The following is a 115,343-nucleotide window of genomic DNA, read 5'->3' on the forward strand; positions in this document are numbered from 1 at the left end:
ACCGACCGGTCGACCATCGACCCGAACGCGGCCAGGATCAGGATCATCGGTGTGACGCAGCCACAGAGTGCCTGGTGACTTCGGTGCCAGCCGGCGGCATGGGCGCTCCATCGGGCGAAGGGGTGTGCAATCGATTGCGGTCAACTATAGGCACCACGAGTCGCGCCACGGAACAGTCGACCGGCCGCCCCAAGGGGCGACCTGGGGCGAGACCTTCAATCGGGCGGCCCGGGAGGTTCACGGGGTGTTGACACCTTAAAAGGGCTGTGAAATAGTTCACTGCAATCGATTGCATATGACCTGGATAACATGTGCGGACGGTCGTTGGGTTGCAATCGGTCTGACAGAGAGGTTGGACATGAGTTTTACCACTGTGTTCCGCGCGATCGCGGCGACCGCCGCGGTGGCGCTCGCCGCCACCGGCTGCACTGCCGACGGCGGCGGCGAGAGCGACACCGTCACCATCGGTGCGTCGCTGCCGCTGACCGGCGAGTTCAGCCAGGGCGGACTCGACACCCAGCGCGGCTATGAGGTCTGGGTCGAGATGACCAACGAGAAGGGCGGCCTCCTCGGCAAGAACGTCGAGATCATCGTCAAGGACGATGCGACGCAGCAGGAGACCGCCGTCAGCAACTACAACAACCTGATCTCCCAGGACAAGGTCAACTTGCTGCTGGGCAGTCAGTCGTCGCTACTCAACATTCCTGCTTCGGCGATCGCCGAGAAGAACCGCATGCTGTTCGTGTGTCCCTCGTGTGGGTCGCCGGACATGTTCAACCGCGGTTTCCAGTACATCTTCTTCTCGCAGCAGGCGATCGCTACCAACCAGGCGAAGGTCTTCGCCGAGTGGATCGCGAACCTGCCGCCGGAGCAGCGGCCGAAGACCGCCGCCTACCCGACGCTCGATGACCCGTTCGCCGGGCCCGTCGTCGAAGGCGCCGAGCAGATCCTGTCGGCCGCAGGTGTGCGCACGGTCTACAAGGACCAGTACCCGGCAACCACCAAGAACTTCGACTCCGTGGTCAACGCGATGCGCGACGCGGGCGCCGAATTGGTGGTCCAAGGCGCGCAGTTCGAGGACGGCGTCAACATGATCCGGTCGATGAACCGGGCGAACTACCAGCCGGCGTTCCTCTACCAGAGCAGCTCACCCACCTACGGCCAGCAGTACCTCGACGCGGTGGGCCCCGACAACGCCGAGGGCGTGCTGTTCTCGTCGAGCTACAGCCCGCTCTCGGACACCCCGGACAACGCCGAGTTCGTCAAGCGCTTCAACGAGAAGTTCGGACAGAACCCACCAGAAGACGCGGCCGACGGATTCGCCGCGGGGCAGGTGCTCTCGGCTGCCGTCAACGCTGTCGGCTCCATCGACGACCAGAGCGCACTCGCAGACTGGTTGCGCGGCAACAGTGTTGACACGCTGCTCGGCACGCTGAGCTGGAACTCCGACGGCAGCCCCAAGGGCGATTTCCTGGTCGGACAGTGGCAGGACGGCGTCTCGCAGGTCGTGCTCCCCGATGACGTCGCCACCTCGGATGTGATCGTGCGCTGGCGCGGCGGCGCCCTCTAGCCCTCGGCATGCCGACGGTCGACACCTCTAGGAGTTGCCTTCCATGACCTCCGTTGTGCAAACCCTCATCCTCGGACTGCTCGTCGGTGCGCTGTATGCACTGATGGCGTCCGGCCTGACCCTGATCTTCGGGGTCATGCGGGTGATCAACCTCGCTCACGGCGCTTTCGCCGTTCTGGCAGCGTTCCTCACCTTCACGCTGTGGCGGAGCCTCGGGCTGGACCCGCTGTTGTCCATCCCGATCGTCATGGCCGTGATGTTCGGATTCGGTTGGGTGGTCTACCTTCTGGTGATCCGCCACGTCCGTGGAGCCCACGTCACGATGACGGTGCTCGCAACTTTCGGCATCGCGCTGATGCTCGAAGGGATCATGGGTTTCATCTGGGGGAACACGTCGACCACCGTGGTCACCTCCTACACCGATGCCTCCATTTCCCTCGGTCCCCTCTATGTCCCGCAGGCGATGGCGATCTCGGCGTTGATCGCGATCGTGGTGATGGGCGGTCTCTATCTCCTCCTGAACCGCACCTGGGCGGGGCGCGCCATTCGGGCCGCGTCGTCCAACGAGGGCGGGGCGCTACTCGTGGGGGTGAGCGTGACGACCATCGCCGCGCTCACCTTCGCGATCGGCGTCGCCACCCTCGGCGCGGGCGGCGCCATGCTGTCCACGATCTATCCGTTCCTGCCCGGCACCCATTACCAGTGGATCGCGAGGCTTCTGGCGATCGTGGTTCTCGGTGGGCTGGGCAGCCTGCCGGGTGCGGTGCTCGGTGCACTGGTGATCGGTGTCGGCGAGATGGCCGCCACCGCCTATCTCGGCGCCGAATGGCCTGTGGCCGTGCCGTTCCTGGTCATCATCATCGTGCTGATCACCCGCCCTCAGGGCATCCTCGGCACCCGGCTCAGAGAGGACGCCGTCGCGTGAGTACAAGCATGAGCGACACCTCGATGCGAACTCGCCTGCTCGACCCCGGCATGCACAAGTGGGCGACCCGCGGCGTACTCGCCGTCGCCGCGGTGGTCATCCTGCTGTTCCCGCTGTCGCCGAGCATGTCGGCGCAGAACGTCGTGATCCTGTCGCTGGTGCTGGCGATCGGCGCGAGCGGGCTCAACATCATCACCGGCTTCACCGGCTACCTGTCGCTGAGCCAGGGCGCGTTCATCGGGATCGGCGCCTACGTCGGCGCAATCCTGGCCACCAGGTTCCCCGACACCCAGCCGCTGCTGTGGGTGCCGGTGGCGGGCGTGGTCGCGGCTGCGATCGCGATGCTGCTCGGGCTGGTCACCTATCGGTCCAGGGGGCCTGCGTTCGTCATCATCACCGTGGCCTTCCTGTTCCTGATCCAGTTCGTTGCGATCGAGTGGGTGTCGGTCACCAACGGCACCTCCGGACTGACGCTGCCACTTCCGGATTGGCCCGAATCCTGGGGCAACTGGCCCTTCCATCTCGCGCTCGTAGCGCTGCTCGGGCTGTCGCTGCTGATGACGTGGTGGATCCGGCGCACCAAGTTCGGCATGGGTCTGATCGCGATCCGCGAGGACGAGGGCAAGGCAGGGACGATCGGTGTCAACGCGCCGGTCTACAAGCTGCTCGCCTTCGGCGCCAGCGCGCTGTTCGTCGGCATGGCCGGCTCGGTCTATGGCTATTACCTCTCCTTCGTCGACCCGATCGGCATGTTCTCGATCATCACCAGCGCGCTGATCGTGCTCGCGGTCATCCTGGGCGGCCGGGGCACCCTGTTCGGTCCGGTATTGGGCGCCTTCATCATCCAGCCCGTCAACATCTACGCCAACCAGGCGTTCGGCGGCGGCAATGCCCGGCTCGTCCTCTTCGGCGGCCTGCTGGTGCTGCTGGTGATCGTGCTGCCCAAGGGCATCCTCCCGACCGCAGCGGCGCTGATAGAGAAGGCGAGAACCAAAGGCACCGTGGGCCTTTCCGGCGCCAGGCTCAATCCGCTGGACCGGCCTCTGGTCCGGGCCGACATCCGCAAACCGGAGCCCACCGGGAAGGCACTGCTGGAGGTCCGCGGGCTGCACAAGAGCTTCGGTGGCAATCACGCGGTCAACGACTGCAGCTTCACGGTGCCCGAGGGGTCCATCACCGCGCTCATCGGACCCAACGGCTCCGGCAAGACGACGGTCTTCAACCTGATCTCGGGCACGATGACGCCGGACAAGGGCGAGATCCTGCTGAACGGTGAACACCTGGAACGCAGTTCGCCGTGGTCGCGGGCACACCACGGTCTCGGCCGCACCTTTCAGATCACCCGACTGTTCCGCGAGATGACAGTGTTGGAGAACGTGGTCGCCCCGTTGCGGAGCTTCTCCGTCGGACAACTCGGGCTCGGTGCGGTCAGCGGATCGGAGGCCGCGCGTGCCGAGGAACTTCTCGAGTTCGTCGGCATGGCCGCGTACCGCGACGCCAGGGCGGGGGCGCTGTCCTACGGCCAGCAGAAGCTCGTGGAACTCGCGCAGGTGCTGATGCTCGACCCGAAACTCATCCTGCTCGACGAGCCTGCGGGCGGCATCAACCCGACGCTGATCGAGCGGATGGGCGACCTGATCAGGGAGCTCAACGCCGGCGGCAAGACGTTCCTGCTGGTCGAGCACAACATGCCGTTCGTGGTCGGATTGTGTGACCCCATCAGGGTTCTCGCCCGCGGTGCGGTGATCGCAGAGGGCAGCCCCGAGCAGATCCAGAAGGACCCCCTGGTGCTCGACGCCTATCTCGGCGACGACTACCTGCTCGAGGCACCGTCGAAGGGATCCAAGGTCTCCGCGGAGAGGAATCCGGCATGATCAAACTCGAAGGGGTGGTCGCCGGTTACGGCGGCGGCAACGTTCTGCAAGGCGTCGACCTCGAAGTCGGTGCGGGTGAGCTCGGCTGCATCGTCGGCCCGAACGGAGCAGGCAAATCGACCGTCCTGCGCGCCGTCAGCGGCATCCTCAAACCCAGCGCGGGCCGAATCCTGCTGGGCGGCAGGGACATCACGGGCATGGCGCCGCACGAGGTGCTCGGCTGCGGGGTCACCCAGGTGCCGCAGAGCAACGGGTTGTTCCCGACACTCACCGTCAAGGAGAACATCCTGATGGGCGCCTACGTCATCCGCAGGCAGCGATCCCTTGTGCGGCAACGCTATGACGAGGTGCTAGGCATGTTCCCGCTTGTGCGCGACAAGACCGGCATCCGGTGCGGCAACCTGTCCGGTGGCCAGCGGCGAATGGTGGAGTTCGCCCGCTCGCTGATGCTCGACCCCAAGCTGGTGTTGCTCGACGAACCCTCGCTGGGCCTGGATCCCAAGTCGCTCACCGTGATCGACGAGGCCGTCTCCATCATGCGGGCCAGCGGCAAGGCCGTCCTGATGGTCGAACAGAACGTCCGATTCGGCCTGCGGATGGCGTCCTCGGGCATCGTAATGGAAAGCGGCCGGGTATTGCTGACCGGGCCTGCCCAATCGGTGCTGGCGAACCCCGAGATCGCCGACCTGTACTTCGGCGGCGCGGTGCATGCGCCCCCGCGTTCCGACGACTCGACGTCAGACAACCCGGCCGCTCAACCCACGGCCTGAGAGAGAAGGAAAACGAGAGAATGTCTGCCTCAACCTTGAAGATCGGCTGGATCGGCGCAGGCCGGATGGGTTCCCAGCTCGTCACGCGACTGTTGGACGCCGGCCACGACGTCACGGTCTACAACCGGACCGCGGCCAAGGCCGAGCACCTGGCCGAGAAGGGTGCCAAGGTCGTCAGCCGGCCCGTCGACCTCGCCGACCGCGAGCTGGTCTTTGCGATGGTGTCGTCCTCGAAGGATCTGGAGCAGGTGATGCTCGGCGACGGTGGCCTGTTGACCGGCGAGAAGTCGCCGCGGATCATCGCGGACTCCTCGACGGTGTCGGCTGAGGCCAGCGCGCGTATCCGCGAGGCGGCAAACTCCCGTGGCTGCGACTTCCTGGCCACGCCGGTCAGCGGAAACCCGAAAGTCATTGCCGCGGGCAAGCTGACGGTCGCCGTGTCGGGGCCCCGCGAGGTCTTCGAGTCCATCGAACCGGTCCTCGAAGTGTTCGGCCGCAGTGTCACCTACGTCGGCGAGGGTGAGGTGGCGCGGCTGGTGAAGATCGCCCACAACCTGATGCTCGGCGTGGTCACGCAGTGCATGGCCGAGATCACCGTGATGGTCGAGAAGGGGGGCGTCAGCCGCGCCGATTTCCTGGCCTTCCTCAACGATTCGGTGATGGGATCGACGTTCACCCAGTACAAGTCGCCGGCGTTCGTCAACCTCGACTTCACGCCGACGTTCACGATGGAATTGCTGCAAAAGGATTTCGATCTCGGTCTCGAGGCCGCGAACGCGCTGAAGTCACCGATGCCGATCGCGTCGGCGACCCGCCAGATCGTCGCGCAGGCAGCAGGTTCCGGCCTGGGCATCGATGAGGACTTCGCGACGCTGCTGCTGCAGGTGGCCAAAGGGGCCGGCATCGAGTTGACGCCCGAGAACGTTTCGGTGGACGACGGCCTCACCCCGGTGCACTCGTGATCCGTCCTCTCGGCGCACCCGGGCACATGGGTGTCGACTATGAGGAGCGGGTGGACTTCGCCCGGCTGCGGGACTACCGCATCGGGCGGGCGAAGGCAGCGCTGGAAGCCAGCGGCTGCGGGGCCTTCCTGCTGTTCGACTTCTACAACATCCGCTACACCACGCAGACGTGGATCGGTGGTGCGCTGGGCGACAAGATGATTCGCTACTGCCTGCTGACGCGCGACGGCGACCCGATCCTCTGGGATTTCGGCTCCGCGGTCCGTCACCACAAGCTGTACTCGCCGTGGCTGCCCGAGGAGAACTGGCGGCCGGGCTTCCTCGGCTTCCGCGGTGCCGTCGCTCCCGACGCCGGGCTGATGCGTGACGCCGTCACCGAGATCAAGGGCATCCTCACCGATGCGGGGTTGGCGGACGCTCCGGTGGGCATGGACATCGTGGAACCGCCGTTCCTGTTCGAGATGCAGCGGCAGGGCCTCACGGTGGTGGACGCCCAGCAGAGCATGCTCGATGCGCGTGTGATCAAGTCGAACGACGAGATCATGCTTCTCAACCAGGCGGCGGCGATGGTCGACGGGGTCTACCAGGACATCGTCGACGCGCTCAAACCCGGTGTGCGCGAGAACGAGATCGTCGCGCTGGCCAACAAGCGGCTCTACGAGCTCGGCTCCGACCAGGTCGAGGCCGTCAACGCGATCTCGGGGGAGCGGTGCAACCCGCATCCGCACAACTTCACCGACCGGATCATCCGGCCCGGCGATCAGGCGTTCTTCGACATCATCCATTCGTTCAACGGTTACCGAACCTGTTATTACCGTACCTTCGGGGTGGGCAGTGCGACGCAGAGCCAGCGGGATGCCTACAAGACGGCCAGGGAGTGGATGGACCGCGCCATCAACGCGATCCGGCCGGGCGTCGGATCCGATCAGATAGCCCGGTTGCTGCCCAAGGCCGAAGATTTCGGTTTCGAGAACGAGATGGCGGCGTTCGGGCTGCAGTTCGCCCACGGGCTGGGTCTCGGTCTGCATGAGCGTCCGATCATCTCGCGGCTGAACTCGTTGGAGAATCCGCTGGAGATCAAGGCGGGCATGGTGTTCGCGATGGAGACCTACGCGCCGGCCTCCGACGGCTTCTCCGCGGCGCGCATCGAGGAGGAAGTGGTGGTCACCGACAACGGTCCGGTGATCCTGACGAAGTTCCCCGCCCAGGAACTGTTCGTCGCCAACGAGTACTAGGACCTCTGAAATGCGGGGCAGGCCCCGCCCGCCGCGAGTGCGGTTTGGTACGCAGCACGCCCCGAAGGCGCGTACCAAACCGCACTTTCGTGTTTCGGCGAGCGGCTCAGGCCTTCCAGACCGTCTTGAGGTTGCAGAACTCCCGGATACCCGCGGCGGCGAGTTCACGACCGTAGCCAGAATCCTTGATGCCCCCGAAGGGCAGCTCGGGATAGGAGACCGTCATGCCGTTGAGGAACACCGCGCCTGCGTCCAGGTTGCCGATGAACCAATCCTGTTCGGCCGCATCGTTGCTCCAGACCGCGGAGCTCAGCCCGAACGTCGTCTGATTCGCGACCCGCACCGCCTCCTCGCGGTCGGACACCCGGTACACCGACGCGACGGGACCGAATGCCTCCTCCAGCACGATGCGCATGTCGTCGGTGAGGCCGGCCAGCACGGTCGGGGTGTAGTAGAAGCCGGGCCGATCGGGGGCGCTGCCACCGGCGAGCACTTCAGCGCCCTTGACGACGGCGTCGTCCACCAGTTCGGCGACCTCGTCGCGCCCGGACTCGGTGGCCAGCGGGCCGACGTCGGTGGCGTCGTCCATCGGGTCGCCGACTTTCAGTGCGTTCATCTTCGTGACGAACAGCCGGGTGAACTCGTCGTAGACGTCGGTGTGGACGATGAATCGCTTTCCGGCGATGCAGGATTGGCCGTTGTTGGAGATCCTGGCCTTGACCGCGATGGTCGCTGCCTCTTCGAGGTCGGCGCTGGGCATCACGATGAACGGATCGGAGCCCCCGAGCTCCAGCACGGCCTTCTTGATGGACTGGCCCGCTGTCGATGCCACCGAGCGGCCCGCGGGCTCGGAACCGGTCAGCGTGACGGCCTTGACGCGGCTGTCCTCGATCACCGCAGCAACTTCACGGGAACCGATGAGCAGCGTCCGGAACGAGCCAACCGGGAAGCCGCCCTTCTCGAAGAGCTCGTCGAGGTAGAGGGCGGACTGCGGCACGTTCGAGGCGTGCTTGAGCAGGCCCGTGTTCCCGGCCATCAGCGCAGGGGCGGCGAAGCGGATGACCTGCCACAGCGGGTAGTTCCACGGCATCACCGCGAGCACCACGCCGAGGGGCTGCCACACCGTGCCCGCGGAGGAGGCGGCCACCGACGAAGGATCGCTGAGTTCTTCGGCGGCGAGAAAGGATTCGGCGTTGTCGGCGTAATAGCGCATGTTCTTGGCGCACTTGAGCACCTCGGCGCGGGACTGAGCGATCGGCTTGCCCATCTCGAGCGTGATCATCTCGGCCGCCCGGTCGACGTCGGCTTCGAGGATGTCGGCCGTGGCGTGCATCCACTCGGCGCGCTGGGCGTAGGTGGTGCCTCGCAGCTGTTGCGCGGCGTCGAAGGCCTGGGCGACGCGGCGCTCGACCTCGGCGCTGTCGTGCGCCTCGAAGGTCTCCAGCGTTTCGCCGGTCGCGGGGTTGATGGTTGCGATCGCCATGGAGGAGTTCCTGTTCGTTGTGGGGTGGTTACTCGAAAACTTCGGGGTGACGGGCGAGTTGGCGTCGGGTGCGCCGGATGTGGCCGAGCAGCACCCGCTCGGCCTCCTCGGAGTCCCGTTCGCGGATCGCGGCCACCAGCATGTGGTGCTCGTCGTGCAGGATGCGGTGGCTGTCGTCGTCGAGCAGTCGCGTGAAGGCGCGGCGGTAGTGCTGGGTGGTGTTCCACAGCCGCTCCACCGTCGGGCCGAGGAACGTGGTTCCTGCACCTGCGTAGCTCAGCAGATGGAATTCCCTGTCCCACTCCAGGAACTGCTCGACGTCGCTGGACCGGCGCATGTCCTCGGCGAGTTCGGCCATCCGCTCGATCTGGTCCTCTTCCAGGTGCGGCAGGCTGTAGCGCAGCAGCAGCGGTTCGATCCGTTCGCGCACCTGGTAGAGCTCGACACACTCGTCGAGACTCAACCTCGCGATCCACGCACCGGCATTGGCCACTGTGGTGACCAGCCCGTCAGATTCCAGAATTCGCAACGCTTCTCGAACCGGGACACGGCTCGCGCCGTACTGGGCAGCGAGTTCCTCCTGCCGCAGGCGTGTGCCCGGCGGATATACACCGTGCAGGATGGCCGCGCGCAGCTCATCGGCGACGCGGGCGCCGGTGACGCCGTCGCGGACCTGTGGCTGGGTCATGGTTGCATCAGCCGGCCGGATGGTTCGGATTCCACAGCAGAACATCGGCGTCGGCCTCGTAGGCCTTGCCGTCGGGAAAGCTGACGAGCTCGAACTGCATGCCCCACGGGCTCAGAAAGTACACCCAGCGCTGGCCCTCGCTGGCGTTTCGGCTCGCAGTCGGATCGCCGAGCACCCGCAGACCCTCGGCACGCAGATACTCGACGGCTGCGTCCATGTCGTGGACGTAGAACGCCAGATGGTGCCCGCCGATGTCGCTGTTGCGCGGCTGGTCCGCCTGCCCGTCGGCGGGGGCGTACTGGAACACCTCGAAGTTGGCGCCGGTTCCGCACCGGTAGAAGCGCAGTTCCTGCATCACCGTGCGGGGGTGGACGTTGAGATGCTCCTGCATCCAGTCGTCGTCGTGGGCGTAGGGCCCCAGCGTGTAGACGTGGGTGCAGCCGAGGACCCTGACGAAGAAGTCGTGGGCCTGCTCGAGGTCGGGCACTGTGAAACCGATGTGGTCGGTGCCAACCAGGCCGGGCAGAGGCATGAAACCGTCCTTCACTGGATCCAATCACCGCATACCCTACGCCTATCCCGGGTCATATCGAAGAGTTTCTGGCCAAAGTGGATCCAATCGAGTTAGGCTGGGGACGCGCCACACCCGTCTCACCGGGATGTCCGTTCGATGGAGATGAGGGCTATGCCTACCGAAACCCGCCTGGAGACTGGCGCCCCGTGGATCGAGTTGTCGACCACCGAAGAGGACTGGAAGGCGGCCGACCCGGCACTTCTGGGCACGATGCTCGCCGAGCTACACCTGATCCGGGCGTTCGAGGAAACGGTGCTCGAACTCGCGGGCGAGGGGCTGGTCCACGGGCCGGCGCACTCCAGTATCGGACAGGAGGGCGGCGCGGTGGGATCCATTGTCGGCCTGCGCACGACCGACGCCGTCAACGGCTCGCATCGCGGTCACCATCAATTCCTCGCGAAGGCGCTGACCCACGTCAGCGGCGGTACGATCGATCCGGCCGCCGCCGTCACCCCCAAGATCCAGCGCGTGCTGCAGCGCACGCTCGCCGAGATTCTCGGCCTGGCTCAGGGTTTCTGCCGCGGCCGCGGCGGCTCCATGCACCTGCAGTGGTTCGAGGCCGGCGCGTTGGGCACCAACGCGATCGTCGGCGGCGGCGTCCCCATGGGGGCAGGTAATGCATGGGCCCAAAAGCACAGCGATACTGACGATCTGACGATCAGCTACTTCGGTGACGGGTCCAGCCAGATCGGCTCGGTGCTGGAGTCCATGAACCTGGCGGCCGCCTGGAAGCTGCCGTTCTGCTTCTTCATCGAGAACAACCTCTACGCGGTGTCCACCCGAGTCGACGAGATCAGCGCCGACCCGCGCCTGTCGGTCCGCGGCCAGGGATTCGGCATCCCCGGGTGGCGCGTCGACGGAATGGATCCACTCGCGGTTCACCTGGCCGTCGAACAGGCCGCCGAGCGGATGCGCCGCGGTGACGGTCCCGCCGTCGTCGAAGCCGAGGTGTACCGGTTCTTCCACCAGAACGGGCCCTACCCCGGCAGCGCCTTCGGGTACCGGCACAAGGACGAGGAAGCTCAGTGGCGCAGGCGCGATCCGCTCGACAGAACTGCGGGCGAGATGATCAAGCTCGGCCTGATCGACGACGCAGGTGTGGCGGAGTTGCGCAGGCAGGCGCAGGACGCGATGAACGCCGCGGTGGCCGAGCTGCTCGAGCCGAACCCGGACGCTGCCGGCAAGCGGCGGATCCGGCCTGAACTGTGGCCCGACCCCGGCTTCGTCAACGTCGGTGTCCGGGGTGACGCCGGTGAGCTGAACGCGCTTGACGTTCTCGAGCCGACCTCCTACGAAGGTCCCTGGCGGGCGACGAAATTCGTCGAGGCCGTCGCCGGTGTGATGGACCGCCGGATGGGCACCGACGACCGCATCGTGATCTTCGGTGAGGACGTGCACCGCCTCAACGGCGGAACCAACGGCGCCACCAAGGGTTTGGCGAAGTACGGTGAGCACCGGTTGGTCGGCACCCCGATCAGTGAGAACGCCTTCACCGGTCTCGGAGGTGGGCTTGCCCTCGACGGACGTTTCCGGCCGGTCATCGAGTTCATGTACCCCGACTTCATGTGGGTGGCCGCCGATCAGGTGTTCAACCAGATCGGCAAGGCGCGACACATGTTCGGCGGCGACAACCCCGTGCCGCTGGTCCTGCGCACCAAGGTTGCGATGGGATCCGGCTACGGCTCGCAGCACCTGATGGACCCCGCGGGGATCTTCGCCACCAGCCCCGGCTGGCGCATCGTCGCCCCGTCGACCGCGGCCGACTATGTCGGCCTCATGAATGCCGCTCTGGCACTGCAAGATCCGGTGCTGGTCATCGAACACGTCGATCTCTACGGCACGGCTGATCAGATCCCTGACGGCGACCTCGACTACATCATCCCGCCGGGCCGCGCGGCGATCCGACGGGCCGGCAAGGACGTCACCGTCATCAGTTACCTCTCGATGGTGGCGCGGTGCGCGGAAGCCATCGAGCAGACCGGCATGGATGCCGAGCTCATCGACCTGCGGTGGTTGGACCGGGCCTCGATCGACTGGGACACCATCGAAACCAGTGTGCGCAAGACGAATGCGGTGCTGATCGTCGAGCAGGGTGCGCGGGGCAGCTCCTATGGCGGATGGCTCGCCGACGAGATCCAGCGTCGACTTTTCGACTGGCTGGATCAACCGGTGGAGCGGGTGTCCGGGGAAGAGGCGTCACCGAGCATCTCGCGGGTGCTCGAGCGTGCTGCCATCGCGGGCACCGAGGAGGTCGTGGCCGGTCTGGAAAAGGTGCGCGCCGCGATGGGGCGTCTCTGATGGCGACCGTGGTGCGTATGCCGGAGGTGCTGGCCAACGCCACCGAGGCGACGATTCAGACCTGGCTGGTGTCGGAAGGCCAGGAGATCTCGGTCGGAGACCCGATGGCCGAGATCGAGACGGACAAAGCAGTTGTCGAGTACGCAGCCGAAGTGGAGGGTGTGCTCACCCGGTTGCTTGCTGAACCCGGGACGACGATCGCGGTCGGTGACCCCATCGCCGTGGTGACCGGACCCGGTGAGACGGATGACGAGATCGACGCGGACGTGCGTGACCCAGAGTCGGGCGCGCCGGTCATCGAGAAGGTGGTGGAGTCTGCCCCGCCGCCGGAGACCAACGGCCGTCGCCTGTTCGCGACGCCGCTGGTGCGGAAGATCGCTCGCGAGAAGGGCATCGACCTGGCGTCCGTCACCGGAACGGGCCCGGGCGGACGCATCGTGCGCAGGGACCTGGACCGCCTCCCCGATGTCGGCACGCCGGCTCCCGAACCGGTGCGTGTGGCGGAGAAGCCCTCGACTGACGACGATTTCGTGGATGTTCCGCTGACAGGCATGCGCAAGGCCATTGCGCGCCGGCTCACCGAGAGCAAGACCACGGTGCCCCACTTCTATGTCACGGCGGACTGTCGGGTGGATGCGCTGCTGGATCTGCGGCGGGCGATCAACGACGTCGGTACCACCAAGGTGTCGGTGAACGACTTCGTCCTCAAAGCCGTCGCGGGTGCGCTCGTGGAAGTGCCTGAGGCCAATGCCATTTGGAACGGTGATTCGATCCGTCGGTTCACCCATGCCGACATCGCCGTCGCTGTGGCTGTCGACGGCGGGCTGCTCACCCCGGTGCTACGCGGCGTGCACCGGTCACCGATCTCGGCGATCTCGGCTCAGATCGGTGACCTTGCGTCGCGTGCCCGCGCGGGCAAGATCAAGCAGCACGAGCTCGAAGGCGGGAGCTTCTCGGTCTCGAATCTGGGCATGTACGGGGTGACGGAGTTCTCGGCGATCCTCAACCCTCCGCATTCGGGCATCCTCGCCGTCGGAGGGGCCGTGCAAAAGCCGGTCGTCGTGGACGGTGAGCTGGCCGTCGGCACGGTGATGACCGTGACGCTGTCGGCCGATCATCGTGTCATCGACGGTGCGGTTGCGGCGCAATGGATGGCGGCGTTCGTGCGCCGCATCGAGAACCCGCTGACAATCCTGATCTAGGCCGGGAGGTCGAAATCCACCTTTTGTCAGGGTCTTCTCGCACATTGACTGCAAAAGGTGGATCTCGACGCGGTCAGTCGGCATCGGCAAGGCGGTGGATCTGCGCCTTGGTGGCGGTGTCCGCGGGCGGCACACCGGCGCCGATAACGGCCAACAGCGCATCGCCGTAGCTCGCTCCGATGGTTTGCCGCGGCACGAGCTGTGTGCAGCCCGCAATGTCACTGACGGCCAGGACCCAGTTGCTGCTGTGAATGTTCTCTGCCACTTGGTTTTTGGTGCCGTTCTTGTCGGTCGGCGTAGGTAGAATTGCACGTATGTTCGAAGGGCTGGTGGATTCTGCATCGCGTGCCGAGATGGCCGATGCGGAGATCGACGCCGCCATTGCAGCGTGGACGGACGCGATCGCTTCAGCGTCAGCGCACCGCCTGTTGCTCATCGCCGAGAAGACGAGCCGAAATTACGACGACGATTGGGAATGCCAGGACGACACCGAGGCCGCGTGGAACTCCGCGGCCGCCGAGGTCTCGCTGGCCTCGAGGATCTCCCACGGACGTGCCTCGGGCGACATGGAGGTCGGGCTGGCCCTGACCCGTCTACCCCGAATTGCTGCAGCGTTTCTGGCCGGGCAGATCTCAGAGTTCCTCGTGCGCCGGATTGTGCACCGCACCGCCAACATTCAGGATACTGACGTCTTGGCCAAGGTTGAAGACGAGATCATCGAGCGCGCCGTGTACTGGGGCGGATTGTCGAAGCAGAAACTCGACGACGCTATCGACGTCTGGGTCGACCGCCACGATCCCGCGGCGCTGCGTCGGACCAGGGCCCGGGTCCGGGACAGAGGCGTCACCATCACTGAGAGCAAAGAGGGCGTCACCGAGATCATCGCCCGGCTCAAAGGTCCCGACGCTGCGCTGTACTGGCGCCGGCTCACCCTGATGGCCCAGGGTGTGTGCCCCAATGACCCTCGCACCCTCGACCAACGCCGAGCTGATGCCCACGGCGCGATCGGAGCTGGGTTCTTCCACCTGGCGTGTGAATGCGGCAGCCCCGACTGTGCCGCCGCAGTCGATGACGGCCGCGGCTCCCACGTAGTGGTCCACATCTATGCAGAGAAAGCCGCTTTGACGGCGCAACCCGATCCACTCACCAACGGCGAGAACAGCGACGGCCCGGGGAGCAGCGCCACCGAAGGCTGTGATGACACCGAGAGTTGCGAAGATCCGGAGGGCAGCGGCGTGACCGCGCAAGCTGATCGTCGCGCCGTTCACTTACGGCCCCCGCCGGGAGTGATCGTCGGCTTCGGACACGTTCCCGCCGAAGAGATCGCCGCGCGGATCGCCGGCGGCGCTTCCCGCAGACACGTGAAGGCGCCGGGAATCGAGCCGCAGCCGCGCTACCGACCCAGTGCCGCGCTGGACGAGTGGGTGCGGGCGCGCGATCTGACGTGCCGATTCCCGCAATGTGATCGCCCCGCGGCCTACGCCGATTTCGATCACACCGTGCCCTGGCCCGTTGGGCCCACTCACGCCTCCTGCGGGAAACTGCTGTGCCGCCAGCATCATCTCGCCAAGACGTTCTGGGCCGGCTGGTCTGACGTTCAGCATCAAGACGGCACCATCGTGTGGACCACACCGGCCGGACGCACCTACACCACCAGGCCTGGCAGCGCGCTGTTGTTCCCTTCAGTTAGCACCGTCAGCGCACCCATCGACACTCCCGCGCCGGTACCCACCAGCGCAGACAAGATTCGAACAATGCCTACCCGGCGAAAGCGGAACCGAGCCAGAGCAATCGGCTACCGCATCAAAGCCGAGCGCGCACTCAACGACGCCTATGTCGCCGAACGCAACAAGCCAACGCCCTTCTGACGGCGCACCGGCGGCTCAGGTCGTGAAAAGCCGGGCCGTGCGGGTTTCGTGGCGCATGCCGCTGATTTCCAGGGCAGGGGCCACGCTCCACACGTCGGCCATCGGACGGTGACAGGCTTGGCGTGCCAGTTCGACGAGAAGCGGTGCGTTGCGGGCCTGGATCCGTTGGCTGTGCAGCGGTCCCAGCCTGCCCAATCTGATGGCCGCGCTGAGCATCGACGCCATCATCGACCGCACGGAGCCGAGAACCGCGACGTGCATGGGGATACCGAGCCGCGCCTGCAAAGCCCCTTCGACGACAGCGCAGTGTCCAGGAGTGGCACCGTCAAGGACGGCCACCAAGTATGGGTGGTGATCGGCCAAACCGCTCTGTCGCGAAGCGGCGGCCAGCTGGCGGCCCGCGGACTCCGACGACACTCGCGCATTGCCGAACAGTTTGTAGCTCGCCGCCACGTCGTCGAGCGCACACAGGGCCCGCAGGTCGTCCGCTGCGCGCCAGGCGGCCGCCGCGAGCGTGCCGTCGAGCGGCGCGTAGCTGTCCCTCACGTAGGCGATCACGGTGCGCTCGATCTCGTCGTGGTCGGCGTCGGGGCGCTCGGCCAGCCACTGCTCGAGGCCCTGGCTGTGCACCATCCGCCCGGTGGGAAAGGCGCTGTCGTGCAACTGCATCCACAGCGCGAGCGCGACGCCGGGGTCAGTGGTGGTGGCCGGCATGGGAATCCGAGGACGTCCGGGACCATCCGTTGCGGGCGAGTGCCGTCACCATGACATCGCCGTCGACACCCAGTTCGGCAAGCAGCTCCTTGGCGGCGTGTGCGCTGGTGAACAGCGGAGCCGCCACGGCGTCCTCGCTGACGTCGATGGGGGCGTGCTGGTTGCCGAGCACGTAGCCGAGTAGCAGCATCCGGCGTGCATTGTCGTCTGCGACGGGCACGACGATCGCGTCCTCGGCGGGGCGCCGGACCACGACGACGTCGGTACCGTCATCGGCGATCACGGCTCCGTCGCGCAGAAAGGCGCCGCGTGGCAGCGTGATCTGCACAGCGAGTCCGGTGTCCGCGGTGACGGCCTGGCGGTGCTTGGCAGCGTCCCCCCAGCCGATGTCGACGTGGTGACGGCTGCGTCCGGCGAACTGTTGGTCGCCGATGTGCCCGACGATCGTGTCTGCTTTCACCGTGCGCTCGCTTTCGGCACCAGGGCAGCCCGCGCGGCGTCGAAAAGCTGTTGCCTCGTACGCTGCAGGTCGGGTGCGCGGTGCGCCGTCAACCGGACGAAGACCCCCGCGTCGCGCGGCAGACCGCTTGCCCCGCCGTCCACACCGTCCGCGTCGTTGAGAGCCGATCGGATCCGATCCAGCAGCGCGGGAACGGGGCGGCCGGGTGCGACGGCGAGGAAGGTGGCCACATAGTCACCGTCGATGAGTGCGGTGGCATCACTGCCGGCTTGGGGGCGGATCAGCTGGCGATCGCGGGCGACGATGCGTCCGTCGACGCTGACAACGAGCGCGCTGTCGTAGCCGGAATAGCCGTACCGTTCGCCGTGCGCGATCCGGCCTGCAGCGACGGCTTCCCAGCCGAGGTACACGCCGCCCTTCTCCACGGCGATGTCGATCCGCTGGGTGAAGTGCGAATCCGTGTGCGGGATGACCGTTCCCGGGTAGTACTGCAGGATTGCGCCGTCGTGCACCGCGAAGCTGATGTGGTGCCGGGCGCCAGGGCCGTCACCGGCGAACACCTGGGTGGCCGCCTGGGTCGTCAGGTGCAGGTGGGCTCCTGCACCGCAGCGCACCGTCGTGTACAGGTCGTCGTCGGAAAACGCTCCGCCGCTGGGACTCTGGACGCACAAGGTGGCTGCCCCCGGATGTTCGGGGTCGCAGTACAACGGCATCGTGACCCGCTGCGGGTACCGCTGACGCAGCGACGCGGTGCGGGTGCGCCCGGACGCGTCGGCGACCACGTCGATGCCGAGTGCACCGGGCCTGATCACCACGGCCGCGGTCACGGCAGGCTCGCGGTCAGCATGGCTCCTTCAAGGAGCCGCTGGGTCAGCTCCGCCAGCCCGTGCCCGGACCTGAGATCGGTGAACACCGTCGGCTTGACCGGACGGGCCTCCGCACAGTCGCGGCGCATCGATTCCAGATCCGCGCCGACGAGCGGTGCGAGGTCGATCTTGTTGACCACCAACAGATCCGCCTGCAGCAGCCCGATGCCGTTCTTGCGGGGGATGTCGTCACCGGCGGCGGTGTCGATGACGAAGATCCAGTAGTCGACCAGATCGGAGGTGAACGTCGCGGCCAGATTATCGCCGCCCGACTCGATGAGGATGATGTCGAGATCGGAGAAAGTCCGGCTCAGGCGGTTGGCGGCGGCAAGGTTCGCCGACGGGTCTTCGCGGATCGCGGTGTGCGGGCAGGCGCCGGTCTCGACTGCCAGCACGCGATCGGGGTCGATGACGCCGCTACGCCGTACGCGCTGCGCATCCTCATCGGTCACCAGATCGTTGGTGATCACCGCGACGCTGAACCCCGCTGTGGAGAGCTGCGGGACCAGGGTCTCGACGAGCCGCGTCTTCCCGGAGCCGACGGGGCCCCCGATACCGATGCGAATCGGTTCGGACATGCTGTCCTCCTTGTTATTTGAGGGTGTATCGACGCCCGAGGGGCACCCTGGTCATCGGGGTGCTGACGCACGGTTGACCGTCGACGGTGACGCGGTAGGTGTCCGGCTCGATCGTGATGTCGGGGAGGTAGTCGTTGTGGAGGAGGTCGGCTTTGGTCAGCGCGCGGGCTCCGCGACACGCGACGAGGCGGGTGTCGAGCCCCAACGTATCGCCCAGCCCCGCCTCGACAGCGGCGCCCGCGACGAAGTTGACTGACACGTCGGCCGGGGTGCGGCCGAACGCGGCCCACTGCGGGCGGTACTTCAACGGCTCGCATGTCATCAGCGACGCGTTGGCTTCACCCATCACCGACCATGCCGGGAAGCCACCCTTGAACACCACTTCGGGTCTGATGCCGAAGAACTTCGGCTCCCACAGCACGATGTCGGCCAACTTGCCCGGCTCCAGCGAGCCGACCTCGTGATCGATGCCGAACAACCGCGCCGGGTTGATGGTGAGCTTCGCGATGTAGCGCAGGATGCGGGCGTTGTCCGCACCCGTGCTCTCATCCCCGGGTAGCGCACCCCGGGTGGCTCGCATGTGGGACGCGAGCTGCCATGTGCGGGCGATGGTTTCGCCGATACGGCCCATGCCTTGGGAATCCGAGCCCATGGCCGAGATCGCGCCGAGGTCGTGCAGCACGTCCTCGGCGGCGATGGTCTCGCGGCGGATCCGCGACTCGGCGAACGCCACGTCCTCGGGGATGCGCGGGTTGAGGTGGTGGCACACCATGACCATGTCGAGGTGTTCGTCGAATGTGTTGAGCGTGTAGGGGTTGGTCGGATTGGTGGACGACGGAAGACAATAGGACTCACCGACGACGCGCATGATGTCAGGAGCATGCCCGCCACCCGCGCCTTCGGCGTGATAAGTGTGGATTGGCCTGCCGCCGATGGCGGCCATCGTGTCCTCGAAGAACCCCGACTCGTTCAGCGTGTCGGTGTGAATCTGCACCTGCAGGTCGAGCTCGTCGCCGGCGTCCAGCGAGGCCCGGATGGCCGCCGGTGTGGCGCCCCAGTCTTCGTGGATCTTGTAGCCGATGGCGCCCGCGAGCCCCTGCTCTATCAGTGGTGCTGTGCTGGAGGCACTTCCGTTGCCGATGAAGCCGAAGTTCATCGGGAAGCCTTCGGCCGCCCTCAGCATCCGGGCGAGGTTGTTGGGGCCCGACGAGGTGATGCCGACGGTGACTGGTCCCAGCCCGCCGCCGATCATCGTGGTGACGCCGCTGGAGATCGCTTCCTCGACCAGGCCGGCGCTGTCGAAGTGGACGTGCACGTCGATGGCGCCCGCTGTGGCGATCATGCCTTCGCCGGAACGGATGTCGGTGCCCGCACCGATGACGAGTTCGGGATCGACACCGTCCATGGTTCGCGGGTTGCCGGACTTGCCGATCCCGGCGATCCTGCCGTCGCGGATTCCGATGTCGGCCTTCCGGATACCCAGGACCGCGTCGACGATGAGCACGTTGGTGATCACGAAGTCGAGGGCGCCCGCAGCGTTGGTGATGTCGCCGTGGACCGCCATGCCCTCGCGCATGGTCTTTCCGCCGCCGAACACCGACTCGTCACCGTATACGCACGCGTCGTGTTCGACCTTGGCGAGCAACTCGGTGTCGGCCAAACGCACCCGATCGCCGGTGGTCGGTCCGTACAGCTCCGCATAGTGCTTGCGACTGATCCTGTGTGCCACGTCAGGAGTCCTTCGCCGAGTCGAGGAACCCGAGGCCATGCATGCGTGCCATCAGGTCGGCGCCGGGAGGTGCGGTCGTCACGGCGTTCACGACGTCGTTCTGCCCGATCACCGTCCGCTCCCCTCCATAGCTGACCAGCGACACGTCCAGCGCCTCACCGGGTTCGAAGCGGACCGCCGTGCCCGACGGGATGTCCAGCCGCATGCCGAAGCTCATCGCGCGATCGAAACGCAGGGCGCGGTTGACCTCGAAGAAGTGGAAATGCGACCCGACCTGGATAGGGCGGTCGCCGGTGTTCTCGACTGTCAGCGTGGCGACCGGACGTCCCGCATTGAGCTCCAATTCACCGTCGCACGGGAGGATCTCGCCCGGCACCACGTCCTCGGTGGATGCTGAATTCGTCCCCGGGCCGATGGCGTCGTGCACGGTGACGAGCTTCTGACCGTCCTCGAAGAACGCCTCGACCTGTACCGAGCCCATCAGTGCCGGGACACCGGGCATCACGTCGTCGTCGGTGAGGACCGACGCGCCGTGGGCCGCCGCCTCGGCGACAGTGGCGCCGGCGCGCGCGGATTCGACGACCTCGTCGGCGATCAGCGCGCGGGCCTCGGCGTAGGTCAGCGCCAGGCCCGCAGAGCGGCGCCTGCGCGCCAGCTCGGCGGCCAGGAACAGCAGCAGCCGGTCCTCGTCCTTCGGCGTCAGATGCATGTCAGCCCGTGATCCCGGCGGCCCACGGATAGCTCTTCAGGTACGGGTCGGGCTCGATCGGCGCGGGCGACGCCCACACCTGGTAGATCAAGCCGTCCTCGGCCACCCTGCCTATACGCGCCGTCTTCGTCACGTGGTGGTTCTCACCGTCGAGCGTGATGGCACCCTCGGGGACGTCGACGGTGACCCCGTCGGCGGCGTTCTGGATGTCCGGAACAGCGAACGAATTCGCCTTCTCCACAGTGGCTTTCCACAGCATGACGGCGGCGTAGGCCGATTCCATCGGGTCGGAGGTCACCCGGTCGGCGCCGAACCGCGCCTTGAAGTCCGCCACGAACTTCGTGTTCGCCGGCGAATCCAGCGTCTGGTAGTAGTTCCACGACGACAGCTGGTTGACGAGCGTCGGCGCGCCGATGCTGCGTACCTCCTCCTCGCCCACACACATCGACATCACCGGCATCTGCTCGGCGGTCAACCCCGCGCTGCGGTACTCACGGAAGAACGCGTTGAGGGAGTCGCCGACCACGACGTTGAAGATCGCGTCCGCATCGGCAGCCCGGATCTTGTTGACGATCGTGGAGAAGTCGGTGCTGCCCAGGGGCGTGTAGTCCTCGCCCTTGATTTCGATGCCATTGGCCGATGCATATGCCTTGACGATGGCGTTCGAGGTGCGCGGGAAGACATAGTCGCTGCCCACCAGGTACAGCGACTTCACACCCTGCTCTTTGAGGTAGTCCAGCGACGGGATGATCTGCTGGTTCGTGGTGGCGCCGGTATAGAAGATATTGGGCGAGCTCTCCAGCCCTTCGTACTGCTGACCGTAGTAAAGCAGTGCGTTGGAGTCTTCGAACACCGGCAGCATCGCCTTGCGGCTGGCCGAGGTGTATCCACCGAAAACCACCGCGACGCAGTCGGATTGCACGAGCTTCTGAGCCTTCTCCGCGAAGATCGTCGGCTCCGAGGCGCCGTCCTCACCGATCAGCTCCAATTGCTTGCCGAGGACACCACCGGACGCGTTCACCTGTTCGACGGCCAGGGTGATCGCATCGCGGATCACCGATTCGCTGACGGCGAGGCCGCCGGACAGCGAGTTGATGGCTCCGACCTTGATGGAGTCGCCCGAGGTGTCGACGCAACTCTGCTGGGCTGCCGCGGACGAGCCTTCGTCGCCCGCGCGGCTTCCGCATCCCGCGGTGAGCAGAGCCGCCGTCGCCAGCAAGGCCACGGTGGAACGCAATCGTTTCATGGTGTGCCGCCTTAGTGAGGTGTTGCAGCGCGCACGACACTGTGCGACGAGTCTTCGTGGCGCCCAGCGTATGAACCACCCGGTGTGGCCGCCATGGGACGAATCTCCCAATTCGGCGAAGCGTTTTCGCCCGCGCCTCCGACTCGAAACATCCCGGAAACACGGCCTGCTGATGATGTCCAGAGAAATGGGGGTTGTCTCGAGGGAAGAGTGCGATGGCCGGGATCTATGGCGACGTGCTGGGCAGTGGTGCCAGCATCGAGACCCGCGCGCACGACCTGCTCGACACACTCGCCACCCGCGCCGAGTCGTCGGCATCCGCGATCTGCCTGTGGGATCCCATCCAGCGCAGGCACATCGGTGTCGCCAACCACGACTACCCCAGCGAAGTGATGGACCATTTCAACAACTGGTTCGTCGACAACGATCCGTTGTTCGACTCGATGCGCGTGCACGGTCTCGGCGCGCTGCGCTGGCGCGACTTCCCCGACTACCGAGGCGGCTACTCGGTCAACAACGTGTTCCGCCCCGCGGGTTTTGACGAAGGTTTGTCGGCGCGGCTGATCACGAGGGACGGCACCTACGTCGGCACCATCCACGTCAACTGCGACGATTCGCGGTATCCCAGTGACGACGACGTCGCGGAGATCAACACGCTGCGTACGCAGATGGCCGAACAATTGGACTTCTCGCTGAGGCCTCGCATGGTCGCCGAGCTCGTCGCCCCGAACGCGCAGGCTTGGGCCGTCGACGGCTTCGGCCGGGCCCACCTGCTGCGGTGCGGTGACACCTTGGACACCCCGGTGGACGAGGCTCTCGTCAGCGACATCGCGGAGGCCTTCCATGCGGCACCGGTGATCGCCCCCGACGTCCTGCGCTTCCACGACGGCATATCGTGGCTGCACGTGCGGCGGATCGCGACGTCGCCGCGGTACCGCGGCGACAGCCTCGGCGCGGTACTGCTGGTGTCGCGGGGCCCGCTGCCGAGGGGCATCACGCCACGGGAACTGGATGCGCTGACGTTGGCGGTGTGCGGGCTGACCAACGCCCAGATCGCCGCTCATCTGTTCATCAGCTCACGTACCGCGGGGCACCATCTGGAAAGCGCCTCCGCCAAACTCGGTGCACCCAACCGGGCGTCGTGTGCGTCGTCGGCGATCTCGCTGGGCTTGCTGTCGGCGCGGGTGCTGCGCGACTTCGGCAGCGGCGAACGCATCGCGGTCTGAGTCAATCCTTTTGGGAAAAGTTCGGGTGCACCACCCGCATCTTGTCCGCGATCCGCGCCAGCGCGCGCATGTCGGTAGGGGAGAGCGGATCGAGGACGAGCGCGCGGACCGAACGCACATGGAGGGGGGCGGCCTCGACGACGAGTCGGTACCCGGCGTCGGTGAGTTCGGCCAAGGTGTAGCGACCGTCGGCCGGGTCAGGTGAGCGGGTGGCCCAGCCACGCTGCTCGAAACGCTTCACGACGTTGGACAGCCTGGACAGAGAGCCGTTGGCCAGGAATGCCAGCTCGCTCATGCGGATGCGGCGATCGGGAGCTTCGGAGATATGGCTGAGTGTGAGGTACTCGAAAAGGGTCAGATCGACCGGGCGCAGCGCCGCATCCAGCTTTCCGGGCAGCAGGAGCATCAGGGCCGCCATGCCGGTCCAGGCCGCCTTCTCCTCGGCGGTCAACCACCCCGGGTCGTCTTCTCGAGCCATGCCTGCACAGTAGCGGTGGGTTCCCCACTGCGGAATAACTTCACGCATGAAGTGATTGACGATAGTGTTCACTTCACGCATGAAGTCAAAGGAGAACTGTTGATGTCCGAGGTCGAATTCTTCGCCACTCCCGGTTACGGCGAAAAGCTGCGTGATTCACTGCATTACAGCCAGGCGGTACGCATCGGCAACTGGGTGGAGATATCCGGTCAAGGCGGTGTGGACGACGACCTGAACTTTCCCGAGTCCCTCGAAGACGAGATCGTGCGGGCCTTCGACAACGTCGAACGCACGCTTGCCGCAGCGGGTGCCGGTTGGCGCGACGTGGTGCATGTGAACTCTTACCACGTGGCGAGTCAGCCCGACGCCATCGGCGATGCGCACAACGACGTGATGGTGGCCCAGTTCCGCGCGCGCATGCCCGACCACGCGCCCATCTGGACGCAGACCGGGGTGACCGTGCTGGGATTGCCGAAGATGCGGGTGGAGATCCGCGTCACCGCCGTGGTGGAGAATCGTGCCTGATCAGTCTGTTCCAGAGTTCGGCCATTCGGCCAGATCCTGGGCCAGCGCCGCGGTCTTGTCGAGGAACGAGCGCAGCAGCTCGTCGGGTTCGGATGCGGTGCGCACCGTGCGGTAGGGCAGCACGAACTCGCCGAGAGCAGTGTCGAAGTAGGCCCCGTCGACACCGACGTCGGCGGTGTCGAAGCCCTCGGGCTGAGGGTAGGCGTAGGAATAGAAGACGCCTTCCTCGGCGCCGCCCGGCCAGTAGCCGGCGCTCGACACCTCGTCACTGTAGGCCTCCGTCATCACCCAGTCGGGACAGTTCGGCACCCCGCCCGGGTGGGGCGGTGCGCCGCGGCCGGAGAACCGAGTCACGGCCAGATCGAATGCGCCCCAGAAGAAGTGGACGGGACTGTTCTTTCCGTTGAAGTCGGCGCGGAAGGCGCTCATCACGCGGTGCGCGCTGACCAGAGACTTCCAGAAATCCGTCATCGCGGCGGCGTCATAACTGGCGTGGGTGGTGTCCTCGGCGAACGGGATCGCATGGGCGAGCTCCACCGGGGTAGGGCTGATCGGCACGGTGATGCCGAGATCGTCGAGATGGCGCCGGAACTCGGCGTGGAAATCTGCCACCGAGCGGGGTTCCAGCGGCATGCTGCGTGACCTACCGTCGGTCACCCGAATGTTCAGCACATGCTCGATGAAGTCGAAGCTGACATCGAAATCGGTTGTCTGCCAGCTCATCAACGAGGTAGTCAGGCCGCGCGCGTCGACATAGAGCGGCACGTTCCACCAGTGATTGACCCGCGGTGTGGCGGCCAATTTCACCTTGCCTACGATCTGCGTCCAGAGGTGGACCGTGTCGCGGGTGTCCTGCCAATCCTCGACCACCAATGTCGGCCACGTGTCGGCCCCGTGAGACTCAGCCTGTGTCATCGGTCCAGTGTCGGTGATACGGCCGCGGGAATGAATACCGTTCGCTCTGCGCTGAGTCCAGCATGACGTTCACGCTTGCCGAGGATTCCGCGCTGCTCAAGCCCATCGAGGTCGGTGGCACCGTCGCCGCCAATCGGCTTTTCATGGCGCCGTTGACCAGGTCTCGCGCCGACGCCGACGGTACCCCGTCGGATTTGGCCGCCGAATACTACTCTCAGCGGGCACAGGCGGGCCTCATCATCAGCGAGGCAACCGCCGTCTGCGAACAAGCCAACGGCGCCTACATGAACACCCCGGGTATCTACACCGACCGCCAGCAGGACAAGTGGGCCGAGATCGCGTCGGCGGTGCATCGCGCCGGCGGCAAGATGTTCGTCCAGCTGTGGCACGTGGGGCGGATGGCACATCCGGACATCAGCGGTTTCGAGACCGTCGGCCCGTCGGCGGTGGCCGCTGAGCTGCTGACCCACACGCCGACCGGCAAGAAGCCGCTGCCGGTGCCGCGCGCGCTGACAGTGGCTGAGATTGCCACGATCGTCGGGCAATTCCGCTCCGCAGCACGGCGCGCGATCGATGCCGGCATGGACGGAGTCGAAATCCACTCCGCCAACGGCTATCTCCTGCATGAGTTCCTCTCCGACGTCGTCAATCAGCGCACCGACGCCTACGGCGGCTCGCCTCAGAATCGCGCCAGGTTGGCCGCCGAGGTCGTCGAGGCCGTCGTCGACGAGATCGGCGCCGAACGCGTCGGGCTGCGGATCTCGCCCGGAAACAAGGCCGGCGACATGCGCGAACTCGACGACAGCAGCGCATACGAGGCTTTGTTGTGCCGGATCAAGTCACTGAACATCGGTTACCTCCACGTGGTGATCGAGCCGTCGAAGCCGGCGTTCGCCGCCGTACGGACGGTGTGGGAGGGTCCGTTGATCCTCAACACCCCACGCACGGTCGGAACCGATTTCGCGGTGCTCGAGAATCTCGCCAGCTGGGGCGTGATCAGCGCAGCGGCGATCGGACGCGGATTCCTCGCGAACCCGGACCTGGTGACCCGCCTGCAGCTGGGGGCTGCGCTGAACGAGCCCGACGAGGCGACGTTCTACGCCCCGGGGCCTGCCGGATACATCGACTATCCGACGCTGGACCAGTCCGGCGTGGAGGCGCTGTCCGGACTCGCCGGTTAGGCGCGGACCATCACCCGCGAGCTGGTGGCGCGCCCTCTGGTCCGCACCTGCGTGAATCTGTCACAGATGCGCAAGGTGTGAATACTTCCACCGGTGGGAATCACGCCTGGCATGGCTACTTACCGTGTTCTGAATCCCAAGGGTGACATCGTCGACACCAAGGACATCGAAAGCGCGGAGGATGCGCACGCCTGGTTCGTCGACCAGAAGGCCGACAACGACGAGCTCGGCTGGCGCATGGAGGTCGAGCACGACGGCGAATGGTCCTTCTTCGACGATTCCGAGGGCTCGCCCGACTAGGCCTCGGCTTTTCACGACCAGACACGAACTCGCACGATCCACGACCGGATCGTGCGAGTTCGTGTCTGGCCGCAGTGCTCCACCAGGGCCCAACCAAGCGGTTGGGCGAGGCTGCTAGCATCGCCGATAGAGGATCAGCCTCCCCGTGGTCGCGGCTTGTCTGCGGACCGCGGTACTTACCTGAACAGGACCTGGAGAGCACATGTCCGAAGAAGCCTTCATCTACGAGGCCATCCGCACGCCTCGCGGCAAGCAGAAGAACGGCTCGCTGAACGAGATCAAGCCGGTCAACCTGGTCGTCGGCCTGATCGACGAGATCCGTGCGCGCTACCCCGACCTCGACGAAAACCTGATCAGCGACGTCATCCTCGGCGTCGTCTCGCCCGTCGGCGATCAGGGCGGCGACATCGCCCGCACGGCCGGACTGGTGGCGGGCCTGCCCGAGACCACCGGCGGTTTCCAGCTGAACCGGTTCTGCGCGTCGGGCCTCGAGGCCGTCAACCTGGGCGCCCAGAAGGTGCGCTCGGGCTGGGACGATCTCGTCCTGGCAGGTGGCGTCGAATCCATGAGCCGGGTGCCCATGGGCTCCGATGGCGGCGCATGGGCCAGCGATCCGGAGACCAACTACCGCATCGGCTTCGTCCCGCAGGGCATCGGCGCCGACCTGATCGCCACCATCGAGGGCTTCTCCCGCGAGGATGTCGACGCTTACGCGGCGCGTTCGCAGGAGCGGGCGGCGGCCGCATGGTCGGGCGGCTACTTCGCCAAGTCCGTTGTGCCGGTGAAGGACCAGAACGGTCTGGTCGTGCTCGACAACGACGAGCACATGCGTCCCGGTTCGACGGTCGAGAGCCTCGGCAAGCTGCGGACCGCCTTCGACGGTGTCGGCGCGATGGGCGGGTTCGACGACGTGGCGCTGCAGAAGTACCACTACATCGAGAAGATCAACCACGTTCACACCGGCGGCAACAGCTCGGGCATCGTGGACGGCGCCGCGCTGCTGCTCATCGGCAGTGAAAAGGCAGGCGCGTCACAGGGTCTCACCCCGCGGGCCCGGATCATCGCGACCGCCACGAGCGGCGCCGACCCGGTCATCATGCTCACCGGCCCGACCCCGGCCACCAAGAAGGTGCTCGACCGCGCAGGGCTGACGGTCGACGACATCGACCTGTTCGAGCTGAACGAGGCCTTCGCCTCGGTGGTGCTGAAGTTCCAGAAGGATCTCAACATCCCCGACGAGAAGTTGAACGTCAACGGTGGCGCCATCGCTTTCGGCCACCCGCTGGGCGCCACGGGCGCCATGATCACCGGAACCATGGTCGACGAGCTCGAGCGCCGCAACGCACGTCGTGCGCTGGTGACGCTGTGCATCGGCGGCGGCATGGGCGTGGCCACCATCATCGAGCGGGTCTAGGGAGAACGAGAAACCATGGCAGAGAACACCATCAAGTGGGACAAGGATGCCGACGGCATCGTCACCCTGACGCTGGACGATCCGACCGGTTCGGCCAACGTGATGAACGAGCACTACAAGGAATCCATGCACAACGCCGTGGAAAAGCTTGTAGCAGAGAAGGATTCGATCACCGGTGTGGTGATCGCCAGCGCGAAGAAGACCTTCTTCGCCGGCGGTGACCTCAAGGGCATGATGAACGTGGGCCCCGACAACGCGGCCGAGTCGTTCGCCGAGGTCGAGTTCATCAAGGCCGACCTGCGCAAGCTGGAGACCCTCGGCAAGCCGGTCGTGGCCGCGATCAACGGCGCGGCGCTGGGTGGCGGCCTGGAGATCGCCCTCGCCTGTCATCACCGCATCGCCGCCGACACCAAGGGTGTCGTCATCGGTCTGCCCGAGGTGACCTTGGGCCTGCTTCCCGGCGGTGGCGGCGTCGCGCGCACCGTGCGCATGTTCGGCATCCAGAAGGCCTTCATGGAGGTGCTCTCGCAGGGCACCCGCTTCAAGCCGGGCAAGGCCAAGGAGATCGGCCTGGTCGACCAATTGGTCGGCAGTGTGGACGAACTCATCCCCGCCGCCAAGGCGTGGATCAAGGCGAATCCGGAAGCCCACACCCAGCCCTGGGATCAGAAGGGCTACAAGATGCCCGGCGGTACGCCGTCGCATCCGGCCCTGGCCGCAATCCTCCCGTCGTTCCCGGCACTGCTGAAGAAGCAGCTCAAGGGCGCCCCGATGCCGGCCCCGCGCGCCATCCTGGACGCCGCTGTTGAGGGCGCGCAGGTCGACTTCGACACCGCCACCCGCATCGAGAGCCGCTACTTCGTCACGCTGGTGACGGGTCAGACCGCGAAGAACATGATCCAGGCGTTCTTCCTGGACCTGCAGCACATCAACGGCGGCGGCTCGCGCCCCGACGGCATCGAGCCGCAGAAGATCAACAAGATCGGTGTTCTCGGCGCAGGCATGATGGGTGCCGGTATCGCCTACGTCTCGGCCAAAGCCGGATATGACGTTGTGCTGAAGGATGTTTCGCTGGAGGCGGCCGAGAAGGGCAAGGGCTACTCCGAGAAGCTGGAAGCCAAGGCGCTGGAGCGCGGTCGCACCACGCAGGAGAAGTCCGACGCGCTGCTGGCCCGGATCACACCGACCGCCGATGCCGCCGACCTCAAGGGTGTCGACTTCGTCATCGAGGCCGTCTTCGAGTCGGTCGAGCTGAAGCACAAGGTGTTCCAGGAGATCGAGGACATCGTCGAGCCCAATGCGGTGCTCGGCTCGAACACCTCGACGCTGCCCATCACCGGTCTCGCGGCCGGGGTCAAGCGCCAGGAAGACTTCATCGGAATCCACTTCTTCTCGCCGGTCGACAAGATGCCGCTGGTGGAGATCATCAAGGGCGAGAAGACTTCTGACGAGGCGCTGGCCCGGGTGTTCGACTACACGCTGGCCATCGGCAAGACCCCGATCGTGGTCAACGACAGCCGCGGCTTCTTCACCAGCCGTGTCATCGGCACCTTTGTCAACGAGGCGCTGGCGATGCTCGGCGAGGGTGTGGCCCCGGCCAGTATCGAGCAGGCGGGTTCGCAGGCCGGCTACCCGGCGCCGCCGTTGCAGCTGTCCGACGAGCTCAACCTGGAGCTCATGCAGAAGATCGCGATCGCCACCCGCAAGGCGACCGAGGACGAGGGCGGCACCTACACGCCGCATCCCGCCGAGGCTGTCGTCAACAAGATGATCGAGATCGGCCGTCCGTCGCGTCTGAAGGGCGCCGGCTTCTACGAATACGTCGACGGCAAGCGCGTGGGCCTTTGGGACGGGCTCGCCGACACATTCAAGGGCGGCAGCGGCGACATCCCGTTGCAGGACATGATCGACCGCATGCTGTTCGCCGAGGCTCTGGAGACCCAGAAGTGCCTCGACGAGGGCGTGTTGACCTCGACCGCCGATGCGAACATCGGCTCGATCATGGGCATCGGCTTCCCGCCCTATACCGGTGGTAGCGCGCAGTTCATCGTCGGCTACCAGGGTGCCGGCGGCGTCGGCAAGGCCGCCTTCGTGGCCCGTGCCAAGGAACTCGCCGCCAAGTACGGTGATCGCTTCAACCCGCCCGCGTCGCTGGAGGGCTGAGTTTCACACTGAGTCCCCCGGAGCCGCAACGGCTTCGGGGGACTCGTCATATTCGGGGAGCGGCATGGTGTCGTAGAGGCGAACACCCCTGTCGTTGAGCCGCGCGATCGCCTGCGTCACACTCAGCGGCAGCACCGTTATCGCTCGGCCGATTCCGACGAGTGCTCTGACTCCCCAGCGGCTTCCGGGAACGATCGTCGTGGCGTTCGCCCGCGCCAGTTTGCGGCTGCCGAGCACCGACGGCGTCATGATCTTTTCGTAGGTGGCGAAGGCCGTCGCATGATCACCAGCGGCTCGGGCCATCTCACCCGCGAGAACATATGCGCCGTAGACGGCCAGGCTGGTGCTGCCCCCGACAGCCGGCCCCGGGCAGTAACCCGCATCGCCGACCAGTGTCACGCGTCCGCGCGACCACGTCGCCATCTCCAGCTGGGTGATGGCGTCGAAATAGAACGTGGGTGTGCGCTCCAGTTCTGCCAGCCAGTGGTCGACTTCGGTGGAGACACCCGCAAAAGCGTTGCGCAGCTCGACTTTCTGACGGTCGACGGCGCGGTGGTCGTAGTCGATCGGTGACCGGGGACGGAAGATGAACACTGCCCGAGCATCGACGAGGTGGTCGGCGGTGTACACCATCGCGACGCGGTCGGGTTCGAAGTAGCCTGTCATTTCACCCGTGTGAGCCAGCGCTTTCGGAACCGACACGACGGAGAGGTAGCCGCCCAGGAATTGTTCGGGCACGTCGCCGAACACGAGTTGCCGAACCCCGGAGTGCAGGCCGTCGGCGCCCACCACGACGTCGAACCGTTCGCAGGGTGCCTGGGCAAACGTCACGGTGCCGTCGTCGGCGATGTCGGTGATCCGATCGCAGAACCGGAAGTCGACGTCGTCTCGGCAGGCGGTGTAATAGACCTCGCTGAGGTCGTCTCGCATGATCTCGACGTGGCGATCGGACATCGTCTTCTCAAGCTTCAGGTAATCGATCCGTGCAGGGCGCGCAGCCCACGGACGATGCGCCATCAGCACAGCGGTTCCTGTGGCGAGGTGCTCGATCTGCGGGAGTACGCCCATCCGCTCGGAGACTTCCACCGCGGGCCGGAACAGGTCGATGGCGTGGCCGCCGGTCTTGCGGAGGGCCGGGGCACGTTCGACGACGGTGACGTCGGCACCGTAGCGGGCGAGCCAGTAGGCCAACACCGGGCCGGCGATGCTCGCACCCTGGATCAGAACTTTCATGATCTGTCCTTACTTAACGGTCGGTAAACACACTGAGCGTAGCTTACCTACCGTTAAGTCGGCTAGGGTGGCAACGTGACGCGACCGGCACCGCAGACCCGGGAGTCCATTCAGGACGTGGCCCGTGATCTGTTCGCACAGAAAGGCGTCCAGCGAACCAGCCTGCAGGACATCGCCGATCGATTGGGTATCACCAAGCCGGCGCTGTACTACCACTTCAAGTCCCGCGACGACCTGGTGCGGAGCATCATTCAGCCCCTCATCGACGATGGCGAACGCTTCGTCCACGATCAGGAACTCAGGCCCGAGAGTGAGCGCGCCACACCACGCGAGCTACTTGAGGGCTATTTCGATTTCCACTACCGGCACCGTGCGGATCTCGTGCTGATCGTCGCGGAACTGACCACCGTCGCCGATCTGGGGCTGATCGACGCGATGCTGGGGTGGCGGGATCGGTTGGGCCGACTGGTCTTCGGCCGAAATCCGACGCTGGCGCAGTCGACTCGCGCTGTCATCGCCTTCGGTGGCCTCCAGGATTGCGTGCTTCAGTTCCCGGACGCCCCTCATGGCGCGTTGCGGGAGGAGACTGTCGACGGCGCGATGGCCGCCCTGGGGATCTGACCTCTGCTCAGTGGGCGGATCTCCGTGCGATCGAAGTGTTGGACGGTGAAATGCCATGAGCGACGCCATTGGCGGCATGGATTCCCGCCGCGAAGTCGCTCATGTGTGCAAACAGTCTGCGGCTGAACACGATTCGTCGCAGCTGCTCTTGTAAAGTGCGTCGTTGGTAGAACATGCTTCCATGCTGCCGATGGACGGCGGGCGTCAACAGTGGCCCTAGGGCCGCTGTTCGTTAAGATAGTGCCATGCATTCTGTCGCGATCCTTGCCTACGACGGCATGTCGGGCTTCGAGTCCGGGCTGGCGGCGGAGATCTTCGGGATGACCGAGCTGTCGGAAAGGTTCTCCGCCGGGATCGTCCGCCCCTGGTATTCGGTCAAATTGTGTTCCGAAGAAGCCGAAGTGCGCCTTCTCGGCGGTGCGACCGTGCGAACGTCGTACGGACTCGACGATCTCGCTGCCGCCGACACCGTCGTCATCCCCAGCATTCGTGACGTCAGCGAGCCGGCCTCACCGGAACTCGTGGAGGCGATCAAAGCCGCCGATGCCCGCGGCGCCAGGCTGGTCTCGATCTGTTCGGGCGCGTTCGCGTTGGCGGCAGCGGGCGTGCTCCACGGCCGGACCGCCACCACCCACTGGATCTACACCGACCAGCTTCAAAAGGCCTATCCCGACATCAACATCGACCCGGCGCCGCTGTACGTCGACAACGGCCGCGTGCTCACGAGTGCCGGTTGCGCTGCGGGGCTGGACCTCTGCCTGCACATCGTGCGTTCCGACTACGGGGTGCGGGTCGCCAACGACGTCGCCCGCCGGCTGGTCATCTCGCCGCATCGAGGTGGGGGTCAGGCCCAGTACATCGAGACGCCGGTTCCGGAGCCTGCCACAGACGGGCGTATCGCCTCGGGGATGGCCTGGGCGCTCGCGAATCTCGACCGGCCCATCGCCTTGGATGAGCTTGCAGCCCAAGCGATGATGTCGCGCCGCAGCTTTCTGCGGCAGTTCGCGAAAGCCACCGGCACCACGCCGATCAAGTGGCTCACCGAACAACGCATCCAGGCCAGTCTCGAGCTGCTCGAATCGTCGGACTTCTCGATCGAACAGATCGCGACCCGCGTCGGGTTCGAGTCACCGGCGACGTATCGCCATCACTTCGTGCGGCAGATGCACACCACTCCGAGCGACTACCGCAGCGCGTTCACCGGTTAGCCGCGAGCTTCGCGGACGCGTCGACGACGGACTGCGCGGGTGCATGGGCGCCGAACACGCCTCCTGCATTGTGATCATGTGGAGTGCGGCAACGTCGCACCGGTCGGTCCGTCACAATGGCGGAGTGACCGAAAGGCTTACCGCAAGCATCGCGGCAGCGCTGAACAGCTACGGCGACCGCCCCTGCATTGAGTTCCGCGGGCGCTGGTACACCGGCGACGAGGTTTCGGCGTACGGCGGCGCGATCGCAGCGAGGTTGCGTGAGGCGGGTGTGGCCGACGACGCACCGGTCGGACTGATCGTCCGTAACCGGCTGCAGCACGCCGCGACCATCGCTGGGTTCCTGGCCGTCGGCCGTACGGTGTCGATGATCTATTCGTTCCAATCGCCGGAGGCGATTGCCCGTGACGTCGAGCGGCTCAACCTCTCCGCGGTGGTGGCCGATGCGGAGGACTGGACATCGCCGGTCGTGGCCGCGGCCGCGGGAATCGGCAGCGCGGGGATTGCCGTCTCGCTCACCGAACCGATCGTCGACCACGTCGCGGGATTGGAGCGACGGGACTCGTCGAAGACCCACGCCCCCGCCGAACCCGGTGTGGCGCTGCAGATCCTGACGAGCGGCACCACGGGACCGCCGAAGCGACAGGCGATCAGGATCCACGTATTGGAACGCACGGTGTTCAGCGTGACCGCGGGGGAGAAGGCGGCCGCCGACGCACCACCTGAGTTCGCGTACTGGCAGTTCGGCGGTATCGGGGTGTGCCAATTGATCGCCGGCATCTACAACGGGCGACGGATCGCCATGATGGAGCGCTTCAGCGTGGAGGGCTGGGTAGACGCGGTGAAGCGTCATCGTGTTGCCCGCGCGGGAGTGCAACCCGCCGTGATTCGGATGCTTCTGGATGCCGACGTGCCCCCTGCCGACCTCGCATCGCTGGAATTTCTGATCAGCGCTTCGGGACCGCTGGATCCCGAGACGCGCGATGAATTCGAAGAGCGATACGGCATTCCGATCCGGCTGGCTTACGGTGCCACCGAGTTCGCGGGCTCTTTGTGCGCGTGGACTCCGGACATGTTGCGTGACTTCGGCGAGACGAAGCGCAACAGTGTGGGGCGTCCTCTGCCGGACACGGAGCTGAGAATCATCGACGCCGAGACCGAAGCGGTGTTGCCGCCGGGAAAACAGGGACTGCTCGAAGCCAAAGTCGCTCCGATCGGTGCGCACTGGATCCGCACCACCGATATCGCAAGCATCGACGACGACGGGTTCGTCACACTGCACGGGCGCGCCGACGGCGCTATCAACCGCGGAGGGTTCAAGGTGCAGCCTGAGGCGGTCAGGCGAGTGCTGATGTCGCACCCTGCGGTGCGCGACGCCTGCGTCGTCGGGGTACCCGACCCCAGGCTGGGCCAGGTGCCGTTCGCGGCGATCGAAATCTTTCCAGGTGCCGCAATGCCGTCCGACGACGAACTCAAAGACGTGGTGCGTCAAGCACTTCCCGTCTACAACGTGCCGGTCGCCTTCGCTGCGGTCGACGAACTGCCGCGCAACCCGGCGCTCAAAGTGAGCCTGCCGGCGGTGGCGGCACTCTACGACGGATAGCTACACGGAGCCGAGGTCGGCGGACAGCCAGTGCGCCGTCTTGACGAACACGGCCACACTTTCGCCGTGCTCGCGCCGGGCGAACTCGAGGTAGCCGTCCACGCTCTCGGGAGGCAGGTAGCGCTTCGTCATCTCGACGAGTTGCTCATCGGTGCCCGGTTCGATGCGTAGCACGGGTCCGTCGACGGCGACGTAGCGCACGGTGGGCTCCAGACGCTCGGCCATGATCGACACGAAACCGCTCGCCTCGATCAACTGGTGCTTGCGCGAACCGCGGCCGGTGTTGAACCACAGGTCGCCGCCGGGTGTGTACTGGTACCAGATCGGCACGGTCAGCGGGCCTCGATTGTCTCCGTTCGACACCGACAGCGCGCCGATGTGCGGCTCGGCCAGGAACTGCTCGCGTTCTTCCTTGGAAAGGGCCATGACTTTTACGCTACTGATCACGGGTGACAACTCGACGACACGTCCCGCGGACACCGACGTCCACCTAGAGTCGGAACCATGCGCTTTGGACTTTTCATTCCGCAGGGCTGGCGACTCGACCTCGTCGGAATCGAACCAACCGATCAATGGCGGGTGATGAGTGATCTCGCCACGTACGTCGACCGGGGGGACGCCTGGGATTCGCTGTGGGTGTACGACCACTTCCACACGGTGCCTGTCCCCACCGGCGAAGCCACCCACGAAGCATGGTCGTTGATGGCTGCCTTCGCCGCGACGACGTCGCGGATCAAGCTCGGGCAGATGTGTACGGCGATGAGCTACCGCAACCCCGCATACCTCGCGAAAGTCGCTGCGACCTCTGATGTCATCTCCGGTGGGCGGATCCAGATGGGTATCGGTGGCGGATGGTACGAGCACGAGTGGCGCGCCTACGGTTACGGCTTCCCGTCGGCGGGGGTGCGTCTGGCGCGACTTGACGAGGGCGTGCAGATCATGCGCGACGCATGGCGCGACGGCGTCGTCACCTTTGACGGAAAGCACTACCAGGTCGACGGTGCCATCGTGGCACCGCGACCGCTTCAGAAGGGTGGCATCCCGTTGTGGATCGCCGGAGGCGGCGAGAAGGTCACGCTGCGGATCGCGGCACAGTATGCGCAGTACACGAACTTCACGTCGGAACCAGAGGGGTTCGAGCACAAGTCGCAGGTGTTGGCCGACCACTGTCGGGACCTCGGCACGGATTTCGGCGCGATCGTCCGGTCGGCGAACATCAACGCAGTGGTCGCCACCACCGAGGGTGAGGTCAAGGACCGGCTGGCCGCGGTGCGCTCGCGAATCAGCGGGCTGACCGGTGAGGCCGCCGCAGATGCCATGCTCAACTCGATGAGCACCCCGCAGGCCGGAAGTGGCACCCCTGAACAACTCGTGGAAGCGCTGCAGAGGCTCAGGGGTCTGGGCTGCGAATACGCGATCTGTTACTTCCCGGAAGCAGCTTACGACCGTTCGGGAATCGAATTGTTCGAGCGGGAGGTCATCCCCGCACTGGCGTGAGAAGCGTTGAGCGTCAGGACCTGTGGCTCAGCACATTGATGACGTTCCCGGTGCCGTCGGCGAAGAAGAACCGGCGCACGCCCCAGTCCTCGTCACCGAGCGGATGGATGATCTTCAGCCCCGCCTGAACCGCGGCGTCGTACGCGGCGTCGACATCGTCGACTTCGACAGACACAGCGGGATTGACGGGCGCGGTCGCGTCGCGGGTCATAAGGCTGAGTTGGTGGCGGTGATCTTGACCGGACAGGGTGGCAATCCAGCCGTGATTCATCACGACGTCGAGACCGAGTACCGCCCGATACCCTTCGACAGCTGCGTCGAGATCATCGACGGTCACGACCGGCATCACGCGCTTCACGCTCATGCGCCGACGATACGTCGGCCCGAGCCGAACTACCCAGCGCAGTTACAGCGACCATTCGTCACGGGCACCTATGCGCCCTGTGACCCGCGCGGCCGAGGGGTTCGAAGCGATCAAACACCTTCGTTGCCGGGGCTTGCTCACCGGCAGTGGGCGGCGATCAGCAGTAATTGCTTCTAATGTTAATTTGCCACCGCCCCGTCGACAGTCGTTTGACGTGCGGAATTCAAGCAACAAACCGTTGGGAAATGTTGCTATCTAGTTGCTTTAACAAAGATATCTGGTAATTACGCTAACGGAGTCACGTTATTGCCCTTAAGCTCACACTGCTGGGCGCACGCTTGACGCAACGGCGTGCGTCCAGCAAACCAACTTTTGTCGACGATCGAAGCGCACCAGCGGTACTGGCTCGGACCGGAGTGCGATCGCCTCAATGTCCCACGGGCACAAGCCTTTCGGGTGTCGGGGCGGGGGATCGCCCGTCGCCGGGTGACCGTCCCTGGCGGGCGTGGGGCAAATAATGACGCGGACGTTCAGCTTTCGGCTGCCCGGCGAGGCAATCTGGGCGGTGACTCGGCAGCCAATGCGTGCGGATGGGCTTCGCGCGGCCGCCAATGGTATCGCACGGCCCACGGCCTGAATGGTTACAGCAACCCATCGCTGTCGTCGCCCGAGTTGTGTGACGGGCGCGAGATGCCGGTTGCGTCGCCTGCCCTCAGGGCGGCTGCGGTGGCGGCCCAAGGCTTCGCCGGGACGGTTAAACAGGTTTGCGCGCGCTCGCCCGACTATCCGCAAAACGACGAATTTACCTTTGCGCAAATTGGCTTCTGAGCTCCGACGATAGCTGCTAGCTGCGGGTTTCGTCTTGCGAGTTCCGGACCGCCTGCACCGGGTGGTTTCGACGCGCCACTTGGCAATGGCAATTTTGCCGTACGCAAGCATTCCTGTGCCCTAGGCTCTGTCGATACTGACGCTGGCGTCTACAAAATGCGCGCCACTCAGCAAATCAGGGATCTAGGTCCGGAAGGGCGGGGGCGCGCACGTTGGAGCGACATGCGCCTATGTCTGGTCGTCGCGAGACCTCGCGATGCTTCGGGGGTGGATCTCGGTTGATCTTGGCGTGCAATCCCGCTTCCCTGGACGGATTGCGCTGTGCACAGCAAATGGAGGATGACTCATGTGCGCTCTGGTCTCCCGGCATCTCGATCCCCAAGCCCGACATGACGCGGATTTCGAGCGGAATTTCTGGTCGGCTGCCGACCTCGTCGAGCGCAACGCGCGCAGTCGGTCCGCCAAACATGCGCAGCGGCTGACTCCGAACGGTGCAGCACGTATCGGGCGTGTGGGCGCCCTCGCGGTGTCGCTCGGCGTCGGATTTGCCGTCGCCCACTCTGCTGGCGTCGCCTACGCCGATGTAGATGCCGACGCCTCGGTGTCCACGGGGCCGGAATCCGAGTCTCGAACGAAAGCGTCCGCAACGAAGCCGTCCCTGCGGGCAAGCACGAACGAATCCGGGCCTTCGGAAACCGCCGGCGGGGAGACGACCGCCGAAGAATCTGAGACGGCAGAGGAACCGGTCGAAGCAGAGGCGCCGGAGGACGAGAACTCCGTCGATGACGCGGACGGCGACACCTCGACCCCGGAGATATCGCCGTCCGACGCCGACGGTGGGCTCGAAGCCGACTCCGCAGACATCCCGGAGGCGCCTGCCAACACCGACACAGCGACTGCGCCAGACGAGTTGGACGAGGTCGACCTCGTCGAGGACGACGTTGCGCCCCAAGCCGACGACGTCCTCGCAGAGGAGGTTCCTCAGACGGATGTCGTTGCCGTGGACGTCGCGGCACCGGTCGTCGGCGTGGAATCAGTCGCGTCGGCAGCACCCGAAGATGACGTCGCATCCGTCGACATCATGACCGCCGTGGTCAGTAGCGTCTTGTCGCCCTTCACGAACCCCGCCACCCCGGCGCGCGCCCCGTGGTTCGACGCCGTCCTGGCGTGGGTGCGTCGACAGATCACGCACACGTTCTTCAACGAGAGCCCCGAGTGGGGCCCGATCGAAACTCAGCAGACTGTCACCGGCCAGGTGCTCATCGACCTGAAGGCGTTTGATCCCAACGGCGATCCGTTGACGTACAAGATCGTGCAGCCCGCACACGGCGTGGTATTCAGAGACCCGCTGAGCGGCAAATTCGTATATACGCCGACCACCGTCGTCACAGGCGCTCCGCTGCGCGACACCTTTACCGTCACCATCAGCGATTCATCAGAACACCTGAAGGGGCTTCTCGGCGTCATCCAGGGAGTCTTCCACTACCTTCGTCGCGCAGCAGGGATCGCTGAGCCTGACGACGTGACGCTGATGATCCCCATCACTGCCAACCCGATCGTCGAACTTGCACCCATTGTGGTCGTCACACCCGTGGCGGCCGCCGTTGTCGGGCAGTCGGTCACCGTCAGCCCCGTCTTGGTGATCAATGATCTGGATTCCGACGAATTAACCTCGGCCACAGTAACTCTCAGTGGCACAGACGCCGATTTCTCCTTTGAGTGGGGCGAACTGCCCGATGGGGTGTCCGCTACTGCGGGAGCCAGATCGATAACGTTCACCGGTACGGCGTCCATTGGCGCGTATCGGGACCTGCTGGCCTCGGTGACTCTGGCCGCCGGGTCCGCCGGTATCAGGACGGTCACCTTCACGGTCACCGACGAACGGGGTCTGGTCAGCGCCCCAGTCGGCACCGCGGTGACAGTTCTCGGCCTCCCGGTGGACGTGCCGCCCCTGGTGGTCACGCTGCCTGTCGCGGCGGGAATTGCCGGCACCAGCGTGACGGTGACGCCGATCGTGGTGATAACAGATCTAGACTCTGACGAATTGATTTCCGCCACAGTCACTGTCGTCGGCGGTGGCGCATCTGACGTGCTGGCCTGGGATGATTTGCCCGAGGGTGTGTCTGCGACCCCGGGAGCAGGGACCGTAACCTTCACCGGGGCGGCGTCACTGCAGGAATACCGAGACCTGCTGGCATCGGTGACGCTGAAATCGTCGGTGGCGGGGGTCAAGACCGTCACGTTCGCGGTGGCTGATGGGGACGGTAACCAATCTCCCCCTGCCGCAACTGTTGTCACGATGGTCGGGTTGCCGAGTACGAATCTCAGTCCGGTGCTGGTGGTGCTACCTGTGGCCGCCGGCCTCGCCGGAAGCCCGGTGAGGGTGTCGCCCGTCGTGGTGATCACAGATCTGGATTCCGATCGGTTGCGTTCTGCGAAGGTTTCCCTCGATGGCGCAGGTGGACAACTGAGTTGGGGCGATCTTCCCGAGGGGGTCTCGGCAACTTCTGGGGCGGGGTCAGTCACCTTCACGGGCTTGGCTTCGGTTGCGGACTACCGTGACCTATTGGCCTCGGTCACAGTGACCTCTCCTTCGGGAGGCATCAACACGGTGACCTTCGCGGTAACCGATGAGGAGGGAAATCAGTCCCTCGGCGTCGGAACTGTGGTGACGATGGTCGGGTTGCCTGGGACGGACGGACTGGCTCCGATACTGGTGGCCTTACCGGCTGCAGCCGGGCTCACCGGAAATCCGGTGAGGGTTTCGCCGGTGGTGGTGCTGACCGATCTGGACTCTGACATCGAGTCAGCGACGGTGTCGATCACAAACCCCGCTGCCGGTGATGTGTTGTCGTGGGGGACTCTGCCGTCGGGGGTGTCGACGACGGCGACGTCGGGTGCGGTGTCGTCGGTGACGTTTACGGGTGCGGCTGCGGCGCAGGTGTATCAGTCTGTGTTGCAATCTCTTACGGTCACTTCGCCTGCGGCTGGGGTGAAGACGGTGACGTTCACGGTGACTGATGTCGACGGCAATGCAGCGATTCCGTCTGCGACGTTGGTGACGGTGGTGGGTCTGCCGGTGGGCGACGGACTCGCTCCGGTGTTGGTGGCGCTACCGGTGGCAGCCGGGCTCACCGGTAGCCCGGTGACGGTCTCGCCGGTGGTGGTGCTCACTGATCTGGACTCGGAGATTGGTTCGGCGACGGTGTCGATCAGCAACCCGGCCGCAGGGGATGTGTTGTCGTGGGGCACTCTGCCGTCGGGGGTGACCACGACGGCGACGTCGGGTGCAGGTTCGACCGTGACGTTCACTGGTGCTGCTGCGGCGCAGGTGTATCAGTCTGTGTTGCAGTCGATCACGGTCAACTCCACTACCGCGGGTGTGAAGACGGTGACGTTTACAGTCTCCGACATCGACGGCAATGCAGCGATTCCGTCTGCGACGTTGGTGACCGTGGTGGGGCTGCCGGCCGGTTCGGGTGTGGCGCCCGTGTTGGTGGCGTTACCTGTGGCAGCCGGGCTCACCGGAAATCCGGTGAGGGTTTCGCCGGTGGTGGTGCTCACCGATCTGGACTCTGACATCGAGTCAGCGACGGTGTCGATCGCCAACCCGGGTGCTGGGGATGTCCTCTCGTGGGGGACCCTGCCGTCGGGGGTGTCGACGACGGCGACCTCGGGTGCGGTGTCGTCGGTGACGTTTACGGGTGCTGCTGCGGCGCAGGTGTATCAGTCTGTCTTGCAATCGCTTACCGTCACGTCAGCGACCGCCGGGGTGAAAACGGTGACGTTCACAGTCACCGACGCCGACGGCAACGCCTCCATACCGTCTGCGACGTTGGTGACGGTGGTGGGGTTGCCGGTGGGCGACGGACTCGCCCCGATGTTGGTGGCGCTACCGGCGGCAGCCGGGCTCACCGGTAATCCGGTGACGGTCTCGCCGGTGGTGGTGCTCACCGATCTGGACTCCGACATCGAGTCAGCGACGGTGTCGATCGCCAACCCCGCTGCCGGTGATGTGTTGTCGTGGGGGACTCTGCCGTCGGGGGTGACCACGACGGCGACCTCGGGTGCGGTGTCATCGGTGACGTTTACGGGTGCTGCCGCGGCGCAGGTGTATCAGTCTGTCTTGCAATCTCTTACGGTCACGTCAGCGACCGCCGGGGTGAAGACGGTGACGTTCACGGTCACCGACGCCGACGGCAACGCCTCCATACCGTCTGCGACGTTGGTGACGGTGGTGGGTCTGCCGGTGGGCGACGGTGTGGCCCCGGTGTTGGTGGCGTTACCTGTGGCGGCCGGGCTCACCGGTAATCCGGTGACGGTGTCGCCGGTGGTGGTGCTCACCGATCTGGACTCCGAGATTGAGTCGGCGACGGTGTCGATCAGCAACCCGGCCGCAGGGGATGTGCTGTCGTGGGACACCCTGCCCGCAGGCGTCACGACGACCGCGACGTCGGGTGCGGTGTCGTCGGTGACGTTTACCGGTGCTGCTGCGGCGCAGGTGTATCAATCCGTGCTGCAATCCCTCACCCTCAACTCCACTACCGCGGGTGTGAAGACGGTGACGTTCACAGTCACCGACATCGACGGCAATGCAGCGATTCCGTCTGCGACCTTGGTGACGGTGGTCGGGTTGCCGGGCGGCGACGGTGTGGCCCCGGTGTTGGTGGCGCTACCGGCGGCAGCCGGGCTCACCGGAAATCCGGTCACGGTGTCGCCGGTGGTGGTGCTCACCGATCTGGACTCCGACATCGAGTCAGCGACGGTGTCGATCGCCAACCCAGTTGCCGGGGATGTCCTGTCTTGGGACACCCTGCCGTCGGGGGTGTCGACGACGGCGACGTCGGGTGCAGGTTCGACCGTGACGTTCACGGGTGCGGCGTCGGCGCAGGTGTATCAGTCTGTCTTGCAGTCGATCACGGTTAGCTCGGCCACTGCGGGTGTCAAGACGGTGACGTTTACAGTCACCGACATCGACGGCAATGCAGCGATTCCGTCTGCGACCTTGGTGACCGTGGTGGGTCTGCCGGTGGGCGACGGACTCGCTCCGGTGTTGGTGGCCTTGCCGGCGGCAGCCGGGCTCACCGGTAGCCCGGTCACTGTGTCGCCGGTGGTGGTGCTGACCGATCTGGACTCCGAGATTGAGTCGGCCACTGTCACCGTGGTAGGTGCTAATCCCGGCGATGTCCTCTCATGGGACACCCTGCCCTCAGGGGTGACCACGACGGCGACCTCGGGCGCAAGTTCGGCCGTGACATTCACGGGTGCTGCTGCGGCGCAGGTATACCAGTCCGTGCTGCAATCTCTTACGGTCACATCAGCGACCGCGGGTGTGAAGACGGTGACGTTTACGGTCACCGACATCGACGGCAATGCAGCGATTCCGTCCGCGACGTTGGTGACGGTGGTGGGTCTGCCGGTGGGCGACGGACTCGCCCCGGTGTTGGTGGCCTTGCCGGCGGCAGCCGGGCTCACCGGTAACCCGGTGACGGTGTCGCCGGTGGTGGTGCTGACCGATCTGGACTCCGAGATTGAGTCGGCGACGGTGTCGATCACCAACCCGACCGCCGGGGATGTCCTCTCGTGGGACACCCTGCCCGCAGGCGTCACGACGACCGCGACGTCGGGTGCGGTGTCGTCGGTGACGTTTACGGGTGCTGCTGCAGCGCAGGTGTATCAATCGGTGCTGCAAGCGATCACGGTCAACTCCACTACCGCCGGTGTGAAGACGGTGACCTTCTCGGTGACTGATGTCGACGGCAATGCTTCGGCGGTCAGTTCCACGTTGGTGACGGTGGTGGGGTTGCCGGCCGGTTCGGGTGTGGCCCCCGTGTTGGTGGCGTTACCGGTGGCAGCCGGGCTCACCGGTAACCCGGTGACGGTTTCGCCTGTGGTGGTGCTCACCGACCTGGACTCCGACATCGAGTCAGCGACGGTGTCGATCACCAACCCGACCGCCGGTGACGTGCTGTCGTGGGGCACCTTGCCGTCGGGGGTGACCACGACGGCGAGCTCAGGTGCAGGTTCGGCCGTGACGTTCACGGGTGCGGCGTCGGCGCAGGTGTATCAGTCCGTGCTGCAGTCGATCACGGCCACTTCGGCTGCGGCCGGTGTGAAGACGGTGACGTTCACAGTCTCCGACATCGACGGCAATGCAGCGATTCCGTCTGCGACGCTGGTGACAGTGGTCGGATTGCCGGCCGGTTCGGGTGTGGCCCCCGTGTTGGTGGCGTTACCGGTGGCAGCCGGGCTCACCGGTAGCCCGGTGACGGTGTCGCCTGTGGTGGTTCTCACTGATCTGGACTCTGACGTCGAGTCGGCGACGGTGTCGATTAGCAACCCGGCCGCGGGGGATGTGTTGTCATGGGGCACCTTGCCGTCAGGCGTCACCACGGCGGCGACGTCGGGTGCAGGTTCGACGGTGACGTTCACTGGTGCGGCTGCGGCGCAGGTGTATCAGTCTGTGTTGCAATCTCTTACGGTCACTTCGCCTGCGGCCGGGGTGAAGACGGTGACGTTCTCGGTGACTGATGTCGACGGCAATGCCGCGATTCCGTCTGCGACGTTGGTGACCGTGGTCGGATTGCCGGCCGGTTCGGGTGTGGCCCCCGTGTTGGTGGCGTTACCGGTGGCAGCCGGGCTCACCGGTAACCCGGTGACGGTGTCGCCGGTGGTGGTGCTCACCGATCTGGACTCTGACATCGAGTCGGCGACGGTGTCGATCACCAACCCCACCGCCGGTGACGTGCTGTCGTGGGGCACCTTGCCGTCGGGGGTGTCGACGACGGCGACCTCGGGTGCGGTGTCGTCGGTGACGTTTACGGGTGCTGCGGCGGCGCAGGTGTATCAGTCTGTCTTGCAGTCGGTCACGGTCACCACGGCTGCGGCCGATGTGAAGACGGTGACGTTCTCGGTCACAGATATCGACGGCAATGCTTCGGCGGTCAGCTCCACGTTGGTGACGGTGGTGGGCTTGCCGGTGGGCGACGGTGTGGCCCCGGTGTTGGTGGCACTTCCGGCGGCAGCCGGGCTCACCGGAAATCCGGTGACGGTTTCGCCGGTGGTGGTGCTCTCGGATCTGGGCTCCGACATCGAGTCAGCGACGGTGTCGATCACCAACCCCGCCGCCGGTGATGTGCTGTCTTGGGACACCCTGCCAGCAGGGGTGACCACGGCGGCGACCTCGGGTGCGGTGTCGTCGGTGACATTCACGGGTGCTGCTGCGGCACAGGTGTATCAGTCTGTCTTGCAGTCGATCACGGTCAGCTCGGCCACTGCGGGTGTGAAGACGGTGACGTTCACAGTCACCGACATCGACGGCAATGCAGCGATTCCGTCGGCGACCCTGGTGACCGTGGTCGGATTGCCGGCCGGTTCAGGTGTGGCCCCGATACTTGTGGCACTTCCCGCGGCAGCCGGGCTCACCGGTAACCCGGTGAGGGTTTCGCCGGTGGTGGTGCTCACCGATCTGGACTCTGACATCGAGTCGGCGACGGTGTCGATCACCAACCCGGCCGCCGGGGATGTCCTCTCGTGGGACACCCTGCCCGCAGGGGTGACCACGACGGCGACCTCGGGTGCAGGTTCGACGGTGACGTTTACCGGCGCTGCTGCGACGCAGGTGTATCAATCCGTGCTGCAATCCCTCACCCTCAACTCCACTACCGCGGGTGTGAAGACGGTGACGTTCACGGTCACCGACGCCGACGGCAACGCCTCCATACCGTCTGCAACGTTGGTGACCGTGGTGGGTCTGCCGGCCGGTTCAGGTGTGGCCCCGATACTTGTGGCACTTCCCGCGGCAGCCGGGCTCACCGGTAACCCGGTGAGGGTTTCGCCGGTGGTGGTGCTCACCGATCTGGACTCTGACATCGAGTCGGCGACGGTGTCGATCACCAACCCGGCCGCCGGGGATGTCCTCTCGTGGGACACCCTGCCCGCAGGCGTCACGACGACGGCGACCTCGGGTGCAGGTTCTTCTGTCACGATTACTGGTGCGGCGTCGGCGCAGGTGTATCAGTCTGTGCTGCAATCTTTTACGGTCACTTCGGCTGCGGCCGGGGTGAAGACCGTGACGTTCACAGTCACCGACGCCGACGGCAACGCCTCCATACCGTCTGCGACATTGGTGACCGTGGTCGGGTTGCCGGTGGGCGACGGTGTGGCCCCGGTGTTGGTGGCCTTGCCGGCGGCAGCCGGGCTCACCGGTAGCCCGATCACTGTTTCGCCGGTGGTGGTGCTCACCGACCTGGACTCCGACATCGAGTCAGCGACGGTGTCGATCACCAACCCAGCCGCCGGTGATGTGCTGTCTTGGGACACCCTGCCCGCAGGCGTCACAACGACGGCAACCTCGGGTGCAGGTTCGACGGTGACGTTCACCGGTGCTGCTGCAGCGCAGGTGTACCAATCCGTACTGCAATCCCTCACCCTCAAATCCACTACCGCGGGTGTGAAGACGGTGACCTTCTCGGTGGTTGACGCTGACGGCAACGCGTCGGCAGCCAGTTCCACGTTGGTGACCGTGGTCGGGTTGTCGGTGGGCGACGGTGTGGCCCCGGTGTTAGTGGCACTTCCGGCGGCAGCCGGGCTCACCGGTAGCCCGATCACTGTCTCGCCGGTGGTAGTGCTCACCGACCTGGACTCTGACATCGAGTCAGCGACGGTGTCGATCACCAACCCCGCCGCCGGTGATGTGCTGTCTTGGGACACCCTGCCCGCAGGCGTCACGACGGCGGCGATGTCGGGTGCGGTGTCGTCGGTGACGTTCACCGGTGCTGCTGCGGCACAGGTGTATCAGTCTGTCTTGCAGTCGATCACGGTCAGCTCCACTACTGCGGGTGTGAAGACGGTGACGTTCTCGGTCACCGACATCGACGGCAATTCTTCGATTCCGTCTGCGACGTTGGTGACGGTGGTGGGGTTGCCGGTGGGGGACGGAATCGCCCCGGTGTTGGTGGCCTTGCCGGCGGCAGCCGGGCTCGCCGGTAACCCGGTGACGGTCTCGCCGGTGGTGGTGCTCACCGATCTGGACTCCGACGTCGAGTCGGCGACGGTGTCGATCACCAACCCGGCCGCCGGTGATGTGTTGTCTTGGGACACCCTGCCCGCAGGTGTCACGACGGCGGCGACCTCGGGTGCGGTGTCGTCGGTGACATTCACCGGTGCTGCTGCGGCGCAGGTGTATCAGTCTGTGCTGCAATCTCTTACGGTCACTTCGGCTGCGGCCGGGGTGAAGACGGTGACCTTCTCGGTGACTGACATCGACGGCAATGCCTCGGCGGTCAGCTCCACGTTGGTGACCGTGGTGGGGTTGCCGGTGGGCGACGGACTCGCCCCGGTATTGGTGGCCCTCCCCGCGGCAGCCGGGCTCACCGGTAACCCGGTGAGGGTTTCGCCGGTGGTGGTGCTCACCGATCTGGACTCTGACATCGAGTCAGCGACGGTGTCGATCACCAACCCCGCCGCCGGGGATGTCCTGTCTTGGGACACCCTGCCCGCAGGCGTCACGACGACGGCGACCTCGGGTGCGGTGTCGTCGGTGACATTCACGGGTGCTGCTGCGGCGCAGGTGTATCAGTCTGTGTTGCAATCTCTTACGGTCACTTCGGCTGCGGCCGGGGTGAAGACAGTGACCTTCTCGGTGACTGACATCGACGGGAATGCCTCGGCGGTCAGCTCCACGTTGGTGACGGTGGTCGGGATGCCGGTGGGCGACGGACTCGCTCCGGTGTTGGTGGCCTTGCCGGCGGCAGCCGGGCTCACCGGTGACCCGATCACTGTGTCGCCGGTGGTGGTGCTGACCGATCTGGACTCCGAGATTGAGTCGGCCACTGTCACCGTGGTAGGTGCTAATCCCGGTGACGTGTTGTCGTGGGGCACCTTGCCGTCGGGGGTGTCGACGACGGCGACCTCGGGTGCAGGTTCGACGGTGACGTTCACGGGTGCGGCGTCAGCGCAGGTGTATCAGTCTGTCTTGCAGTCGGTCACGGTCACTACGGCTGCGGCCGGGGTGAAGACGGTGACGTTCTCGGTCACAGATATCGACGGCAATGCTTCGGCGGTCAGTTCCACGTTGGTGACGGTGGTCGGGATGCCGGTGGGCGACGGACTCGCTCCGGTGTTGGTGGCCTTGCCGGCGGCGGCCGGGCTCACCGGTAGCCCGGTCACGGTGTCGCCGGTGGTGGTGCTGACCGATCTGGACTCGGAGATTGAGTCGGCGACGGTGTCGATCAGTAACCCGGCCGCGGGGGATGTGTTGTCGTGGGACATCCTGCCAGCAGGGGTGACCACGGCGGCGACGTCGGGTGCAGGTTCGACGGTGACGTTCACGGGTGCTGCTGCGGCGCAGGTGTATCAGTCTGTGCTGCAATCTCTTACGGTCACGTCAGCGACCGCGGGTGTGAAGACGGTGACGTTTACGGTCACCGACATCGACGGTAACGCTTCGATTCCGTCCGCGACGTTGGTGACGGTGGTGGGGTTGCCGGTGGGCGACGGTGTGGCCCCGGTGTTGGTGGCCTTGCCCGCCGCGGCTGGTCTGGTCGGTGACGCGGTGACGGTCTCGCCGGTGGTGGTGCTCACCGACCTGGACTCCGACATCGAGTCAGCGACGGTGTCGATCAGCAACCCCGGCGCCGGTGATGTCCTCTCGTGGGACATCCTGCCCGCAGGGGTGACCACGGCGGCGACCTCGGGTGCAGGTTCGACGGTGACGTTCACGGGTGCTGCCGCGGCGCAGGTGTATCAATCCGTGCTGCAATCCCTCACCCTCAACTCGACCACTGCGGGTGTGAAGACGGTGACGTTCTCGGTCACCGATATCGACGGCAACTCTTCGATTCCGTCCGCGACGTTGGTGACGGTGGTGGGGTTGCCGGTGGGCGACGGACTCGCTCCGGTGTTGGTGGCCTTGCCGGCGGCGGCCGGGCTTACCGGTAGCCCGGTCACTGTGTCGCCGGTGGTGGTGCTGACCGATCTGGACTCTGGCGTCGAGTCGGCGACGGTGTCGATCACCAACCCGGCCGCCGGTGATGTGTTGTCGTGGGGGACCCTGCCTTCAGGCGTGTCGACGGCGGCGACGTCGGGTGCAGGTTCGACGGTGACGTTCACGGGTGCTGCTGCGGCGCAGGTGTATAGGTCTGTGCTGCAATCTCTTACGGTCACGTCAGCGACCGCGGGTGTGAAGACGGTGACGTTCACGGTCACCGACATCGACGGCAATGCAGCGATTCCGTCCGCGACGTTGGTGACGGTGGTGGGGTTGCCGGTGGGCGACGGAATTGCCCCGGTGTTGGTGGCCTTGCCCGCGGCAGCCGGGCTCACCGGAAATCCGGTCACTGTCTCGCCGGTGGTGGTGCTCACCGATCTGGACTCCGAGATTGAGTCGGCCACTGTCACCGTGGTAGGTGCTAATCCCGGGGATGTCCTGTCTTGGGACACCCTTCCCTCGGGGGTGTCGACGACGGCGACCTCGGGTGCAGGTTCGACCGTGACGTTCACGGGTGCGGCGTCGGCGCAGGTGTATCAGTCTGTCTTGCAGTCGATCACGGTTAGCTCGGCCACTGCGGGTGTCAAGACGGTGACGTTTACAGTCACCGACATCGACGGCAATGCAGCGATTCCGTCTGCGACCTTGGTGACCGTGGTGGGTCTGCCGGTGGGCGACGGACTCGCTCCGGTGTTGGTGGCCTTGCCGGCGGCAGCCGGGCTCACCGGTAGCCCGATCACTGTCTCGCCGGTGGTGGTGCTCACCGATCTGGACTCCGACATCGAGTCGGCCACTGTCACCGTGGTAGGTGCTAACCCCGGTGACGTGCTGTCGTGGGACACCCTGCCCGCAGGCGTCACGACGACGGCGACCTCGGGTGCAGGTTCGACGGTGACTTTCACCGGTGCTGCCGCGGCGCAGGTGTATCAATCCGTGCTGCAAGCGATAACGGTCAACTTCACTACCGCGGGTGTGAAGACGGTGGCGTTCTCGGTGACCGACATCGACGGCAGTGCTTCGGCGACCAGTTCCACGGTGACGGTGGTCGGGATGCCGGTGGGCGACGGACTCGCCCCGGTGTTGGTGGCCTTGCCCGCCGCGGCTGGTGTGGTCGGGGATGCAGTCACGGTTTCGCCGGTGGTGGTGCTGACCGATCTGGACTCCGACATCGAGTCGGCCACTGTCACCGTGGTAGGTGCTAACCCCGGTGATGTGCTGTCGTGGGACACCCTGCCTTCAGGCGTGTCGACGACGGCGACCTCGGGCGCAGGTTCGACGGTCACGTTCACGGGTGCGGCGTCGGCGCAGGTGTATCAGTCCGTTCTGCAATCTCTTACGGTCACTTCGGCTGCGGCCGGTGTGAAGACAGTGACCTTCTCGGTGACTGATGTCGACGGCAATGCCTCGGCGATCAGTTCCACGTTGGTGACGGTGGTGGGTCTGCCGGTGGGCGACGGACTCGCCCCGATACTTGTGGCACTTCCGGCGGCAGCCGGGCTCACCGGTAACCCGATCACTGTGTCGCCGGTGGTCGTGCTGACCGATCTGGACTCCGACATCGAGTCGGCGACGGTGTCGATCACCAACCCGGCCGCCGGGGATGTCCTGTCTTGGGACACCCTGCCGTCGGGGGTGTCGACGACGGCGACCTCGGGTGCAGGTTCGACGGTGACGTTCACGGGTGCTGCTGCGGCGCAGGTGTATCAGTCTGTCTTGCAGTCGGTCACGGTCACTACGGCTGCGGCCGGGGTGAAGACGGTGACGTTCTCGGTCACCGACATCGACGGCAACTCTTCGATTCCGTCCGCGACGTTGGTGACGGTGGTGGGGCTTCCGGTGGGCGACGGTGTGGCCCCGGTGTTGGTGGCCTTGCCCGCCGCGGCTGGTCTGGTCGGTGACGCGGTGACGGTCTCGCCGGTGCTGGTTCTCTCGGATTTGGACTCGGAGATTGAGTCGGCCACTGTCACCGTGGTAGGTGCTAATCCCGGTGACGTGTTGTCGTGGGGGACCCTGCCCTCAGGGGTGTCGACGACGGCGACCTCGGGTGCAGGTTCGACGGTCACGTTCACGGGTGCGGCGTCGGCGCAGGTGTATCAGTCTGTGCTGCAATCTCTTACGGTCACTTCGGCTGCGGCCGGGGTGAAGACAGTGACCTTCTCGGTGACTGATGTCGACGGCAATTCTTCGATTCCGTCTGCGACGTTGGTGACGGTGGTCGGGTTGCCGGTGGGCGACGGACTCGCCTCGGTATTGGTGGCCCTCCCCGCGGCAGCGGGGCTCATCGGAAATCCGGTGACGGTCTCGCCGGTGGTCGTGCTGACCGATCTGGACTCTGACATCGAGTCGGCGACGGTGTCGATCACCAACCCGGCCGCCGGTGATGTCCTGTCTTGGGACACCCTGCCGTCGGGGGTGTCGACGACGGCGACCTCGGGTGCAGGTTCGACGGTGACGTTCACGGGTGCTGCTGCGGCGCAGGTGTATCAGTCTGTCTTGCAGTCGATCATGGTCACATCGGCTGCGGCCGGGGTGAAGACGGTGACGTTCTCGGTGACTGATATCGACGGCAACGCGTCGGCGACCAGCCCCACGTTAGTGACGGTGGTCGGGTTGCCGGTGGGCGACGGACTCGCCCCGATACTTGTGGCACTTCCGGCGGCAGCCGGGCTCACCGGTAACCCGGTGAGGGTTTCGCCGGTGGTGGTGCTCACCGATCTGGACTCTGACGTCGAGTCGGCGACGGTGTCGATCACCAACCCGACCGCGGGGGATGTGCTGTCGTGGGGCAGCCTGCCCGCAGGCGTCACGACGACGGCGACGTCGGGTGCAGGTTCTTCTGTCACGTTTACTGGTGCGGCGTCGGCGCAGGTGTATCAGTCTGTGCTGCAATCTCTTACGGTCACTTCGGCTGCGGCCGGGGTGAAGACGGTGACGTTCTCGGTCACCGACATCGACGGCAATTCTTCGATTCCGTCTGCGACGTTGGTGACGGTGGTGGGGTTGCCGGTGGGGGACGGAATCGCCCCGGTGTTGGTGGCCTTGCCGGCGGCAGCCGGGCTCACCGGTAACCCGGTCACTGTTTCGCCGGTGGTGGTGCTCACCGATCTGGACTCCGACGTCGAGTCGGCGACGGTGTCGATCACCAACCCGGCCGCCGGTGATGTGTTGTCATGGGACACCCTGCCCGCAGGGGTGACCACGGCGGCGACGTCGGGTGCGGTGTCGTCGGTGACGTTTACGGGTGCTGCCGCGGCGCAGGTGTATCAGTCTTTGCTGCAATCCCTCACCCTGAACTCAACTACTGCGGGTGTGAAGACGGTGACCTTCTCGGTGACTGACATCGACGGCAATGCTTCGGCGGTCAGTTCCACGTTGGTGACGGTGGTGGGGTTGCCGGTGGGCGACGGACTCGCCCCGGTGTTGGTGGCACTTCCGGCGGCAGCCGGGCTCACCGGTAACCCGGTGAGGGTTTCGCCGGTGGTGGTGCTCACCGATCTGGACTCTGACATCGAGTCAGCGACGGTGTCGATCACCAACCCCGCCGCCGGTGATGTGCTGTCTTGGGACACCCTGCCCGCAGGCGTCACGACGGCGGCGATGTCGGGTGCAGGTTCGACCGTGACATTCACGGGTGCGGCGTCGGCGCAGGTGTATAAGTCCGTGCTGCAAGCGATCACGGTCAGCTCCACTACCGCGGGTGTGAAGACGGTGACGTTCACAGTCACCGACGGCAACGCGTCGGCAACCAGCACCACCTTGGTGACCGTGGTCGGTCTGCCGGTGGGCGACGGTGTGGCCCCGGTGTTGGTGGCCTTGCCCGCGGCGGCTGGTCTGGTCGGTGACGCGGTCACTGTGTCGCCGGTGGTGGTGCTGACCGATCTGGACTCTGAGATCGAGTCGGCCACTGTCACCGTGGTAGGTGCTAATCCCGGTGATGTCCTGTCGTGGGGCACCCTGCCCTCAGGGGTGACCACGACGGCGACCTCGGGCGCAGGTTCGACGGTGACATTCAGGGGTGCTGCTGCGGCGCAGGTGTATCAGTCCGTGTTGCAATCGCTTACCGTCACGTCAGCGACCGCGGGTGTGAAGACGGTGACGTTCACAGTCACCGACATCGACGGCAACTCTTCGATTCCGTCCGCGACGTTGGTGACGGTGGTGGGGTTGCCGGTGGGCGACGGACTCGCCCCGATGTTGGTGGCCCTACCCGCGGCTGCCGGGCTCACCGGCAGCCCCATCACTGTCTCGCCGGTGGTGGTGCTCACCGATCTGGACTCCGACATCGAGTCGGCCACTGTCACCGTGGTAGGTGCTAATCCCGGGGATGTCCTGTCTTGGGACACCCTTCCCTCGCGGGTGTCGACGACGGCGACCTCGGGTGCAGGTTCGACGGTGACATTCACTGGTGCGGCGTCGGCGCAGGTGTATCAGTCCGTGCTGCAAGCGATCACGGTCAGCTCCACTACCGCGGGTGTGAAGACGGTGACGTTCACAGTCACCGACGGCAACGCGTCGGCAACCAGCACCACCTTAGTGACGGTGGTCGGTCTGCCGGTGGGCGACGGACTCGCCCCGGTGTTGGCAACACTGCCTGCAGCGGTCGGGCTGACCGGGAGCCCCGTGACGGTCTCGCCAGTCGTGGCGCTGACTGACCTCGATTCTCAAATTCAGTCCGCCACTGTGACAATCGTCAGTGCGGGCGCAGGCGATGTGTTGGAGTGGAACTCCCTTCCCGCCGGGGTCGCCACGACGGCGACCTCCGGTGCGGTCTCTACCGTCACCTTCACCGGTACAGGCACGGCTCAGGCGTATCGCGATCTGCTGGCCTCAGTGGCTCTGACGTCCTCGACGGCGGGTGTCAAGTCAGTCACGTTCACGGTGAACGACGCCGTCGGCAACCCGTCGGCGATTGCCTCGACGCTGGTGACGGTGGTCGGCCCGCCGACCAACTCAGGCCTGACTCCGGTGTTGGTGGCTCTGCCGGCGGCCGCCGGGGTGACCGGCACTCCGGTAACGGTGTCGCCGGTGGTGGTGCTCACGGATATCGATTCCGATATCGAGTCGGCCACAGTGACGATCGCCAACCCGGCTGCCGGGGATGTCCTCTCGTGGGACACCCTCCCCGCCGGTGTGACCACGACGGCGACCTCGGGTGCAGGTTCGACGGTCACGTTCACCGGTGCGGCGTCGGCGCAGGTGTATCAGGCTGTGTTGCAGTCGATCACGATCCAGTCCACAGACGCGGGGATCAAGACCATCACTTTCCGTGTCACGGACACCGCCGCGAATCTGTCGGCGCCGAGTGCCACACAGGTGACCCTCGTCGGGCTGCCCAGCACGCAGTTCGATCCGATCGTCGTCGCATCGCTGATCGGCGTGACCTACACCGCGGGAGGCACCGGCATACCAGTCGACTCGGGCGTCCTCGTTCTGGACGCCGATTCACAAACAATGAAGTCCGCAACGGTGACCATCGACTCCCCCCAGGCCGGGGACACGCTGAGTGTCGGGCCTGTGCCCAGCGGCATGACTGCCGTATACAGCGGTGGAGTCCTGACCATCACCGGCTCAGCGTCGGTGGGTGTGTACCAAGACCTGCTGCGTTCGGTGAAGTTCTCGACGAGTTCGTCTGCGGTTGCGTCGATCAAGACCATCACCTTCGAAGTCACCGACCAGTCCGACAGGGTGAGTGCCCCGTCAACGGTCTCCGTTGCGGTGCTGTCGCTGCCCACATCTGCCCGCCCGTCGGTGGCCACGTCGTTGGTGAATGTCACCTACACCGCGGGAGGTTCGGCCGTCTTCGTCGATTCGGGCGTGCGCATTCTCGACGCGGATTCATCGGATATGTCCAAGGCCGTGATCACGATCGTGGGCGGACCGGTCTCCGGTGACATGCTCAGCTTCACACCGCAGACGGGCATCGACGGGTCGTACAACTCCGTGACGGGGGTGTTGACGTTCACCGGCAGCGCCTCCGCTGCTGCCTACGAGCAGGTGCTGCGATCCGTCACGTTCGCAACAGGTTCCGGTGCGCTCGCCACGATCAAGTCCCTTTCGATCGTCGTGACCGACGACCAGGGCAACGCGAGTGTGCCCGGATTGGTCGCTGTGACCGTGCTCAATGTCGGAACGAGCATTCCTCCGCTCGTGGTGACGTCGGGCGTCAACCTCTCCTACACGGCCGGCAACAGTGCGGTGACTGTCGACTCCGGGGTCAGCCTCCTCGACCTCGACTCGTCCTCCCTCCAGGGTGCGACCGTGAGAATCAGCGGCGGCTTCGCGTCCGGCGATGTGCTGACTTTCAGCGCGCCCTCGGGGATTGCCGGTAACTACAACGCCGGCACGGGCGTGTTGACTTTCACCGGGAATGCGTCGATCGCGGACTACGAGACGGCGCTGCGGTCGGTTCAATTGTCGACAGGTGCCTCGGCGTTGGCCGCGATCAAGTCGGTGTCCTTTACCGTGACCGATCTCGGAGGCTCCGCCAGCCTCCCGGGCACTGTCGCGGTGACGGTCTTGGCTGCACCGGTGAACCTGGCGCCTTTGGTGACCACGGTCGCCGGGCCGATCTATACCGCGGGCAACACTGCTGTACAGGTGAACTCGTTGCTCACGATCCTCGATCTGGACACGGCGAACATGAGCGGCGCATCGGTGACGATCAGCGGGAACTTCGCCGCGGGTGACGTTCTCGACTTCACCCCCGTCTCCGGAATCAACGGCAGTTACGACAGCAGCACAGGTGTGCTGACCTTCACCGGAACGGCGACAGCTCTGCAGTACCAACAGCTTCTGCGGTCGGTGACCTTCCGGTCGGGCCCATCCGCACCGACCTTGGTCAAGACGCTGACCTTCACCGTGACGGATGCACTGAATGCCACCAGCCCGGGCGCTATCGCTCTACTCACGCAGCGGGCGAACACGGCACCGGTGATCACTGCGCCGCTGGGTCTCATCGTGCTGAGCCTGCCGCTGATCAGCCCCACCGCTGCGATCGTGGACGATTCTTCATACCTCGATCGCGCAGTCGTCACCCTGACCAACGTCCAAAGTGGGGATTCTCTGACCTTCACGCCCACGGGCAACATCACAGGCGGTTACGCGGGCGGCGTGCTGACCCTGACAGGGCTGGGCACCACCGCGCAGTACCAGTCGGTGCTTCAGTCGATCCGGTTCTCGAAGAACGCTCTGAATCTGGTCGGCTTCCGCGACATCACGATGGTGGTGCGCGACGAGCAGGGCTTGAGTGGAAGTACGTCGGGCACCATCACGTTCGTGCTGTAGCAGCTCCTAGATCGCCGGCCCGAGCAGGTCGTCGGCATCCTTGATGACGTATCCGTAGCCCTGCTCGGCCAGGAATCGCTGGCGGTGCGCGGCGTATTCGGCATCGAGGCTGTCGCGGGACACGACGGAGTAGAACACCGCGCCGCCGCCGTCGGCCTTCGGGCGCAGCAGCCGGCCCAGCCGCTGTGCCTCCTCCTGGCGTGACCCGAAAGTCCCCGAGACCTGCACAGCCACACTGGCTTCCGGGAGATCGATGGAGAAGTTCGCGACCTTCGAGACCACCAGCGTTCTAATCTCACCGCTTCGGAACTTGTCGAACAGTTCTTCGCGCTCAGCGGTTTTCGTCGACCCCTGGATCACCGGGGCGTCCAGTTCGGTGCCCAGCTCGTCGAGCTGGTCGAGGTACGCGCCGATCACCAGTGTGGGCTCGTCGGGATGACGATCCAGGATCGATTTCACCACCGCGATCTTGGTGTGCGCCGTGGCGCACAACTTGTAGCGCTCCTCCGGTTCGGCCGTTGCGTACAGCATTCGCTCGTTGTCGGTCATCGTGACGCGAACTTCCACGCACTCAGCCGGCGCGATCCAGCCCTGCGCCTCGATGTCCTTCCACGGCGCGTCATAGCGCTTCGGGCCGATCAGCGAGAAGACGTCGCCCTCGCGACCGTCCTCCCGGATCAGCGTCGCCGTCAATCCGAGCCGGCGTCGTGACTGGAGATCGGCCGTCATCCGGAACACCGGCGCCGGCAGCAGGTGCACCTCGTCGTAGATGATCAGGCCCCAGTCGCGGCTGTCGAACAGCTCGAGATGCTTGTACTCGCCTTTGGTGCGTCGCGTGATGACCTGATACGTGGCGATGGTGACCGGACGTATCTCCTTGCGCTCACCCGAGTACTCGCCGATTTCGTTCTCCGTCAACGACGTCCGCGCGATCAGCTCCCGCTTCCACTGACGACCGGCAACGGTGTTGGTCACGAGGATCAGCGTCGTCGCGCCGGCCTTGGCCATCGCCGCAGCACCGACCAGCGTCTTACCGGCACCGCACGGCAGCACCACCACACCGGAACCGCCGTCCCAGAACGAATCGGCAGCCATCTGCTGGTAGTCCCGCAGATGCCATCCGTCCTGTGCAAGGTCGATCGGATGCTTCTCGCCGTCGACGTATCCCGCGAGATCCTCGGCCGGCCAGCCGATCTTGAGCAGCATCTGCTTGACGCGGCCGCGCTCGCTGTTGTGAACGATGACGGTGTCGTCGTCGATCCTGGCGCCCAGCATCGGACTGATCTTCTTGTTGCGGAGCACCTCTTCCAGCACGGCACGATCGAAACTGACCAGCGTCAGGCCGTGCGCGGGATGCTTGACCAGCTGCAGACGCCCGTAGCGCGCCATCGTGTCGACGATGTCGACCAGCAGGGGCTGGGGAACGGCGTAGCGGGAGAACGAGACAAGGGCGTCGACCACCTGCTCGGCGTCGTGCCCGGCCGCGCGGGCGTTCCACAGCGCGAGCGGGGTGATCCGATACGTGTGCACGTGCTCGGGCGCACGCTCCAACTCGGCGAACGGAGCGATCGCCGCACGTGCGGCGCCGGCCTGTTCGTGGTCGACTTCGAGCAGTACCGTCTTGTCGGACTGCACGATCAAAGGGCCGTCGGTCACGCTCTGTCCCGCCCTGTTCTCTCGCGAAAAGTCACGTTTTCCCATTATTCAGGTCCGTCCGACGTGCACGCCGTCGGCGCTGCTCGCGACGCCGCAGCGCGCATTGCGGAAGTCCGCCGCCGGAAGGTGTCGTCGTCGGGACTCCGCGCGTTTGCGGTAGCGTCACGTGTTCGCCGCACGGACAATATCGCTGTACAAGCTGACTTATTCGTTTGCTGTACCGCACTCGTCGCAGAGGGGACTTGCGTTGCTGTGACACCCATCACTATTTTGCTCTAGTGTCATTTTGCGCCTGTGGCGAATCCCGTCGCAGCGCCGGGTGTGGGGACATCAACACGGAGGTCGCAGCATGAAGGAACGTCCAGCTCGTCACCGGATCGCGGACGTAACCAGCGACGACCGAAGGTTCTGGTCAGCCAGGGACCTGTGCACGCCCGAGGGCTCGGGCCCGCCCCGGCATGCACGAAGGGGCGAATCCCGGTATGCCCTCCACGTCGGCCGGGTCGGCGCGCTCGCCGTCTCACTCGGCATCGGCATGGCGATCGCCAACTCGGCCACCGGCACGGCTGCGGCCGAAACCGACACCGGTTCATCCAGCGCATCCGCTGACGCGGACTCGTCGTCCGAATCCGAGGGAACGCAGAACGAGACGGGCGGGACGAACGCCGACGGCCAAACGGACACCGCCGGCGAGGAGGACGCATCCGAGGAGTCCGACGCAGGTGACCTCGACGACGACGAGGACGCCGAGGACGAAGCGGCCCAGCTCGTCGACGAGGACGAGGCCGCCGAGCTGACCGCCGAGGACGACGACGACTCCGCGACGGACGCCGACGCACCCGGCGCCGCGAGCGCGGTGACACGACAGACGACGAAGCGCACGGCCGCTGACGCCACCGAGCCCGTCGAGCTGAACGCCCCCGCCGCCGACGAAGTCGCCTCGGCGAACGTGCTCAATGCTGTGGTCGCCAACGTCGTTGCACCCCTAGCGGATCCGGATCTCCCAGCACCGTCCCCGGTGACTGACGGGGTGCTGGCCTGGGTTCGTCGCCTGATCACCCATACCTTCTTCAACAAAACCCCGGTGGTCCGCGAGGTGGCGACCGAGCAGATCCTGACAGGGCAGACGCTCATCACCATCGACGCCTACGATCCGAACGGCGATCCACTGACCTACGAGATCATCCAGCCTCAGGGCGGTTTGGTGTTCCGCGAACCACTCACGGGCACGTTCGTCTACACCCCCACAGTGCCGGTCATCGGCGACGAGGTCCCGGTCAAGTTCGACATCATCATCCGCGACGATTCCGAGCACCTGACGGGGGTCCTCGGCACCATTCAAGGTGTGTTGCACTCGATCGCACGCATCTTCGGCCTCGCGCAGCGCGACAACTACACGCAGACAATCGAATTCACCGCCAAACCCGTGCTGCAGACGGCACCTGCCCTCGTCGTCACCGGCGGCTTGCCGTACCTGATCGGCAGCGACCCCGTTGCGCTGCTGTCGACGGCGACGATCGTCGACGTCGACTCGCCGCTGATGAAGGAAGCCACCGTCACGATCGGTGTGGGTCGTCAAGACGGTGACCAGCTGCGATACGTGGCGCCGAACGGTGTCACCATCGACGTCGAACAGGTCAATGAGTACACGCTCAAGTTGAGCGGCGAAGCCACCCAGGCTGACTACGAAAAGGCGCTGCGCGCAATTACTTTCAGCACAACAGACCTTGGTCTGCTCGCGCGCACCGTGGACCTCTCCATCACCGACGAGCACGGGCTCGCCAACGTCGTCCCCGCCTTTGTGGCCACGGTCGTGCTGCCCGGGCTGCCGCTGGACGCACCGCCCTCCGTGGTGGCGGTCGGGGGTCTGCCGTACTTCCTCGGCGGCAACCCTGTGAAGCTCCTCTCGGTTGCCGAGATCGCGGATCTGGACTCGTCATCGCTGAAGCAGGCCGTCATCAAGATCAGCGAGGTGACGCGATCGACGGGCGACAGGTTGGGCTACGAGGTGCCTGCCGGTGTCGACATCGTCGTCACCTACGTCAACGACTGGACGGTCGTTCTGTCCGGAGTGGCCTCCACAGCCGATTACGAAACCGCGCTCAAAGCAATCACCTTCAGCGCGACGCAACTCGGTCTCCCGGCGCGGACGGTCGAGATCACCCTGACCGACGCCGACGATGTGGACAGCCTCGTGCCCGCCCTGGTCGCCGCGACGGTGCTGCCCGGAATAAGTGCAGAGTTGCCGCTCATCGTCACACCGGTCGGACTACCCGTCCACACGATCGGCAAGCCGCCGGTGAAGCTGCTGTCCTCGGTCGTGATCACGAACGCCGACGATGGCCAGCTCGACGGAGCGGTGGTCACGATCGGACTGAATCGCGCCGCAGGAGACAAGCTCGGATTCACCACGGTGGCAGGCAATCCCGTCACCATCACGCAGACCAACGACTGGACCATCACCCTCTCCGGCACGGGGACCGTCGCCCAGTATCAGCAGGCGCTGCAGGCCATCACCTTCAGCGCCTCGCAGCTGGGCCTGCCTCGCACTGTCACCATCACTGTCACCGAAGGGGATGGCGACACGAATCCGGCTCCGGGCATCGTGTTCGCGAATTCCGTTCTGCCGCTGCGGCCGACGATCGTCACACCGCCGCTTCCCGCGACACACACCATCGGTGGAGCCGGCTCCGTCGTGGCGCCGGTGGTCACCATCGCCGACCTGGACTCGACCGTGCTGACCGGGGCCGTCGTGGCGCTCGGGGTGGGCCGACAGGCGGGGGACAAGCTCAGCTTCACCGCCGCGCCCGGTAGCGCGATCAGCGCGTCGTGGAACGGAACCGACACCCTGACCCTGACCGGCACCGCCTCGGTCGAGGAGTACGAGGCTGCGCTACAGACGGTGACGTTCTCCGCGACCGGTGGCGCCGGCCTACCGAGGACGCTGACCATCAACATCATCGACGACTCGGGACTGAACGCGTTGGTGCCCGGCGTGACAACGGCATTGGTGAAGAATCCTGACCGGCCCACGGTGGTGACGTTGGGTCTCGCGGCGCTGGATTTCCCCAAGGTCGGTGACACCGTGAAGCCCATCACTCTCGCGACGATCGTGGACACCGACTCGGCGATGCTCCGCGGAGCATCGGTCAAGATCACCGATCGGTTCACGACCGGCGACACCTTGGCCTTCGCGCCGATCGGCGGAAATCCGGTGACCGCGGCCTACAACGCCGCAACGGGTGAGCTGACACTGAGCGGAACCGCCACCGTCGCGCAGTACAAGCAGGCACTGGAAGCCGTCACGTTCAAGGCCACCAGATACGGCGGCGGGCTGCTCGAAGTGCTCGGCGTCACCAGGACGCTGTCGGTTTACGTCACCGACGACACGAACGCCACCAACCTTCTGCCCGGCGTCGTCGCCGTCACGGTGTTCCGCTGACCGGAACTACTTCGAGTCGGCCGAAACCACTGACGTGACACGGTGGATGGCGAATTCGCGGACCCGGCCCGACGCCGGATCGTAGGCCGTCAGCTGTCCACCCCGCACGTTGATGGGGGACACCACCCGCTGGGTGGCCACGCCGGCAGGGTCGACGTAGCCGATGACGACCGACTCCTGGAGGTAGGCGGCCTGCTGCAGTTCTGTGATCGCGACGGCCGGATCCAGCCGAAGTCCGGACGACGGTACGGAGGCGACCTTGCGGAGAACGGCGACGATCGCGGCCAGGGTCTGATCGGTCGGCACCGGATTGTGCCGGTACCCGCGACGACGACCCGGCACCGGCACCCGGGCGCCCCGGACACGCAGGTCGACGATCGTGCCCGTGGCATCCTCGGCAGCGGGCGCGAAGCCGGCGGCCCGTAACGCGTTGAGCACCTCGGAGATGGGCGCCTGCGACACCGCGACGGTGGGTGCCAGCAACCGCAGTTCGACCGCTTCGGTCGCCGGGGCCGCCACTGCCTGAGCCAACAGAGCCGCGTCCTCGCAGCGTACGAACGACGACGCCATCCCAACGCGCAACTGCCCGTGGCGCCGCGCGACGTCGTCGATCAGGTACGTGAGTGCTTGCGGTACAGGGGTTTTCGAGTGGCGGGTGAACAGGGCGTGCAGCTCGCCCGCGGTCTTGCCGGTGTCGAGGGCGCGCCGGACCGACGCCTCGTCGATGCGGTACACCATGGCTGCGCCCGCCGATTCCACATTGGCGACGGCCGCGAGTTGCTCGGCCAGCGCTCGTTCCAGCGGACCCGGAACGATGACGGTCAGGTCCGCCTGGAGCAGGAAGTGGTCGATCGGGGCGGGCAGCGCTTTCTCCATGGCGGCGACAACGACGTCGTCCGCGTCGCCGGCAAGCAGTCGTCGGATCGGGGTCGCGATCGCGCCGCGACCGACGGCCCCCATCGCGTGGGCTTCGGTGAGCAAGTCGGCGACCGGTTCGCGCTGCAGCCGCACCGCCCATCGGGGCCGATTCCACACCATCGCCGCCGACGCGCTGTCGGCGTCGACGCCGGAGCCGGGCGGCAATGCCGCCAAGGTGTCGAGCAGGAGCCGGCGGTCCAGCGGCGCCGCCGTGGAGAACAACGAATCTGACAGCGCCGCATAGGGTTTGCCGTCCGGACCGCGTGCTCCGACCAGGCTCGGGCGCCCGGGGAGATCGAGCCAGGCGGTGAGAAGTAGTTGCCACTTGGCCGCCGACGGCGACTCGACGAAGCGGTCGGCGTTGACCGTGGGCGCCCAGGCCGACCCCACGGTGTCGGACGGGTCCGGTTCCGGGATGCCCGGCGCGATCAGGCCGGAAGCCGCCGCCACCTCCAGGATCAGGCCGAGGCGGCGCTCCTCGATCCCGGTGACCTTCGTCAATCGTTTGACCTCGCGGATCCCGAGACCTCCACTGCGGAGTTCGGGAACCGGTGCGCTGCTCAGGGTTTCGAGGACCACCTCGACTTCGCGCAGGAGGTCGATCGCGGCGCCCGCCGCGACGGCGTCGACGTCGGCGGTCTTCGTCGTGGTCACGGTCGGGTCGGGCTTGGACAGGCTCACCGGGCCCGGGGTCTCCCCGCGCAGCACCTGACCGACAAGGCGCGGCAGGATGACGGTCTCGTCGTCGATCCTGCGCAACAGCCCCGCTGCAAGCAGCCGCGGCACCGGCCGGTCGGGCGGTGTCCCCGGCATCGCGTCGCGGGTCCGGCCGACCGGTGAACCCTCCAGCAGTTTGTCCAGGAGATCCCGAGCCGCGTCGTCGAGGGACTCCAAGGACTGCGTGACATCGGTGCTCGACAGCGCCGCGCTCTCCGACGTCGCCTGGCCCGGATACCACGGCAGGCTGGAGGCGACCTCGGCGGCAACCCGCAGCGCTCCCTCGCCGGTCACATCGCCCCAGACCAGCGCCCGCGCGCACAGGTCGTCGACGGCGCCGCGCACCTCGGAGTCCTCGGCGCGCTCACCCAGGACCTCCGCCAATTCGGCGAACGTCGCGGTCGTCGTCTCAGCGTGCAGCGTCAGCAGAGCGTCGAGCACCGCCATATGCAGGAAGTCGAGGTCATCGGTGGCCGCCTTCACAGATTGGCGGGCAGCGGCGCGCGCGGCCAGGGCCGCGATGCTGCCAGGAGGCGGCTGGGTGAGGTCAGGCCGCAGACGAAGCAGCCGGATCAGCTGCTCGTCATCGGAGTCCGCCAGCCAGGCGGCCAACGGCACGCCTGGTGCCTTCGCTCTCGAGCTCATTGCTGACCAGCGTAAAGGAGCCTCCCGACCTCGCCAGCCGCCGATCGGCCTGCCACAATGTGTGGGTGGCTGATGACAAGAAGAACCGATACGTCGATCCGGGTTGGCCGACGACCGATGCCGACGATCACGCGGTCAGCGAACTGGCCGCCGACCGCACCGGGGCGCTGTCCCCTTTCGGCGACGTCACGTTCCCGCTGCCCGCCGAAGAACTGCCCTTCATCCAATCAGTCACAGTCGTCAACAAGTAGCGGTGCCCGACCGCCTCTCGCATCTCGACGAGACCGGCGCGGCCCACATGGTCGACGTCACGGCCAAGGACGCCACCAAACGGGTGGCAACCGCCGAGGGCACCGTGCACACCCGCCCCGACGTCGTCGCGATGATCAGCGCCAACGGGCTGCCGAAGGGCGACGCCCTGGCCACCGCGCGCGTCGCCGGGATCATGGCCGCCAAGCGGACCAGCGACCTCATCCCGCTGTGTCACCCGCTGGCCGTCACCGGCGTCGACATCGAGTTCGCCGTCGGCGGTGACCAGCACCCCGGCGCCGTCGCGATCACCGCCACCGTGCGCACCACCGACCGCACCGGCGTCGAGATGGAGGCACTCACCGCCGTCAGCGTTGCCGCGCTGACGGTCTACGACATGATCAAGGCTGTCGACCGGGCAGCCAGCATCGACGGCATCCGCGTCGTCCACAAGGAAGGCGGCAAGACGGGGACGTGGACGCGGTGACCCGCTCCGGGGTCGTGATCGTCGCGTCCACCCGCGCCTCCAGCGGTGTGTACGAGGACAAGTGCGGCCCCGTCCTCGTCGACTGGCTCGCCGGGCAGGATATCTCTGCCCCCGCGCCCGTTGTCGTCGCCGACGGGCCCCCTGTCGCCGCAGCCCTGACCGCTGCGCTGCGCGACCGACCCGACGTCATTCTCACCTCGGGTGGCACCGGCATCTCGCCCACCGACGCGACACCTCAGATCACGGCCGCGGTGCTCGATTACGAGATCCCCGGCCTGGCTGACGCGATCCGGCGTTCCGGTCTACCGAAGGTGCCCACGTCTGTGCTGTCGCGGGGGATCTGCGGGGTCGCGGGCCGGACCCTCGTCGTGAACCTCCCCGGCTCACTCGGCGGCGTGAGGGACGGCCTCGGCGTGCTGGCCGACGTCCTCGACCACGCACTCGATCAACTGCAAGGCAGGGACCACTCGCGATGACAGTCGTCGTGCGCGCAGCACTCACCGACCAGCCCATCGATTCGACCGAACACGAGAGCCTCGTCGCCCACGAATCGGCCGGAGCAGTCGTGGCGTTCGCCGGCGTGGTGCGCGACCACGACGGCGGCCGGACGGTCACGCGACTCGAATACTCCTCGCACCCGACCGCAGAGCAGACGCTCGCCGACGTCGTCGCAGAGGTCGCCGCGGAGTCCCACGGCATCCGGGCGATCGCCGTCAGTCACCGGGTGGGTGTCCTGCACATCGGCGATGCCGCCCTCGTCGCCGCCGTCGCGGCGGACCACCGCGGCGCGGCCTTCGAGACCTGCGCCCGGCTGGTCGACCGCGTCAAGGAGCGGCTACCGATCTGGAAGCATCAGTTCTTCGCCGACGGCACCGACGAATGGGTCAACTCGGCCTAGCCGCCCGTCAGGCGGGAGGCACCACCGGGGCGGGAGCCGGGGCGGCCACCGGGCCCGGCGCCGGAAGCGGAGCCGGGGCTGCCATCGGGGCCGGAGCACCTGCGTCCGCCGCTGGGGCGGGCCCGACCGGGGCCATGGGTGCCGGTCCACCGCCGGTAGCCGTCATCGGCCGCTGGGTCAGCGCGAGCAGCGCGTCCGAGCCCGAGATCTCCTGAGTGCGGATCGCGTGCCAGATCTCCTTGAGGTACGTGACGTTCGCACTCTGCTGCGGGCCCTGAGGAGTCAGAGCCGCACCGGGGGGAAGGTTCTCCGGGCTGGCGAGATGCGGAATCTCGGCGGGCGCCGGAAGCTCCCCGGAGATCGCCTGGTTGGCGATGTCGTAAGCCGGGGCCGGGACGGGTGCGTTGGCCATAGGTGCCAGCGGATCCGGGGCGGGCGCGGCGGCGACCGGAGCAGGTGCCGGGGCCGGCGGTGCCGGCGGAACGACCGGAGCGGGCTGCAGCGGAGCGTCGACGCCGAGCGACCAGGTCTGGGGCTCGCCGGGTGCCGGCGCAGGCGCCGCATCCCAGTTGGCGGCGGCGATGACCGCGCTCTGCGGCGCGGGCGCGATGCCGGCGACGTCGATCGCGGGTTCGGGCACCGGGACCGGGGCCGCGACGGGATCGATGGGCGCGGGCGCCGAGAGGGCGTCGAACGGGGCGGGAGCCGGAGGGGCGGGCAGCGGGGCCGGAGGCAGCGCCTCCGGAGCGGCCGGCAGCGGCGCAGGAGCGGGCGCGGCCAACGCGTCGAACGGCGCGGGAGCGGGCGGAGCCGGGGGCAGGGGTGCCGGGGGCACGACCTCCGGTGCCGGAGGCAGCGGCGCGGGGGCGGCGAGCATGTCGACCGGGGCGGGCGGCGCGGGTGCGGGCGGCGCCGGAGGAAGCGGAGCGGGCGCGGCCATCGCGTCGAACGGCGCGGGGGCCGGCGGAGGCGGCGGCGGTGCGAAAGGATTGAACGGGGCCGGCGGAGGCGGCGGCAGCAGAGCGTTGAGGCCGAGCGGATCGAACGGCGCAGGGGCAGGGGGCTCGTCCACGACGTTGCGTGGCGTTGCGGCAGAGAGCGGCCCGCCGCACGACGGCCAGGCCCCCTTGCCCTGCGACGCCAAGACGCGTTCGGCGACCGCGATCTGCTCTTCCTTGGTGGCGAGGTAGGCCGAGGGCGCGAATTCGCCGCCACCGTGGCCCGACCACGTGCTCGGTGAGAACTGCAGCCCGCCGTGGTAGCCGTTGCCGGTGTTGATGGCCCAGTTGCCGCCGGACTCGCAGCTGGCGACCTGGTCCCACTCACCGTCGGTGGCTGCACCAGCCTGGCCGGCGAGGGCGAGGCTTCCGCCTCCGATGACTGCGCCGGTGAACGCGATCTTGGCGACGTTCTTGGCAGATGAAGCGGGCTTGCGGTGCCGTCCACTCATAAGTGCGCGTGGTTCCTCTCTGAAAGCGCCCGCGAGGTCAGCTGTCGGGTTCGGGCTGGAGAGGTTGCCCGGCCGTCTTCGTCGCAACGACGACGGCTTCACCCCAAGGAACCGAATCGGTTCCAGGTCTCCCTAGTTCGGTGGACCAGTGGGTCCCCCGCCTCCATCCAGGTGGTGTCTCGTTGTCCCCGCACACCAACGGATGGAGCTCGGCGCGATTGGTGGTGCGGCGGGCCGATCGGAATGTGGGGGTCGATTGGCCTGGTTCAAAACCGTAACGGCTCGTTTGGGTGCCGTCGACTTTTGCTCCAGGCCGTGTCTCCGGCGGGGGCAAATACTAAAAAAACTCTAAAAGACCAGGAGCGTCCGTTATTCCTGCAGGTGCCCGGCGCCTCAACCTCGCCGTAGCCATCCCGTGATCATTCCGTGATGTGATGCAAATCACGGAATAGGTTGGAGCGACAAGCCCATTACCCGCCGGCGAAGGGGGGCAAAACATCGATCGTCTGCGCGTCATCGAGCGCAACGGTCAAGTCCCGCACCGCGACCCCGTCGCGCAGATACGAACACCGGGAGAGCACCGAGGCCAGAGCCGCGTCCCGCGCTTTGAGGACCGCCACGAGATCGTCCACGGTGGCCCCGGCAGGCAGGTCGACCGTCTCGGACTCCACGCCAGCCGCCGCACGTGCCGCCGCGAAGAAGCGCACGAGGACGCGCACGCGGATGTCTGCGGTCATCTGTCAGCCCCCGATGGCGCTCATGGGACGGTCCGGCTGCACGAAGTCGGGATCGTTGATGCCGTGGCCCGCGGCCTTGGCCCACATGGCGGCACGCCAGGCGGCCTCGAGAGCGGCGTCGTCGGCGCCCGACCGCAGCAGCTTCCGCAGGTCGGTCTCGTCGCGCGCGAACAGGCAATTGCGGATCTGCCCGTCGGCGGTGAGCCTGCTGCGGTCACACGTCGCGCAGAAAGCGTGCGACACGGACGCGATGATCCCGACGAGCCCGGCGACGCGGGCGCCGTCGTGCACCCGCCACAGCTCTGCGGGGGCGGAGCCGCGCGGCGTGGGGTCAGGCGAGAGCGTGAAGTGCCGCTGCAGCGCCCGCAGGATGTCGTCGGCGCTCAGCGCTCGGTCCCGTTGCCAGGAATGGCCCGCATCGAGCGGCATCTGCTCGATGATGCGAAGTTGATACCCGTGGTCGAGGCAGAACCGCAGCAGCGCGACCGCGTCCTCCAGGCCAGAGGCGGGGTCGAGGACGGCGTTGACCTTCACCGGGTGCAAACCCGCGTCCTTGGCCGCGCGCAGACCCGCGAAGACATCGTCGATTCGGTCGCGCCGGGTGATGGCCGCGAACCGGGCGGGGTCGACGGTGTCGAGGGAGACGTTGATGCGATTCAGCCCCGCGCGCTTGAGCCCGGCCGCACGCTTGGCCAGGCCGATGCCGTTGGTCGTCAACGTGATCTCGGGACGCGGCGTCAACGCCGACGTCGCCGCGATGACGTCCTCCAGATGGGGGACGACCAGTGGCTCACCCCCGGTGAACCGAACGCTCGTGATGCCCAGCCGGGTGACCGCGATGCGGAGCAGGCGGATCAGCTCGTCGGAACTGAGTTTCGCGTCGCGCGGCAGCCAGTCGAGCCCCTCGGCGGGCATGCAATAGGTGCAGCGCAGATTGCAGAGGTCGGTCAGCGAGACGCGCAAATCGGTCGCGACGCGGCCGAACGTGTCGACCAGCGGTCCGGACATCGGCGCGGGGGTCGCGGGGCGCTGGACCGTGGGCACCCCAAGGGCCACGACGGTCACGGCACGGTTCCGACCACGCGACCGTGTGCCTCGCCCACCGGGACGATCTCTTTGCCGAGAGGCATCAACGACACAGGGATCAGTTTGAGGTTCGCCAACGCCAGAGGGATCCCAACGATGGTTATTGCCATCGCGATGGCCGTCGTGATGTGTCCGATCGCCAGCCAGACGCCTGCGACGATCACCCAGATGACGTTGCCGACCAGCGCGCCGGGGCGGGGCCCGGGCTTTTCGACGATGGTGCGGCCGAACGGCCACAGCGCGTACGCCGCGATGCGCAGCGAGGCGAAACCGAACGGGATCGTGATGATCAGCACGAAGCAGATCAGCGCTGCCAGGACATAGCCGAGCGCCAGCCACAGGCCGCCGAAGATCAGCCATATGACGTTCAGGATCAGTCGCATTTTCTTCCTCCAGCGGTGACCTGCAGCCTACCGACATAAGGGGATGCTGGCCGTAGCGCCGTCCGAGTAGGATCTCCCAGGACGCGTCCCGGCGGGGGCGCTTACTTTATGTACCCGACTTTAGACAGACAGCAGGTGAGACCAGTGCCGACCGGCCGGGTGAAGTGGTACGACGCCGAGAAGGGCTTCGGGTTCCTCTCACAGGAGGAGGGCGAAGACGTCTACGTGCGGTCCTCGGCGTTGCCCGCGGGTGTCGAAGGTCTGAAGGCGGGACAGCGGGTCGAGTTCGGCGTGGCGGCCGGCCGGCGGGGTCCGCAGGCGTTGCAGGTGAAGCTGATCGACCCGCCGCCCAGCGTGAGCCGCAACCGGAGGGAAGCGGCGACCGTCGAGCACAAGCACACACCCGACGAGCTGCACGGCATGGTCGAGGACATGATCACGCTGCTCGAAGGCGCGGTGCAGCCCGAGCTCCGCAAGGGCAAGTACCCCGACCGCAAGGTCGCCCGCCGGGTGTCCGAGGTGGTCAAGGCCGTCGCACGGGAGCTCGACGCGTAGTTCTTCTGCGCCGAATCTGAGCTTGTGGTCGTGATTCCGGCGAAACAGCGCTCAAAAGTTCAGATTCGGCGCCGGTATCGGTGCGCCCGCGGCTCGTAATGCGTGCCAGACTCGTGCTGCGATGGTGGCCGGGCGGTCTCGGAGGATGCCCGCACTGACGCGCACGATGTGCCATCCGAGCGCCTCCAGTTCGGCCTGACGGTCGATGTCGCGGGCTCGTTGCCGCGGATCGCTCCAGTGCTGTGTTCCGTCGTACTCGACGCCGACTTTCCAGGTCTTCCAGCCCATGTCGACGCGCGCGACGTGGTGGCCGTCGCGGTCGGAGACGTCGATCTGTGTGTGCTCGGGCGGTAGACCGGCCCTCGTCAGAAGAAGTCGTGTGCGGGTTTCCTGCGGGGACTCTGCGCCCGCGTCGGCAAGCGCGAGCGACCTCCGCAGCTGGACGATGCCCCGGGCGCCGCCGTGCCTCTCGGCGAGAACCCGGACGTCATCCGCGGTCACACTTGTGGCCCTCATCAACGCGTCGAGCCGAACCACGGCGAGCGTCAATCCCGCTCGGCGACCGAGGTCATACGCCGTCCTCGCGGGGCTCGTCACCCGCAGGCCCCGGAGGCAGACGACCTCGTCGTCGTCGAGTTGCTCGCTGTGCAGGACGATGCCCTTCGTCTTGTGCTGGCTGGGCTGTATGAGCTCGGCAGGTAGACGGTCGTCGATCCACAACGAGCCGTGCCATGCAGCGGCCGACGTACCGGCGACGATCGCCTGGCGCCGCGACCACAGCCAGGCGGCCCCGGCCCGGTCAGCGGCCGTCAAGGTACGCCCCATTGCGACGTAGACATTGCGGTAGACGGGGACGAACCGCGTCCTCAGCTCGTGCCGCGTCACCAGACCGGCAGCGACCGCCTCAGAACCCACGAGGAAATCCACGTCGGTAGGACGCCGCCACCATTCCGACGGTTCCCCTTCGTCCAATCTGAGCTCGCGGTGGAGATCTCGGCGAAAGCGCCGCCATAAGTACAGATTCGCGCGGGTACAAATGACCCATGAGCTATGTGGCGAGCAAGAATTCCGGCGGGGAGTTCAATCGGGACACCAACTACATCACCACCCGCATCACCGCCGACGGGCGTGACGGCTACCCCGTCGAGCCGGGCCGCTACCGCCTGGTGGTGGCCAGGGCGTGCCCATGGGCCAACCGCACGATCATCGTGCGGCGCCTGCTCGGACTGGAAGACGTTCTCTCCATTGGCTTCTGCGGGCCGACGCATGACGAGCGCAGCTGGACCTTCGACCTCGATCCCGACGGCGTTGACCCGGTGCTCGGCATCCACTACCTGCGCGACGCCTACAACAAGCGCATCCCCGACTACGAGAAGGGCGTGACGGTCCCGGCGATCGTCGACATCCCGACGGGTCAGGTGGTCACCAACGACTTCCCTCAGATCACGCTCGACTTCTCCCTTGAGTGGACGGCCCACCACCGCGACGGCGCGCCGCAGCTCTACCCCGAACCGCTGCGCGACGAGATCGACGAGGTCGCCCAGCGCATCTACACCGAGGTGAACAACGGGGTGTATCGCTGCGGCTTCGCCGGATCGCAAGACGCGTACGAGAAGGCCTACGACCGGCTCTTCACCGCCCTGGACTGGCTGTCGGAGCGGCTGGAGAATCAGCGATACCTGGTCGGGGACACCATCACCGAGGCCGACGTCCGGTTGTTCACGACGCTGGCCCGGTTCGACCCCGTCTATCACGGACATTTCAAGGCCAACCGCAGCAAGCTCTCCGAGATGCCGGTGCTCTGGGCCTATGCGCGCGATCTCTTCCAGACGCCCGGCTTCGGCGACACCACCGACTTCATCCAGATCAAGCAGCACTACTACATCGTGCATTCCGACATCAATCCCACAGGTGTCGTGCCGAAGGGGCCCGACCTGTCGAACTGGCTCTCACCGCACGGTCGAGAAGCGCTGGGCGGCAGACCTTTCGGCGACGGAACGCCGCCCGGTCCGACCTTGGAAGGCGAGCGCGTACCCGACACTCACTCAGCCGGCTGAGACTCCGGATACTCCTCTGACTTGTCCCACACCGTGCGCACCGACCATTCGGCGTGGGGCACGGGGAACTCGTTGCCTGCTTCGTCGCGCACCAGTGTGGGCAGTTGAACTGCGATGCCGGTGAGGCGGCCGCGTTGCGCGTCCACGGTCGGGATCGTGACCGCGAGCGTGGTGCCCGGTCGGAACTCCTCGATGAGGTCGTCATCCTCGTAGGCCCGTAGCAGTACCCAGGGTGCTCGCGCGATGCTCTGCGGAATCGACAGCTGAACCGGGTGACGCCCGGTCACCGGTAGCTCACCTTGGGAGGCGGGGACGACGCAGTCGGTCGGGTTGAGTACCTGGCAGAAGCGGTACGGGCCCACCCTTGTCAGGTGTCCGTGGGAGAACGCCGAGACCTCGGGCAGCTGGGGTGAACGGTCGCGGGTCAGCTGCCACACGAGGACACCCGTACCGATCATCGACAGCAGCGCCACCGCCACGAGAACAGCGACAACACGTTTCACTCGCGGGTCACCGTCGCATCCGTCCGTACGCCTTCCTGTTCGGCCAGCACGGGACGGTTCCCACCGAACCCCGGCACCAGCGACTCGCCACGATAGCTCAGCACCGTCTGGGCCAGTCCGAGGATCAGGATCGCGGTGATCGTGGTGAAGCCCGCGTACAGCTCTGTGTAGATGAGCACACCGGTGGCACCACCGGCGACCCACGCCAGCTGCAGCAGCGATTCCGAGCGGCCGAACGCCGAGGCCCTCGATTCCTCGGGCAGATCGTCCTGCAGGGATGCATCCAGCGACGCCTTGGCGATCGCGGCGGCGCCGGAGGTGACGAACGTCGCCGCCGCGGCCACCATCAGGTTGCCCGTCAGGGCAGCCGCGAGCGCCATCACCGTGACCGCCAGCGCGCAGCGCACGACGAGCCGAGCCGGATGGCCGAGCTTGAGGCGCGCGGCGATCATGTTGCCGCCGAAATTGCCGACGGCCGCGGCGGCGCCGATCATGCCCAGGATGCGCAGCTGCTCCCAGCCGCTCGCATCGTGAGCCTTCGCGACGAACGCCGGATAGAGGAACAGGAATCCCACCATCACCTTGACGGTGCAGTTGCCCCACAACGACGCGATGATGTTGCGCCCCAACGGCTGGCGTGCCTTCTGCTTGGGCCCGGGCGGTTCGTGGCGCAGCTCGTCGCCCTGGCCGTGATAGCTCAGTGTCGCGGGCACCTCGCCCTCGGTGACCTCGACCCACTTGGGGATGCGCATCGCGAGCACCGCGCCCCCCACCGTCACGGCCACCACGACGTACAGCGCTCCCGGCATCTGGAACAGCTGGAAGCCGTACTCGGCCGCGGCCGCGATCCCGCCGCCGACCATGGTGCCGCCCAACAATCCGAACATGGTCAGCCGGGAGTTAACCCGCACCAGGTCGATGGTCGGTGGCAGCACGCGCGGCGTGACGGCGCTGCGGAGCACCGAGAAAGACTTGGACAGCACCATCATCCCGAGCGCGCACGGATAGAGCACCCAGGACGGGAAGCTGCCGGTGGCGCTGTCGAAGTTGGCGATCAGCACGAGGGCGAGCACTGTGCGGAATGCGAACGACGCGGCCAGGGCCACACGCCTGCCATGCTGCAGCCGGTCCAGCGCGGGCCCGATCAACGGCGCGATCACCGCGAACGGGGCGATGGTGATCAGCAGGTACAGCGCGACCTTGCCCTTGCTCTCGCCGGAGGCCGCCGCGAAGAACAGCGTGTTGGCCAGTGCCACCGCCATGGCCGCGTCGACGGCGAAGTTCGCGACCACGGGCCATGTCAGCGCCGTGAGCCCCGACTTGTCGGCACCGTCGGCGGTCGCGGCCCGGTGCACCATGCCGTAGACCTTCGACCCCATCTCACGGCTGCGCTGCGCGGCGGCGCGCGTGACCGTCACCTTCTCGCCGCCCGGATCGCGGCGCGGGGGAGGGTCGTAGGAGTTGCCCCGCTGGCGGGTGTTGTCGTCGAGCGGTGGGAGCCAGCGGTTGCCGGTGTCGCTCGGCGAGTAGGGCCGTCCGGCACGGCGGTTGCCGGGCCGCATCTCCGGATCGCTCGGATAGTTGGCCATCCCCGGGTGTTCTCCCGCAGGTGGGCGCGGCGGGTAGTAGCGTCCACCCTGCTGACCGTCAGGGTCCCGGGAATCTCGCCGCGGTCCGGTCACCGCTCGATTCTCCCCCATGGGGCCGACAGTGGCCGCGCAGGTGACCGGTGTGGCTGGACCTTCCGCGGTTCAGGCAAGATTGGAGGCGATGGACAGTATGACCGAACCCGATCAGCACGACGTGGCAGCGAGTGAAACGCCTGATGAGGCTGCGCCTGCTGCGGAGTTCGTCGCCCCCGCACCCGACCTCGAAGGGGTGCTGCTGGGAGCCGTGGACGCGGCCCGTGCAGCCATCGTCGAGTACAGCGGTGAGGACAGTGTCGGCGAGTATCTCGGCGCCGGTTTCGAAGATCCGACCGCCGCCACCCACCGGTTCCTGGCCGACATGCCCGGTTACCGGGGCTGGCAGTGGGCCGTGGTCGTCGCCGCCTGCCCGGGCGCCGCCCACGCCACCATCAGCGAGGTCGTCCTCGTCCCGGGTCCGACCGCGCTGCTCGCGCCGAAGTGGGTCCCGTGGGAGGAGCGGGTGCGTCCCGGCGACCTCAGCCCGGGCGACCTGCTCGCGCCGCCGCAGGACGATCCGCGCCTGGTGCCCGGTTACACGGCGACGGGTGATCCGCAGATCGACGAGGTCGCGGTGGAGGTGGGTCTCGGCCGCAGGCAGGTGCTCAGCCTGTGGGGACGCAACGACGCGGCGCAGCGCTGGCACGACGGTGAACACGGTCCCGGTTCCGCGATGGCGCGGTCGACGCGGCGGATGTGCCGGGACTGCGGCTTCTACCTGCCGCTGGGCGGATCGCTCGGTGTGATGTTCGGCGTGTGCGCGAACGAGTACGCATCCGACGGGCATGTCGTCGACGCCGAGTTCGGGTGCGGTGCGCATTCGGACACGCCCGCGGCGCCCGGCACTGGTTCGCCGCTGTTCGATCCGTACGACGACGGCGTCCTGGATCTGGTCGAGCGCGCCGACACCTGACTCAGTTCTCGGCGGCCGCCTTGATTCGCTGCAGCGACAGGTTCATGCCTTCGATGAGTTCGTCCTCGAAGCTGGGCACGCCGCCCATGAACTTCCCGACCAGGAAGTTCGACACCGCAGTGGTGCCGTTCTCGGCGCGACGCGTCTCGACGAGTCGCGTGCCCGCCTCCGTCGGCTCCAGTTCGTAGCTCCAGATGGTGTTGTTCTCGTTGACGCGGAACGCCAGTTTCTTCTCCGGGATGAATTCGGTGATGCGGCAGGTCGTGGGCCAGACCAGCAGACCGCGACGGTTGACGTTGACGGTGCGGGCACCCGGACGCAGGGCACCGATCGGCTTCATCAGGCGGCACTGCGGGCTCCACTGCGGCATCTTGCTCAAGTCGGACACCAGGTTCCAGACCTTCGGCACGGGGGCGTTGATGTCGACCTCGGCCTGCAGAATCGGCGCTGCCATGACTTCTCCCTACGTCAAACCACGTTGGGCACCGCGGTCTCCGCGGCGCGCGGAGTGACGTTGCCACAGAAAGATCGATGTGCCAAGAACTCCGACGCCAAGGCCCGCCACGGCGATGGGCCGCCAGTCGTGCAGGGCGGGCACGGTGAACGCGAGCACCGCCGCGATCACCCAGGCGCAGGTGATGGCGACGATGACGGGAACCGGCGCGAGCAGCGCCGGGGGCAGCGGGGGCGGCTGCGGTTCGGTGTCCTTCGCATCTGATTCCATCGCGTCCCAACCTAAACGACCGCGGCGGGCCGGTGAGTAGTGTCTACCGCTGTGCATGCCGTCGGACGCCTCGAATTCGCATGAGTGCGTGCGTCATCGACGTGGACGACCCGGCCGATCCACGGCTCGACGACTTCCGTGACCTCAACAGCGTGGACCGCAGGCCGGACCTGCCGAGCGGTAAGGGGCTGGTGATCGCGGAGGGCGTGTTGGTCGTGCAGCGCATGATCGCGTCGCGATTCGTACCACGGGCGCTGTTGGGCACCGACCGGCGGCTGGCCGAGCTGGGCGCCGACCTCGACGGGCTGGCGGCGCCGTTCTACCGGGTGAACGCCGACGTCATGGCCGAGGCCGTCGGGTTCCATCTCAACAGGGGTGTGCTGGCGTCGGCGTCGCGCGCCGCCGAACTCACCGTGTCGCAGGTGCTCGACGGCGCACGCACCGTCGCGGTGCTCGAGGGTGTCAACGACCACGAGAACCTGGGGTCGGTGTTCCGCAACGCTGCCGGGCTCGGCGTCGACGCGGTGGTGTTCGGCAGCGGTTGTGCCGACCCGCTCTACCGTCGCGCTGTGCGGGTGTCCATGGGCCACGCACTGCTTGTTCCCTTCGCGAAGGCCCGGGAGTGGCCGCAGGACCTGAAGGTGTTGCGGGACAATGGCTTCCGCCTGCTGGCGATGACACCCGATCCTGCGGCTCAGACCTTGGCCGAGGCCATGGCGCAGTTGGCGGAACAGCGGGTCGCCATCCTCGTCGGGGCCGAGGGGCCGGGCCTGAAGGAGCACACGATGCGGTCCAGCGATGTGCGCGTGCGGATTCCGATGTCGCGGGGCACCGACTCCCTCAACGTCGCCACCGCCGCGGCGCTGGCGTTCTACGAGCGGGATAGGCTCGGCGGGTGAACGACGAGACGCCGTGGGCCACCGGTCTGACGGTGGCGGCGTTCGTTGCAGTGGTGATAGCCGCGGCCGTCGTGGTTCTCAGCATCGGGCTGATCCGGGTGCATCCGTTGCTCGCCGCGGGGCTGAATCTCGTTGCAGTCGGCGGACTTGCGCCTACCGTGTGGGGCTGGCGCAAAGTTCCGGTGTGGCGCTGGTTCGTGCTCGGTGCGGGTGTCGGCGTGGCTGCGGCCTGGATCGCGCTGCTGGCCCTGGCCGGCACAGGCACCGTCTGACTCACATCGGCAGCGCGGTCAGGTCGAGGGTCAGCGCTGGCCGCTGGAACGCACGCCCAGCAGCACGTCCTCCCACGCCGGTACGGCGGGACGGCCCTTGCGCGACCGCGGCGCCGGCGCGGCCGCAGCAGGCGCGGGGGTCTCGGCGACCGGTTGGGGTTCGGGTTCGGGCTTGGGCTCGGGGACCGGCGCGGGTTCGGGCTCTTCGAGTGCCAGTTGCGCAACGGGAGCCAACGGGCGAAGCGGTGGCCGTGAGTAATTCGGGTCGATCAGCTCCGCCGCGGCCTCGTCGAACGCGGTGACGGTGCCACCGTGCGCGCCCGGCGCATACCGGAAGTGGGCGACGTTGTCCGACAGTCCGGCTTTCCAGGCCAGCTGAACCGTCCAGCGTCCGTCCTCGTTGCGCCAGGCGTCCCAGTCGGTGCCTTCGGGATCGAGACCCCGCGCGATCAGGGCCGACGTGACGGTCTCCAGCAGCGTGAGCACCGACGGGCCGTCGGCGAGCACCGGGTGCGCCGCGGTCGCCAGCTCGGCGGCGCGAGCCCGCTCCAGCAGCACGGGATGGGCGAAGCGCTCGACCCGTCCGATGTCGACGCCCGCAGCCGACGCAACCTGCTCGACAGATGCGCCTGCGCGGATCTTCGACTGGATCTCTCTCGGGCGCAGCATGATTGGGACCTCGACATCGATCGCGGTTTGATTGGATCCGGCCTTGTCGCCGCGCACGGCGGCCTTGAGCCGGTCGTCTGACCGGAGGACGAACTTCTCGCCGGAGTCGCCGGTCTCGCAGATGATGCGTTTGCCGTCGATGTCCAATCCGACGACCCTGAGCTCCCTCATTGCGACCTCCTCCGGGCTGACGCCATGCCCGATAATCAGGTCACCCTACTGCGTTATAAGTCCGTAACCGGGGTGACACGCGGTAGGCCGTCAGAGCCGCTGCACGACATAGTCGACGCACGCCGTCAACGCGCTCACGTCCTCGGGATCCACCGCGGGGAACATACCGACGCGCAGCTGGTTGCGGCCCAGCTTGCGGTAGGGCTCGGTGTCGACGATGCCGTTCGCGCGCAGGATCTTGGCCACGGCGGCGGCGTCGACGTCATCGGAGAAGTCGACAGTTCCGACGACCTGCGAGCGCAGCTGCGGGTCGCTGACGAACGGGGTGGCGAACGACGCCGCCTCCGCCCACGAGTACAGGCGCTGCGACGAGTCGGCGGTGCGCTTGACGGCCCAGTCCAGCCCGCCGTTGCCGTTGAGCCAGTCGAGCTGCTCGGCGAGCAGGATCAGCGTGGCGATCGCGGGGGTGTTGTACGTCTGGTTCTTCACGCTGTTGTCGATCGCGATGGGCAGGGACAGGAACTCCGGCACCCACCGGCCTGCGGAGGCGATCGCCTCGACGCGCGCGAGTGCGCTGGGGGACATGATCGCGATCCACAGCCCGCCGTCGCCTGCGAAGTTCTTCTGCGGCGCGAAGTAGTAGGTGTCGACCTCCGTGATGTCGACGGGCAGTCCGCCCGCGGCCGACGTGGCGTCGATCGCGATCAGCGCGTCGCCGGATCCCTCGGGCCGCACGACCGGCACGGCGACGCCCGTCGACGTCTCGTTGTGCGCCCAGGCGATCAGGTCGACCGACGGGTCGGACTGCGGCTGCGGAGCGCTGCCCGCATCGGCCTGGATGACGATGGGGTCGCCGACGAACGGGTTCTTCGCGACGGCCGAGGCGAACTTCGAGCTGAATTCGCCGTAGGTCAGGTGCAGTGAGCGCTGGTCGATCAGGCCGAATGCGGCGGCGTCCCAGAACGCGGTCGACCCGCCGTTACCGAGGATCACCTCGTAACCGTCGGGCAGGGAGAAGAGCTGCCGCAGGCCGTCGCGCACCCTGCCGACGAGGTTCTTCACCGGCGCCTGACGATGCGATGTGCCGAACAGGTCGCCCGCGGCAGCCAGTGCCTGCAGCTGTTCCGGCCGAACCTTGGACGGCCCGCAGCCGAATCGTCCGTCGGCGGGCTTGAGGTCGGCGGGGATGGTCAGGTTCTCGGCCATGGCCCAAGCGTAGTTCTGCAGATGGGGCCGTCGAGCGTGGCCCCTTCGCCGGTCTGCGGCGCGCACAGAAGTGGTTTGGATCACATGTGACGCGGATAACCCCGGTATCGCACAACTGCGGAAAGGCCCTGGTTAATTCCTGGGACCGTGGGTACTGTTCCTGTACAGAGCGCAGACGAATGTAAAGCTCAACAGGAGGCTGCAATGGCTGTCAAAGAAGCCAAGACGCGCATGATCCGCCGCTGGCGCAAGAACATGGACGTTTCTGATGACGTCGAGTACGTGGACAAGCTGATGACGCTGTCCGAAGGCTCGGTGCGGCGTAACTTCAACCCCTACACCGACATCGACTGGGATTCGCCCGAGTTCAAGGTGATCCCCAACGACGAGCGATGGATCCTGCCGGCGACGGACCCGATCGGTCAGCACGACTGGTACAAATCGCAGTCTGTCGAGCGGCAGATCGAGATCGGCATGTGGCGCCAGGCCAACGTCGCGAAGGTCGGACTCCACTTCGAGTCGATCCTGATCCGCGGCCTCATGGAGTACGCCTTCTGGACGCCCAACGGCTCCGCGGAATACCGCTACTGCCTGCACGAGGCCGTCGAAGAGTGCAACCACACCCTGATGTTCCAGGAGATGGTGAATCACATCGGCGCCGACGTGCCCGGCATGCCGAAACTGCTCAAGTGGATACAGCCCGCCATCCCGTTGGTCGCCGGCCCGCTGCCCATCCCGTTCTGGTTCGGCATCCTCGCCGGCGAAGAACCGATCGACCATACGCAGAAGAACGTGCTCCGCGAAGGCAAGTCGCTGCATCCGATCATGGAGCGGGTGATGGCCATTCACGTGGCCGAGGAAGCACGCCACATCTCGTTCGCACACGAATACTTGCGTAAGCGCGTGCCGCACCTGCCTCGTCTGAAGCGGTTCTGGTTGTCGCTTTACGTGCCGGTCGTCATGCGTGTGCTGTGCTCGGCGATCATCGTGCCGCCGCGTGCGTTCTGGAAGGAATTCGACATCCCGCGGTCGGTCCGCAAGGAGATCTTCTTCAAATCGCCCGAGTCGCGAAAGATGTTGCGCGACATGTTCGGCGACGTCCGCATGCTCTGTCAGGACACCGGCCTGATGAACCCGGTCGCCAAGCTGATGTGGCGCATCTGCCGGATCAGCGGAACGCCCAGCCGCTATCGCAGCGAGCCCGCCCGCCAGCATCTCGCGCCGGTCGCCTAACGGATACGCAGCGATGCCTCACGTCATCACCCAGTCGTGCTGCAGCGACGGGTCGTGTGTCTACGCGTGCCCGGTGAATTGCATCCACCCGTCGCCGGACGAGCCGGGCTTTGCGACCGCCGAGATGCTCTACATCGATCCCGTCGCGTGCGTCGACTGCGGCGCGTGTGTGTCGGCCTGCCCGGTCGGAGCGATCTCGCCCGACACGAAGCTCGATCCCGAGCAGTTGCCGTTCGTCGAACTCAACGCGGCGTTCTACCCGAAGCGGGAGGGCAAGCTGCCGCCGACGTCGAAGCTGGCGCCGGTGCTCGAGGCTCCGGTCGTGCACGCTCAGCGCGGCGGGCCGTTGACGGTCGCGATCGTCGGTTCGGGCCCGGCGGCGATGTATGCCGCCGACGAGCTGCTGACCCAGCAGAACGTGCGGGTGAACGTATTCGAGAAGCTGCCGACGCCGTACGGTCTGGTCCGCGCCGGTGTCGCACCGGACCATCAGAAGACGAAGGCCGTCACGCGGCTCTTCGACAAGATCGCCGCCCGGCCGGGCTTCACCTTCTACCTCAATGTCGACGTCGGTTCGGACCTGACGCACGACGAGCTCCTCGCTCATCACCACGCGGTGCTCTACGCGGTGGGCGCTCCGAATGATCGCCGCCTCGACGTCGACGGCATCGATCTGGCCGGCACGGCCACCGCGACCGAGGTGGTCGCGTGGTACAACGGCCATCCCGAATTCAGCGACCTGCCGGTCGATCTGGGCTGTGAGCGCGTCGTGGTCATCGGCAACGGCAATGTGGCACTGGACGTCGCGCGGATCCTGACGACCGACCCCGATGTCCTGGCGCGCACCGACATCGCCGACCACGCGCTGGCCGCCCTGCGCGAATCGGGGGTGCAGGAAGTGGTGATCGCCGCTCGGCGCGGCCCGGCCGCGTCGGCGTTCACACTGCCCGAACTGATCGGGCTGACGTCCGCCTGCGAGGTTGTCCTCGATCCGGTCGACCACCAGCGTGTGCTCGCCGACCTCGCAGGGGAAACCGACGCCCTCACCCGCAACAAGCTGGAGATCCTGGCCAAGCTCGGGGATGCCACGGCGCCGATCACCCGACCCCGCATCCGACTCGCTTACGGGCTGACGCCCGAGCGGATCCTGGGTGATGACAGGGCCACCGGCGTGGAGTTCACGCTCACCGGAACCGAGGACCGCGCGGAGATGCCGGCAGGCCTGGTGCTGACGTCGATCGGCTATCGCGGCAAACCTATTCGGGGTCTTCCGTTCGACGACGACGCAGCGGTCGTACCCAACGAGGGCGGCAGGGTGGCAGACACCCCCGGAAGCTACGTGGCCGGGTGGATCAAGCGCGGGCCGACCGGCTTCATCGGCACCAACAAATCGTGTGCCGCCGAAACGGTCCACAATCTGGTCGCCGATTACAACAACGGCCTGCTGACCGGCCCCGTGCAGAAACCCTCCGCCTTCGACCGTTTCGTGCGGGGCAGGCAGCCTGCCGTCATCGACGCGGCGGGGTGGAAGGCGATCGACGTCGCCGAGGTGGCGCGTGGGGGCGGGATGCGGCCTCGCGACAAGTTCACGTCGATCACCGCGATGCGCGAGGCCGCGGCAACGGCTCCCGCGCCGCCACTGCATCAGCGACTGCTGGCCGGCCTCCGCCGCTGACGCCTACTCCTGCTCCCAGGCCTTCATCACGTTGACGTACGGCGTGGGTTGCACGGACAGCTCGCCGACGTACGGGTGTTCGAGAAGGAAGATCAGGTACATCACGAACGCCAGCAGAGCCGAGGTGAGGCCGACTGCGAGCGCGTGCACGAAGAGGTCCCGGGTGCCGAACAGAAATGTGAAACCCATGACCACACCGCCGCCGCCCAGCAGCAGGATCCACAGGGGAGCCGGGATCGACGCGTCCGCGGTGGACACCCGCATCTTCCGGTCGGCGCTCAGGTCGTTGAGCCGACCGATCGCGTGATCGAAGAACGCGATCTCGTTGCGGGTTTCGGGCTGGACCTTGAGATAGCTCTCCCAGACCGCGTACAGCTCGTCGCTCTGGTCTTCGATCCTCTCGCCGCGCTGCATGCGGGGGAACTCGTCGTCGACGACGTTCTTGGTGTAGGCGAGCAGACTCTGCTGGATCAGGCTCTGCGACTCCGCGGGCAGCGCCTGGGAGTCCCGGAGAAGGTCGCCGATGGCCGCCGCTTCCAGGCCGCTGGCGTCCTCGGCGTCGCCGAACTGCTCCCACACAACGACGACCAGGAACGCGACGAGCACGGCGTAGAGGACGCCTGCGAGTTGGAACACCGAGCCGGACACCGCGTTGGAGCCCTCAAATCTGGTGTGCGACACCACTTTGCGGAACAGGACCAGACCGCCCACGGAGATGCCGACGAAGAGCGCGACCCAGAGGAAGCCGAGGATCGGCGCAGGAATCTGCAATAGCCAGAGCACAGATCACACACCTCGCATCTGGTGCCCGCGGTCGGGGCGCAACCGGGCAATTATCGCCGTCGAGGCATGTCGCGGCGCGATGAACACACCGGCAATTCGTTATCTGTCTCGCAGTGCCGAGCGTGGGCCTCCTGCACGCACATTCGAGATCTCACGTGCACGGGGCCCACGTTCGACCGTTCGCCTACGCCGGATTGCCCATCTCGGCGAGCACCTTGTCCATGTCGACCTCTTTGACGGTCTCCGCCAACGACCACTGGTGCCCGAACGGATCGCGCACCACGCCGTAGCGGTCGCCCCAGAACTGATCCTCGAGCGGATTCACCACGGTCGCGCCGGCATCGAGCGCGCGCTGGAAACGCCCCTCGACGTCGGGGCCGTGCAGGTGGATGGTCACCGCAGAGCCACCCAGTGCGGTCGGCGTGCTGGACTTGCCGTCGTTGAATTCGGGGAAGTCGTCGTTGAGGAACAGCATGGCGCCGTTGATCTGGAAGGCGGCGTGCATGAGTTTTCCGCCGGGTCCGGGCAGGCGAACCATCTCCACGGCGTCGAACGCTCTGGCGTAGAAGTCGAGTGCGGCCGCAGCGTCGTCGACGACGAGGTGCGGGACGAGCATGGGGGTGTTGTCGATCGCCATCAGGGCTCCTCACGGTAGGGGTGTGACGTGGGTTCAGACCCACCGTCGCGCGGAAACTCATCGGAGCGGCGTGAGGTTTAGCTGTCGCGCCCGTGGGCTACACAGTGCCGACTTATTAAAAAGGCCGTCAAATTATCGGCAATTTCACCTCGAACTGCGGCTTTCCGTCTATGGGGCAGGCCGGAGAGGCGGCATAGATGGCCATCCACAGCGCTGGCAGCGAATGGCCAACGGCGTCGCTGGCCGCCGACATCCACGACGCGGTGAGTCCGCGGCCGGTGGCACGAGGGTCTCTGGGCCTGCTGATCAAGTTCTCGGCGGACCTGGCCTCGGCATGCCTGGCCTCCGTGGTGGGGTTGATCTGGGCCTACGAGCGGGGCTTCCCGATGCCGCCGATGTGGATGATGGCCTGCTACACGCCGATGGTGCTCGTCATCTTTGCGGCACGGTCGACCTACCGCCGCAAACTGCACCACACGCTCGTCGGCGAGTTCATGGCGGTTCAGACGACGGCAGCGCTGGCGGCGATGTTGCTGCTGGCCGGAATGGTGCTGACCGGAGTCCCGGGGAGCCTGAGCGACACCATCACCAGGGTGTGGCTCACCACCGCAGCGTTCCTACCCGTCGGCAGGATTGCGTCGATCCTGGTGAAGCGGTCCCTGCGTCGGCACTCCCACCTGCAATCGCCGACGCTCATCCTCGGCAATGGGGCGATTGCCTGTCACCTGGCCAAGAGGTTCATCGACAACCCGCAGTTCGGGATCTTGCCGGTCGGCCTGATAGACAACGATGCGCCGTGGACCGGCGCGGGCGGCCAGGATTGCCCCATTCCGGCGTTGGGGACGCCGGCGACGATGGACGACGCGATCCGGAACACGCGGGCCGAGGCCGTCGTCGTGGCGTTCTCGCAAGCCCGCGACGAAGACCTGGTTCCGGCGATCAGGGCGGCACGGTTGGCCGGACTCACGGTGTGGGTCGTTCCGAGGATGTTCGACACGGTGGGCCAGCGCGCGCGGATGGACTGCGTGGGAGGGATGCCGGTGATGACGTTGTCCAACATCAGCCCCACCAGTTGGCAGTTCGCGGCCAAGCACATCGTCGATCGCGTTCTTGCCGCCGCGATCCTGACGGCCATTTCGCCTCTGTTCGTCTTCCTCATGGCCGCCGTCAGAGCTTCTTCGCAGGGATCGGTCTTCTTTCGTCAACCCAGGATCGGACGCGACGGAATCGTGTTCGACTGCTTGAAGTTTCGTTCGATGCGCCCGCCCCGCCAATCTGATGCCGATTTCGTCCTGGGCGACGGCGTCGCCCCCGGTGGGGTGGAGGGCGTCGATCGGCGCACCTGGATCGGCAAGCTGCTGCGAACCACTTCTCTCGATGAACTACCGCAACTGCTCAATGTCCTCAGGGGCGAAATGAGCTTGGTGGGACCTCGACCCGAGCGGCCGGAGTTCGTCGAGATCTTCAACAGCCAGATCCGACGCTACGGAGAACGGCACCGGGTCAAGGCGGGTATGACCGGATGGGCCCAGGTGCACGGATTGCGCGGCCAGACCTCCATCGCCGACCGTGCCGAGTGGGACAACTTCTATGTCGAGAACTGGTCGCTGGGCCTCGACTTGCAAATCCTGCTCATGACAGTGCCCGCCGTACTGCGCCCGAGCGAGAAACTCCGACCCCCTGTGCCGACGTCGGCGGCGGCAGACATGTCACCTGCTTCGGCGACCGCGGCAAGGCGGGCACGCAGCGTCGAGCTTCTCCGGCAGGCCGTCACGCGACTGCCCCGCCGACGAGCGACGGACCGAGGTTCGGGATGCCAACCGATTCTGCTGGAACGCATCGACATCGACGCCGCGAACATGGCGGCGGGCTCGCCGGCGCCGCTGAATCCGTCTGTGTGAGCAGGGGTCAGACGACCGAGAAGCCGAGCGGAAGCTCCGCGCGCCCGGTCAGCGCCAGCAGTACCGGTGTGCCCTGTCCGAGCGTGACTGCGATCTGCGCCGCCAGCGCCGCGGCGTCGGCGAGAACGTCGGCCGGTGGGGTGAAATCGATCCCGACGGCGCGCGCGATGTCGATACCGTGCACCGCCATCTCGAAGGTGCGCGTCGGCAGGTAGTTGCTCAACCGCATGCCCAGGCCGCCGATCACCTCGATCAGCGGGTCGTCCGCGGAATCCAGGTCGGCGAGCACCTGCGCGACCAAGGCGTCGACGGCCGCAGCGGGCTCGGCGCCGAGCTCGCGGCCGGCCTGCCTGCCGCGTTCCACGATGGCGTCTTCGCCCATGCCCGAGGAGATCTCGCGAACCGCGGCGTAATACTCGGCGGCGCTGGCGGCGGTCTCGCGCTGCGCAGGGGTCTTGAGGTACGTGCTGACGGTGATCAGCGAGCGTGAGGTGTGGCCGACGAGGTCGCGCACGCTCCATGCGCCCAGCCCCGGCCCCTCCCAGGCCGAGTCCGGAATGCGGCGCACGAGCGCAGCGAAACTGTATGCCGCAGAAGCGAAGACGGAGTGCCGGGTGGTCATTGCCTGGTTATTTCCGGGTCAGCAGGTCCCAGCCCTCGACGGACTCCGCGCTGCGCGGCTCGGGGCCGGCGTAGATCGCCGACGGCCGGACCAGCTTGCCGAGGCGCTTCTGTTCCAGGATGTGTGCACACCATCCCGCGGTACGGCCGCACGTGAACATCGCGGGCATCATCTTCGGCGGCACCTGCGCGAAATCAAGGATGACGGCGGCCCAGAACTCGACGTTGGTCTCGATCGCCCGGTCGGGCCTGCGCTCGCGAAGCTCGGTCAGCGCAGCCTGTTCCAGCGCCGCGGCCACTTCGTAGCGGGGTGCTTCCAGTCGTTTGGCCGTCGCCCGGAGTACGCGGGCGCGGGGATCCTCGGCACGGTAGACGCGGTGCCCGAACCCCATCAGTTTCTCGTTGCGGTCCAAAATCCCCTTGACGACCGCGCGCGCATCGCCGGTCTGCTCGGCTTCCTGGATCATCGGTATGACGCGAGCCGGCGCACCCCCGTGCAGCGGGCCGCTCATCGCGCCGATCGCACCTGACAGCGCCGCGGCGACGTCGGCGCCGGTCGAGGCGATGACCCGCGCCGTGAAGGTCGACGCGTTCATGCCGTGCTCGGCCGCGCTGACCCAGTAGGCGTCGATCGCCTCGACGTGGCGCGGATCGGGCTCGCCCTGCCACCGCGTCATGAATCGTGCGGTGACGGTGTCGCATTCGTCGACAGTGCGCTGCGGCACCGCCGGCTGGTAGATGCCGCGCGCGGATTGAGCGACGTAGGACAGGGCCATCACCGAGGCGCGGGCGAGCTGATCGCGGGCGGTGTCGTCGTCGATGTCCAGCAGCGGCGGGTAACCCCAGATCGGAGCCAGCATCGCCAGGCCTGCCTGGACGTCGACGCGGACGTCGCCGCTGTGGATGGGTAGCGGGAACGGCTCGGCCGGGGGAAGGCCGCGGCCGAACCGGCCGTCCACCAACAGGCTCCACACGTCGCCGAACGTGATGCCGTGGGCGACCAGATCTTCGATGTCGACGCCGCGGTAGCGCAGTGCGCCGCCGTCCTTGTCGGGCTCGGCGATCTCGGTCTCGAACGCCACGACCCCTGCCAACCCTGGGGCGAAATCCTTCGGCACCGCAGTCGTCATGCGCCGATTGTCGCACCTGCCCGCGGCGTAGCGTCTGGCGTGTGGGCACTTCCGATCACCTCGCGCGGATGCGCGTCGAATACGGCTCGGTGGAGAAGGACGGCAGCCGTGATCTCGACGTCGACTGGCTGGATATCGGCTGGGTGGCGCTACTCGAACAGTGGATGACCGAGGCGCAGCGAGCGGGCGTTCCGGAGCCGAACGCGATGGTGGTCGGAACCGTCGATGCCGACGGCAGACCGATGACGCGCAGTGTGCTGTGCAAGAGCGTCGACGAGTCGGGGCTCTCGTTCTACACCAACTACGAGTCCGACAAGGGTGAGCAGCTGGCCGCCCGGCCGTACGCGTCGGCGACGTTCCCGTGGTATCAGCTCGGCCGCCAGGTCCATGTCCGCGGTGCCGTGACGAAGGTGTCGCCCGAGGAGACGGCGGACTACTGGAGCAAGCGACCGCGCGGCTCCCAACTGGGCGCGTGGGCCTCCCGCCAGAGCAGGCCGATCGCGTCGCGGGCCGCATTGCGCCAACAGCTCGCCGACGTCACCGCGCAGTTCGCCGACGTCGAGAACGTACCGGTCCCGCCGCACTGGGGCGGCTATCTGATCGCGCCCGAGGTGGTCGAGTTCTGGCAGGGCCGGGAGAACAGGGTGCACAACAGGATTCGGTTGCAGAACGGGATCATCGAGCGTCTGCAGCCCTAGTCGCGGTTGCCCGAGTTCGCCGGAAGCGACGGAAATGGGCGCTGAATTGGGGACCATTTCTGTCAAATCACCAGCCTCGACAATTGTCTCAACGTGCCATTTTCGCCCGCGGAATGCCCTGTGACGCGTTAGCATTCGGGACGTGGCTGATTTCAGGGGGGAGCCCGTCCTCGGTTTGCGCGAGCGCAAGAAACGACGCACCCGCGCCACTTTGATCGATGCGGCCGTCGGGCTCTGCGACAGTCAGGGATTCGACGCCACCACCGTCGATCAGATCGCCGCCATCGCCGAGGTGTCACCCCGCACGTTCAGTCGCTATTTCGCGACGAAGGACGCCATCGCGCTCGCCCTCATCGACGAGGTGCTCGACAGCGCCGCGTCCGAGTTGATGTGCCAGCCCCGAGACATCAGCAATCTCGAGGCGCTGCGCCGCGCGTACGTCGGCATGGCGCGCAACACCCGGCTCGCGTCGGGGGGCGCGCTGACCTCGGAGCGCATGTTGCAGATCCTGCGCATCGTGATGACGTCGGCGACGTTGCGGCAGGCGGCCGTGGAATACCGGGCCAGCAAGGTCGATGTCATCATCGCCGACCGGATGGGCACCGACGTCGGTGACCGCAGGGTCAAACTGATGGCCGCGGTGTGGGGTGCGGTGCTGATCACCGCGATGAGCGACCTTGCCGAGCGCAGTGTGTCGGGCATCGACGTCGACGACGTCATCGCGGCGTTCGAGGACACGTTCGACGAGTTCGCCGCGGAAATAGCGGGTATAGGTCAGCCCGTCTGACGCTGTACCCGCCCCCCGCGGGCGTCGCTGCTGGAATGGGACTACCTTTTGTAGGCGAACTCCAGTTTGTAGTCAGACACCTGACCCCCGACGAACCCGAAGGGAACCCAGTGGCCGATAACGCCGAAGCCGGGCAGCACGCCACGCTGAAGTACCCAGGCGGCGAGCTTGACCTTGACATCGTCCAAGCCACCGAAGGCTCGGACGGCATCGCTCTGGGCTCGTTGCTGGCCAAGACCGGCTACACGACGTTCGACGGCGGTTTCGTCAACACGGCCTCGACGAAGAGCGCGATCACCTACATCGACGGCGACGCCGGCATTCTGCGGTACCGGGGCTACCCGATCGAGCAGCTGGCCGAGAAGTCGACCTTCATCGAGGTCAGCTACCTGCTGATCTACGGCGAGCTGCCGACCGCCGAGCAGCTGGAGAAGTTCACCACCCAGATCCAGCGGCACACCTTGCTGCACGAGGACCTGAAGCGGTTCTTCGACGGTTTCCCCCGCGACGCGCACCCGATGCCGGTGCTCTCCAGCACGGTCAACGCGCTCAGCGCCTACTACCAGGACTCGCTGGACCCGTTCAACCCGCAGCAGGTGGAGCTCTCGACGATCCGGTTGCTGGCCAAGCTGCCGACGATCGCGGCGTATGCGTACAAGAAGTCCGAGGGGCAGCCGTTCCTGTATCCGGACAACTCGCTGACGCTGGTCGAGAACTTCCTGCGGATGACGTTCGGCTTCCCGGCCGAGCCTTACGAGGTCGACCCCGAGATCGTGCGCGCGCTGGACATGCTGTTCATCCTGCACGCCGATCACGAGCAGAACTGCTCCACCTCCACGGTGCGCCTGGTCGGCAGCTCGCAGGCCAACCTGTTCACGTCGATCTCCGGCGGCATCAACGCGCTGTGGGGCCCGCTGCACGGCGGCGCCAACCAGGCGGTGCTGGAGATGCTGACCAAGATCGAGAAGGGCGACGACGACGTGGCGACGTTCGTCAAGAAGGTCAAGAACCGCGAGGACGGCGTCAAGCTCATGGGCTTCGGACACCGCGTCTACAAGAACTACGACCCGCGGGCGCGCATCGTCAAGGAGCAGGCCGACAAGATCCTCGGCAAGATCGGCATCAAGGATCCGCTGCTCGACATCGCCAAGGAGCTCGAGGAGATCGCGCTGACCGACGATTTCTTCGTCGAGCGCAAGCTCTACCCGAACGTCGACTACTACACCGGCGTGATCTACCGGGCGATGGGCTTCCCGACGCGGATGTTCACGGTGCTGTTCGCGCTCGGCCGGCTGCCCGGCTGGATCGCCCACTGGCGCGAGATGCACGGTGAGCCGAACAAGATCGGCCGGCCGCGCCAGATCTACACCGGCTACACCGAGCGCGACTACGCCGCCATCGACAGCCGGTAGCTCCGGCACCGCGAGCGCGCGTGTCTGCACGCCGACGCGCCGTTCCGCGTGTCAGTCTGCGTGCGCTCGCGCGCAACGAATGTCACACTCGCGTCACTTGCTCCGGGGATAGTTGTAGTTTCACAATAGTTGTGTGAATGCAACCGTTGAGATGACGCCCAGGCGCAAGGCCATCATCTTGGCCTCCTGCTGCCTGAGCCTGCTCATCGTCTCGATGGACGCAACCATCGTCAATGTGGCAATCCCGTCGATCCGGGACGACCTGTCGGCGACTCCGGCGCAGCTGCAGTGGGTGGTCGACATCTACACCCTGGTGCTGGCCTCGCTGCTGATGCTCTCCGGCGCCACCGGCGACCGGTTCGGCCGCAGGCGGGTGTTCCAGATCGGGCTCACGGTCTTCGCGGTCGGATCCCTGGCCTGCAGCCTCGCTCCGACCATCGACGCGCTGATCGGGGCCCGGCTTCTACAGGGCATCGGGGGTTCGATGCTCAATCCCGTTGCACTATCCATCATTTCGCAGATCTTCACCGGGAAGGTGGAGCGCGCCAGGGCCCTCGGGGTCTGGGGCGGCGTGGTCGGCATCTCGATGTCACTCGGGCCCATCGTCGGCGGGCTGCTGATCGAAACGATCGGGTGGCGGTCGGTGTTCTGGATCAACCTGCCGATCTGCGCGCTGGCCATCGTGCTGACGCAGGTATTCGTCCCCGAATCCAAGTCCTCGACGATGCGCTCCATCGATCCGGTCGGGCAGGCGCTGGCCGTGCTCTTTCTGTTCGGTGTCGTGTACGCGCTCATCGAAGGCCCCGTGCTGGGCTGGACCAACGCGCGCGTCGTCGGCTTCGGGACAGCCGCGGTGCTGGCCTTCGCGCTGTTCCTGCGCTACGAGTCCCGCCGGGTCGATCCGTTCGTGGATCTGCGCTTCTTCCGCAGCATCCCATTCACTTCGGCGACCGTGACCGCGGTCAGCGCGTTCGCCGCATGGAGCGCCTTCCTGTTCATGATGTCGCTGTACCTGCAGGTGGAGCGCGGCTTCTCCGCGATGCACACGGGTCTGATCTATCTGCCGATCGCGATCGGCGCACTGGTCTTCTCACCGTTGTCGGGACGGCTGGTCGGACGTTTCGGCGCGCGGCCGTCGATGGTGATCTCCGGTGTACTGATCACCGCGGCCGCGTTGATGCTGACGATCCTGACGAACACCACCCCGGTGTGGGAGCTGTTGATCGTCTTCGCGGTGTTCGGGATCGGCTTCGCGATGGTCAACGCACCTGTCACCAATGCTGCGGTGAGCGGAATGCCTCTCGACCGCGCCGGCGCCGCGTCGGCGGTCACGTCCACGAGCCGTCAGGTCGGGGTGAGTGTCGGGGTGGCACTGTGCGGTTCGATCGCCGGTGGCGCGATGGCCGCGGCCGGCGCGGATTTCGCGGCGGCGGCACGCCCGCTGTGGTTCGTGTGCGCGGCCATGGGCGTGGTGATCGTCATGCTCGGCTTCTCTTCGACCTCGCCCAGAGCGATCCGCTCAGCGGAGCGACTCGCCCCGCTGGTGGCCGGAACCCCGAGATCAACAGCCCATGTCCGATAGCGCACGCGCCGACGAGGTCTGGGCCGATCTGGCCGCCTTCGTCCACGACCACCGCGACGGATGGAAGAAGGCCGTCGTGGACCGAACAGGCTTGCCATTCAGCAGGATCCGCATTCTGATGCGGCTGAGCCGACGCTCGATGACCGTGAAACAGATCGCCGAGGCCGCCACCGTGGATGCGCCCGCCGCCACCGTCGCGGTCAACGATCTGGAAGACCGTGGGCTGGTGGTGCGGCAGGTCGACCCGACGAACCGCCGGTGCAAGGTGGTGTCGCTCACCGACGCGGGCCGCGACACCGTCGCCGCGATCGACAGCGTGCACGATCCCGCCCCGGAGGGCCTGGCTGCGCTGTCAGGTGAAGACCTGGCGACGCTGCGCACGCTTCTGGACAAGCTCGACGGCTCCTGAGCCTCACCGCGCGCGAAGACTCACAGCCCCAGCGCCGCCATTGCCGCGTTGTGCCCACCGATCCCGGAGACCGCACCGCCGCGCCGGGAACCGGAACCGCACAACAGGATTCGATCATGGTCGGTGGCCGCGCCCCAGCGGCGAGCCGGGGTGTCGAGTGGCTCGCCGTCTTCGGCGAAGGGCCATGCGAGTGCGCCGTGGAAGATGTTGCCGTTCGTCATCCCGAGTGCCCCCTCGAGGTCGGCAGTCGTCTTGGTCTCGATGCAGAGACGGCCCGCCGAGTCCTGCCAGAGGACATCCTGAATGGGTTCGGCGAGAACAGAGTTCAGCGATGTCAGAGCGGCGGAGGTCAAGGTGTCGCGAAGGCGGTCGGGGGCCTCCGAGAGTGCCAGGCTGTGGGGGGTGTGCAGGCCGAACACGGTGAGTGTGTGCGCACCCGCGGCGCGCAGCGATTCCGACAGAATCGTCGGGTCGGCCAAGGTGTGGCAGTAGATCTCACATGGCAGGGGGGCGGGCACCGACCCGGACGCCGCCCGCGCGTATGCGTCGTCGAGCTGGCGGTAACTCTCGTTGATGTGGAACGTGCCGCCGAAAGCCTGCTCAGGGGTGACGTTCTCGTCGCGCAGCCGCGGGAGGCGCCGCAGCATCAGGTTCACCTTGACCTGAGAACCGGGTGCGATGTCGGGTTCGGGCTCTCCGAGCAGACGGGCCAGCACGGCGGGGGTGACATTCGCGAGGACACGTGTGGCGCCAACCCGGTGGTCGGTGCCGCCGTGGCGGTAGTGCACCTCCCCGTCGGGGTGGATCGCGTAAACCTCGGCACCCGTGACGATTTCGGCGCCGAATCCTGCCGCGGCGGCTGCCAGCGCCCCGGTGACCGCGCCCATCCCGCCGATCGGCACATCCCATGCGCCCGTACCGCCGCCGACGAGGTGGTAGAGGAAGCATCGGTTCTGGACCAGGGATTCGTCGTCGAGCGCTGCGAACGTGCCGATCAGTGCATCGGTTGCCATGACTCCGCGGACCACGTCATCGCCGGCCGCCGTGGTGATCGCTTCGGAGATGGGGCGCTCGACGATCGCCTGCCAAGCCGCCGCAGCGTCGGCGCCGCCTGCGGCGACCACCGCGGCGCGAAGTTCCGAGCGGGTGCGCAGGGGTTCGATCAACGTCGGCCACAGGCGCGAGGTCACCAGGGCGCAGCGACGGTAGAAGTCCTCGAAGCCCTTCTGGTCGGCGGCCGCTCCGATCGCGCCGAACGTCGAGTCGGGTCCGATCAGCAGACCCGTCCGGCCGCCGGTGGCGGGATCGGGGGTGTAGGACGAGAAGCGGCGCGGCACCAGCCGTACCCGAGCGCCCAAGTCGTCGACGATGTTCCGCGGCAGCAGGCTCACCAGATAGGAGTATCGCGACAGTCGCGCGTCGACGCCCTCGAAGGCATGTGCCGAAACCGCGGCTCCACCAACATGTTCGAGGCGCTCGAGGAGCCGAACCCGCCGCCCGGCCCTGGCCAGATACGCAGCCGCGACGAGGCCGTTGTGTCCGCCCCCGACGATGACCGCGTCCAGTGCGGGTTCAGGCATGCGTTCCGGCTGCGGCACAGGCAGTTTGGACAGCGGTCGCGTGCCCGTTGAGGTCTGCCACCGACAGGTTCAGCGTCTCGCCGGAGGTCCGCAACCCCATCTTGAGCACCAGCTTGGTGGCACCCAGCGACCACGACCGCATCGGGCCGGCGATATCGGGCGCGAGCCCCGGTGTGTTGGACGCGGTGAGTGCCAGGCCGGCGCCCTGCCGAAGTGCCGTGCGCCCCAACACATTGGCACTGCTGATGGAGGGGGTGGAGTAGTCGGGATTCTCGTAGGTTTCGAGTGCGTCGGCGAACTGCCCGTAATACAGCGAGGTGCCCTGCAGCACTTCGGCGAACTGTGCACACGCCGCGACGGCGGCGGGATCCGCATCGTCCGCCGGCAGCACCGAGACGCCGGGGACGCCCGGCGCGACGACCTGGGCTGCCCCGGAGGCGAACGGATCGGCGACCGTGCTGTCCACCGGCTGAGCAAACGCGATTGCCGGGCTGAGCGCAACGGCGGCGCCCGCGGCACAGGCGAGGGCTGCGAGCACACGCCCACCCGACCGTGCGAACGGGGACGAACTCCGAATCGACTCGTCTGGGCTGTGTTCGCGCGCCATGCACAGTAAGGTAGCCGATTACCCGCACCAGAATGTCGGGGAACGGACCGGGGTCGTCCGGCGGAATGAAATTTCGGGGAGTATTCATTGGTCGGCAAACAACCTGCTTGATACTGCTCGCTGTCATCCAGTTATTCGAGCCGCCGGACGGCCAAGAGAGGCACCGCCACAGTCATGAAGAACCGCTTCGTCGTTCTGGTGCTCACGGTCGCCGCGCTTCCCGCGGCCGCGACGCCCCTGGCTGCTGCACAGCCCCCCGCGGTACCTCTTCCGGCGCCCCCGCAGGACACCGCGGTCATGTCCGGCCCCGCGGGCGTCCTTGAGACGCCGGATGGATGGCGCATCGAGGTGGTGGGTAGTGACGAGACCCAGCAGGCGGTCGCGCCGCTGACGACGGCTGTCTCGTCCCGGGAATACCTGTTCGGTGGCACCTACACCGGGACCATCACCGGCGCCGGAACCACGACGCTGACCGGCGGCACGTTGGAGGTGGGCGCGCAGATCGGCTGCGGGATCATCTCCGACGAACAGGAGGTCAATCCGGGTGCAGGTTTCACGCCCGCGCTGCCGTTCGGCAACGACCCCACGCTTGCCTTGTCGGTGACCCTGCAGGGCAAGGTCTATCTGTCCCCGGGCACCGTCACCACGGTGCCGATCAACAAGAAGACGTTCAAGGGCACGTCGACGCGCGTCTCGATCGACGGTGTGCGGATCAAGACCGACCAGTGCGCCGGTCAGTCGTTCATCCGGTCCTATGCCACGTTGACCAGCTCGTCGGAGAACACCGACGACGTCATCACCTACCTGGGTGTCACCAAGGTTGTGTGAAGTCACCTGCTGCCGCGTATCCGAGGACGAGAGGTACCGCCCGACCATGTTGACCCGCCTCGCAGCGCTGACCGCGTCATGCCTGCTCCCACTCATGGCGGTGGCGCCGCAGGCCGTGGCCCAGCCGGCGCCGCCCGGACCGGTGGCCCCTGCACCTCCCGCACCCGTCGGCGCTCCGTTGCCGCCCGGCACGAACCCACCGCCACCGCTCGACAACGGCATCGTGGCGTCCTCGCCGCCCGGCGTCGTCGTCACACCGGACGGCTGGACACTGTCGGTGATGGCGGGGGAGGAGACGCAACTGCCCGTGGCGCCGCTGACCACCGCCGTCTCCTCACGGGAATACCTCGTCGGGGGAACCTTCGGCGGCGATGTCACCGGCAGCGGAAGCACCGAATTGACCGGAGGCACACTGGAGGTCGGCTATCAGATCGGCTGCGGAATCGAACTCAAGCAGATGCGTCTGATCGGTCAGGTCGGTGCTTCGACGACGGGGTCCACGCTCGTGAGCCCGCTCATCGACGGCATCTCGTTCCCGGTGACCGGGGTGCTGGAGTTCCATCCGAGGCCGGGAACCGTCCAGACGGTGACGGTCAACAAGAAATCCTTCAAGAAGGCGCCGGTGCGAGTCACGCTGAAGGACATCCACATCAAGATCGACGGATGCCTCGGTCAGTCGTTCATCCGCTCGTACGCGACGATGACCAGTTCGAGCGCCGACAACGATGACATCGTCGCCTATTACGGCGTGACGAAGGCGGTCTGAGGCGTCATGTACCGCTGTTCGGTGCCGACGGCACTGCTGCTCGGGATCGGGGCGCTGGCGACGGCCGGCGTCGCCGCTGCCCAACCGCTGCCCCCGCCTCCACCGCCCGCTCCCGGGCCTTCGCTACCCCTGCTCGGCCCGCTCGGGCCCAACGGTCTGGCGGTGCTCGGACAGACGGGACAACCCGCTGCGGGCTCCTTCGGAATACCGTCGGTGACCGGTCTGGATCCCTCGACGGTGCTGGGCCAGAACGCGATTCCGTCTGCGCCGGGGGCCGGCCCGGGTACACCGCCGAACTTGAACATCTTCAACAACGGCTACGGCATCCCGCAGTATCTCGTCCCGTCGGCCCCCGGTGAGGGCGTGGTCTTCGATGTGCCGCCCGGCCAGGAGAACTCGGACGTGAGCCGTCGCGAATGGTTCGGACGGTGGATCGACATGTACCGCGCCGGTCAACTCGAGGGCGGCATGCTCGGCCAGCGGCCCCAGGAGCAGCTCGGTCAGCCGCTGCCCGGAACCGCTCCGCCTCCCGGGGTCAACCTGCCGCCGGGACCGGGGCAGTTCTATGTGCCGCCCGGAGCCGAACCGCCGCCCCCGCCGGGGTGATCACGTAAGCCGTTGCGCCGGAAAGTGTCTCCCCGGTCCGTGCGCTCAGCTCAGGTAGCCCTCGACCTCGCCCTCGGGGCGCACCGACGCGCTGTCCGGATCGCCGCCACTGGCTCGCAGTGCGCGGCGCTGCCGCAGCAGATCCCAGCACTGGTCGAGCTGCACCTCGAGCGCCTTCAGCCGCTGGTGTTCCTCGGATTCGTCGATCTCGTGATGCTGCAGCTTGTCGCGCAGATCGCGTTCCTCGGCGACGAGGTCGTTGACTGTCTTCAGGATGTCTTCATCACTAGCCACGTCTACCAGTGTGCAGTGCCTTCACCGGAGAGGTCGCGTCTAGGGTGGGCGGATGGCTACCAAACCTGAGATCGAGTTCCCCGACGGCCCGGCCCCCACCGAGCTGGTGATCGAAGACATCGTGGTCGGCGACGGCGCGGAAGCTGTTCCCGGCGCCAACGTCGAGGTCCACTACGTCGGCGTCGAATACGACACCGGCGAGGAGTTCGACAGCTCGTGGAACCGCGGGGAGTCGATCGAGTTCCCGCTGCGCGGCTTGATCCAGGGGTGGCAGGACGGCATCCCCGGGATGAAGGTCGGCGGCAGGCGCAAGCTGACGATCCCGCCGGCGCAGGCCTATGGCGCCGCGGGCGGCGGACACCGGCTGTCGGGCAAGACGCTCATCTTCGTCATCGATCTGCTCGCCACCCGCTAGAGTCCTTCCGGCGAAGGTCAGCGCGGGCCGGGCAGGCGCAGCAACAGGCGCGCCCCACCGAGCGGGCTGGAGTCCAAAGATGCGGTGCCACCGTGTAATTCGGCCTGCTGCGCCACCAGCGCCAGCCCGAGACCCGAGCCAGAATGCGACGCCGTCGAGCCCCGCGAGAACCGGTCGAACACGACCTTGCGCTCCTCCTCCGGCACCCCGACGCCGTCGTCGTCGATCGCGATCTCGACACCGTCGCGTGAGCTGACCGCCGACAACTGCACCCGCGACGCCCCGCCGTGCTTGACGGCGTTGGCGATCGCATTGTCGACCGCCAGGCGCAGCCCGGCGGGCAGTCCGACGATGATCACCGTCGGCGCGGGCACCAGCGACACTTCGAGATCGGGGTAGACGCGCATCGCGTCGTGCGCAGCGCGGTCGAGCAGTTCGGTGATGTCGACCGGCACATGATCGTCCTCGGTGGACAGCTCGCCCTGTGCGAGACGCTCCAGCGCACCGAGTGTCGCCTCGATGCGCGACTGTGTGCGGATGACGTCGTTGACGATCTCGGTGCGGCTTTCCTCCGGCATGTCCAGCGTGGCGAGCACCTCGAGGTTGGTGCGCATGGCGGTCAGCGGCGTGCGCAACTCGTGCGCGGACACCGACGCGAAGTCGCGGGCCGAAGCCAGCGCCGCCTTGGTGCGGTCCTGCTCCTCCCATACCCGCTCGACGAGTCCCTTGATGGCGTCGGCGATCTCGACGGCCTCGGTGGCCCCGCGGACATCGATGTCGGGATCCTCGTCGCCCGCGTCGATCGCCATCGTCTGCTGCGCGAGCCGTTTGAACGGGCGCACCGCAAAGGCCGCCAACACCCAACCGCCGACCGTGGCCGCACCGATCGCCAGCGCGCAGATGATGAGTACGCGCCGGTGCAGATTGTTGATGTCGGCGATCGTCGCGTCATAGGTGGCGCCGACGGCCACCGACATCGGTTGCGGGGTTGACAGCGCCACCGTGCGCACCCGGTAGCGCACGCCGTCGACCTGGGTGTCGGCATAGCCCGGTTCCAGTTCCGGCAGAACCACGTTCGAGTTCGAGGTCACCTGGCCGTCGTCGCGGCGCACGGTGATCACCACGTCCTGGTCGTTGGGGGACGGCGGTATCTCGTCGAGTCCTCGCGGCAGGAACGGGATGACGAACCCCGCCGCTTCGTCGAGCCGCCGGTCCAGACGTTCGTTCCACGCGTCGGTGATACCGAACCAGACCACGGTGCCCGCGATGAGGACGATGATCGCGCCCGCGATGGCGCTGGTGAACGCGACTCGCTGCCGCAGCGACGGTGTTCTGCGGAAGATCCGCGACAGCGCGATCAACTGTCGACCTCTACTGCTGCCTGAGGACGAACCCCACGCCGCGAACCGTGTGCAGCAGGCGCGGCGCGCCGTTGGCTTCGAGTTTGCGCCGCAGGTAGCCGATGAAGACGTCGACGACGTTCGTGTCCGCGGCGAAGTCGTAGCCCCACACCAGCTCGAGCAGTTGAGCCCGCGACAGCACCGCGGTCTTGTGCTCGGCCAGCACGGCGAGCAGGTCGAATTCACGCTTGGTCAGGTCGACGTCGACGCCGTCGACCCGGGCACGCCGGCCGGGGATGTCGACCTCCAGCGGGCCGACCGTGATGGTCTCCGATGAGAACGTCGCCGTCGAGCCACGCCGGCGCAGCAGCGCCTTCACCCGCGCGACGAGTTCGGCCAGCACGAACGGCTTGACCAGATAGTCGTCGGCGCCTGCCTCCAGCCCGGCCACGCGGTCGTCCACCGAGGAACGCGCAGACAGGACGCAGACGGGCACGTCGTTGTCCATCGCGCGCAGCGCCGTCACCACCGACACCCCGTCGAGCACCGGCATGTTGATGTCGAGGACGATCGCGTCGGGCCGGGTCTCGGTGGCGCTGCGCAGCGCCTCGGCGCCGTCGACGGCGGTGAAGACGTCGAATCCGGACAGCCGCAGGCCGCGCTCGAGCGAGGCGAGCACGTCGGGATCGTCGTCGACCACGAGCACCCGGGGTGAGCCCAGACCACTGTCCATGCCCGCAATCTTGCACGATGAACCCGCGCCCCTGTGGGAGGCGGTGCCCGCCGATTCAGGCGCTGTGATCGACCTGAGCACCGATTCGACGGTGACGGTGTGCCGAGGCATGGTGGTGCTGCCCAGCTTCCGGTCGGTCGCAGACCTGGAGCCTGCGCACCCGCGGGTGGTCGGGAAGGCGCGCAGCGGCTGCCAGCAGCGTGTTTACCGCCACACGCGCGACCCGCGACTGCTAGCGTCCGGCGGGTGGAACCGCGCCTGATCGTCGAACCCGACGACGGGATCGGTCCCGTGCTCGAGTTCATCGCTGCGGCGCGGGACACCTTGCGCATCAAGCAGTTCACGTTCACCGAAGAGTCGCTCATCGATGCCGTCATCGAGCGCCGCAAAGCAGGCGTCGACGTCAAGGTGATGCTGAACGCCGCGAAATCGGGCGGCGAGCGCGCCAACGACGAGACGTTCGTCCGTCTGCAGGACGCGGGGGTGTCGGTCGCCTGGACGAACCCGGCGTTCTACGTCACACACGAGAAGTCCGTCGTCGTCGACAGGGCCGCGGCGATGATCGCGACTTTCAACCTCTGCACCAAGTACTTCACCCGCACCCGGGATTTCGGGGTCATCACCACCGACCCGGGTCAGGTCGGTCAGATCATCGAGGTGTTCGAGGCCGACTGGGCGCACGGTAATTGGGTGCCTTCGGACAACGCGGGTCTGTTGTGGAGCAATTCGAACTCACGCGTGGTGATGGCGCAGTTCATCGATACAGCCCGGACGCACCTCGACATCCAGCACCCGAAATTCGTCGACGCCGTCATCCTCGACCGCATCGTGGCCGCTGCTGACCGGGGCGTGAAGGTCAAGGTCCTCTGCGGCGGACGTCACGGCATCAGCGACAGTGATGTGCTGGACACCTTCTCGTCGCTGCGGACGCTGAACTACTTCGGCATCAAGGTGCACAAGCAGAAGAATCTTCGCGCCCACGCCAAGCTCGTCATGGTCGATCGGCAGCGGGCGCTCGTCGGCTCGATGAACATCGACCGCAGCGCGTTCGACCTGCGCCGGGAACTCGGCGTCACCGTCGACGATCCGGTGATCGTGGATCGCCTCATCGAGACGTTCACCCGGGACTGGGACTCCTCTCGCCGCTACTACGCCCCGGACCCACTGGTGCCCGACGAGCACGTCGAGACCGACTTTCCGCACGACCCCGGTCTCGTCCATGACTGATCCCGCGCCGCGCGTCTCGCACGCGTCCATCGCGGCGGCTTTCAATCACGTGGCGCTGGCCTCGTTCGGCGGCGGCCTGTCGGCATGGTCGCGCGAGATCATCGTCGAACGGAAGAAGTGGCTCGACGACCGAGAGTTCCTGTCAGCGCTGACGATGTGCCGGATCCTGCCCGGCGCCAACCAGGTCAACATCGCGGTCTTCGTCGGGACGAAGCTGCGGGGCGCCACCGGTGCTCTCGCCGCGGTGCTGGGGCTGATGACGGTTCCCGTCACCCTCACGCTTTTCGCGGGCTGGGCCTACTTCACGTTCAAAGAGGTGCCCGGGATTCACGGGGCGCTGCACGGCGCGTCGTCGGCGGCGGTGGCCTTGACCGTCGCGATGGTGATCAAGACCGGACGGGAATGCCTGACCAAATTGATCCCGGTCGCGCTGTTCGCGGCGGCGTTCCTGCTCAACGGCGTGGTGCGCTGGCCGTTGTTCGTCACGCTGCTGATCCTGGTCCCACTGTGCCTGTGGTGGGCGTGGCCGCGGGGAACCCGCGCAGGCTCCGAGCCGACAACGCAGTGACGGCGTGAGTACCTACCTTCAGCTGGCTCTGCTGTTCGGCGGGCTGTCGCTGATGTCGATCGGCGGCGGCAACGTCGTGCTCCCCGAGATGCACCTGCGCTCGGTCAACGACCACCACTGGCTGTCCAACACGCAGTTCGCCGAGGTGTTCTCGATCTCGCAGACCATGCCGGGGCCGAGCAGCGTGTTGATCGTGACGCTGGTCGGCTACGGCGCGGGCCATGAGGTGGGGGGCGTTCCCGCCGCCATCGCCGGGGGCCTGGTCGCCATCGTCGCGATGGTCGTGCCCGCGGCCACCGTGACGTTTTTCGTCACGCGTGTCTGGCAGCGCGCACACGAGGCGCCGTGGCATGCCGCCGTCGAGAAGGGCCTGGCGCCGATGGCGGTCGGACTCATCATGGCCACCGCGCTGGTGATGAGCCGAGCCGCCGATCATGACTGGCGGTCCTACCTGCTGACGGCGGTGTGCACGCTGGTGTTCGTGTGCACCAAGGTCAACCCGCTGTGGCTGGTCGCGGCGGCGGCCGTGCTCGGGTACGTCGGCGTGCTCTGACGCGCGATTTCGGCGTGCTTTTCGCCGCTGGGCGGCGATTTCCACGCCGAAATCGCACGGCCGGGAATCGGTTGACCTCAACAAATGTTGAGGTCCTACGGTGATGACGTGAGTTTGGAAGCAGCGGCAAGGCAGTCCCTGTACGGGCAGCAGCGCGGGCGAGGTGGCAGAGTCCGCTCGCTGACCGACCGCCGGCTGTTGCGCAGAATCTGGCGCTTCTCCGGTCGGCACCATCGACGCCTCGGGATCTTCCTGTTGATCAGCGTCGTGGGTGCGGTCCTGACCGTCGCCACGCCGCTGTTGGCGGGCCGGGTGGTCGACGAGATCACCGGCGGCGGGTCGGTGGGCGCGGTCATCCTGTTGGCCCTGGTGATCGCCGCGGTCGCACTCGGCGAAGCGGCGGTGTCGCTGCTGACGCGGTGGCTGTCGTCGACGATCGGGGAGGGCTTGATCCTCGATCTACGGACCGCCGTGTTCGACCACGTGCAGCGCATGCCCGTCGCGTTCTTCACCCGCACCCGCACCGGCGCCCTCGTCAGCCGGCTCGGGTCCGACGTGATCGGCGCCCAACGGGCGTTCTCCGACACGCTGTCCGGGGTCGTCTCCAACGTCGTCACCCTGACCCTGACGCTCATCGTGATGCTCGGCATCTCGTGGCAGATCACTCTGCTGTCGCTCGCCCTGATGCCCGTGTTCCTGTTTCCGGCCCGCCGGATCGGCACAGCGATGGCCGCGCTGGCGCGCGAGGCCGCCGACCACAACGCGACGATGAACATCCAGATGACCGAACGGTTTTCGGCTCCCGGCGCCACACTGGTGAAGCTGTTCGGCGACACGCGATCCGAATCCCGGGAATTTCAGACGCGCGCCGGCCGGGTTCGCGACATCGGGGTCCGTAAGTCGATGCTGCAGGTCACCTTCATGAATTCGCTGACACTGATGTCGGCACTGGCGCTGGCCCTGGTGTACGGGCTCGGCGGCGTGCTCGCGATCGACGGGCACCTGCAGGCCGGCGCCGTGGTGTCGCTCGCCCTTCTGCTGACCCGCCTCTACGCACCGCTCACCGCGCTGGCCAACGCGCGAGTCGAGATCGCCAGTGCTCTGGTCAGTTTCGAGCGGGTCTTCGAGGTGCTCGACCTGGTGCCGCTGATCCGGCAGCGACCCGGCGCCGTCGCGGTGCCGCGCGGCGCGGTCACCGTCGAGTTCGACGACGTCGACTTCTCCTACCCGTCTGCCGACCAGGTCTCGCTGGCCTCGCTGGAGGACGTCGCCGAACTCGACGAGCGCGGCGGTGAAGAAGTGCTACACGGCATTTCGTTCACCGCGGAGGCCGGACAGATGGTGGCCCTCGTCGGATCGTCGGGAGCGGGCAAGTCCACGATCGCCGCGCTGGTGGCGCGTCTCTACGACGTCGACTCGGGCGCCATCCGCCTCAACGGCGCCGATGTGCGCGACGTGACATTCGCGTCGCTGAAGGAGACCGTCGGCATGGTCACCCAGGACGGGCACCTGTTCCACGAATCGATCCGGTCCAACCTCTTGCTCGCTGCTCCGAAAGCCACGGACGCCGACCTGTGGGAGGCGCTGGAACGCGCCCGGCTGGCCGACGTCGTCAAAGACATGCCCGACGGGCTGGACACCGTCGTGGGGGAGCGCGGATACCGCCTCTCCGGCGGGCAGCGACAGCGCCTCACCATCGCACGTGTACTTCTGGCGTCGCCGCGGGTTGTGATCTTGGACGAGGCGACGGCCGCGCTGGACTCGGAGTCCGAAGCCGCGGTGCAGCAGGCGCTGGCCGAGGCGCTGGAGGGCCGCACCTCGATCGTCATCGCCCACCGGCTGTCGACGGTGCGGGCCGCCGACGTGATCCTGGTCGTCGAAGGGGGCCGCATCGTCGAGCGCGGCACGCATGCCCAGTTGCTGGCCGGACAGGGCCGCTACGCCGACTTGTACCGCACCCAGTTCGGCGCCGAGGCCGAGGATGCGTTAACCACTTGCCCGCAATGGGAAGATGTTCTAAGTGGCTGACTCCCGACCTGATTCCCTGCGCGCGGCGCCCTCCATAGGGCCGCCGCCGAAGAAGGTCAGACCCAGCTCGGACCTGTGGCGGATGATGCCCTACCTGCTGCCGTACCGCGGTCGATGGATCGTGATGATCACGGTGGCGCTCGTCAGCCTGGTCGCCACCATCTCGATTCCGCTGATGACCAAGGCCGTCATCGACGGGCCCGTCCGCCATCAGGATCAGCAGGGTCTCTGGCTGGTCGGGGCCGCGGCCGTTGGCGTCGGCATCACCGAAGCGGTGTTGTGGTTCATCCGCCGCTGGCTGGTCGCGCGCGCGACGATGGGCGTCGAGGCCGACATCCGCAAACAGCTCTACGCGCGGCTGCAGATCCTGCCGATGTCCTTCCACGGCCGCTGGCAGTCCGGCCAGCTGCTGTCGCGAATCATGAACGACCTCAGCACGATTCGTCGCTTCATGTCGTTCGGGCTCACCTTCCTCATCCTCAATGTCCTGCAGATCACCGTCGTCACGATCATTCTGCTGGCGATGTACTGGCCGTTGGGCGTCGTCGTGCTGGTCTCGATCGTGCCGATCACGGTGACGGTGCTGCATTTCCAGCAGGAGTACACGCGGCTGTCGCGGCTCGCCCAGGACCAGGCCGGCCACGTGGCCACCCATGTCGAGGAGGCCGCCCTCGGATTGCGCGTCGTCAAATCGTTCGGTCGTGAGGACTACGTCTATGAGCGCTTCGACGACCAGCTGACCGATCTCTACGACACCCAGGTCGGCCGCGTCTCGGTGTCGGCGAAGTTCTGGACGCTGCTGGAGATCATCCCGAACCTGACGTTGATCGTCGTGCTGGGGTTCGGCGCCTACGCCGCCGGCCAGGGCTACGTCACTCTGGGCACCCTGGTCGCGTTCATCACGATGATGCTGTCACTGGTCTGGCCCATCGCGTCGCTGGGCTTCCTGCTGTCGATGACGCAGGAATCGTTCACCGCGGCCAATCGCATCGCGGAGATCTTCGACGCGCCCAGGGAGATCACCGACGGCCCACGGGACCGGACGCCGCGCGGCGGTCGGCTCGAGCTCGTCGACGTCGGTTTCAGGTTTCCCGACTCGGCGCCTGACGACTGGGCGCTGCGGCATGTCACCGTGACCGTCGAGCCGGGGGAGACGCTGGCGCTGGTCGGCGCCACGGGGTCGGGCAAATCGGTACTGGTGGGCCTGCTCTCCCGGCTCTACGACGTCTCCGAAGGCGAGATCCGCATCGATGCGCAGGACATCCGCGAGCTGTCCCTGGAGGCATTACGGGAGGCGGTGGCGACCGCCTTCGAGGACCCGACGCTGTTCTCGATGTCGGTCGCCGAGAACCTGCGCCTCGGCAATGCGGGGGCCACCGACGACGAACTGCGGCAAGCGGTCGACATCGCGGCCGCGCAGTTCGTGTACGACCTGCCGTTCGGTCTGGACACCCGGATCGGCGAGCAGGGCATGAGTTTGTCCGGCGGTCAGCGACAACGGCTTTCGCTCGCCCGGGCGATCCTGGCGCACCCGAGGATCCTGGTGCTCGACGACACCCTGTCTGCGCTGGACGTGCATACCGAGGCGGTGGTGGAAGAGGCGCTGCAGCGCGTGCTGCATTCCGTCACCGGCGTCGTGGTGGCCCATCGCGCGTCGACGGTGTTGCTGGCCGACCGGGTGGCGTTGCTGCAGAACGGCACGATCACCCACGTGGGAACCCACGCTGAGCTTCTGGCGGAGGTGCCCGAGTACCGGTATCTGTTGGCCGCCGACAGCGAAGACGACGTGCTCGACGACGGCTGCGAGCGTGAGTGCGACTGGGAACACAGCGATGAGCGCGCGCACCTCGAGCACGACGAGGAGGGGGGCCGGCTGGAACACGAGGTCCTCGGGAGGTACCGATGAGTACTACCGATTGGCGCGGAAAGTTCGACGAGAGCACCGACCTGCCGATCGACGAGTCGGTGCCGCGGCGACAGGAGGCGCGGGCGCTGCTGTACTCGCTGCTGCGCCCGTATCGCCGGGTCGTGGCCGTCCTCGCGATCGTCGTCGTCGTGGAAAACGCTGCGCGGCTGTCGGTTCCGATCTTGGTGCAGAAAGGCATCGATGACGGGATACCGCCGCTGCTCGCGGGCGGACCCGCCACGACGCTGCTGACGATCGTCGGAACGCTGTGCGGTGTCGTCGTCGTGCAGGCTGTCAGCCGGATGTACTTCCTGCGCCGGTCCGGCCGCACCGGCCAGAAGGTGCTGCTCGAACTGCGCAGGCGTGTCTTCCGCCATTTCGGCAGGCTCGACATCGCGTTCCACGATCGCTACACCTCCGGCCGCGTGGTGAGCCGGTCCACCAACGACGTCGAAGCGATCCAGGACATGCTGGAGACGGGCTTCGACAGCCTGATCACGGCCGTGCTCACGCTGGTGGGCACCGCGGTCCTGCTGGTGGTGCTCGACGTCAGGCTCGGGCTGATGTGTTTGGCGGCCTTCCCGATTCTGGTGCTGCTGGTCTGGTGGTTCCAGCGGGAGTCGTCGAAGACCTACCGCGATGTCCGCGAGATCTCGGCTCTGGTCATCGTGCAGTTCGTCGAAACGATGACGGGGATCAAAGCGGTGCAGGCCTACCGACGCGAGCCGCGCAACCAGGAGATCTTCGAGGATGTCGCGGATCGGTACCGGGTGATCAACGAGCGCACCTTCAAGCTGCTCGCCGTCTTCATGCCCGGCGTCAAGCTGGTCGGCAACCTGACCACCGGGGTGGTGCTGCTCTACGGCGGATACCGCGTGTTGCACGGCGAGATGACAATCGGCACGCTTACCGCGTTCCTGCTCTATCTGCGGATGTTCTTCGAACCCATGCAGGAGATCTCGCAGTTCTTCAATACGTTCCAGTCGGCGGCGTCGGCGCTGGAGAAGCTCGCAGGCGTGCTGGCGGAGAAGCCCGCGATCAGCGATCCGGCGCAGCCCACCGACCTCGGCGACGTCCGTGGCGAGATCGCCCTGCGTGACGTCGAATTCGAGTACGTGCCCGGCCGTCCTGTGCTGCCGGGTTTGGACCTGGTGATCCCTGCCGGACAGACGGTGGCGCTGGTCGGTACGACGGGTGCGGGCAAGACGACGATCGCGAAGCTGATCACCAGGTTCTACGACCCGGTGTCGGGTGCGGTCGCCCTCGACGGGATCGATCTACGTGACGTGTCGCAGGCCGACCTGCGCCGACACGTCGTGATGGTGACGCAGGAGAACTTCATGTTCGGCGGGACGATCGCCGACAACATCCGCTTCGGCAGGCCCGGCGCCACCGACGAGGAGGTGCGAGACGCCGCGGAAGCCGTTGGTGCGCACACCTTCATCGAGGCGCTGCCCGAAGGCTACGACACCGACGTCGCCAAGAGGGGCGGGCGGTTGTCGGCGGGGCAGCGGCAGCTGGTCGCGTTCGCGAGGGCGTTCCTGGCCGACCCTGCGGTGCTGATCCTGGACGAGGCGACGTCGTCACTGGACATTCCGAGCGAGCGGCTGGTGCAGTGTGCTCTGGAGACGGTGCTGGCCGACCGGACAGCGGTCGTGATCGCGCACCGGCTCTCCACCGTGCAGATCGCCGACCGGGTGCTGGTGCTCGAACACGGCCGGATCGTCGAAGATGGACCACCCGGTGAGCTGACGGCGCGCGAGGGTGGGCACTACGCCGCGTTGCACCGGTCCTGGGTCCAGTCCCTGGCCTGACCCGCCCTTCGCACCGCGAGCGCGCGCGTCTGCCCGGCGACGCGCCCAGTACATCCGTGCAGAAGCGCGCGCTCGTCGGCCGCGTCTACCCGAATTGCGGTCCGGAAACGCGGTCCCGGGCCTAAGCTCCCACACGGATAACAGCAAAACGTGGGGGGATATCGGTGGAGAACGCGGGCTACGTCGGCAGGGTGGGCGCACTGGCGGTGGCGATGGGCGTCGGCGCAGGGGCTCTGGTGTTATCGGGCACGGCGTGGGCGACCCCGGCGGGAACAGACTCGTCCAGCAGCGTTGCCCCCGCTAAACAGACTGACAAATCCTCGGATTCGACGAAACCGCCCCGAGCTCGGACCGACGACGACGCTGACGCGGGCGGTAATTCCGGTGCGGATGAACCGCCCGCGGGAGACGAGGCCGGCCCGGACGCATCTGAGGACGACGACATCGACGACGCAGCGTCGAAGAAAACACGCAAGTCGATGTCCAGCAAGCTATCGGCAGACGCCGACACCGCCGGCGCCGCCGACGACGCGCCGGATGACGCGCCGGTCGGCGATGACGAGTCGGCGGCCGAGGACGAGCAGGCAGACGGAGACGGGTCCACCGAACCGGCCGCACCGGCGGCGTCCGACGACATCGCGGCGCCGGCGGCCGAGACGGAACCAACGACCGTGAACGCCCCTGCCCCGCAGCCTCCCGTCGAGGCGGAGGCGGAGGCGGAGGCGGTGTCGGTGTGGCAGCGGCTCTTCGCGCCACAGGCGCCGTCGCGCAGCGTCGACGGCCCCGCCGCACCGGTCGAGTCGCCGCTGCTGTGGGCAGTCCTGGCCTTCGCGCGCAGGCAGTTCGATCGGCCGCGGACCGAGATCGAGAAATCGGGGGCCGCCGACGGAACCTCCTCGCTGGTCGAACCCGACGCGGCCGACAGCGACTCGACCCCGGGCCGGTCCGCGGGGCCGGTCGTCGTCGGCCCCGACGGAACCGTCTATCAGGTGACCTACGACGTGGATCCGGTCACGAACGCGCCGACAGCGACCCGGGTCAGCATCATCGACCGGGACGGCACCGTCATCTCGACCACCGGCCCGATCGCAGGCGTGCCGGTGGAGCAGGCCCGCGCGGTGGTGCGCCCGGACGGCAGCCTCGTCCTGACGACCCACAGAACGTCCACCAACACCACGGTTGTCAGCATCGTCGACTCGTCGGGTCAGGTCAGGCGGCTGGGTTCGGTCATCGGCCAGCCCTCCGGGCCTCTGGAGGCCGCGCCCGACGGGTCGATCTACCTGCAGACCTTCCAGTTCCCCACCGGGCTGGGATATCCAGGGGACCGGCTCGTGCGAATCTCCCCGACGAACCGTCTGCGGACCTACCAGGTCGGCAGGGCGGGAAGTGCTGTCACCTTCGCACCCGACGGCACCGCCTACCTGACGGCCACATCGCTGTTCGGCACGCAGTCGGTGCTGGCGGTCAGTTCGTCCGGCACCCCGAGGCGGTTGTTGCTTCCCCGTTCCGATCTGCTCGACGAGGTCCTCATCGGTGCCGACGGACGCGGATACCTCACGGTGGAACGGACGTTCTTCGGCAGGACATCGACCCGCGTCTACACCTTCACCGGGACGACCCGCACGGCGCGCGACATCGTCGGTGCTCCAGTGGGTCGCAAAGCGGTGACCGCCGACGGGGTGTACCAGGCCACCTATGACGCCGTGACCGGCAGGTCCTTCGTCTCGAAGATCACCGCGACGACGATCGAGACCTCGGATCCCATCGACGGTTCGGTGATCAACACCATTGCAGTCACTCCGGGCGGCACGGTCTATGTGTCGGTGCGCAACCAGGCCACCCAGACCGACAGCGTGGCGGTGGTCAGCCCCGACGGCACCGTCGAGACGGTCGCGATACCCGGCACGATCACGCTGGTGTCACGACCGGAATCGGGATCGACATCGGGCTACGTCGTCGACCCCGACATCGGTGACCACGGCTACGTGGCCTACACCGTCGGCGGCGCAACGTATCTGGCGGTCATCAATCCCGACGGCACCATCGACCGGACGGTGGCACTGCCCGCGGAAGCATCGGTCGACACCACCGTGATCTATGGCCCCGACGGTGCGCCCTACCAGGTGATCGAGTACGAGAACGGCGTGGGGCCGGGCGCGGCGTACGCCGTCATCACACTGTCCAATGACGCCGTGAGCGCGCCGCAGCCGGGAACGCGGCTGCTGCCGAACTTCCCGCTGCTGCAGTTCGGCCCCGACGGGGTGGCCTATCTCGCCACCCAGGAGTCCGGTCAGAATCCCGCCTTCCACATCGTCGGCTTCGACGCTGCCGGCGACGTGGTCTCCTCTCTCGATGCCTCGGGATTCCTTGTGCCGCAACAGCTGAACCATGTCTTCGCGCAGGCTGCCCTGGCGTTCGGCGCAGACGGCACGGCCTACGCCACCTTCAGCGGGCAGGATGCCGGCGTCTGGGCGCTGACGCCCGACGGCGGAACGCAGGTGCTCGACCTCGACCTGAGCCCGGGCGCGACAGTCGACCCCGTCGCGTTCGGACCCGACGGGACGGCCTACCTGACGGTCTCCGAGTTTGTCGACGGCGCCTGGGCGACAACGGTGCGGACGTTCACCCCGCTGACGTCTCTCTGAGCGTCACCGTGACGTCGGTCGCGATCCTGGGTGGGGGCATCGGCGGGCTCAGTGCCGCACACGAATTGGCGGAACGCGGCTTCGAGGTCACGGTCTACGAAGCACGCGACGAATTCGGTGGCAAAGCCCGGTCCATGCCGGTACCCGGGTCGGGGACCGGGGGGAGAAAGGACCTGCCCGCCGAGCACGGCTTCCGCTTCTTCCCGGGGTTCTACCGTCACGTCACCGACACGATGCGCAGAATTCCCTACGGGGACGGCACCGTATACGACCGCCTCACCCAGTGCACCGAGATACTGATGGCGCAAGCCGGCGGGGCCAACGAAATCGTCGCGCCGGCAGGTATTCCGAAGTCCTGGCGCGAACTCGTCGGCGGGCTGCGTGCCCTGCGCGCGATGGTCCTGCAGACCGGCATCCCGATCTCCGAATTCGCCGATTTCACCGAGCGCATGCTCGTCATGATGACGTCGTGTGACGAGCGGCGGCTGCACGAATTCGAGCGCAGGAGCTGGTGGGAGTTCGTCGAAGCGGACTCGAAATCGTCGGCCTACCAGAAGTTCCTCGCAAGAGGTATGACGCGCACTCTGGTTGCCGCCAAGGCGGAGGAGATGTCGGCGCGCACCGGAGGGGCGGTCCTGTGCCAGCTGATCTACGACATGCTCCGGATCGACGGCCGCCTCGACAATGTGCTCGACGGACCCACCAGCGAGGTGTGGATCGATCCGTGGATCGAGCATCTCTCGGACCGCGGTGTGACGTTGCGTCGGGGCTGCACGGTTTCCGGCATCGGTTGCGACGGACGGCGCATCACCGGTGCCACGATCACCACGGCGCAGGGCGACGAATCGGTCCGAGCCGACTTCTACATCGCGGCGCTGCCGGTCGAGAAGTTCCGTCTCCTCGTCTCGCCCGCGATGCGCGCGGCCGATCCGCGGCTGGGACTGCTGCGACACCTCAAGTGCGACTGGATGACCGGGATCATGTTCTATCTGGACACCGATGTGCCACTGGAACACGGCCACGCCATCTTCATCGACTCCGAGTGGGCGCTGACCGCGATCTCCCAGAGGCAGTTCTGGCCGGACATCGACCTGCAGCAGCGGGGTGACGGCAGGGTCGAAGGCATCCTCTCCGTCGATGTTTCGGCATGGGATGTCCCCGGTCCTGTCACCGGCAAGGTCGCGACCGCCTGTACCGAAGATGAGATCCGTCAGGAGGTGTGGGCTCAACTGGTCGACCACATCGATGACGGCACGCTCGACGAATCCAACGTTCTGGCATGGTTTCTCGATCCGGCGATCGAGTTCCCGAACCCCGGTGCCGCCACGAACGCCGAACCGCTTCTGATCAACACGACATCGTCCTGGGAGAACCGTCCCGACGCGTCGACGGCGCTTCCGAACCTGTTCCTGGCAGCGGATTACGTACGGACCCACACCGATCTGGCCACCATGGAGGCCGCCAACGAGGCAGCCAGGGCCGCGGTCAACGCCATATTGAAGGCCAGCGGATCCAGCCAACCGGCCTGCACGGTCCGCAAACTTCAGGAGCCGTGGCTGCTGTGGCCGTTCCGGCAAATAGACCGGCTGCGCTGGAAGATGCGCAGGCCCGCCAAGGCGCCGTTCCGGCTCGACAGGTCCGGCGAGCTGACGCCGACCGGCCCGGTGGCGCGCGCGTGCCTGGCCGCGGCGCGCGTGCGCGGCAGGCGTGCGTTCCTGACCGACGCCGGCGCGCGCTGACCGGCGGAATCACCGTCGGATCGGTTCACGATTCGCCTACCGTGCCGATCCGCGTGTGCCATCATCCGGAACGTGTCCACCGACGTTCTCGCGCGCGCCGTCGGCAACGAAACTGTCGAGCGGTTCCTCGCGACGATGGGCACCCGACCCGCCGCGCTGGTCATCGAGGGCGAGGCCGGAATCGGCAAAACCACGATGTGGTTCGAGATCAGCGAAGAAGCGCACCGCCGCGGCGTTCGCGTGGTGTCGTCGCGCCCGGCCCAGGCGGAGTCGGTGCTGGCGTACGCGGCCGTTGCCGACCTGCTGGCCGACGTCGACGTCGAGATCGTCGACGCACTGCCCGAATTGCAGCGGCTGGCCGTCAACCGCGTCCTGCTGCGTGCGGGCTCCGAGGGCCCTGCCACCGACCAGCGGGTGGTCGCCGCGGCGATCGGCACCCTTCTGGAAACTCTTGCCTCGGAGTCGCCGGTGCTCGTCGCGGTCGACGACGTGCAGTGGCTGGATCCGTCCAGCAGAGCCGTGTTGCAATTCGCCGCGCGCCGGCTGACCGGTCGGGTCGGAATTCTCGTCACCGAGCGCTGCGACGCGCTGCAGGGCACGACCACGTCGTGGCTGAAACTGAGCCGACCGGAAGAGATCGCGCGCCTGCGTCTGGGGCCGCTGAGCGTGGGCGCCTTGCACGCGCTGCTGATGCGCAAGCTGGGCCGGTCGTTCTCGCGCGCCGTCATGGTGCGCATCGCCGAGGTTGCGGGCGGCAACCCGTTCTATTCACTCGAACTCGCCCGCGCCATGGACGGACAGACGCCGGCATCGCACACCGGATTGCCGACGACTCTGGCCGACTTGGTCTGCGTGCGCCTCGGCCGGCTCGATGGTGACGTCCGCAGGGTCCTGCTCGCAGTCGCGTCGGTCGCGGCGCCCACGGTCGACCTGCTGGCACGCCTCAACGACACGACGGCCGAGCATGTGGTCGGGTTGCTCGAAGATGTGGAGGCCGACGGCATCGTGGGCATCGAGGGCAACCGGGTGCGGTTCTCCCACCCATTGCTGGCCCGCGGAATCTACGGCGATGCGACCCCGGCCAGTCGGCGCGCCATGCACCGTTCACTGGCGGCGATCGAATCGCAGCCCGAACTGAAGGCGCGCCATCTCGCCCTGGCAGCCACGAGCGCCGACGAAGACACTCTGGCCGCGCTGGACGGAGCCGCCGAAACCGCCCGCAGCCGCGGCGCTCCCGCCGCGGCGGCAGAGCTCGTCGAGTTGGCCATCAGCCTCGGCGGCGACAAGCCGTGGCGTCGGCTCCGAGCCGCGGGCGATCATTTCCAGGCCGGTGACACCGAACGCGCCCGCGCGTTGCTCGAGCAGGTCATCGCGGATCTGCGCCCGGGCATGCTGCGCGCGATCGCCTTCAACCTTCTTGGGGCGCTGTGCATCTACGACAACCAGTTCTCCGAAGCGACGGAGCTGCTGACCAAGGCCGTCGACGACGCAGGCGAGGTGCCTGCGGTTCAGGTGCAGGCCCTGATGTCGTTGTCGTTCGCGCAGGGGATGGGGTCATTCGCGGAAGGATCCTCTGAAGACGGTCTTTTCGAGATCATGCTCGACAACTCGAAACGCGCGGTCACCCTGGCTGAAGGGGTCGGAATCCCCACGGTCACAAGCCAGGCCCTGGCGATGTGGGTGCACACGTTGTTCATCCACGGCCACGGCGTCGACGAGGTCGCGCTCGACCGGGCGCTTGCGCTCGAAGTCGTCGACGACGATGTGGCGATCCCGTTCAAAGCCAGCGCGGTGAACGCGCTCATCCTGGCTTGGACGGGACGTCTCGACGAGGCGGCGGCGCGCATGCTCGCGGTGCGGCGCAGCTGCCAGGAGCGAGGTGCCGACCGCGACATGATGGCCGTGGCGAGCTACAGCGCAATGATCGAGATGTGGCGCGGGAACCTCTCCGCTGCAGAGGCTTTCGCCGATGAGGGGGTGGAGCGGGCTCAGCAGCTCGGCGGGCGGTACGTCGAGATCATCCCGTTGAGTGTGCGTAGCGTGGTCGCGGCCTACCAGGGGCGGGAGGAGGAGGCGCGCGCCGATGCCCAGGTGGCACTCGACGCAGCGTTGCAGTGCGGGGCCACCCGCATGGCGGACTGGCCCAGGATGACGCTGAGCCTCGTCGAGGTGTCCCTCGGCAATCACGCCGAGGCCCTCGCCGCGGTCCAGCCGTTGCTGGCACGGCTGCACATCGTGCCGGGCACCGAGCTGATGCATTCGTGGTACCTGCCCGATGCCGCCGAAGCTCTCGTCGCCCTCGGCGATCTGCGCAGCGCCGATGACATCGTCGACATCCTGGAGCGCAACGGGCGCCGCGTGGACCGCCCGTGGATGCTGGCGACCGCGGGTCGCTGCCGGGCCATGTCGCTGGCCGCTCGCGGGGACGTCGAGGCGGCCGAGGCCACCGCGCGCGAGGCCATGGCCCAGCACGACCGCGTCCCCATGCCTTTCGAGCGGGCGCGCACACAGCTGTTGCTGGGCCAGTTGCTGCGCCGACGCCGCTCCAAGGACGCGGCGGTTCAAGCCCTGCGGGAGGCGCTGGAGACTTTCGAGTCGATGGGCGCCGCAATCTGGGCTCGCCGCGCACAGGCCGAGCTCTCCCGAACCAATGTGCGGCGCAACGATGATCGTGGTCTCACCCCGTCGGAGTGGCGTACCGCCGAGCTGGCCGCCGCGGGGATGACCAATCGAGACATCGCGCTTACGCTGTTCATCAGCCAGAAGACCGTCGAGCACAATTTGGGCCGCGCCTACCGCAAGCTCGGGATCAGGACGCGGGCCGAACTCGGTCGGAAAATGGACGATATCCGGGGGGATGAGTCATGAGTGAGACGAACTCGCAGTGGGCCGACGACCTCGTCGCCGATTCCGACGCGGCGCTGCGCCGATTGTGTGCCGCAGTCAGATCTGATGCCCCGAAGCTGCCGTCGCCCAGGGCCATAGCCGAAAGCGGCCGGCACCTCGCGGGGCCCTCAGGTGGTACGAGCGCGTCGATCCTCGATGCCCTCAGCGCGCTGCGGACCATGGTCGTGGGCGCCGCCGATCTGGCCAACGCGCGCACCCGCGCGATCGTCGACACGTTCTCGCGGGACGACTCAGACGGGTGGACGCCGGACCCCGGGGTGCTGTTCCGCCGCGGTGAGCAGGCGCTGCGACGTGTGTCTGCTGAATTCCCCGAGTGACGCGGAAGGACCTGGGCATGCCTGAACAACCCGCCTTCCCGGTCTCGCCGTTGCCGAAACTGAAGCAGGCGCATTCCATCGACGAGGTGATCGCCACTTTCGATGTGATCATCGACTGGGCGATCAAGGCCGAGAACGGCCTCGGATACTTCCCGACCGTGTACAAGCGCGCCACCGTGGCAATCCGCGACAAGATCGAGGAGGGTGGCTATTTCGAAGACGACGAACGGATGACGCGTTTCGACATCATCTTCGCGCAGCGCTATTTCGACGCGTTGAATGCGTACTTCCACCCCGAGGCCTACGAAGCCCCCACCCACACGTGGCAGTGGTGCTTCGACGGGCACGAGTATCCAGAGCCCGACGATCCGATCATGCTGCAGCACATGCTGACTGCGGTGAACTCACACGTGAACCTGGACCTGGGCATTGCCGCCGCGATGGCCGCGGGGGCCGAGCCCATCGCCGGCTTGCACAACGACTTCAACCGGATCAACGAACTGCTGGCGGGCGAGGTCGGAATCTTCCTGGTCACCCTCTCCAGGCTGTCGCCGCGGGTCAGGCTGATCCGCAGGCTCCTGTTCTGCGAGGACAGGATCCTGGGCGAAGTGCTGCGCATCTTCCGTGACCTGGCGTGGGCGTTCTCCAATCAGGTTGCCGCGCAGCCCAAGAGGCGACGTGACAACATTGCCGTTCACGACGCATGGGCCGGGGTGCTGGGTCGTACTACCTGCACCCCGGCGATTCCGTGCATCGGCTGGTGCGCTGGATCGGGGAAACCGAGAGCCAGGACGTGGCACGCAACATCAAAGTGCTCGACGGCCGGATCTGATTGGCGCTCAGCGGAAGTCGGAGAAGAACTCGGTGACGTCGGCCACGTACAGTTCGGGTTGCTCGAATGCCGCGAAGTGCCCGCCGCGCGGCATCGTCGTCCAACGGGTGATGTGGTAGTTGGCCTCGCACCAGTGCCGGGGCGAACGCAGGATCTCCATCGGGAAGGACGCGACCCCGGTGGGCAGCGTGACGGGCTCGCCGCCGCCGAAGCTGCCGAAGCTCTCCCAGTACAGCCTCGCCGACGACGCACCGCTGCCGGTGACCCAGTACAACATCACGTTGTCGAGCAGTTCGTCCTTGGTGAGGATGTTCTCGGGATGGCCGTCGCAGTCCATCCACGACCAGAACTTCTCCACGATCCAAGCCAGTTGTGCCACAGGCGAATCGACCAAGCCGTAGCCGAGGGTCTGCGGCCGGGTCGCCTGCTGTTTGGAATATCCCGAATCCCATTGTCGGTAGTAGCCGAGGCGCTTGAGCGCCGCGAGCTCATCGTCATCGGGATTGCTGAGATCTTTGGGCGGCCGGCCCATCGGCATGTTGGTGTGGATCGCCACGCAGCCCCCGATGTTGCGCCCGATCTGCGTGGTGACGGCCGCGCCCCAGTCGCCGCCCTGCGCGCCGTAGCGCTCGTAACCCAGGCGTGTCATCAGCGTGTCCCACGCCGCGGCGATGCGCTCGATCCCCCACCCGGTGGCCGCCGGCTTGCCGGAGAAACCGTAGCCGGGCAGCGACGGGCAGACCACGTCGAATCCCGCGTCGCACAGGGGTGCGACGACCTTCTGGAACTCGACGATGGATCCGGGCCAGCCGTGGGTGACGATCAGCGGGAACGCGTCGTCGCGGGTGGAACGTTGGTGCACGAAGT

95 protein-coding genes, 1 pseudogene and 1 riboswitch (2 of these 97 only partly in view) are annotated in these 115,343 nt (G+C 66.7%); of the genes and pseudogenes, 56 read left to right on the plus strand and 40 right to left on the minus strand.

All coding sequences use genetic code 11. The features are described from left to right. Positions 1-47 carry the start of an MFS transporter gene (locus tag ACAG24_RS04780; protein ID WP_370471504.1) on the minus strand. The gene continues 1,081 nt to the left of window position 1, outside the view, so the window shows 47 of its 1,128 coding nt (coding positions 1-47); it begins with the start codon at positions 45-47; its stop codon lies off the left edge, out of view. 311 nt (positions 48-358) lie between these two features. On the opposite strand from ACAG24_RS04780, the gene ACAG24_RS04785 reads away from it, so the two are divergent. The 6 genes from ACAG24_RS04785 to ACAG24_RS04810 are packed head-to-tail and all read left to right on the plus strand — an operon-like array spanning position 359 to position 7,336. Further along, a complete protein-coding gene (locus ACAG24_RS04785) occupies positions 359-1,570 on the plus strand; it encodes an amino acid ABC transporter substrate-binding protein (protein ID WP_370471505.1) in 1,212 nt (403 codons plus the stop codon). Between the two features lie 43 nt (positions 1,571-1,613). Continuing rightward, complete coding sequence (locus tag ACAG24_RS04790; protein WP_370471506.1) at positions 1,614-2,495, plus strand: branched-chain amino acid ABC transporter permease; 882 nt, start codon at positions 1,614-1,616, stop codon at positions 2,493-2,495. Then, complete coding sequence (locus ACAG24_RS04795; protein ID WP_370471507.1) at positions 2,492-4,369, plus strand: branched-chain amino acid ABC transporter ATP-binding protein/permease; 1,878 nt, start codon at positions 2,492-2,494, stop codon at positions 4,367-4,369. Before ACAG24_RS04790 ends, ACAG24_RS04795 begins: the two co-directional genes overlap by 4 nt. Continuing rightward, positions 4,366-5,139 carry an ABC transporter ATP-binding protein gene (locus ACAG24_RS04800; RefSeq protein WP_370471508.1) on the plus strand — a complete coding sequence of 258 codons (774 nt, stop codon included), beginning with the start codon at positions 4,366-4,368 and terminating at the stop codon, positions 5,137-5,139. Before ACAG24_RS04795 ends, ACAG24_RS04800 begins: the two co-directional genes overlap by 4 nt. A 20-nt stretch (positions 5,140-5,159) precedes the next feature. After that, positions 5,160-6,101 (plus strand): NAD(P)-dependent oxidoreductase, encoded by a 942-nt coding sequence (locus tag ACAG24_RS04805; protein WP_370471509.1) that lies wholly within the window; start codon positions 5,160-5,162, stop codon positions 6,099-6,101. Beyond that, positions 6,098-7,336: a M24 family metallopeptidase gene (locus tag ACAG24_RS04810; protein ID WP_370471510.1), complete on the plus strand. Its 1,239-nt coding sequence runs from the start codon at positions 6,098-6,100 to the stop codon at positions 7,334-7,336. The genes ACAG24_RS04805 and ACAG24_RS04810 overlap by 4 nt, the downstream gene beginning before the upstream one ends. Before the next feature lie 106 nt (positions 7,337-7,442). Here the strand turns inward: ACAG24_RS04810 and ACAG24_RS04815 are convergent, their stop codons facing one another. From ACAG24_RS04815 to ACAG24_RS04825, 3 genes are read right to left on the minus strand one after another with little or no spacing between them, the layout of a single operon-like run. Next, positions 7,443-8,819, minus strand: a complete 1,377-nt coding sequence (locus tag ACAG24_RS04815) for an NADP-dependent succinic semialdehyde dehydrogenase (RefSeq protein WP_370471511.1) — start codon at positions 8,817-8,819, stop codon at positions 7,443-7,445. Positions 8,820-8,847: 28 nt separating this feature from the next. Then, positions 8,848-9,507: a GntR family transcriptional regulator gene (locus ACAG24_RS04820; protein ID WP_370471512.1), complete on the minus strand. Its 660-nt coding sequence runs from the start codon at positions 9,505-9,507 to the stop codon at positions 8,848-8,850. Positions 9,508-9,514: 7 nt separating this feature from the next. After that, the gene (locus ACAG24_RS04825) at positions 9,515-10,039 is read right to left on the minus strand and encodes a VOC family protein (protein ID WP_370471513.1); all 525 of its coding nucleotides are present in this window, start codon (positions 10,037-10,039) and stop codon (positions 9,515-9,517) included. A 153-nt stretch (positions 10,040-10,192) separates the two neighbouring features. On the opposite strand from ACAG24_RS04825, the gene ACAG24_RS04830 reads away from it, so the two are divergent. Together ACAG24_RS04830 and ACAG24_RS04835 are read left to right on the plus strand one after the other, a co-directional pair. Further along, positions 10,193-12,379 carry an alpha-ketoacid dehydrogenase subunit alpha/beta gene (locus tag ACAG24_RS04830; protein ID WP_370471514.1) on the plus strand — a complete coding sequence of 729 codons (2,187 nt, stop codon included), beginning with the start codon at positions 10,193-10,195 and terminating at the stop codon, positions 12,377-12,379. After that, the gene (locus ACAG24_RS04835) at positions 12,379-13,581 is read left to right on the plus strand and encodes a dihydrolipoamide acetyltransferase family protein (RefSeq protein ID WP_370471515.1); all 1,203 of its coding nucleotides are present in this window, start codon (positions 12,379-12,381) and stop codon (positions 13,579-13,581) included. The genes ACAG24_RS04830 and ACAG24_RS04835 overlap by 1 nt, the downstream gene beginning before the upstream one ends. Before the next feature lie 73 nt (positions 13,582-13,654). On the opposite strand, the gene ACAG24_RS04840 is transcribed toward ACAG24_RS04835, so the two are convergent. After that, the gene (locus tag ACAG24_RS04840; protein ID WP_370471516.1) at positions 13,655-13,846 is read right to left on the minus strand and encodes a hypothetical protein; all 192 of its coding nucleotides are present in this window, start codon (positions 13,844-13,846) and stop codon (positions 13,655-13,657) included. Positions 13,847-13,895: 49 nt separating this feature from the next. Here ACAG24_RS04840 and ACAG24_RS04845 point away from each other — a divergent pair, with 49 nt between their 5' ends. Further along, positions 13,896-15,449 carry an HNH endonuclease signature motif containing protein gene (locus ACAG24_RS04845; RefSeq protein WP_370471517.1) on the plus strand — a complete coding sequence of 518 codons (1,554 nt, stop codon included), beginning with the start codon at positions 13,896-13,898 and terminating at the stop codon, positions 15,447-15,449. Between the two features lie 15 nt (positions 15,450-15,464). Here ACAG24_RS04845 and ACAG24_RS04850 read toward each other — a convergent pair whose 3' ends face one another. From ACAG24_RS04850 to urtA, 7 genes are read right to left on the minus strand one after another with little or no spacing between them, the layout of a single operon-like run. Further along, entirely contained in the window at positions 15,465-16,163 is a 699-nt protein-coding gene (locus tag ACAG24_RS04850) for an urease accessory protein UreF (protein WP_370471518.1), read from the minus strand. Then, a complete protein-coding gene (locus ACAG24_RS04855) occupies positions 16,144-16,623 on the minus strand; it encodes an urease accessory protein UreE (protein WP_370471519.1) in 480 nt (159 codons plus the stop codon). Before ACAG24_RS04855 ends, ACAG24_RS04850 begins: the two co-directional genes overlap by 20 nt. Then, on the minus strand, positions 16,620-17,450 hold the full coding sequence (locus tag ACAG24_RS04860; protein ID WP_370471520.1) for an urease accessory protein UreD: 831 nt from the start codon (positions 17,448-17,450) through the stop codon (positions 16,620-16,622). Before ACAG24_RS04860 ends, ACAG24_RS04855 begins: the two co-directional genes overlap by 4 nt. Further along, entirely contained in the window at positions 17,447-18,067 is a 621-nt protein-coding gene (gene ureG, locus ACAG24_RS04865) for an urease accessory protein UreG (RefSeq protein ID WP_370471521.1), read from the minus strand. The genes ACAG24_RS04860 and ureG overlap by 4 nt, the downstream gene beginning before the upstream one ends. Before the next feature lie 13 nt (positions 18,068-18,080). Beyond that, entirely contained in the window at positions 18,081-19,796 is a 1,716-nt protein-coding gene (gene ureC, locus ACAG24_RS04870; RefSeq protein ID WP_370471522.1) for an urease subunit alpha, read from the minus strand. 1 nt (position 19,797) lies between these two features. Next, entirely contained in the window at positions 19,798-20,505 is a 708-nt protein-coding gene (locus ACAG24_RS04875; protein WP_370471523.1) for an urease subunit beta, read from the minus strand. A gap of 1 nt (position 20,506) precedes the next feature. Beyond that, positions 20,507-21,751: an urea ABC transporter substrate-binding protein gene (gene urtA, locus ACAG24_RS04880; RefSeq protein ID WP_370471524.1), complete on the minus strand. Its 1,245-nt coding sequence runs from the start codon at positions 21,749-21,751 to the stop codon at positions 20,507-20,509. A gap of 215 nt (positions 21,752-21,966) precedes the next feature. Between urtA and ACAG24_RS04885 the strand changes: the two genes are divergently transcribed. After that, complete coding sequence (locus ACAG24_RS04885) at positions 21,967-22,977, plus strand: helix-turn-helix transcriptional regulator (protein ID WP_370471525.1); 1,011 nt, start codon at positions 21,967-21,969, stop codon at positions 22,975-22,977. A 1-nt stretch (position 22,978) separates the two neighbouring features. On the opposite strand, the gene ACAG24_RS04890 is transcribed toward ACAG24_RS04885, so the two are convergent. Then, positions 22,979-23,455 carry a MarR family winged helix-turn-helix transcriptional regulator gene (locus ACAG24_RS04890; protein ID WP_370471526.1) on the minus strand — a complete coding sequence of 159 codons (477 nt, stop codon included), beginning with the start codon at positions 23,453-23,455 and terminating at the stop codon, positions 22,979-22,981. A 102-nt stretch (positions 23,456-23,557) separates the two neighbouring features. On the opposite strand from ACAG24_RS04890, the gene ACAG24_RS04895 reads away from it, so the two are divergent. Beyond that, positions 23,558-23,980, plus strand: coding sequence for a RidA family protein (locus tag ACAG24_RS04895; protein ID WP_370471527.1), 423 nt, complete (start codon positions 23,558-23,560; stop codon positions 23,978-23,980). On the opposite strand, the gene ACAG24_RS04900 is transcribed toward ACAG24_RS04895, so the two are convergent. Continuing rightward, positions 23,981-24,895, minus strand: a complete 915-nt coding sequence (locus ACAG24_RS04900; protein ID WP_370471528.1) for a DUF5996 family protein — start codon at positions 24,893-24,895, stop codon at positions 23,981-23,983. A gap of 62 nt (positions 24,896-24,957) precedes the next feature. On the opposite strand from ACAG24_RS04900, the gene ACAG24_RS04905 reads away from it, so the two are divergent. The 4 genes from ACAG24_RS04905 to ACAG24_RS04920 all read left to right on the plus strand — a co-directional run bounded on the left by ACAG24_RS04905 (position 24,958) and on the right by ACAG24_RS04920 (position 29,953). After that, the gene (locus tag ACAG24_RS04905; protein ID WP_370471529.1) at positions 24,958-26,076 is read left to right on the plus strand and encodes an alkene reductase; all 1,119 of its coding nucleotides are present in this window, start codon (positions 24,958-24,960) and stop codon (positions 26,074-26,076) included. Between the two features lie 111 nt (positions 26,077-26,187). After that, positions 26,188-26,376 carry a hypothetical protein gene (locus ACAG24_RS04910; protein WP_370471794.1) on the plus strand — a complete coding sequence of 63 codons (189 nt, stop codon included), beginning with the start codon at positions 26,188-26,190 and terminating at the stop codon, positions 26,374-26,376. Between the two features lie 202 nt (positions 26,377-26,578). Next, positions 26,579-27,790: an acetyl-CoA C-acetyltransferase gene (locus tag ACAG24_RS04915; RefSeq protein WP_370471530.1), complete on the plus strand. Its 1,212-nt coding sequence runs from the start codon at positions 26,579-26,581 to the stop codon at positions 27,788-27,790. A 15-nt stretch (positions 27,791-27,805) separates the two neighbouring features. After that, a complete protein-coding gene (locus ACAG24_RS04920; protein ID WP_370471531.1) occupies positions 27,806-29,953 on the plus strand; it encodes a 3-hydroxyacyl-CoA dehydrogenase NAD-binding domain-containing protein in 2,148 nt (715 codons plus the stop codon). Positions 29,954-29,956: 3 nt separating this feature from the next. On the opposite strand, the gene ACAG24_RS04925 is transcribed toward ACAG24_RS04920, so the two are convergent. Continuing rightward, on the minus strand, positions 29,957-31,186 hold the full coding sequence (locus ACAG24_RS04925; protein WP_370471532.1) for an FAD-dependent monooxygenase: 1,230 nt from the start codon (positions 31,184-31,186) through the stop codon (positions 29,957-29,959). 75 nt (positions 31,187-31,261) lie between these two features. On the opposite strand from ACAG24_RS04925, the gene ACAG24_RS04930 reads away from it, so the two are divergent. The 3 genes from ACAG24_RS04930 (at position 31,262) to ACAG24_RS04940 (ending at position 34,618) form a co-directional block, all read left to right on the plus strand. Then, the gene (locus ACAG24_RS04930; RefSeq protein ID WP_370471533.1) at positions 31,262-31,807 is read left to right on the plus strand and encodes a TetR/AcrR family transcriptional regulator; all 546 of its coding nucleotides are present in this window, start codon (positions 31,262-31,264) and stop codon (positions 31,805-31,807) included. A 245-nt stretch (positions 31,808-32,052) separates the two neighbouring features. Beyond that, complete coding sequence (locus tag ACAG24_RS04935) at positions 32,053-33,015, plus strand: helix-turn-helix domain-containing protein (RefSeq protein ID WP_370471534.1); 963 nt, start codon at positions 32,053-32,055, stop codon at positions 33,013-33,015. A gap of 76 nt (positions 33,016-33,091) precedes the next feature. Continuing rightward, a complete protein-coding gene (locus tag ACAG24_RS04940; RefSeq protein WP_370471795.1) occupies positions 33,092-34,618 on the plus strand; it encodes a class I adenylate-forming enzyme family protein in 1,527 nt (508 codons plus the stop codon). Here the strand turns inward: ACAG24_RS04940 and ACAG24_RS04945 are convergent, their stop codons facing one another. Further along, a complete protein-coding gene (locus ACAG24_RS04945; RefSeq protein WP_370471535.1) occupies positions 34,619-35,044 on the minus strand; it encodes a pyridoxamine 5'-phosphate oxidase family protein in 426 nt (141 codons plus the stop codon). It lies immediately after the preceding gene. 78 nt (positions 35,045-35,122) lie between these two features. On the opposite strand from ACAG24_RS04945, the gene ACAG24_RS04950 reads away from it, so the two are divergent. Continuing rightward, entirely contained in the window at positions 35,123-36,115 is a 993-nt protein-coding gene (locus ACAG24_RS04950; RefSeq protein ID WP_370471536.1) for an LLM class F420-dependent oxidoreductase, read from the plus strand. A gap of 13 nt (positions 36,116-36,128) precedes the next feature. Here the strand turns inward: ACAG24_RS04950 and ACAG24_RS04955 are convergent, their stop codons facing one another. Beyond that, positions 36,129-36,479, minus strand: a complete 351-nt coding sequence (locus tag ACAG24_RS04955) for a VOC family protein (RefSeq protein WP_370471537.1) — start codon at positions 36,477-36,479, stop codon at positions 36,129-36,131. A 486-nt stretch (positions 36,480-36,965) separates the two neighbouring features. On the opposite strand from ACAG24_RS04955, the gene ACAG24_RS04960 reads away from it, so the two are divergent. Together ACAG24_RS04960 and ACAG24_RS04965 are read left to right on the plus strand one after the other, a co-directional pair. Continuing rightward, positions 36,966-37,307 (plus strand): hypothetical protein, encoded by a 342-nt coding sequence (locus ACAG24_RS04960; protein ID WP_370471538.1) that lies wholly within the window; start codon positions 36,966-36,968, stop codon positions 37,305-37,307. 346 nt (positions 37,308-37,653) lie between these two features. Further along, positions 37,654-55,581, plus strand: coding sequence for an Ig-like domain-containing protein (locus tag ACAG24_RS04965; protein WP_370471539.1), 17,928 nt, complete (start codon positions 37,654-37,656; stop codon positions 55,579-55,581). Between the two features lie 6 nt (positions 55,582-55,587). On the opposite strand, the gene ACAG24_RS04970 is transcribed toward ACAG24_RS04965, so the two are convergent. Beyond that, positions 55,588-57,237: a DNA repair helicase XPB gene (locus ACAG24_RS04970; protein ID WP_370471540.1), complete on the minus strand. Its 1,650-nt coding sequence runs from the start codon at positions 57,235-57,237 to the stop codon at positions 55,588-55,590. Between the two features lie 349 nt (positions 57,238-57,586). On the opposite strand from ACAG24_RS04970, the gene ACAG24_RS04975 reads away from it, so the two are divergent. Next, complete coding sequence (locus ACAG24_RS04975) at positions 57,587-60,679, plus strand: hypothetical protein (protein WP_370471541.1); 3,093 nt, start codon at positions 57,587-57,589, stop codon at positions 60,677-60,679. 6 nt (positions 60,680-60,685) lie between these two features. Here the strand turns inward: ACAG24_RS04975 and ACAG24_RS04980 are convergent, their stop codons facing one another. Beyond that, the gene (locus tag ACAG24_RS04980; protein ID WP_370471542.1) at positions 60,686-62,959 is read right to left on the minus strand and encodes a helicase-associated domain-containing protein; all 2,274 of its coding nucleotides are present in this window, start codon (positions 62,957-62,959) and stop codon (positions 60,686-60,688) included. A 59-nt stretch (positions 62,960-63,018) separates the two neighbouring features. Between ACAG24_RS04980 and ACAG24_RS04985 the strand changes: the two genes are divergently transcribed. From ACAG24_RS04985 to ACAG24_RS05000, 4 genes are read left to right on the plus strand one after another with little or no spacing between them, the layout of a single operon-like run. Continuing rightward, a complete protein-coding gene (locus tag ACAG24_RS04985; protein WP_370471543.1) occupies positions 63,019-63,210 on the plus strand; it encodes a hypothetical protein in 192 nt (63 codons plus the stop codon). 47 nt (positions 63,211-63,257) lie between these two features. Further along, positions 63,258-63,695 carry a cyclic pyranopterin monophosphate synthase MoaC gene (gene moaC, locus ACAG24_RS04990; RefSeq protein WP_370471796.1) on the plus strand — a complete coding sequence of 146 codons (438 nt, stop codon included), beginning with the start codon at positions 63,258-63,260 and terminating at the stop codon, positions 63,693-63,695. Continuing rightward, entirely contained in the window at positions 63,692-64,171 is a 480-nt protein-coding gene (locus tag ACAG24_RS04995) for a MogA/MoaB family molybdenum cofactor biosynthesis protein (RefSeq protein ID WP_370471544.1), read from the plus strand. The genes moaC and ACAG24_RS04995 overlap by 4 nt, the downstream gene beginning before the upstream one ends. After that, positions 64,168-64,593: a molybdenum cofactor biosynthesis protein MoaE gene (locus tag ACAG24_RS05000; protein ID WP_370471545.1), complete on the plus strand. Its 426-nt coding sequence runs from the start codon at positions 64,168-64,170 to the stop codon at positions 64,591-64,593. The genes ACAG24_RS04995 and ACAG24_RS05000 overlap by 4 nt, the downstream gene beginning before the upstream one ends. Before the next feature lie 7 nt (positions 64,594-64,600). Here ACAG24_RS05000 and ACAG24_RS05005 read toward each other — a convergent pair whose 3' ends face one another. The 4 genes from ACAG24_RS05005 to ACAG24_RS05020 form a co-directional block, all read right to left on the minus strand. After that, positions 64,601-66,043, minus strand: a complete 1,443-nt coding sequence (locus tag ACAG24_RS05005; protein WP_370471546.1) for a transglycosylase family protein — start codon at positions 66,041-66,043, stop codon at positions 64,601-64,603. A 10-nt stretch (positions 66,044-66,053) separates the two neighbouring features. Then, positions 66,054-66,230: riboswitch (cyclic di-AMP (ydaO/yuaA leader) on the minus strand. 283 nt (positions 66,231-66,513) lie between these two features. Continuing rightward, a complete protein-coding gene (locus ACAG24_RS05010; protein WP_370471547.1) occupies positions 66,514-66,780 on the minus strand; it encodes a MoaD/ThiS family protein in 267 nt (88 codons plus the stop codon). Positions 66,781-66,783: 3 nt separating this feature from the next. Continuing rightward, on the minus strand, positions 66,784-67,845 hold the full coding sequence (gene moaA, locus ACAG24_RS05015; RefSeq protein ID WP_370471548.1) for a GTP 3',8-cyclase MoaA: 1,062 nt from the start codon (positions 67,843-67,845) through the stop codon (positions 66,784-66,786). After that, the gene (locus tag ACAG24_RS05020) at positions 67,842-68,249 is read right to left on the minus strand and encodes a YccF domain-containing protein (protein ID WP_370471549.1); all 408 of its coding nucleotides are present in this window, start codon (positions 68,247-68,249) and stop codon (positions 67,842-67,844) included. The genes moaA and ACAG24_RS05020 overlap by 4 nt, the downstream gene beginning before the upstream one ends. Before the next feature lie 144 nt (positions 68,250-68,393). Between ACAG24_RS05020 and ACAG24_RS05025 the strand changes: the two genes are divergently transcribed. Continuing rightward, entirely contained in the window at positions 68,394-68,804 is a 411-nt protein-coding gene (locus tag ACAG24_RS05025; RefSeq protein ID WP_024445746.1) for a cold-shock protein, read from the plus strand. Between the two features lie 51 nt (positions 68,805-68,855). On the opposite strand, the gene ACAG24_RS05030 is transcribed toward ACAG24_RS05025, so the two are convergent. Next, complete coding sequence (locus tag ACAG24_RS05030; protein WP_370471550.1) at positions 68,856-69,719, minus strand: PDDEXK-like endonuclease domain-containing protein; 864 nt, start codon at positions 69,717-69,719, stop codon at positions 68,856-68,858. Between the two features lie 128 nt (positions 69,720-69,847). Here ACAG24_RS05030 and ACAG24_RS05035 point away from each other — a divergent pair, with 128 nt between their 5' ends. Further along, positions 69,848-70,861, plus strand: a complete 1,014-nt coding sequence (locus ACAG24_RS05035) for a glutathione S-transferase family protein (RefSeq protein WP_370471551.1) — start codon at positions 69,848-69,850, stop codon at positions 70,859-70,861. On the opposite strand, the gene ACAG24_RS05040 is transcribed toward ACAG24_RS05035, so the two are convergent. Both ACAG24_RS05040 and ACAG24_RS05045 read right to left on the minus strand, forming a co-directional pair. Next, the gene (locus tag ACAG24_RS05040) at positions 70,846-71,364 is read right to left on the minus strand and encodes a DUF2771 domain-containing protein (protein WP_370471552.1); all 519 of its coding nucleotides are present in this window, start codon (positions 71,362-71,364) and stop codon (positions 70,846-70,848) included. The genes ACAG24_RS05035 and ACAG24_RS05040 overlap by 16 nt on opposite strands. Further along, complete coding sequence (locus ACAG24_RS05045) at positions 71,361-73,064, minus strand: MFS transporter (RefSeq protein ID WP_370471553.1); 1,704 nt, start codon at positions 73,062-73,064, stop codon at positions 71,361-71,363. The genes ACAG24_RS05040 and ACAG24_RS05045 overlap by 4 nt, the downstream gene beginning before the upstream one ends. Positions 73,065-73,143: 79 nt before the next feature. Between ACAG24_RS05045 and ACAG24_RS05050 the strand changes: the two genes are divergently transcribed. After that, complete coding sequence (locus ACAG24_RS05050) at positions 73,144-73,962, plus strand: DUF3027 domain-containing protein (RefSeq protein WP_370471554.1); 819 nt, start codon at positions 73,144-73,146, stop codon at positions 73,960-73,962. 1 nt (position 73,963) lies between these two features. Here the strand turns inward: ACAG24_RS05050 and ACAG24_RS05055 are convergent, their stop codons facing one another. Both ACAG24_RS05055 and ACAG24_RS05060 read right to left on the minus strand, forming a co-directional pair. Then, a complete protein-coding gene (locus ACAG24_RS05055) occupies positions 73,964-74,416 on the minus strand; it encodes an SRPBCC family protein (protein WP_370471555.1) in 453 nt (150 codons plus the stop codon). 9 nt (positions 74,417-74,425) lie between these two features. Further along, positions 74,426-74,686, minus strand: a complete 261-nt coding sequence (locus tag ACAG24_RS05060) for a DUF2530 domain-containing protein (protein WP_370471556.1) — start codon at positions 74,684-74,686, stop codon at positions 74,426-74,428. 80 nt (positions 74,687-74,766) lie between these two features. On the opposite strand from ACAG24_RS05060, the gene ACAG24_RS05065 reads away from it, so the two are divergent. Continuing rightward, the gene (locus tag ACAG24_RS05065) at positions 74,767-75,585 is read left to right on the plus strand and encodes a TrmH family RNA methyltransferase (RefSeq protein WP_370471557.1); all 819 of its coding nucleotides are present in this window, start codon (positions 74,767-74,769) and stop codon (positions 75,583-75,585) included. After that, positions 75,582-75,857 carry a DUF2537 domain-containing protein gene (locus ACAG24_RS05070; protein ID WP_370471558.1) on the plus strand — a complete coding sequence of 92 codons (276 nt, stop codon included), beginning with the start codon at positions 75,582-75,584 and terminating at the stop codon, positions 75,855-75,857. Before ACAG24_RS05065 ends, ACAG24_RS05070 begins: the two co-directional genes overlap by 4 nt. 30 nt (positions 75,858-75,887) lie before the next feature. Here ACAG24_RS05070 and sepH read toward each other — a convergent pair whose 3' ends face one another. Beyond that, positions 75,888-76,697 (minus strand): septation protein SepH, encoded by an 810-nt coding sequence (gene sepH, locus ACAG24_RS05075; RefSeq protein ID WP_370471559.1) that lies wholly within the window; start codon positions 76,695-76,697, stop codon positions 75,888-75,890. Positions 76,698-76,787: 90 nt separating this feature from the next. Beyond that, entirely contained in the window at positions 76,788-77,903 is a 1,116-nt protein-coding gene (gene serC / locus ACAG24_RS05080) for a phosphoserine transaminase (RefSeq protein ID WP_370471560.1), read from the minus strand. A gap of 204 nt (positions 77,904-78,107) precedes the next feature. Here serC and ACAG24_RS05085 point away from each other — a divergent pair, with 204 nt between their 5' ends. Both ACAG24_RS05085 and ACAG24_RS05090 read left to right on the plus strand, forming a co-directional pair. Continuing rightward, positions 78,108-79,136: an AurF N-oxygenase family protein gene (locus ACAG24_RS05085; RefSeq protein ID WP_370471561.1), complete on the plus strand. Its 1,029-nt coding sequence runs from the start codon at positions 78,108-78,110 to the stop codon at positions 79,134-79,136. 13 nt (positions 79,137-79,149) lie between these two features. Continuing rightward, positions 79,150-80,811: an FAD-dependent oxidoreductase gene (locus ACAG24_RS05090; protein ID WP_370471562.1), complete on the plus strand. Its 1,662-nt coding sequence runs from the start codon at positions 79,150-79,152 to the stop codon at positions 80,809-80,811. Positions 80,812-80,814: 3 nt separating this feature from the next. Here the strand turns inward: ACAG24_RS05090 and ACAG24_RS05095 are convergent, their stop codons facing one another. Together ACAG24_RS05095 and ACAG24_RS05100 are read right to left on the minus strand one after the other, a co-directional pair. After that, positions 80,815-81,594, minus strand: a complete 780-nt coding sequence (locus ACAG24_RS05095; protein WP_370471563.1) for a bestrophin-like domain — start codon at positions 81,592-81,594, stop codon at positions 80,815-80,817. A 184-nt stretch (positions 81,595-81,778) separates the two neighbouring features. Further along, positions 81,779-82,231 (minus strand): VOC family protein, encoded by a 453-nt coding sequence (locus tag ACAG24_RS05100; RefSeq protein WP_370471564.1) that lies wholly within the window; start codon positions 82,229-82,231, stop codon positions 81,779-81,781. Between the two features lie 197 nt (positions 82,232-82,428). On the opposite strand from ACAG24_RS05100, the gene ACAG24_RS05105 reads away from it, so the two are divergent. Further along, the gene (locus ACAG24_RS05105) at positions 82,429-84,132 is read left to right on the plus strand and encodes a sugar transferase (protein ID WP_370471565.1); all 1,704 of its coding nucleotides are present in this window, start codon (positions 82,429-82,431) and stop codon (positions 84,130-84,132) included. 7 nt (positions 84,133-84,139) lie between these two features. On the opposite strand, the gene ACAG24_RS05110 is transcribed toward ACAG24_RS05105, so the two are convergent. Then, on the minus strand, positions 84,140-84,754 hold the full coding sequence (locus ACAG24_RS05110) for a maleylpyruvate isomerase N-terminal domain-containing protein (RefSeq protein WP_370471566.1): 615 nt from the start codon (positions 84,752-84,754) through the stop codon (positions 84,140-84,142). A 7-nt stretch (positions 84,755-84,761) separates the two neighbouring features. Beyond that, positions 84,762-85,883 carry a citrate synthase 2 gene (locus ACAG24_RS05115; protein WP_370471567.1) on the minus strand — a complete coding sequence of 374 codons (1,122 nt, stop codon included), beginning with the start codon at positions 85,881-85,883 and terminating at the stop codon, positions 84,762-84,764. Between the two features lie 41 nt (positions 85,884-85,924). On the opposite strand from ACAG24_RS05115, the gene pdxH reads away from it, so the two are divergent. The 5 genes from pdxH to ACAG24_RS05140 all read left to right on the plus strand — a co-directional run bounded on the left by pdxH (position 85,925) and on the right by ACAG24_RS05140 (position 90,771). Further along, positions 85,925-86,581, plus strand: a complete 657-nt coding sequence (gene pdxH / locus ACAG24_RS05120) for a pyridoxamine 5'-phosphate oxidase (protein ID WP_370471568.1) — start codon at positions 85,925-85,927, stop codon at positions 86,579-86,581. 142 nt (positions 86,582-86,723) lie between these two features. Beyond that, positions 86,724-87,368: a TetR family transcriptional regulator gene (locus ACAG24_RS05125; protein WP_370471569.1), complete on the plus strand. Its 645-nt coding sequence runs from the start codon at positions 86,724-86,726 to the stop codon at positions 87,366-87,368. A 110-nt stretch (positions 87,369-87,478) separates the two neighbouring features. Continuing rightward, positions 87,479-88,780: a citrate synthase gene (locus ACAG24_RS05130; RefSeq protein ID WP_370471570.1), complete on the plus strand. Its 1,302-nt coding sequence runs from the start codon at positions 87,479-87,481 to the stop codon at positions 88,778-88,780. 151 nt (positions 88,781-88,931) lie between these two features. Further along, entirely contained in the window at positions 88,932-90,362 is a 1,431-nt protein-coding gene (locus ACAG24_RS05135) for an MFS transporter (protein WP_370471797.1), read from the plus strand. Continuing rightward, positions 90,352-90,771 (plus strand): MarR family winged helix-turn-helix transcriptional regulator, encoded by a 420-nt coding sequence (locus tag ACAG24_RS05140; RefSeq protein ID WP_370471571.1) that lies wholly within the window; start codon positions 90,352-90,354, stop codon positions 90,769-90,771. Before ACAG24_RS05135 ends, ACAG24_RS05140 begins: the two co-directional genes overlap by 11 nt. Positions 90,772-90,791: 20 nt before the next feature. Here ACAG24_RS05140 and ACAG24_RS05145 read toward each other — a convergent pair whose 3' ends face one another. Together ACAG24_RS05145 and ACAG24_RS05150 are read right to left on the minus strand one after the other, a co-directional pair. Next, positions 90,792-92,351 (minus strand): phytoene desaturase family protein, encoded by a 1,560-nt coding sequence (locus ACAG24_RS05145; protein WP_370471572.1) that lies wholly within the window; start codon positions 92,349-92,351, stop codon positions 90,792-90,794. Further along, a complete protein-coding gene (locus ACAG24_RS05150) occupies positions 92,344-92,958 on the minus strand; it encodes an Rv2240c family protein (RefSeq protein ID WP_374150760.1) in 615 nt (204 codons plus the stop codon). Before ACAG24_RS05150 ends, ACAG24_RS05145 begins: the two co-directional genes overlap by 8 nt. Positions 92,959-93,132: 174 nt before the next feature. On the opposite strand from ACAG24_RS05150, the gene ACAG24_RS05155 reads away from it, so the two are divergent. The 3 genes from ACAG24_RS05155 to ACAG24_RS05165 are packed head-to-tail and all read left to right on the plus strand — an operon-like array spanning position 93,133 to position 95,158. Next, complete coding sequence (locus ACAG24_RS05155) at positions 93,133-93,786, plus strand: MspA family porin (protein ID WP_370471574.1); 654 nt, start codon at positions 93,133-93,135, stop codon at positions 93,784-93,786. 46 nt (positions 93,787-93,832) lie between these two features. After that, on the plus strand, positions 93,833-94,552 hold the full coding sequence (locus tag ACAG24_RS05160) for an MspA family porin (protein WP_370471575.1): 720 nt from the start codon (positions 93,833-93,835) through the stop codon (positions 94,550-94,552). Between the two features lie 21 nt (positions 94,553-94,573). Beyond that, positions 94,574-95,158: a hypothetical protein gene (locus tag ACAG24_RS05165; protein WP_370471576.1), complete on the plus strand. Its 585-nt coding sequence runs from the start codon at positions 94,574-94,576 to the stop codon at positions 95,156-95,158. A gap of 45 nt (positions 95,159-95,203) precedes the next feature. On the opposite strand, the gene ACAG24_RS05170 is transcribed toward ACAG24_RS05165, so the two are convergent. After that, positions 95,204-95,452, minus strand: a complete 249-nt coding sequence (locus ACAG24_RS05170; RefSeq protein ID WP_370471577.1) for a DUF2630 family protein — start codon at positions 95,450-95,452, stop codon at positions 95,204-95,206. Between the two features lie 52 nt (positions 95,453-95,504). On the opposite strand from ACAG24_RS05170, the gene ACAG24_RS05175 reads away from it, so the two are divergent. Further along, on the plus strand, positions 95,505-95,867 hold the full coding sequence (locus tag ACAG24_RS05175) for an FKBP-type peptidyl-prolyl cis-trans isomerase (RefSeq protein WP_370471578.1): 363 nt from the start codon (positions 95,505-95,507) through the stop codon (positions 95,865-95,867). A 17-nt stretch (positions 95,868-95,884) separates the two neighbouring features. On the opposite strand, the gene ACAG24_RS05180 is transcribed toward ACAG24_RS05175, so the two are convergent. Together ACAG24_RS05180 and prrA are read right to left on the minus strand one after the other, a co-directional pair. Further along, complete coding sequence (locus tag ACAG24_RS05180) at positions 95,885-97,228, minus strand: sensor histidine kinase (protein WP_370471579.1); 1,344 nt, start codon at positions 97,226-97,228, stop codon at positions 95,885-95,887. A gap of 10 nt (positions 97,229-97,238) precedes the next feature. Continuing rightward, positions 97,239-97,949 (minus strand): two-component system response regulator PrrA, encoded by a 711-nt coding sequence (prrA, locus tag ACAG24_RS05185; RefSeq protein ID WP_370471798.1) that lies wholly within the window; start codon positions 97,947-97,949, stop codon positions 97,239-97,241. On the opposite strand from prrA, the gene ACAG24_RS05190 reads away from it, so the two are divergent. The 13 genes and pseudogenes from ACAG24_RS05190 (at position 97,939) to ACAG24_RS05250 (ending at position 114,476) form a co-directional block, all read left to right on the plus strand. Then, the gene (locus tag ACAG24_RS05190) at positions 97,939-98,202 is read left to right on the plus strand and encodes a hypothetical protein (RefSeq protein WP_370471810.1); all 264 of its coding nucleotides are present in this window, start codon (positions 97,939-97,941) and stop codon (positions 98,200-98,202) included. The two genes, prrA and ACAG24_RS05190, sit on opposite strands and share 11 nt — an antisense overlap. Further along, positions 98,187-99,167 carry a phospholipase D-like domain-containing protein gene (locus ACAG24_RS05195; protein WP_370471580.1) on the plus strand — a complete coding sequence of 327 codons (981 nt, stop codon included), beginning with the start codon at positions 98,187-98,189 and terminating at the stop codon, positions 99,165-99,167. Before ACAG24_RS05190 ends, ACAG24_RS05195 begins: the two co-directional genes overlap by 16 nt. Continuing rightward, the gene (locus ACAG24_RS05200) at positions 99,160-99,735 is read left to right on the plus strand and encodes a chromate transporter (RefSeq protein WP_370471581.1); all 576 of its coding nucleotides are present in this window, start codon (positions 99,160-99,162) and stop codon (positions 99,733-99,735) included. Before ACAG24_RS05195 ends, ACAG24_RS05200 begins: the two co-directional genes overlap by 8 nt. A 4-nt stretch (positions 99,736-99,739) precedes the next feature. Beyond that, positions 99,740-100,288 (plus strand): chromate transporter, encoded by a 549-nt coding sequence (locus ACAG24_RS05205; RefSeq protein WP_370471582.1) that lies wholly within the window; start codon positions 99,740-99,742, stop codon positions 100,286-100,288. Between the two features lie 108 nt (positions 100,289-100,396). Next, a complete protein-coding gene (locus ACAG24_RS05210) occupies positions 100,397-102,316 on the plus strand; it encodes an ABC transporter ATP-binding protein (RefSeq protein ID WP_370471583.1) in 1,920 nt (639 codons plus the stop codon). After that, on the plus strand, positions 102,309-104,222 hold the full coding sequence (locus tag ACAG24_RS05215; protein ID WP_370471584.1) for an ABC transporter ATP-binding protein: 1,914 nt from the start codon (positions 102,309-102,311) through the stop codon (positions 104,220-104,222). The genes ACAG24_RS05210 and ACAG24_RS05215 overlap by 8 nt, the downstream gene beginning before the upstream one ends. Beyond that, entirely contained in the window at positions 104,219-106,036 is a 1,818-nt protein-coding gene (locus ACAG24_RS05220) for an ABC transporter ATP-binding protein (RefSeq protein WP_370471585.1), read from the plus strand. Before ACAG24_RS05215 ends, ACAG24_RS05220 begins: the two co-directional genes overlap by 4 nt. A 164-nt stretch (positions 106,037-106,200) precedes the next feature. Continuing rightward, positions 106,201-108,681: an RHS repeat domain-containing protein gene (locus ACAG24_RS05225; RefSeq protein ID WP_370471586.1), complete on the plus strand. Its 2,481-nt coding sequence runs from the start codon at positions 106,201-106,203 to the stop codon at positions 108,679-108,681. An 8-nt stretch (positions 108,682-108,689) separates the two neighbouring features. Then, the gene (locus ACAG24_RS05230) at positions 108,690-110,420 is read left to right on the plus strand and encodes a hydroxysqualene dehydroxylase (protein ID WP_370471587.1); all 1,731 of its coding nucleotides are present in this window, start codon (positions 108,690-108,692) and stop codon (positions 110,418-110,420) included. 72 nt (positions 110,421-110,492) lie between these two features. Then, positions 110,493-113,288, plus strand: a complete 2,796-nt coding sequence (locus ACAG24_RS05235) for a helix-turn-helix transcriptional regulator (protein ID WP_370471588.1) — start codon at positions 110,493-110,495, stop codon at positions 113,286-113,288. Continuing rightward, positions 113,285-113,644, plus strand: a complete 360-nt coding sequence (locus tag ACAG24_RS05240) for a hypothetical protein (RefSeq protein ID WP_370471589.1) — start codon at positions 113,285-113,287, stop codon at positions 113,642-113,644. The genes ACAG24_RS05235 and ACAG24_RS05240 overlap by 4 nt, the downstream gene beginning before the upstream one ends. A gap of 17 nt (positions 113,645-113,661) precedes the next feature. Continuing rightward, positions 113,662-114,324, plus strand: a pseudogene (locus ACAG24_RS05245) (DUF5995 family protein); the annotation flags it as partial. Between the two features lie 23 nt (positions 114,325-114,347). After that, positions 114,348-114,476: a hypothetical protein gene (locus ACAG24_RS05250; protein ID WP_370471590.1), complete on the plus strand. Its 129-nt coding sequence runs from the start codon at positions 114,348-114,350 to the stop codon at positions 114,474-114,476. A gap of 7 nt (positions 114,477-114,483) precedes the next feature. Here the strand turns inward: ACAG24_RS05250 and ACAG24_RS05255 are convergent, their stop codons facing one another. After that, positions 114,484-115,343, minus strand: partial view of an epoxide hydrolase family protein gene (locus tag ACAG24_RS05255; protein ID WP_370471591.1) — the 3' portion only. The gene runs 244 nt beyond the window's last position; 860 of the gene's 1,104 nt are visible here — the last part of the coding sequence; the start codon falls outside the window, past its right edge — the gene reads right to left on this strand; its stop codon occupies positions 114,484-114,486.

This window comes from Mycobacterium bulgaricum, from assembly GCF_041287165.2.
Lineage (GTDB): Bacteria > Actinomycetota > Actinomycetes > Mycobacteriales > Mycobacteriaceae > Mycobacterium > Mycobacterium bulgaricum.

Excerpts from the sequence above, each read along its gene's own strand:
- ACAG24_RS05140 (WP_370471571.1), top strand. The coding sequence starts at position 90,352 with ATGTCCGATAGCGCACGCGCCGACGAGGTCTGGGCCGATCTGGCCGCC.
- ACAG24_RS05250 (WP_370471590.1), top strand. The coding sequence starts at position 114,348 with ATGGGCCGGGGTGCTGGGTCGTACTACCTGCACCCCGGCGATTCCGTG.
- ACAG24_RS04830 (WP_370471514.1), top strand. The coding sequence starts at position 10,193 with ATGCCTACCGAAACCCGCCTGGAGACTGGCGCCCCGTGGATCGAGTTG.
- ACAG24_RS05145 (WP_370471572.1), bottom strand. The coding sequence starts at position 92,351 with ATGCCTGAACCCGCACTGGACGCGGTCATCGTCGGGGGCGGACACAAC.
- ACAG24_RS04800 (WP_370471508.1), top strand. The coding sequence starts at position 4,366 with ATGATCAAACTCGAAGGGGTGGTCGCCGGTTACGGCGGCGGCAACGTT.
- ACAG24_RS04950 (WP_370471536.1), top strand. The coding sequence starts at position 35,123 with ATGCGCTTTGGACTTTTCATTCCGCAGGGCTGGCGACTCGACCTCGTC.
- ACAG24_RS05050 (WP_370471554.1), top strand. The coding sequence starts at position 73,144 with ATGACCGAACCCGATCAGCACGACGTGGCAGCGAGTGAAACGCCTGAT.
- ACAG24_RS04805 (WP_370471509.1), top strand. The coding sequence starts at position 5,160 with ATGTCTGCCTCAACCTTGAAGATCGGCTGGATCGGCGCAGGCCGGATG.
- ACAG24_RS04905 (WP_370471529.1), top strand. The coding sequence starts at position 24,958 with ATGACGTTCACGCTTGCCGAGGATTCCGCGCTGCTCAAGCCCATCGAG.
- ACAG24_RS05105 (WP_370471565.1), top strand. The coding sequence starts at position 82,429 with ATGGCCATCCACAGCGCTGGCAGCGAATGGCCAACGGCGTCGCTGGCC.
- ACAG24_RS05160 (WP_370471575.1), top strand. The coding sequence starts at position 93,833 with ATGTTGACCCGCCTCGCAGCGCTGACCGCGTCATGCCTGCTCCCACTC.
- ACAG24_RS05090 (WP_370471562.1), top strand. The coding sequence starts at position 79,150 with ATGCCTCACGTCATCACCCAGTCGTGCTGCAGCGACGGGTCGTGTGTC.
- ACAG24_RS04920 (WP_370471531.1), top strand. The coding sequence starts at position 27,806 with ATGGCAGAGAACACCATCAAGTGGGACAAGGATGCCGACGGCATCGTC.
- ACAG24_RS05000 (WP_370471545.1), top strand. The coding sequence starts at position 64,168 with ATGACAGTCGTCGTGCGCGCAGCACTCACCGACCAGCCCATCGATTCG.
- ACAG24_RS05020 (WP_370471549.1), bottom strand. The coding sequence starts at position 68,249 with ATGCGACTGATCCTGAACGTCATATGGCTGATCTTCGGCGGCCTGTGG.
- ACAG24_RS04850 (WP_370471518.1), bottom strand. The coding sequence starts at position 16,163 with ATGCCGGCCACCACCACTGACCCCGGCGTCGCGCTCGCGCTGTGGATG.
- ACAG24_RS05175 (WP_370471578.1), top strand. The coding sequence starts at position 95,505 with ATGGCTACCAAACCTGAGATCGAGTTCCCCGACGGCCCGGCCCCCACC.
- ACAG24_RS05045 (WP_370471553.1), bottom strand. The coding sequence starts at position 73,064 with ATGGGGGAGAATCGAGCGGTGACCGGACCGCGGCGAGATTCCCGGGAC.
- ACAG24_RS04785 (WP_370471505.1), top strand. The coding sequence starts at position 359 with ATGAGTTTTACCACTGTGTTCCGCGCGATCGCGGCGACCGCCGCGGTG.
- ACAG24_RS04835 (WP_370471515.1), top strand. The coding sequence starts at position 12,379 with ATGGCGACCGTGGTGCGTATGCCGGAGGTGCTGGCCAACGCCACCGAG.
- ACAG24_RS05060 (WP_370471556.1), bottom strand. The coding sequence starts at position 74,686 with ATGGAATCAGATGCGAAGGACACCGAACCGCAGCCGCCCCCGCTGCCC.
- ACAG24_RS04910 (WP_370471794.1), top strand. The coding sequence starts at position 26,188 with ATGGCTACTTACCGTGTTCTGAATCCCAAGGGTGACATCGTCGACACC.
- ACAG24_RS05240 (WP_370471589.1), top strand. The coding sequence starts at position 113,285 with ATGAGTGAGACGAACTCGCAGTGGGCCGACGACCTCGTCGCCGATTCC.
- ACAG24_RS04825 (WP_370471513.1), bottom strand. The coding sequence starts at position 10,039 with ATGCCTCTGCCCGGCCTGGTTGGCACCGACCACATCGGTTTCACAGTG.
- ACAG24_RS04940 (WP_370471795.1), top strand. The coding sequence starts at position 33,092 with ATGTGGAGTGCGGCAACGTCGCACCGGTCGGTCCGTCACAATGGCGGA.
- ACAG24_RS04820 (WP_370471512.1), bottom strand. The coding sequence starts at position 9,507 with ATGACCCAGCCACAGGTCCGCGACGGCGTCACCGGCGCCCGCGTCGCC.
- ACAG24_RS05055 (WP_370471555.1), bottom strand. The coding sequence starts at position 74,416 with ATGGCAGCGCCGATTCTGCAGGCCGAGGTCGACATCAACGCCCCCGTG.
- ACAG24_RS05110 (WP_370471566.1), bottom strand. The coding sequence starts at position 84,754 with ATGACCACCCGGCACTCCGTCTTCGCTTCTGCGGCATACAGTTTCGCT.
- ACAG24_RS04790 (WP_370471506.1), top strand. The coding sequence starts at position 1,614 with ATGACCTCCGTTGTGCAAACCCTCATCCTCGGACTGCTCGTCGGTGCG.
- ACAG24_RS04875 (WP_370471523.1), bottom strand. The coding sequence starts at position 20,505 with ATGCATCTGACGCCGAAGGACGAGGACCGGCTGCTGCTGTTCCTGGCC.
- sepH (WP_370471559.1), bottom strand. The coding sequence starts at position 76,697 with ATGAGGGAGCTCAGGGTCGTCGGATTGGACATCGACGGCAAACGCATC.
- ACAG24_RS05135 (WP_370471797.1), top strand. The coding sequence starts at position 88,932 with ATGACGCCCAGGCGCAAGGCCATCATCTTGGCCTCCTGCTGCCTGAGC.
- ACAG24_RS04965 (WP_370471539.1), top strand. The coding sequence starts at position 37,654 with ATGTGCGCTCTGGTCTCCCGGCATCTCGATCCCCAAGCCCGACATGAC.
- ACAG24_RS05190 (WP_370471810.1), top strand. The coding sequence starts at position 97,939 with ATGCCCGCAATCTTGCACGATGAACCCGCGCCCCTGTGGGAGGCGGTG.
- ACAG24_RS04890 (WP_370471526.1), bottom strand. The coding sequence starts at position 23,455 with ATGGCTCGAGAAGACGACCCGGGGTGGTTGACCGCCGAGGAGAAGGCG.
- moaC (WP_370471796.1), top strand. The coding sequence starts at position 63,258 with ATGGTCGACGTCACGGCCAAGGACGCCACCAAACGGGTGGCAACCGCC.
- ACAG24_RS04980 (WP_370471542.1), bottom strand. The coding sequence starts at position 62,959 with ATGAGCTCGAGAGCGAAGGCACCAGGCGTGCCGTTGGCCGCCTGGCTG.
- ACAG24_RS04945 (WP_370471535.1), bottom strand. The coding sequence starts at position 35,044 with ATGGCCCTTTCCAAGGAAGAACGCGAGCAGTTCCTGGCCGAGCCGCAC.
- serC (WP_370471560.1), bottom strand. The coding sequence starts at position 77,903 with ATGGCCGAGAACCTGACCATCCCCGCCGACCTCAAGCCCGCCGACGGA.
- ACAG24_RS04935 (WP_370471534.1), top strand. The coding sequence starts at position 32,053 with ATGCATTCTGTCGCGATCCTTGCCTACGACGGCATGTCGGGCTTCGAG.
- ACAG24_RS04815 (WP_370471511.1), bottom strand. The coding sequence starts at position 8,819 with ATGGCGATCGCAACCATCAACCCCGCGACCGGCGAAACGCTGGAGACC.
- ACAG24_RS05065 (WP_370471557.1), top strand. The coding sequence starts at position 74,767 with ATGAGTGCGTGCGTCATCGACGTGGACGACCCGGCCGATCCACGGCTC.
- ACAG24_RS05010 (WP_370471547.1), bottom strand. The coding sequence starts at position 66,780 with ATGACCGCAGACATCCGCGTGCGCGTCCTCGTGCGCTTCTTCGCGGCG.
- ACAG24_RS04955 (WP_370471537.1), bottom strand. The coding sequence starts at position 36,479 with ATGAGCGTGAAGCGCGTGATGCCGGTCGTGACCGTCGATGATCTCGAC.
- ACAG24_RS05220 (WP_370471585.1), top strand. The coding sequence starts at position 104,219 with ATGAGTACTACCGATTGGCGCGGAAAGTTCGACGAGAGCACCGACCTG.
- ACAG24_RS04925 (WP_370471532.1), bottom strand. The coding sequence starts at position 31,186 with ATGAAAGTTCTGATCCAGGGTGCGAGCATCGCCGGCCCGGTGTTGGCC.
- ACAG24_RS05035 (WP_370471551.1), top strand. The coding sequence starts at position 69,848 with ATGAGCTATGTGGCGAGCAAGAATTCCGGCGGGGAGTTCAATCGGGAC.
- ACAG24_RS04900 (WP_370471528.1), bottom strand. The coding sequence starts at position 24,895 with ATGACACAGGCTGAGTCTCACGGGGCCGACACGTGGCCGACATTGGTG.
- ACAG24_RS04915 (WP_370471530.1), top strand. The coding sequence starts at position 26,579 with ATGTCCGAAGAAGCCTTCATCTACGAGGCCATCCGCACGCCTCGCGGC.
- ACAG24_RS04975 (WP_370471541.1), top strand. The coding sequence starts at position 57,587 with ATGAAGGAACGTCCAGCTCGTCACCGGATCGCGGACGTAACCAGCGAC.
- ACAG24_RS04845 (WP_370471517.1), top strand. The coding sequence starts at position 13,896 with ATGTTCGAAGGGCTGGTGGATTCTGCATCGCGTGCCGAGATGGCCGAT.
- ACAG24_RS04885 (WP_370471525.1), top strand. The coding sequence starts at position 21,967 with ATGGCCGGGATCTATGGCGACGTGCTGGGCAGTGGTGCCAGCATCGAG.
- ACAG24_RS05100 (WP_370471564.1), bottom strand. The coding sequence starts at position 82,231 with ATGGCGATCGACAACACCCCCATGCTCGTCCCGCACCTCGTCGTCGAC.
- ACAG24_RS05115 (WP_370471567.1), bottom strand. The coding sequence starts at position 85,883 with ATGACGACTGCGGTGCCGAAGGATTTCGCCCCAGGGTTGGCAGGGGTC.
- ACAG24_RS05155 (WP_370471574.1), top strand. The coding sequence starts at position 93,133 with ATGAAGAACCGCTTCGTCGTTCTGGTGCTCACGGTCGCCGCGCTTCCC.
- ACAG24_RS05005 (WP_370471546.1), bottom strand. The coding sequence starts at position 66,043 with ATGAGTGGACGGCACCGCAAGCCCGCTTCATCTGCCAAGAACGTCGCC.
- urtA (WP_370471524.1), bottom strand. The coding sequence starts at position 21,751 with ATGAAACGATTGCGTTCCACCGTGGCCTTGCTGGCGACGGCGGCTCTG.
- ACAG24_RS05200 (WP_370471581.1), top strand. The coding sequence starts at position 99,160 with ATGACTGATCCCGCGCCGCGCGTCTCGCACGCGTCCATCGCGGCGGCT.
- ACAG24_RS04895 (WP_370471527.1), top strand. The coding sequence starts at position 23,558 with ATGTCCGAGGTCGAATTCTTCGCCACTCCCGGTTACGGCGAAAAGCTG.
- ACAG24_RS05085 (WP_370471561.1), top strand. The coding sequence starts at position 78,108 with ATGGCTGTCAAAGAAGCCAAGACGCGCATGATCCGCCGCTGGCGCAAG.
- ureG (WP_370471521.1), bottom strand. The coding sequence starts at position 18,067 with ATGTCCGAACCGATTCGCATCGGTATCGGGGGCCCCGTCGGCTCCGGG.
- ACAG24_RS05150 (WP_374150760.1), bottom strand. The coding sequence starts at position 92,958 with ATGGCGCGCGAACACAGCCCAGACGAGTCGATTCGGAGTTCGTCCCCG.